This is a genomic window from Pontibacter deserti, assembly GCF_023630255.1.
GTDB lineage: Bacteria > Bacteroidota > Bacteroidia > Cytophagales > Hymenobacteraceae > Pontibacter > Pontibacter deserti.
The window spans coordinates 1,153,428-1,268,770 of sequence record NZ_JALPRS010000001.1; the positions used below are offsets into that span (position 1 = coordinate 1,153,428).

At 41.1% G+C, this 115,343-nt stretch carries 97 protein-coding genes and 2 tRNA genes (2 of these 99 cut by a window edge); 43 read left to right on the forward strand and 56 right to left on the reverse strand.

Going from position 1 to position 115,343, the window contains the following annotated elements; translation table 11 throughout:
• A protein-coding gene (locus MJ612_RS04995; RefSeq protein ID WP_317233039.1) for an ABC transporter permease crosses the window boundary here: on the reverse strand, nt 1-1,628 show its 5' portion. Its footprint begins 940 nt before the window's first position; 1,628 of the gene's 2,568 nt are visible here — the first part of the coding sequence; the start codon lies at nt 1,626-1,628; its stop codon lies beyond the left edge, outside the window.
• A gap of 98 nt (nt 1,629-1,726) precedes the next feature.
• Nucleotides 1,727-2,422 carry an ABC transporter ATP-binding protein gene (locus MJ612_RS05000; protein WP_187030015.1) on the reverse strand — a complete coding sequence of 232 codons (696 nt, stop codon included), beginning with the start codon at nt 2,420-2,422 and terminating at the stop codon, nt 1,727-1,729.
• Nucleotides 2,423-2,567: 145 nt separating this feature from the next.
• On the opposite strand from MJ612_RS05000, the gene MJ612_RS05005 reads away from it, so the two are divergent.
• The 4 genes from MJ612_RS05005 (at nt 2,568) to MJ612_RS05020 (ending at nt 6,381) form a co-directional block, all read left to right on the forward strand.
• Nucleotides 2,568-3,287: an arylesterase gene (locus MJ612_RS05005; protein WP_250419058.1), complete on the forward strand. Its 720-nt coding sequence runs from the start codon at nt 2,568-2,570 to the stop codon at nt 3,285-3,287.
• Between the two features lie 547 nt (nt 3,288-3,834).
• Nucleotides 3,835-4,368 (forward strand): RNA polymerase sigma factor, encoded by a 534-nt coding sequence (locus tag MJ612_RS05010; protein ID WP_187030017.1) that lies wholly within the window; start codon nt 3,835-3,837, stop codon nt 4,366-4,368.
• A gap of 15 nt (nt 4,369-4,383) precedes the next feature.
• Nucleotides 4,384-5,244: a hypothetical protein gene (locus tag MJ612_RS05015; protein ID WP_187030019.1), complete on the forward strand. Its 861-nt coding sequence runs from the start codon at nt 4,384-4,386 to the stop codon at nt 5,242-5,244.
• A gap of 12 nt (nt 5,245-5,256) precedes the next feature.
• A complete protein-coding gene (locus MJ612_RS05020) occupies nt 5,257-6,381 on the forward strand; it encodes an outer membrane beta-barrel protein (RefSeq protein WP_187030021.1) in 1,125 nt (374 codons plus the stop codon).
• 71 nt (nt 6,382-6,452) lie between these two features.
• Here MJ612_RS05020 and MJ612_RS05025 read toward each other — a convergent pair whose 3' ends face one another.
• Nucleotides 6,453-7,199, reverse strand: a complete 747-nt coding sequence (locus tag MJ612_RS05025) for a TrmH family RNA methyltransferase (protein ID WP_187030023.1) — start codon at nt 7,197-7,199, stop codon at nt 6,453-6,455.
• 55 nt (nt 7,200-7,254) lie between these two features.
• On the opposite strand from MJ612_RS05025, the gene tamL reads away from it, so the two are divergent.
• Together tamL and MJ612_RS05035 are read left to right on the forward strand one after the other, a co-directional pair.
• The gene (gene tamL, locus MJ612_RS05030) at nt 7,255-9,621 is read left to right on the forward strand and encodes a translocation and assembly module lipoprotein TamL (RefSeq protein ID WP_250419059.1); all 2,367 of its coding nucleotides are present in this window, start codon (nt 7,255-7,257) and stop codon (nt 9,619-9,621) included.
• A gap of 343 nt (nt 9,622-9,964) precedes the next feature.
• On the forward strand, nt 9,965-16,357 hold the full coding sequence (locus tag MJ612_RS05035) for a T9SS type A sorting domain-containing protein (protein WP_187030027.1): 6,393 nt from the start codon (nt 9,965-9,967) through the stop codon (nt 16,355-16,357).
• Between the two features lie 76 nt (nt 16,358-16,433).
• Here the strand turns inward: MJ612_RS05035 and MJ612_RS05040 are convergent, their stop codons facing one another.
• Entirely contained in the window at nt 16,434-18,512 is a 2,079-nt protein-coding gene (locus MJ612_RS05040) for an alpha-ketoacid dehydrogenase subunit alpha/beta (protein WP_187030029.1), read from the reverse strand.
• A 207-nt stretch (nt 18,513-18,719) separates the two neighbouring features.
• On the opposite strand from MJ612_RS05040, the gene hemF reads away from it, so the two are divergent.
• Both hemF and MJ612_RS05050 read left to right on the forward strand, forming a co-directional pair.
• Nucleotides 18,720-19,619, forward strand: a complete 900-nt coding sequence (gene hemF, locus MJ612_RS05045) for an oxygen-dependent coproporphyrinogen oxidase (protein ID WP_187030031.1) — start codon at nt 18,720-18,722, stop codon at nt 19,617-19,619.
• Between the two features lie 3 nt (nt 19,620-19,622).
• Complete coding sequence (locus MJ612_RS05050; protein ID WP_187030033.1) at nt 19,623-20,201, forward strand: phosphatase PAP2 family protein; 579 nt, start codon at nt 19,623-19,625, stop codon at nt 20,199-20,201.
• Nucleotides 20,202-20,209: 8 nt separating this feature from the next.
• On the opposite strand, the gene MJ612_RS05055 is transcribed toward MJ612_RS05050, so the two are convergent.
• Complete coding sequence (locus MJ612_RS05055; RefSeq protein ID WP_187030035.1) at nt 20,210-20,797, reverse strand: riboflavin synthase; 588 nt, start codon at nt 20,795-20,797, stop codon at nt 20,210-20,212.
• Nucleotides 20,798-20,967: 170 nt separating this feature from the next.
• Here MJ612_RS05055 and MJ612_RS05060 point away from each other — a divergent pair, with 170 nt between their 5' ends.
• From MJ612_RS05060 to MJ612_RS05070, 3 genes are all read left to right on the forward strand, one after another.
• Nucleotides 20,968-21,627 carry a protein-L-isoaspartate(D-aspartate) O-methyltransferase gene (locus tag MJ612_RS05060; RefSeq protein WP_187030037.1) on the forward strand — a complete coding sequence of 220 codons (660 nt, stop codon included), beginning with the start codon at nt 20,968-20,970 and terminating at the stop codon, nt 21,625-21,627.
• A 93-nt stretch (nt 21,628-21,720) separates the two neighbouring features.
• Entirely contained in the window at nt 21,721-22,257 is a 537-nt protein-coding gene (locus MJ612_RS05065; RefSeq protein ID WP_187030039.1) for an acyl-CoA thioesterase, read from the forward strand.
• A 2-nt stretch (nt 22,258-22,259) separates the two neighbouring features.
• The gene (locus MJ612_RS05070) at nt 22,260-22,880 is read left to right on the forward strand and encodes a hypothetical protein (protein WP_187030041.1); all 621 of its coding nucleotides are present in this window, start codon (nt 22,260-22,262) and stop codon (nt 22,878-22,880) included.
• A 98-nt stretch (nt 22,881-22,978) separates the two neighbouring features.
• Here the strand turns inward: MJ612_RS05070 and MJ612_RS05075 are convergent, their stop codons facing one another.
• From MJ612_RS05075 to alaS, 3 genes are all read right to left on the reverse strand, one after another.
• Entirely contained in the window at nt 22,979-24,097 is a 1,119-nt protein-coding gene (locus MJ612_RS05075; protein ID WP_187030043.1) for a TlpA disulfide reductase family protein, read from the reverse strand.
• Between the two features lie 15 nt (nt 24,098-24,112).
• Entirely contained in the window at nt 24,113-25,570 is a 1,458-nt protein-coding gene (gene gatB, locus MJ612_RS05080; protein WP_187030045.1) for an Asp-tRNA(Asn)/Glu-tRNA(Gln) amidotransferase subunit GatB, read from the reverse strand.
• Nucleotides 25,571-25,644: 74 nt separating this feature from the next.
• Entirely contained in the window at nt 25,645-28,281 is a 2,637-nt protein-coding gene (alaS, locus tag MJ612_RS05085; protein WP_187030046.1) for an alanine--tRNA ligase, read from the reverse strand.
• 201 nt (nt 28,282-28,482) lie between these two features.
• Here alaS and MJ612_RS05090 point away from each other — a divergent pair, with 201 nt between their 5' ends.
• The 3 genes from MJ612_RS05090 (at nt 28,483) to MJ612_RS05100 (ending at nt 30,868) form a co-directional block, all read left to right on the forward strand.
• Nucleotides 28,483-28,830, forward strand: coding sequence for a MerR family transcriptional regulator (locus MJ612_RS05090; protein WP_187030048.1), 348 nt, complete (start codon nt 28,483-28,485; stop codon nt 28,828-28,830).
• Between the two features lie 21 nt (nt 28,831-28,851).
• Nucleotides 28,852-29,973 carry a DNA-processing protein DprA gene (gene dprA, locus MJ612_RS05095; RefSeq protein ID WP_187030050.1) on the forward strand — a complete coding sequence of 374 codons (1,122 nt, stop codon included), beginning with the start codon at nt 28,852-28,854 and terminating at the stop codon, nt 29,971-29,973.
• A gap of 79 nt (nt 29,974-30,052) precedes the next feature.
• Entirely contained in the window at nt 30,053-30,868 is an 816-nt protein-coding gene (locus MJ612_RS05100) for an aminotransferase class IV (protein WP_187030052.1), read from the forward strand.
• A gap of 66 nt (nt 30,869-30,934) precedes the next feature.
• Here MJ612_RS05100 and MJ612_RS05105 read toward each other — a convergent pair whose 3' ends face one another.
• The 4 genes from MJ612_RS05105 to MJ612_RS05120 all read right to left on the reverse strand — a co-directional run bounded on the left by MJ612_RS05105 (nt 30,935) and on the right by MJ612_RS05120 (nt 35,707).
• Complete coding sequence (locus tag MJ612_RS05105; protein WP_187030054.1) at nt 30,935-33,544, reverse strand: SusC/RagA family TonB-linked outer membrane protein; 2,610 nt, start codon at nt 33,542-33,544, stop codon at nt 30,935-30,937.
• Between the two features lie 118 nt (nt 33,545-33,662).
• The gene (locus tag MJ612_RS05110) at nt 33,663-34,439 is read right to left on the reverse strand and encodes an MBL fold metallo-hydrolase (protein ID WP_187030056.1); all 777 of its coding nucleotides are present in this window, start codon (nt 34,437-34,439) and stop codon (nt 33,663-33,665) included.
• A gap of 85 nt (nt 34,440-34,524) precedes the next feature.
• A complete protein-coding gene (locus tag MJ612_RS05115; RefSeq protein WP_187030058.1) occupies nt 34,525-35,319 on the reverse strand; it encodes a thymidylate synthase in 795 nt (264 codons plus the stop codon).
• 121 nt (nt 35,320-35,440) lie between these two features.
• Nucleotides 35,441-35,707, reverse strand: coding sequence for a hypothetical protein (locus MJ612_RS05120; RefSeq protein WP_187030060.1), 267 nt, complete (start codon nt 35,705-35,707; stop codon nt 35,441-35,443).
• Nucleotides 35,708-35,904: 197 nt separating this feature from the next.
• Between MJ612_RS05120 and MJ612_RS18455 the strand changes: the two genes are divergently transcribed.
• From MJ612_RS18455 to MJ612_RS05135, 3 genes are all read left to right on the forward strand, one after another.
• Nucleotides 35,905-36,501 (forward strand): hypothetical protein, encoded by a 597-nt coding sequence (locus MJ612_RS18455; RefSeq protein ID WP_250419060.1) that lies wholly within the window; start codon nt 35,905-35,907, stop codon nt 36,499-36,501.
• A gap of 154 nt (nt 36,502-36,655) precedes the next feature.
• A complete protein-coding gene (locus tag MJ612_RS05130; RefSeq protein ID WP_187030062.1) occupies nt 36,656-38,596 on the forward strand; it encodes an AAA domain-containing protein in 1,941 nt (646 codons plus the stop codon).
• A 22-nt stretch (nt 38,597-38,618) separates the two neighbouring features.
• A complete protein-coding gene (locus MJ612_RS05135) occupies nt 38,619-39,185 on the forward strand; it encodes an FKBP-type peptidyl-prolyl cis-trans isomerase (RefSeq protein ID WP_317233040.1) in 567 nt (188 codons plus the stop codon).
• Between the two features lie 56 nt (nt 39,186-39,241).
• Here the strand turns inward: MJ612_RS05135 and MJ612_RS05140 are convergent, their stop codons facing one another.
• On the reverse strand, nt 39,242-39,826 hold the full coding sequence (locus MJ612_RS05140) for an acyl carrier protein phosphodiesterase (RefSeq protein WP_187030064.1): 585 nt from the start codon (nt 39,824-39,826) through the stop codon (nt 39,242-39,244).
• A gap of 127 nt (nt 39,827-39,953) precedes the next feature.
• Between MJ612_RS05140 and MJ612_RS05145 the strand changes: the two genes are divergently transcribed.
• Nucleotides 39,954-40,448, forward strand: coding sequence for a pyridoxamine 5'-phosphate oxidase family protein (locus tag MJ612_RS05145; RefSeq protein WP_187030066.1), 495 nt, complete (start codon nt 39,954-39,956; stop codon nt 40,446-40,448).
• Between the two features lie 147 nt (nt 40,449-40,595).
• Complete coding sequence (locus MJ612_RS05150) at nt 40,596-41,351, forward strand: spheroidene monooxygenase (protein WP_187030068.1); 756 nt, start codon at nt 40,596-40,598, stop codon at nt 41,349-41,351.
• Between the two features lie 20 nt (nt 41,352-41,371).
• Here MJ612_RS05150 and MJ612_RS05155 read toward each other — a convergent pair whose 3' ends face one another.
• A complete protein-coding gene (locus MJ612_RS05155; RefSeq protein WP_187030070.1) occupies nt 41,372-42,028 on the reverse strand; it encodes a DsbA family protein in 657 nt (218 codons plus the stop codon).
• Nucleotides 42,029-42,236: 208 nt separating this feature from the next.
• On the opposite strand from MJ612_RS05155, the gene leuS reads away from it, so the two are divergent.
• Nucleotides 42,237-45,002: a leucine--tRNA ligase gene (leuS, locus tag MJ612_RS05160; protein WP_187030072.1), complete on the forward strand. Its 2,766-nt coding sequence runs from the start codon at nt 42,237-42,239 to the stop codon at nt 45,000-45,002.
• A gap of 134 nt (nt 45,003-45,136) precedes the next feature.
• Here leuS and MJ612_RS05165 read toward each other — a convergent pair whose 3' ends face one another.
• From MJ612_RS05165 to ispG, 4 genes are all read right to left on the reverse strand, one after another.
• Entirely contained in the window at nt 45,137-45,634 is a 498-nt protein-coding gene (locus MJ612_RS05165; RefSeq protein ID WP_187030074.1) for a MarR family winged helix-turn-helix transcriptional regulator, read from the reverse strand.
• A gap of 241 nt (nt 45,635-45,875) precedes the next feature.
• Nucleotides 45,876-46,229: an MmcQ/YjbR family DNA-binding protein gene (locus tag MJ612_RS05170; RefSeq protein ID WP_187030076.1), complete on the reverse strand. Its 354-nt coding sequence runs from the start codon at nt 46,227-46,229 to the stop codon at nt 45,876-45,878.
• An 88-nt stretch (nt 46,230-46,317) separates the two neighbouring features.
• Nucleotides 46,318-46,482, reverse strand: coding sequence for a DUF6728 family protein (locus MJ612_RS05175; protein WP_187030079.1), 165 nt, complete (start codon nt 46,480-46,482; stop codon nt 46,318-46,320).
• Between the two features lie 97 nt (nt 46,483-46,579).
• Entirely contained in the window at nt 46,580-48,553 is a 1,974-nt protein-coding gene (gene ispG, locus MJ612_RS05180; RefSeq protein WP_187030788.1) for a (E)-4-hydroxy-3-methylbut-2-enyl-diphosphate synthase, read from the reverse strand.
• A 149-nt stretch (nt 48,554-48,702) separates the two neighbouring features.
• Here ispG and MJ612_RS05185 point away from each other — a divergent pair, with 149 nt between their 5' ends.
• Nucleotides 48,703-49,077, forward strand: a complete 375-nt coding sequence (locus MJ612_RS05185; protein ID WP_187030081.1) for a hypothetical protein — start codon at nt 48,703-48,705, stop codon at nt 49,075-49,077.
• Between the two features lie 85 nt (nt 49,078-49,162).
• Here the strand turns inward: MJ612_RS05185 and MJ612_RS05190 are convergent, their stop codons facing one another.
• On the reverse strand, nt 49,163-51,355 hold the full coding sequence (locus MJ612_RS05190) for a glutamine synthetase III family protein (protein ID WP_187030088.1): 2,193 nt from the start codon (nt 51,353-51,355) through the stop codon (nt 49,163-49,165).
• Between the two features lie 268 nt (nt 51,356-51,623).
• On the opposite strand from MJ612_RS05190, the gene MJ612_RS18385 reads away from it, so the two are divergent.
• The 3 genes from MJ612_RS18385 to MJ612_RS05205 all read left to right on the forward strand — a co-directional run bounded on the left by MJ612_RS18385 (nt 51,624) and on the right by MJ612_RS05205 (nt 55,577).
• A complete protein-coding gene (locus MJ612_RS18385) occupies nt 51,624-53,462 on the forward strand; it encodes an LTA synthase family protein (RefSeq protein WP_187030090.1) in 1,839 nt (612 codons plus the stop codon).
• Between the two features lie 114 nt (nt 53,463-53,576).
• The gene (gene mtaB / locus MJ612_RS05200) at nt 53,577-54,896 is read left to right on the forward strand and encodes a tRNA (N(6)-L-threonylcarbamoyladenosine(37)-C(2))-methylthiotransferase MtaB (RefSeq protein ID WP_187030092.1); all 1,320 of its coding nucleotides are present in this window, start codon (nt 53,577-53,579) and stop codon (nt 54,894-54,896) included.
• Between the two features lie 45 nt (nt 54,897-54,941).
• Nucleotides 54,942-55,577 (forward strand): OmpH family outer membrane protein, encoded by a 636-nt coding sequence (locus MJ612_RS05205; protein ID WP_187030094.1) that lies wholly within the window; start codon nt 54,942-54,944, stop codon nt 55,575-55,577.
• 169 nt (nt 55,578-55,746) lie between these two features.
• On the opposite strand, the gene MJ612_RS05210 is transcribed toward MJ612_RS05205, so the two are convergent.
• Nucleotides 55,747-56,991 (reverse strand): ABC transporter permease, encoded by a 1,245-nt coding sequence (locus MJ612_RS05210; RefSeq protein ID WP_187030096.1) that lies wholly within the window; start codon nt 56,989-56,991, stop codon nt 55,747-55,749.
• Between the two features lie 128 nt (nt 56,992-57,119).
• Here MJ612_RS05210 and MJ612_RS05215 point away from each other — a divergent pair, with 128 nt between their 5' ends.
• Complete coding sequence (locus MJ612_RS05215) at nt 57,120-58,385, forward strand: asparagine synthetase B (protein WP_187030098.1); 1,266 nt, start codon at nt 57,120-57,122, stop codon at nt 58,383-58,385.
• 79 nt (nt 58,386-58,464) lie between these two features.
• Here the strand turns inward: MJ612_RS05215 and miaE are convergent, their stop codons facing one another.
• From miaE to lpxK, 3 genes are all read right to left on the reverse strand, one after another.
• Nucleotides 58,465-59,073 (reverse strand): tRNA-(ms[2]io[6]A)-hydroxylase, encoded by a 609-nt coding sequence (gene miaE, locus MJ612_RS05220; protein WP_187030099.1) that lies wholly within the window; start codon nt 59,071-59,073, stop codon nt 58,465-58,467.
• A gap of 92 nt (nt 59,074-59,165) precedes the next feature.
• Nucleotides 59,166-61,199 carry a putative porin gene (locus MJ612_RS05225; protein WP_187030101.1) on the reverse strand — a complete coding sequence of 678 codons (2,034 nt, stop codon included), beginning with the start codon at nt 61,197-61,199 and terminating at the stop codon, nt 59,166-59,168.
• Nucleotides 61,200-61,258: 59 nt separating this feature from the next.
• Nucleotides 61,259-62,302: a tetraacyldisaccharide 4'-kinase gene (lpxK, locus tag MJ612_RS05230; RefSeq protein WP_187030103.1), complete on the reverse strand. Its 1,044-nt coding sequence runs from the start codon at nt 62,300-62,302 to the stop codon at nt 61,259-61,261.
• Between the two features lie 77 nt (nt 62,303-62,379).
• On the opposite strand from lpxK, the gene MJ612_RS05235 reads away from it, so the two are divergent.
• From MJ612_RS05235 to groL, 11 genes are all read left to right on the forward strand, one after another.
• Complete coding sequence (locus MJ612_RS05235; RefSeq protein WP_187030112.1) at nt 62,380-63,480, forward strand: Nif3-like dinuclear metal center hexameric protein; 1,101 nt, start codon at nt 62,380-62,382, stop codon at nt 63,478-63,480.
• A 3-nt stretch (nt 63,481-63,483) separates the two neighbouring features.
• Nucleotides 63,484-64,215 (forward strand): zinc ribbon domain-containing protein, encoded by a 732-nt coding sequence (locus MJ612_RS05240; RefSeq protein ID WP_187030114.1) that lies wholly within the window; start codon nt 63,484-63,486, stop codon nt 64,213-64,215.
• 45 nt (nt 64,216-64,260) lie between these two features.
• On the forward strand, nt 64,261-65,736 hold the full coding sequence (locus tag MJ612_RS05245) for a tetratricopeptide repeat protein (protein ID WP_187030116.1): 1,476 nt from the start codon (nt 64,261-64,263) through the stop codon (nt 65,734-65,736).
• A gap of 9 nt (nt 65,737-65,745) precedes the next feature.
• Nucleotides 65,746-67,029 carry an anthranilate synthase component I family protein gene (locus MJ612_RS05250; protein WP_250419061.1) on the forward strand — a complete coding sequence of 428 codons (1,284 nt, stop codon included), beginning with the start codon at nt 65,746-65,748 and terminating at the stop codon, nt 67,027-67,029.
• 237 nt (nt 67,030-67,266) lie between these two features.
• Nucleotides 67,267-68,706 (forward strand): tRNA (N6-isopentenyl adenosine(37)-C2)-methylthiotransferase MiaB, encoded by a 1,440-nt coding sequence (miaB, locus tag MJ612_RS05255; protein ID WP_187030118.1) that lies wholly within the window; start codon nt 67,267-67,269, stop codon nt 68,704-68,706.
• 96 nt (nt 68,707-68,802) lie between these two features.
• Nucleotides 68,803-70,071: a sigma-54 interaction domain-containing protein gene (locus MJ612_RS05260; RefSeq protein ID WP_187030120.1), complete on the forward strand. Its 1,269-nt coding sequence runs from the start codon at nt 68,803-68,805 to the stop codon at nt 70,069-70,071.
• Nucleotides 70,055-70,585: an LptE family protein gene (locus MJ612_RS05265; protein WP_187030122.1), complete on the forward strand. Its 531-nt coding sequence runs from the start codon at nt 70,055-70,057 to the stop codon at nt 70,583-70,585. Before MJ612_RS05260 ends, MJ612_RS05265 begins: the two co-directional genes overlap by 17 nt.
• Before the next feature lie 31 nt (nt 70,586-70,616).
• The gene (locus tag MJ612_RS05270; protein ID WP_187030124.1) at nt 70,617-71,909 is read left to right on the forward strand and encodes a hypothetical protein; all 1,293 of its coding nucleotides are present in this window, start codon (nt 70,617-70,619) and stop codon (nt 71,907-71,909) included.
• Between the two features lies 1 nt (nt 71,910).
• Nucleotides 71,911-72,303, forward strand: coding sequence for a preprotein translocase subunit SecG (secG, locus tag MJ612_RS05275; RefSeq protein WP_187030126.1), 393 nt, complete (start codon nt 71,911-71,913; stop codon nt 72,301-72,303).
• A gap of 263 nt (nt 72,304-72,566) precedes the next feature.
• Nucleotides 72,567-72,857: a co-chaperone GroES gene (gene groES / locus MJ612_RS05280; RefSeq protein ID WP_204282044.1), complete on the forward strand. Its 291-nt coding sequence runs from the start codon at nt 72,567-72,569 to the stop codon at nt 72,855-72,857.
• A 38-nt stretch (nt 72,858-72,895) separates the two neighbouring features.
• Nucleotides 72,896-74,536, forward strand: a complete 1,641-nt coding sequence (groL, locus tag MJ612_RS05285; RefSeq protein ID WP_187030128.1) for a chaperonin GroEL — start codon at nt 72,896-72,898, stop codon at nt 74,534-74,536.
• A 161-nt stretch (nt 74,537-74,697) separates the two neighbouring features.
• Here groL and MJ612_RS05290 read toward each other — a convergent pair whose 3' ends face one another.
• On the reverse strand, nt 74,698-75,294 hold the full coding sequence (locus tag MJ612_RS05290) for a hypothetical protein (RefSeq protein WP_187030130.1): 597 nt from the start codon (nt 75,292-75,294) through the stop codon (nt 74,698-74,700).
• A 186-nt stretch (nt 75,295-75,480) separates the two neighbouring features.
• On the reverse strand, nt 75,481-76,896 hold the full coding sequence (locus MJ612_RS05295; RefSeq protein WP_187030133.1) for a peptide MFS transporter: 1,416 nt from the start codon (nt 76,894-76,896) through the stop codon (nt 75,481-75,483).
• 228 nt (nt 76,897-77,124) lie between these two features.
• Here MJ612_RS05295 and pckA point away from each other — a divergent pair, with 228 nt between their 5' ends.
• The 3 genes from pckA (at nt 77,125) to MJ612_RS05310 (ending at nt 80,314) form a co-directional block, all read left to right on the forward strand.
• A complete protein-coding gene (gene pckA, locus MJ612_RS05300; RefSeq protein ID WP_187030135.1) occupies nt 77,125-78,738 on the forward strand; it encodes a phosphoenolpyruvate carboxykinase (ATP) in 1,614 nt (537 codons plus the stop codon).
• 164 nt (nt 78,739-78,902) lie between these two features.
• Nucleotides 78,903-79,622: a 16S rRNA (uracil(1498)-N(3))-methyltransferase gene (locus MJ612_RS05305; protein ID WP_187030137.1), complete on the forward strand. Its 720-nt coding sequence runs from the start codon at nt 78,903-78,905 to the stop codon at nt 79,620-79,622.
• Nucleotides 79,623-79,642: 20 nt separating this feature from the next.
• Nucleotides 79,643-80,314, forward strand: a complete 672-nt coding sequence (locus MJ612_RS05310) for a DUF4159 domain-containing protein (RefSeq protein ID WP_187030139.1) — start codon at nt 79,643-79,645, stop codon at nt 80,312-80,314.
• A 153-nt stretch (nt 80,315-80,467) separates the two neighbouring features.
• Here the strand turns inward: MJ612_RS05310 and MJ612_RS05315 are convergent, their stop codons facing one another.
• On the reverse strand, nt 80,468-80,959 hold the full coding sequence (locus MJ612_RS05315; protein WP_187030141.1) for a hypothetical protein: 492 nt from the start codon (nt 80,957-80,959) through the stop codon (nt 80,468-80,470).
• Between the two features lie 178 nt (nt 80,960-81,137).
• Here MJ612_RS05315 and smc point away from each other — a divergent pair, with 178 nt between their 5' ends.
• Complete coding sequence (gene smc / locus MJ612_RS05320) at nt 81,138-84,659, forward strand: chromosome segregation protein SMC (protein ID WP_187030143.1); 3,522 nt, start codon at nt 81,138-81,140, stop codon at nt 84,657-84,659.
• 77 nt (nt 84,660-84,736) lie between these two features.
• Here the strand turns inward: smc and MJ612_RS05325 are convergent, their stop codons facing one another.
• The 6 genes from MJ612_RS05325 to MJ612_RS05350 form a co-directional block, all read right to left on the reverse strand.
• Nucleotides 84,737-85,087: an MmcQ/YjbR family DNA-binding protein gene (locus tag MJ612_RS05325; RefSeq protein ID WP_187030146.1), complete on the reverse strand. Its 351-nt coding sequence runs from the start codon at nt 85,085-85,087 to the stop codon at nt 84,737-84,739.
• A gap of 33 nt (nt 85,088-85,120) precedes the next feature.
• Nucleotides 85,121-85,672, reverse strand: a complete 552-nt coding sequence (locus MJ612_RS05330) for a 1-acyl-sn-glycerol-3-phosphate acyltransferase (protein WP_187030148.1) — start codon at nt 85,670-85,672, stop codon at nt 85,121-85,123.
• A 93-nt stretch (nt 85,673-85,765) separates the two neighbouring features.
• Complete coding sequence (locus MJ612_RS05335) at nt 85,766-86,392, reverse strand: autotransporter outer membrane beta-barrel domain-containing protein (RefSeq protein WP_187030151.1); 627 nt, start codon at nt 86,390-86,392, stop codon at nt 85,766-85,768.
• Between the two features lie 170 nt (nt 86,393-86,562).
• Nucleotides 86,563-87,327, reverse strand: coding sequence for a patatin-like phospholipase family protein (locus MJ612_RS05340; protein WP_187030153.1), 765 nt, complete (start codon nt 87,325-87,327; stop codon nt 86,563-86,565).
• Between the two features lie 3 nt (nt 87,328-87,330).
• Nucleotides 87,331-88,173: an MBL fold metallo-hydrolase gene (locus tag MJ612_RS05345; RefSeq protein ID WP_187030155.1), complete on the reverse strand. Its 843-nt coding sequence runs from the start codon at nt 88,171-88,173 to the stop codon at nt 87,331-87,333.
• A gap of 141 nt (nt 88,174-88,314) precedes the next feature.
• Nucleotides 88,315-89,265: an acetyl-CoA carboxylase carboxyltransferase subunit alpha gene (locus tag MJ612_RS05350; RefSeq protein WP_187030157.1), complete on the reverse strand. Its 951-nt coding sequence runs from the start codon at nt 89,263-89,265 to the stop codon at nt 88,315-88,317.
• 225 nt (nt 89,266-89,490) lie between these two features.
• Here MJ612_RS05350 and MJ612_RS05355 point away from each other — a divergent pair.
• From MJ612_RS05355 to MJ612_RS05365, 3 genes are all read left to right on the forward strand, one after another.
• A tRNA-Asp gene (locus MJ612_RS05355) sits at nt 89,491-89,564 on the forward strand.
• A gap of 56 nt (nt 89,565-89,620) precedes the next feature.
• A tRNA-Asp gene (locus tag MJ612_RS05360) sits at nt 89,621-89,694 on the forward strand.
• A gap of 96 nt (nt 89,695-89,790) precedes the next feature.
• Nucleotides 89,791-90,678, forward strand: a complete 888-nt coding sequence (locus MJ612_RS05365; protein ID WP_187030159.1) for an FkbM family methyltransferase — start codon at nt 89,791-89,793, stop codon at nt 90,676-90,678.
• Between the two features lie 4 nt (nt 90,679-90,682).
• Here the strand turns inward: MJ612_RS05365 and MJ612_RS05370 are convergent, their stop codons facing one another.
• The 24 genes from MJ612_RS05370 to MJ612_RS05490 form a co-directional block, all read right to left on the reverse strand.
• Nucleotides 90,683-91,426 (reverse strand): glycosyltransferase family 2 protein, encoded by a 744-nt coding sequence (locus MJ612_RS05370; RefSeq protein WP_187030161.1) that lies wholly within the window; start codon nt 91,424-91,426, stop codon nt 90,683-90,685.
• Nucleotides 91,427-91,456: 30 nt separating this feature from the next.
• Nucleotides 91,457-92,026 (reverse strand): WcaF family extracellular polysaccharide biosynthesis acetyltransferase, encoded by a 570-nt coding sequence (locus MJ612_RS05375; protein WP_250419062.1) that lies wholly within the window; start codon nt 92,024-92,026, stop codon nt 91,457-91,459.
• A gap of 7 nt (nt 92,027-92,033) precedes the next feature.
• A complete protein-coding gene (locus tag MJ612_RS05380; RefSeq protein ID WP_187030163.1) occupies nt 92,034-93,185 on the reverse strand; it encodes a glycosyltransferase family 4 protein in 1,152 nt (383 codons plus the stop codon).
• The gene (locus tag MJ612_RS05385; RefSeq protein ID WP_187030165.1) at nt 93,185-94,102 is read right to left on the reverse strand and encodes a glycosyltransferase family 4 protein; all 918 of its coding nucleotides are present in this window, start codon (nt 94,100-94,102) and stop codon (nt 93,185-93,187) included. Before MJ612_RS05385 ends, MJ612_RS05380 begins: the two co-directional genes overlap by 1 nt.
• A 69-nt stretch (nt 94,103-94,171) precedes the next feature.
• Entirely contained in the window at nt 94,172-95,530 is a 1,359-nt protein-coding gene (locus MJ612_RS05390; protein ID WP_187030167.1) for a hypothetical protein, read from the reverse strand.
• 26 nt (nt 95,531-95,556) lie between these two features.
• Nucleotides 95,557-96,714: a glycosyltransferase family 4 protein gene (locus tag MJ612_RS05395; RefSeq protein ID WP_187030169.1), complete on the reverse strand. Its 1,158-nt coding sequence runs from the start codon at nt 96,712-96,714 to the stop codon at nt 95,557-95,559.
• Entirely contained in the window at nt 96,707-97,996 is a 1,290-nt protein-coding gene (locus MJ612_RS05400; RefSeq protein WP_187030171.1) for a glycosyltransferase family protein, read from the reverse strand. Before MJ612_RS05400 ends, MJ612_RS05395 begins: the two co-directional genes overlap by 8 nt.
• On the reverse strand, nt 97,993-99,213 hold the full coding sequence (locus tag MJ612_RS05405; protein ID WP_187030173.1) for a glycosyltransferase: 1,221 nt from the start codon (nt 99,211-99,213) through the stop codon (nt 97,993-97,995). The genes MJ612_RS05400 and MJ612_RS05405 overlap by 4 nt, the downstream gene beginning before the upstream one ends.
• Nucleotides 99,213-100,538 (reverse strand): glycosyltransferase, encoded by a 1,326-nt coding sequence (locus tag MJ612_RS18390; protein WP_187030175.1) that lies wholly within the window; start codon nt 100,536-100,538, stop codon nt 99,213-99,215. Before MJ612_RS18390 ends, MJ612_RS05405 begins: the two co-directional genes overlap by 1 nt.
• Nucleotides 100,539-100,561: 23 nt before the next feature.
• The gene (locus MJ612_RS05415; protein ID WP_187030177.1) at nt 100,562-101,518 is read right to left on the reverse strand and encodes a glycosyltransferase; all 957 of its coding nucleotides are present in this window, start codon (nt 101,516-101,518) and stop codon (nt 100,562-100,564) included.
• On the reverse strand, nt 101,502-102,443 hold the full coding sequence (locus tag MJ612_RS05420) for a glycosyltransferase family 2 protein (RefSeq protein WP_187030179.1): 942 nt from the start codon (nt 102,441-102,443) through the stop codon (nt 101,502-101,504). Before MJ612_RS05420 ends, MJ612_RS05415 begins: the two co-directional genes overlap by 17 nt.
• Nucleotides 102,444-102,489: 46 nt before the next feature.
• A complete protein-coding gene (locus tag MJ612_RS05425) occupies nt 102,490-103,623 on the reverse strand; it encodes a glycosyltransferase family 4 protein (RefSeq protein WP_187030181.1) in 1,134 nt (377 codons plus the stop codon).
• Nucleotides 103,616-104,524: a glycosyltransferase family 2 protein gene (locus MJ612_RS05430; RefSeq protein ID WP_187030183.1), complete on the reverse strand. Its 909-nt coding sequence runs from the start codon at nt 104,522-104,524 to the stop codon at nt 103,616-103,618. Before MJ612_RS05430 ends, MJ612_RS05425 begins: the two co-directional genes overlap by 8 nt.
• Nucleotides 104,525-104,583: 59 nt before the next feature.
• On the reverse strand, nt 104,584-105,543 hold the full coding sequence (locus tag MJ612_RS05435; protein WP_187030185.1) for a glycosyltransferase family 8 protein: 960 nt from the start codon (nt 105,541-105,543) through the stop codon (nt 104,584-104,586).
• Between the two features lie 15 nt (nt 105,544-105,558).
• A complete protein-coding gene (locus MJ612_RS05440) occupies nt 105,559-106,404 on the reverse strand; it encodes a class I SAM-dependent methyltransferase (RefSeq protein ID WP_187030187.1) in 846 nt (281 codons plus the stop codon).
• 652 nt (nt 106,405-107,056) lie between these two features.
• Complete coding sequence (locus MJ612_RS05445; RefSeq protein WP_187030189.1) at nt 107,057-108,232, reverse strand: glycosyltransferase family 61 protein; 1,176 nt, start codon at nt 108,230-108,232, stop codon at nt 107,057-107,059.
• A 281-nt stretch (nt 108,233-108,513) separates the two neighbouring features.
• Nucleotides 108,514-109,158, reverse strand: coding sequence for an acyltransferase (locus MJ612_RS05450; RefSeq protein ID WP_222619602.1), 645 nt, complete (start codon nt 109,156-109,158; stop codon nt 108,514-108,516).
• A 222-nt stretch (nt 109,159-109,380) separates the two neighbouring features.
• Nucleotides 109,381-110,322: a nucleotide-diphospho-sugar transferase gene (locus MJ612_RS05455; protein WP_187030216.1), complete on the reverse strand. Its 942-nt coding sequence runs from the start codon at nt 110,320-110,322 to the stop codon at nt 109,381-109,383.
• Between the two features lie 3 nt (nt 110,323-110,325).
• On the reverse strand, nt 110,326-111,309 hold the full coding sequence (locus MJ612_RS05460; RefSeq protein ID WP_222619603.1) for a hypothetical protein: 984 nt from the start codon (nt 111,307-111,309) through the stop codon (nt 110,326-110,328).
• Nucleotide 111,310: 1 nt separating this feature from the next.
• Entirely contained in the window at nt 111,311-112,321 is a 1,011-nt protein-coding gene (locus MJ612_RS05465) for a glycosyltransferase (protein ID WP_187030218.1), read from the reverse strand.
• Between the two features lie 13 nt (nt 112,322-112,334).
• Nucleotides 112,335-113,156 (reverse strand): FkbM family methyltransferase, encoded by an 822-nt coding sequence (locus MJ612_RS05470; RefSeq protein ID WP_187030220.1) that lies wholly within the window; start codon nt 113,154-113,156, stop codon nt 112,335-112,337.
• Nucleotides 113,157-113,270: 114 nt separating this feature from the next.
• Nucleotides 113,271-113,852, reverse strand: coding sequence for an acyltransferase (locus MJ612_RS18395; RefSeq protein WP_222619604.1), 582 nt, complete (start codon nt 113,850-113,852; stop codon nt 113,271-113,273).
• Nucleotides 113,837-115,096 carry an ABC transporter ATP-binding protein gene (locus tag MJ612_RS05485; RefSeq protein ID WP_187030222.1) on the reverse strand — a complete coding sequence of 420 codons (1,260 nt, stop codon included), beginning with the start codon at nt 115,094-115,096 and terminating at the stop codon, nt 113,837-113,839. The genes MJ612_RS18395 and MJ612_RS05485 overlap by 16 nt, the downstream gene beginning before the upstream one ends.
• 3 nt (nt 115,097-115,099) lie before the next feature.
• A protein-coding gene (locus MJ612_RS05490) for an ABC transporter permease (RefSeq protein ID WP_222619605.1) crosses the window boundary here: on the reverse strand, nt 115,100-115,343 show its 3' portion. It continues 608 nt past the right edge of the window; the window shows 244 of its 852 coding nt (coding positions 609-852); the start codon falls outside the window, past its right edge; it ends in the stop codon at nt 115,100-115,102.

Below are 115,343 nucleotides of genomic sequence, written 5' to 3' on the forward strand. Positions count from 1 at the left end.
TTGGTCATATCAACTACGCCTTCTTTCTGAGCTGTCTGTATATCAAATAGCACCAGGTTAGGCTGATGCTCACTGCCCGAAATAGCGACTTCAGAGATCAGCAGGCGCTGCATAAGTACTAACGTAGCGATTAGGGCCGTTCCTAAACCAATGGACACAGTCAGCAGCAACGTCTGGTTATTCGGGCGGTAAAGATTAGCCAGGCTCTGTCGCCATACATACCCCCAGTTTACCGGAAAGAAACGCTTTACCAGCCACATCATGCCTCGTGCCAGCAATGCCAAAACTATAAACCCTACTACCACACCGCCTGTAAAAGCCAGCGCACGCAACCAGGTTCCTAACTGGAAATAAGCAAATACCAGCACAAACAGCAGTATCAACCCATAAACTGCCAGGCGTAACGGATCTTTCTGGTTAGTAAGATGCTCTACACTGGAGCGTAGTGTAATGATCGGGGAAACATTGCGGATAGTTAACAATGGCAAGAGTGCGAAAAGCACAGATACCAGTACGCCAATGCCAATTCCTTCTAAAATAGCAATCCATGAAACATCCACGGTTACTTCTACCGGAAGGAAAGCTTTAAATAATTGCGGTAAGTATAACTGTATCAGGCTGCCAAGTGTAGCGCCTAGTATAGCTCCTATTAAACCCATTGCCATTACCTGGAACAGGTAAATCAGGAAAGCCTGTCTGCCGCTAACACCTATGCAGCGCAACACTCCTATCGTAGCCAGCTTTTCGCGGATGTATACATGCACAGCACTCGCCACACCAACACAACCTAACAGCAAGGCCACAAAACCTACCAGCGCCAGAAAACTGGCTAAGTCGCTATAGGCTTTACCGGTGCTCTCCTGCCGGCTCTTTACTGTATCAAAAGCAACTCCGGCTTCTTCCAGCCGGGGCTCTAGTTTTTTTACCAGTTTATCCGCATCTGTTTTAGCTGGTAATTTAAAGTAATGGTAATAGCTGATGCGGCTGCCTTTCTGTAATAACCCGGTTTTCTCCAGGTATTCTCTTGGGATATAAACAGCCGGGGCTATAGTTGCCGTTACAGCCGACTGACCTGGAATTTTATGTAAGGCACCGGCTATCTCAAAAGTAAGCGTACCTACTCTGATAGAATCTCCGGGCTTGGTATTAAACTGTAAAAGTAAGGTATGATCTACGAGTGCTCTTCTGCCTTTTCTAAAGCTGCGGCTGGCTTCTGTGGGCTGCGTTTCGATGGCACCATAATACGGGAAACCACCTTCCAACGCTCTTACCTGCACCAACCTGGTGCCTTGAGATGCATTGAAGTATACCATAGACACAAACCGGACCTCATCTGATCTTTCACCTCCAATGGAATCGATCAGGGCTTTGATCTCGCCTTCCGGAACCTTATTACCCGCCATCACCAGGTCCGCTCCGATCAGGGATTTAGCCTGCTTGTCAATATCGGTGCGTAAATTATCACTGAACGAATTGATTGCCACCAATGCTGCTATACCCAATACTATAGAAGAGATGAACAACGCCAACTTCCCACGATTACGACGGCTGTCGCGCCACGCCATCAGCAGCAGCCAACGCAGGTTCAGTTTAGGTTTATCTGGTAAATGAATATAGTTATCAGACACAGGATCTAACTTTTAATAATTGAATTTTGAATGACTGAATAATCAGGAATCTGAGATGACTTTATAACTATAGTTTATACCCCAGTTATGCCTAATCCTTAATTCCTAATTAAAGCTGTTACTTCATCAGAAACAATCTGCCCGCCTTTGATGCGGATAATGCGGTTTGTTCTTTCGGCCAGTTCCAGGTCGTGGGTTACAAGCACTAGCGTGGTTCCAGCTTCTTTGTTCAGATCAAACAGCAGTTGCTCTACACGCGTACCGGTTTCTTCATCCAGGTTACCGGTTGGTTCATCTGCAAAAAGTATAGTTGGCCTGTTAGAAAAAGCACGTGCTATACTTACGCGCTGCTGCTCCCCGCCCGAAAGCTGTGTTGGGTAATGATCGGCCCGCTCGGCAAGACCAACACGGGCAAGTAAATCCGATGCCTGTCGCTGCACATTACGTTCACCACGCAGCTCAAGCGGCACCATTACGTTCTCAAGAGCAGTTAAAGTAGGAATCAGCTGGAAGTTCTGAAATACAAAACCCACATACTTGTTACGTACCTGTGCCCGTTCGTCTTCGCTCATATTATCCAGCTTTACCCCATTAAGTATAACTGAGCCAGAGCTTGCCCTGTCCAGGCCTGCGCATAAACCAAGTAACGTAGTTTTACCACTACCAGACGGCCCAACTATAGAGCAGGTGTCGCCGGCCTGAAGCGCGAAGTTAATATCCTGTAGTACTGTAAGGTGGCGGTCACCGGAATCGTAGGTTTTGGTCAGGTGTTGAATTTCGAGTATTGTAGACACAGTAGCTAATTCGTTATTATTAATTGATTGCCCGTAAAAAACGCAGACAAATGAACAGATGTTTGGCTAAAACTTAATAACTGTTTATGTTCGTTATATGTTTAACAAGTATAAGGTATAAAATTCCAACTTAATAGTATAAAGCGTGAGATTAAAATATAATTGGATATGGTTGGTACTGTTGAGTGCAACTATACTTGGCTGCAGCCAGGCAGATACCACCGAGCGTATAGATACCGGCCAGGAAACACAAGCCGGGACAACTGAAAATGGTAAAGCCGCAAATAAAAAAGCAGAAACAAAAGTAATCCTGTTCTTCGGCAACAGCTTAACGGCTGGTTATGGTTTAGAACCGTCTCAGGCTTTTCCTGCTTTAATTCAGGAACGGCTTGATTCGCTGGGACTGCCCTATAAAGTAGTAAATGCCGGCGTAAGTGGTGAAACATCGGCTGGAGGTAAAAGCCGTATTGATTGGTTGCTGAAGAAACCTGTAGATGTTTTTGTGCTGGAATTAGGTGCAAACGACGGACTTCGTGGCATTGATCCGGAAAGCACTTACAAGAACCTTAAAACTATAATAGAGAAAGTAAGGGCCAAAAACCCAGAAGTAGAAATTGTATTGGCCGGAATGCAGTTGCCGCCAAGTATGGGCCAGAAATATACCCGTGAGTTTGGAGAAGTATATACCCGACTTGAGAAAGATGAGAACGTAATTCTTATTCCTTTTCTGCTGGAGGGTGTAGGCGGTAATCCTGAACTGAACCAGGCAGATGGTATACATCCTACTATTGAAGGGCAGAAAATATTAGCAGCTAATGTTTGGGAGGCCCTGGAGCAGGTTGTAATGCAGGAAAAAGAACTGTAAAAATTCTTTTTTGAAAATTTGCACAAATTTTTCGTCTGAACGTAACCTTCTTTTTATACTGCCGTTATTATGTATGGCTAAAAGTTGAAAATTATATTTTCATAAAATTACTCAAAGGCTCTCCATATGGGGAGCCTTTGATGTTTCAGGACATCTCCATTTGATTTTAGACCTACCTTATAGTGCAATTTGTAAATTGTATCATCCCAGCCCCCAGCTCGAAAAATACATTCAACTCTACTTACTGTACTCTGTTCCTAAACATCACTTTCTTTCCCAACTATTCTTCATTATCAGCAATTCCTGCATAACTGGTACCTGCCGCAATTAATTTTTATACTTTATTTAAATGATATATTAATTTTTTATAGTTGATAATCAATTATTTATAGTTAGCGATAAGGCTATATCTAAAAATTTAAAGAAATTTATAATCACTCAGGCAACCTCCAGCCTAAACCTTACATCTTAGGTTCAGAAGCGCAGCAAATTGCTGAGACGATCGACAATACTAAAGAGTAGATTATAAGTTAAACTTTTACCCAACGTGACAGAGTCAGAATTAATAGCAGGATGCCAGCAGGCAGACAGTAAAGCGCAGAAGGTGCTTTATGAACGCTATGCATCGCAAATGTTTGGGGTTTGTATGCGCTACCTTAAAAACGATATGGACGCCGAAGAAGCTCTACTAAACGGGTTTATGAAGATTTATCAGAACATAGACAAGTTCGAAGCAAAAGGCAGTTTTGAAGGATGGGTGCGCCGCATTATGGTTAACGAGGCATTGGGCTTTTTAAGGAAAAAAGAACCGCTGCACCTGGCCATAGAAGACGGTTACACGCAGATTGCCGGCACCGGCGGAGCAGACCATGCCCTGGCAGAAGGCGAATTACTCGGACTACTGCACACATTACCGGCCGGCTACAGAGCCGTGTTTAACTTATATGCCATAGAAGGCTACTCTCATAAAGAGATCGCTGAAATGCTGAACATAACAGAAGGAACATCAAAATCACAGCTTAGCAAGGCACGCGTCATGTTACAAAAAAGACTGACCGGCCAGGAAGCAATAGCCAGCTAAGAAAGGAGGAAAATTATGGAACCTGAAGAAGTAGATAAATTATTTAAAGAGCGTTTGGGACGCGTGGCCCCCACTCCACCGGCTGACCTGTGGAACCGCCTGCAGGAACGGATGCAGGAAGAGTTACCACAAGCTACCCCGCAAATACAACCAGAGGAACATCAGGAAAAACGCAGGCTTGGATTCCTGTACTATAGTATAGCCGCTGCCATAGCATTGTTATTGGCTGTAGGTGTTGTGCTGAAGTTACAGCAACCGCAAACTATAACTGACCAGACAATAGCTTCTGCTGATGTAACAACAGAAACTATAAAACCTGCAGAAATAACTTTAGCTCCTGAGGTTACTACAGAACAAAGTATAGCTGCTGTTACAACTCCTGACGAAGAAACAACCATTGCATCTGTAACAGAAGAGCCAACTATAGTTGCAGAACAAGAAAAGGCAGTTGCTAAAAAGCCGGTTATAAAACCACGCAGAAAAGCTGAACAGCAATGGGTAAAAGTGGAGGCACCACAGCAGCCTGCCATGCTGGCACAGCAAAAAACAAAACCGGAAGAACCTAAGCAGGAACCGGTACAGGCTGCTATGCAAACACCAGTAGCTTTTGCCTCTGCTAACAGTGCAGAACCTGTCGAGATCATCATTAAGCGTTCAGTAAGTTCAGAAGTTGTTGCCATGGCTTCAGCAGATGAACCGGAAGAAACCAGCTCTTTTGACAGAAAGCAGCGCCTGGCAAAAAACATCTTCAAACAGGTTAAAAATCTTTCAAATGGCGAAAAGATCAACCTTGCCGACGTCGGTTTAAATGCTGACAAAATTGCCTTAGAAACTAAAATAGGAAAACAGAAAATCTCAAAAGTAATCAATCTCTAACCCCTTAAAATCATGAAACGAATACTACTACTCGTAATGGCCATTTTCATGGCTGCAGCTACCGGTGCGTCTGCCAAAGGCGGTCTGACCGTTGGAAACAGAATCGGAACCCAAGACACGATTGTGGTCAAAATGGCCAATGGCGCCAAAATGATCCTGCAACTACAGAACATGAAGCAACTGGAAGCTTTCCAGAACTATAGCCTGGACTCGCTGATGGTTGAACTGAACAAGTATGTAAAGCAGGTAGATAAAATGGAAAGCGTGGCGCAGCAAGACGGTAAAACCAAGCAGATGACCGTTACTTTCGATACCAAAGAAGATAAGGAAAGCGGTACAGAAAAGGTAACTGTTACTATCCAGGAAACAGATGAGAAAGGCAAAGTTACCAGAGAGCGCCACGAAATAAACATTGGTAAGAACATCAAAATTGATGTGGATATAGATGAAGACGGCGATACTACAAAGATTGAGTCTGTTACAAGCTCTGATACAACGAAGTATAATGAAATTGAGGAGTATAAATCAACACGTTTCAATTTTGACATAGACCTTGGCCTGAACGCTTTCTTAGAAGATGAAGATGTGCTGTTTGTGCCGGACCTTAAGCCATGGGGATCGCGATATGTTAGCTTAAATTCACACCTGATCTCTCAGATCGGTGGCAAAGAGAGCCCGTTCTATCTGGTTTCCGGCTTCGAGTTTGCTTTCAACAACTACATGTTCGATAAGAACTACATTATCGAGGACAAAGAAGACAACACGGTTTTCACAAAAGTTACCGAGATCAGCTACGAGAAATCTAAACTTGCTACATCAAGCGTAAACGTGCCTTTAATGCCAATGCTTAAGTTCAAACGCTCAAACGGTAAAGAAGGCTTCCATATTGGTGCTGGTGGTTTTGCTGGTTACAGATTAGGCAGCCATAGCAAAGTAAAGTTTGAGGAAGAAGGCCATACTAAGAAAGACAAAGACCATGGCAGCTTTAACCTCAGCGACTTCCAGTACGGCTTAACCGGTGTGGTTGGCTACAACGACCTGAGCCTGTTTGTGAAGTATAACATGAACGACCTGTTCAAGGAAAACCGTGGCCCGCAGGTAAGCGTGATCAGCTTTGGTCTGCGCCTGCTAAACTAAAGTATAATTTGTGAATTGAGTGTGTTTTAAAAGAGCCCGACAATACGGGCTCTTTTTTTATACTTTGCTCTTTACTCCCAGCGCCTGAAGTTATCAATTATAATAGCCGTAGCAGTTGCCACATTCAGTGATTCGGCATGACCATAAGCAGGAATCTTAACTAGTTGATTGATCTGTCTTGCAACTTCCGGCCGGATGCCATTTGCTTCATTCCCCATTACAACAATACCCTGCGGTTGTAGCTTCATCTGGTGTATATTTTCACCATCCAGCGAAGCTCCATAAATCTGATGTGTTGCTGTAAGTTGCTTAAGCCATTCTTCCAGTTTCAGGTAATGTACCTGTAAACGGGTAAAAGAACCCATCGTAGCTGCAATTACTTTGGGATTGTAAAAATCGGCACAGTTTTCGGAGCAGATTATTTTAGTAATACCGTACCAGTCTGCTATCCGGATTATAGTTCCGAGGTTGCCAGGGTCCCTGATATCGTCGAGCGCAATTACCAGTTCGGTGGGTTTCAGAACTAATTCAGGTAGTTGGCGCATATGGGCCACAGCTAAGGCAGCATTATTGCTTGCATAAGTACCGGCGCGCACTAAATCTGCTTCCGTTACAACTTCATAAGTGATACCTTTGCTTAATAGCCGTGAGTTTTCTTTTTCGAAACTTTCGGTTAAGTATAAATGCTGCAGTTCAAAGTCGGATTGCAGTAATTCGATAACACTTTTTGCACCCTCCACTACAAAGGCTTGGTGTTGGTTACGGTATTTTTTTACTTGCAACGAGTTTATATACTTTATAACTGCTTTTGATAACATAACGTTGGTCTGTTTGAAGTCACGATTTTACATATTCGGCCTGTTAATTACAATTTTGTTTTATACAGGCTGTGTACCTACCAAAGATCTTGGCGAGGATGATAAGCTTTTAGTACAAATAAAGCCCCAGGGTTTAAAGTATATAGAAGAAGCTACTATAGAGAACCTTTACCAGCAGGAACCAAATCGTTTATTTCTGGGCTCAACTCCATATCTGGTGGTTTACAACATCGGGAAAAACTTCTATAATCCTCCTAAAATAGATGCGCGCATAAAAGAGCAGGAAGCTAAAATACGAGAAAAGGTACAGCAGGCCGGTAATGATACTATAAAAATCAGAAAGATCCGTAACCGCATCAATAATCGTATAGACCGACTTCAGGAGAAGAAAGAAGAAGGGAACTTCCTGATGAAATTAGGGGAACCGCCTGCTATCTATGATTCTACCCTGATGCTGCAAACACTGGATCAGGTATCGATCTACCTTAATTCGCGCGGCTATTTTAAACATAGCATTGCGATGGATAAAAAGGAAAAAAACAAGCTGGTGCATGTAACGCTTAACATTAATGAAAATGAGCCTTACCGTTATAACCAGTTTGTTCTGGCAATTCAAGACACTGCAGTTCTTTCACTTGTAAGAGCTAACTCGCATAGGTCGCTGCTTAAGCTAAATGATATCTATAACGAAGATAACCTAACTGAAGAACGTACAAGGTTATATGAATTGCTCCGCAACAATGGCTACTACGATTTTGCGCGTGCCTATATTGAGTTTGATGTAGATACCTTAGGTCGTAAAAATGCTGCAAAAGTCACAACTATCATTCAGAATCCTGAAACGGGTGGAAATCATCCTGTTTATACTATAAACAAAGTATACTTTAAAACCGACTCAGACCGCTTTGGCATTCCCCGTGACACGATAAAGTATAACAACATAAATTATGTAGCCTATAACCAGAAATACTCCTATAAAATTCTGGATAAGAAAGTAGATATTGCCCCTGGAGCACACTACAGTATGTTGTATTCAGCAACAACACAGCGTAAGCTGGCAGAGCTCGATGTATTTCAGTTTAACAACATACTATATAACAAAGTAATAGACCCTGCCGATAGTACTTACAAACTGAATGCCTTTATTAATGCCCTACCGTCTAAACGTTTCCAGGAAACTACAGAACTTGGCCTTAATTATACGGAAAGAACACCAGGGCCATTTTCAAGTATAAGGTTGCGGGTACGAAATGTGTTTGGCGGAGCTGAAAATCTGGACCTGGGAATACGTGGCGGTTTTGAAGGACAAATAAGCTTAACCAATGAACAAGAGACGGTCATGATCAAGGAGTTTGGTGGTGATATGTCGCTTACTTTTCCTGTTATAATTGCTCCTGGTGGTCGAAACTTATTATCAAAGTATAGCCCGCGTACCCGCATTTACACAGGTTTCACTAATGTAGACCGGCAGGAATATAAACGTTCCAGTTATGAGCTATCGTTAGATTACATCTGGCAAAAAGCCCGCACACCCATGCAGGCGCCAACGCTTCAATATATATTCTCACCGTTGAACCTGGCCATAATTGAAGCTGATACAAATACCTTTTCAGCTGACTTTCAGGAGGAATTGTTACGCTACAGATCATTTGCAGAAAGTTTCAGAAGTGGCATTATTAGCTACATGTTGTTTAACATCACTTACAATACAAACGATTTTGCACAAACCCGGAACGCCCGTTTTTTCAGAACTATAGCGGAAGTAGGTGGACTAACAAAGGAACTTGGCCTTAATCTGGATATTAATGATTTACAGACGTTTCAGTATGCTAAAATAAATCCGGACTACAGGCGATATATTCCCCTCGGGAACAAGAGATATTTTGTCTATCGTATCAATAGCGGTATTGCTTCCCCAATTTTTAATGAGTCTGTGTTGCCTTACGAAAAGTACTTTTTTGCAGGGGGTACTAACAGTATGCGGGCCTGGCAGTTCCGAAGACTTGGTCCTGGTTCATATGCCAATATTAATCCTGAAACAGGTGAACGCGATGACTCAGCTGAACAACCCGGCGAGATTTTATTTGAGACGAGTGCAGAATATAGATTTAATATCTTCAGCTTCCTGAACGGAGCTTTATTTGTAGATGCCGGTAACATCTGGATGTTAAATCAGGATACCGCACGACCAGGATCTTCTTTTCAGTTAGATACATTTTATAAAGAGTTGGCCGTTGGTACAGGTTTCGGGTTAAGATTTGACATGGCAGTGTTGGTACTTCGCTTTGATTTTGCAACCAAAGTGTATGATCCGGCCGGCATTAATGGCAAAAAATTCGTGCTAGGAGATTTTCGCTTTTCTGACTTCTTTAACGGGAATACACAAAGCAACTTGAACATCGGTATCGGATATCCATTCTAATTTCCCAAAGCATTACTGCTAACCGCAACAAGAAAGTTAATCTTTTATTACTCCTTTTTGTTAAGCACCATACTTGTAAAAATATGGCTCATATTACTCAAGTTTAAATTTCATGTAAACGTTTATTCGTACTATTCTTTTGCTTGCATGTTGAAGAATAGACTCTGCTGAAATTTATATTAATACTATACTTTTTATTAAAATAGAAATCTTTTAAAACAGCATTTTATTGTAAGGAACTAAACCTAAACAGCCTGAGTTGAAGTTCAAATTAAAATCTGCCTTAAACGAAATATTTCAATTAAGGTTCAGGTTTTGAGAAGTTATTTAACTGGGTTTGTTTATGAATAGACTTTTACTGCTGTGCTTTTTTGTTTGTTCTTTTTTTCCTTTACAGATCTTAGCTGAGGGATCTAAAAATCTTACTCCGAATACCACGGGCTCCCCTTCTGCTTTAACAGATCCCAACAATACCAGATCAGGCTACCTCGCGCACGATGCAAATTTTGCTGCTGCCGCGGGTGTGGCTCCTACTTCTCTTAGTTTTCTGAAATCTGCCGGGTTTAACTATAACGGTGCGGTCTATTCTGCTGACCACAGGTTATATGTTCGTGTTCTACCCGGAGAAACAGTGCATTATGGAGTTCATCGAACATCCCACGATCAGGGAACAGGTAATCAGGGTGACCTTATTATTACAGCACGTTTCCGTAATGCAGATGGAACAGAAGGCCTGGCAGCAACTACTACCCTTTTAAGAAATACAAAATCAACCAGAGACTCTGAACTTATTACCACACAAGCAGGCGTAATCGTTAATGCGGCGCAGGCAGCAGCCGGTCCAGTGGCTTTGGCCGGTACAGCAGGTTATCAGAGTTTATCTATCACAAATACCTCTACCCAGACCAGAGATTACTTTTTTGAGTTTAACCAGGTAGGTGAAGACCGTATGACTCAGGAGCAGCGTTTCTCTGTTTATGATTTTTGGGATTTTACGGTACTTGATACAAACAAGAATGAGAAAACAGGCCGTTTGTTCTCCAAACTTTGGGCATTTTCCGCAGGAGGCACATCCAATGTTTTTTCCAGGAACTTCAACATGTACCCGCTTATACCTAGCGAAACGCAGCCAGGAAAATACTATGTAAAGGTATTGGAACTGGCAGGTATAGCTCCTCAAAACTTTTTCCGGTTTGTAACTAATAGTATGGGTACCACCAATGGTACCACCTTCGAGGAAAGACGTAAAAGCCAAACCATAAATTCAGATTATCCGGAGTACTATAACTTTGTAAATAACCCGGACCCGGCCATATGGCCAACAGCCACAGCACCCACTTTCAGCGTTAATGTAACCGCTTTTTGCAGCAACTCCATAACAGGCCGGGGTGGCGTTACATTTACAGGTACCAGTTCGGAAAGCAGTACTTTTATAGTATTGATCGACTTAAACAACAATGGTACTTATGACCCGGGAACAGCAGATGTGTTGCTGGAAAAAACAGGGGCAGCAGGAAATAAAGTGATTACCTGGGACGGCTTGAACGGACTTGGGCAGGTTGTACCTAATGGTACTACTTTGAAGTATTACTTTAAAAACGGGAGCGGTCCTATCAACTTCCCTATGTGGGATGCTGAAACGAACTTAGATGGTTTCAGGGTGGGAGAAGTCAGACCATTACCTGCAGGAACCAGCGGACAAAACTATGTCAGCAAATTATACTGGGACGATTCCAAACTTGCTACTGCGCGATTTCCGGCCCCACAAACACAGCTGTTTGGTTTAGCGGCTGCAGGGTCTTACGATAACCTGAGCGGTGGTGTACATAAATGGGGCAATACAACATCAAACACTACGGCCGGTGACTTATATACCACCAACACCTGGACCTATGGTTACACTAACGAGTTAGAGCAAAGCCATGTGTACACTTTTGATTGTTCGGTAGATCTGGTTGTTACCAATACTGTTTCCGCGGGAAGTTATACCGTAGGAAAACCTTTGACCTATACTGTAACCATAGTAAATAATGGTCCTGAGCTGGCTTCTGGTGTTACGCTTTCTGATTTACTAGATAATACCAAACTGGAATTGATCAGCGCTACAGCTTCTCACGGTTCTTATAACAGCACGACAGGTATCTGGAATGTTACTGATATGGGTTCTGGAGCAACCCGTACTTTAACAATTACAGCAAAACCAAAAATTACCGGTTCAATCAGCCAGGTAGCAAGTATAAATTCTCTGGACCAGGCTGACAGAAATACAACTAATAACTCGGCTACGGCAACTATAACTGTGGTTCCATCTGCGGATATTGAAGTAAAGAATATGGCTTCTGGTACAACTTTTAATAATGGAGATGAAGTTACTTATACTATAACAGCAAAAAATCTGGGACCTAATAATGCCACCGGCGTCGCCATTACAGACTTGCTACCGTCAGGATTGACATTAGTAAATGCAACAACAGCAACCGGAACTTATAATGCAACAGATGGAATCTGGACATTGGGGGCTTTGTCAAATGGAGCGACAGCAACTCTAACTCTGAAAGCAACTATAAACAAGCTAGGTACTATAACCACCACTGCTACTTTAAACAGTAGAGCAGGATTTGAACTTGATGATCAGGCATCTAATAATACGGCATCTAACACTGTCACCGTATTACCTACAGCCGATGTTGCGGTAACCAATACTGTAAACAATACTTCACCTAATCAAAATCAGGATGTTATTTATACTATAAAAGTAACAAACAATGGCCCTAACCATGCTACGGATGTTACTATAAGTAACCAGATTCCTACAGGTTTAACAATTACTGATTATAGCCTTACTGCCGGAAGTTTAAATCTGGCCACAGGTACATGGTCAGTAGGGACTGTTGTAAGCGGTACATCGCAGACTTTACTCTTATATGCCCGACCTTCTGCGACTGGTTCCATAGCGTTAACTGCAACACAAACCCACGCAGAATATGACGGTATTAATAGCAACAACAGTGCTACATCAACTATAAATGTAGCTTCAACTGCTGATGTAGCTGTAACCAATACCCTGTCGCCAGTTAAAACAACTTATACAACCGGTGACAATGTAACATATACCATAGTAGTAACTAACAACGGCCCTAGTACTGCCACCAATGTAGTAGTAAATGATAAATTATCAGGCACATTAGCTTTTACAGGATACACAGCTACAAACGGTGCTACTTACGATCAAGTGAGTGGTAACTGGTCTGTTGGTACCTTGCCTAGTGGTGCATCTGAGAGATTAACTATCAATGCAAAAATCATTGAAAGTGCCATCATTACTACTACCGCCACACAAACCCATACTGAATACGATAATGTTAGCGGTAACAATAGGGCTACTAACTCCATCACATCCGGTTCCGGTACTATTACAGCAGATATAGCTGTAACTGTGTCTGCTGATGCGGGGCCATACTATACCGGTAAGCCTGTAACATTTACAGTTAAAGCTGAAAACTTCGGTCCAGACCAAGGTACAAATATTCAGATAGATGCTTTACTGCCCGCTTCTATGAAGTATGAAAGTTCAGCTGTTCAGTTCGGTACTTATGATGCGGTTACAGGTATATGGAATTTAGGTAATCTGGCATCAGGTTCATCCACTGAACTTACTATAGTTGCAGTTCCTAAACCAAATCTGACAACAGGTAATACTGCAACTGTAACACATTCCTTAACAGGGTCTTTAAGATATTTAGCTCAGTCACAGAGTGCTAACATTGGTGCAGATTCCGAAACAGAGACGATAGTGGTAGATAAGGCGGCCGAAGTGGGTGTAAGCATGACGGTTACAAGCAGTGAGCCTGATGGTAAGTATTATAATGGCTTGACCACGGCAACATTTATCCTTACTGTCACCAATAACGGACCAGACCGCGTTACGAATCTGATAGGTTCAGATACCAGAACAGGGCTGCTTAATTTTACTTATGTAGAGCAAGGAAAAGGTTTTAATCCGGCTACAGGTATATGGAATATTGGTACACTTGAGCCGGGAGAAACCAGAACACTGGAAGTTAGAGGTATACCAAAAACAACTGGACGTCTTAACCTGGGTGGCTGGATAACAGCACAGGATCAATTTGATCAAATAACTGAAAACAATAAGGCTGTTGCACTGCTGAATGTATTGCCTGCAGCTGACCTGAAAGTAACGCAAACTGTTACACCAGGACCTTACTATAATGGACAGAGCACTACGTTCACCGTAATACTTGAAAACCTGGGGACAGATGCTGCCACCGGTGTTACCTTGGTAAACAAGTTACCTGAAGGATTGGCATTAGTAAGAGCTACCACTACAATGGGAACCTACCATGCAGAAACCGGCATTTGGACCCTTGAATCTGATGTGTTAAAAGGCCAGTCTCAAACACTTACGATAACAGCTGTTCCAACAACTTCTACTACATTAACACTGGAAACAAAAATAAAAACAGTAAATGAGTATGATAATGTAACTTCAAATAACCAGGCTTCTACTTCCATATCCACTGAAAAGGCAGCAGATATACAAATACTGGCAGAGGTTCCGGCAACTACCCGGCATGTGGGGGTGCAAACTACTTTTACCATAAAAGCAACAAACCTGGGTCCGGATGCGGCAACTAATATCCGTGTACAGGAAACACTGCCAACCGGCTTCAATTTTATTCAAGCTGCAACATCTGCAGGTTCATACGATGTAACTACAGGTATCTGGATCGTACCTGCCCTGGCCAGCAATGCAACAGCAGATCTCGTGCTAACCGTGGTTCCGAATAAAACAGGATCGATCACCAACTATAGCTATAAAATAGCCTCAACCGAGTACGATCCAAATGGCCAGAACTCTCAGTCAGGTAATAACCGGACAACTGCAAACATCTTTGTGACTGATAGGGCAGCGATTTATACTATAGCTCCTGCTGTAAACTTCTATGATCTGCTTAAAAATGATGTAATGGCATTCCCGACTGATCCGGATGGAAGTATAAGTTCAGCGCGTTTAGCAGAAAATTCTACCCTTCCGGCTGGAATTACATTAGCAAATAATGGAAGGTTACTCGTTACGGAACCATTAGCCCTACGAGCTGGCACTTATACTATAGCAGTTGACCTATGGGATGAATTCGGTAACAAGTCAACTTATAGCAATTTGCAGCTAGTTATAACAGCAGACCGGGACGGTGACGGAGTAAATGACTTTGATGACATTGACGATAACAACGACGGAATTACAGACATGTCTTCTTCTGGTGAAATTGATCCCTACGCTGATGCTAACAATGATGGAGTTTACAATTATGCGGATGCTACATTTATATATTCAGGTAACAGAGCCTTTGCAGATGCCAACAGCGATGGCATCAACGATTGGTTTGATAGTGACATAGACGGCATCATCAATTCGTTAGACATCGACTTTGATGGTGACGGTATTGCAAATGCTGTTGAAGCAAATGGTGGTAGTGCACCAACTGCCTGGGGCTATAATGCAGCTACCAGTATACTTACAGGAAGCGTAAGTGCTAACGGAATGCCTGTACTTGCACAGACAAGCAGCAATAGCGGAGATTCCAGATATATCTACCCAGACTCTGACGGTGATAGTATTGCAGATGCATTTGACCTGGACTCTGATAACGATGGATTGCCTGACCTGATGGAAGCGCAACTAACTATAGGATACAGAACAAAATATGCTGTTGATACTGACCGGGATGGCCTTGATAATGCCTATGACTCAACCTGTGGTTGCGAAGTATCGGGTATAACAAGCGCAGTCATAAATACAGATGGGGATGCAAATCCAGATTACCTGGATATTGATAGTGACAACGACTTAAAATCAGATATGGAAGAGTCGTTTGATGATAACATCAGTGGTTCTTCTGCTGATGATCTGATGTTACGTGCTGCGAATTTTTCGAATGGTTCTTATCCGGCTGTAGATATTAATTATAATAGTAAGTACGATTGGCTCGAAGACGATAATTTTAACGGAATACTTAATTTCCAGGAGGCAGGTCATACCTATTATTACGACACTAATGCAAATGGTATTATAGCGCTGTTTGATCCAGCTACCTCAGGGAAAGCCGTTGTTTACCAGCTGAACATGAATAACAAGATGAACTACAGAGATGCGGAAGTCTTTATGCCTCTTCCTGTTTCATTAGTAAGCTTTACAGGTAAACTGCAACAGGAAGGCGTAAAGTTAAACTGGTCTACAGCATCTGAACAGAATAATGATCATTTTGAAATTGAGCGAGGTACAGATAAAAAGGCATTTGCAACGGTAGGTTATGTGAAAGGCTTTGGTAATAGTAACCAGAAAATCAACTATAGTTTCTTGGATAGTTCGCTTCCTACAACAGCTACTTACTACCGCCTGAAGCAGGTTGATGCAAATGGCAGGACTACGTACAGCAAACCTATCGTTATACAACCAGCTAAGGCACAGCTACAAAATATCATCAGGCTGTATCCTAATCCGGCTACAGAAACTGTAAAACTTGATATGACAAAACTTTCAACTGAAACTTTTAACATCTCTGTTATTAGTATGGAAGGGAGAGTTGTTAAGGAGCTGAAGTTACAGGGGGGACACATTCAGGAAATAGATTTAAATAATCTCGCTGCCGGAAAGTATATAATTAAGGTACAAGGGCAGGATGTTGTACTATCTCTAAGACTGATAAAGCGTTAGTAACTCTGCACAATTAAAAAGCCTCTGCATTTACAGAGGCTTTTTAATTTATAAACGAAAACTATTGCATGCTTAATTAATAATTCAACAGTTCATCTATAGCAGCCGCAACTTTATCAGGGTTCGGGAGCATCATTTTCTCCAGCTCCACATTAAGCGGTATGGCAGGCAGGTTGGCAGCACCCAAAGTATAAACCGGCGCATCTAGTTGCTGAAAACACTCTTTAGAAATACGACCGGCCAGCGACTCCGCAAACGAGTTCATCAGTGGTTCTTCGGTTAGCACAAGCGCTTTGCCATGACGGCGAACAGATACAAGCACCGCATCAAAATCAAGTGGGTTAAGCGTACGCAGGTCGAGGATTTCTATACTTCCGGGAAATTGCTTGGCAGCTGTTTTAGCCCAATACACGCCCATACCATAAGTGATAACCGTCATAGAGTTACCCATTTTTACTTCGGCTTCATCAGCATACTGCACCACATTGGCTTTGCCTAACGGTAGGATATAGCTCTCATCCGGTTCTACGGTTTTGGCATCTTCGGTACCAGCAACCTTAGACCAGTATAAACCTTTGTGCTCCAGCATGATCACCGGGTTCGGGTCCAGGAAGGCAGCTTTCATCAGACCCTTCATATCAGCAGCGTTGCTTGGGTACACCACTTTTATACCACGTATAGTTAGCAGTGTAGATTCCACGCTCCCCGAGTGGTACGGGCCACCACCACCATAGGCACCAATCGGCACACGGATAACAGACTGTATAGGGAATTTACCCATCGACAGGTAACAGCTCTTCGAAAGTTCTTCCACCAGCTGGTTCATACCCGGCCAGATATAATCGGCGAACTGTATCTCAACTATAGCCTTGGCACCAACCGCCGACATACCAGCCGTTGATCCTACAATATAAGCCTCCTGAATTGGTGTATTAAACACGCGGGCATCGCCATACTTTTTAGCCAGCAAAGCCGCTTCGCGGAATACACCGCCCAACTCACCGCCAACATCCTGGCCATAGAATAAAGCCTCCGGATAAGTTTTTAAGATATCATCAACGGCGTGAAGCGCTGCATCAACCATAATCGCTTTCTCTGCGCCTGCTGGTGTGCGCTCGCCTTTTTCTTCGGTTACAGGGGTAGGTGCAAACTCATGCAGATCAAAAGTTGCTGGATCAGGAACAGGAGCTTCTAAAGCACGCTTATAATCATCTGCAACTATGCGCTGGGCTTCCTTCTCTAAAGTAAAGATTTCATCCTCCGTTACATCAAGGCTCAGAAGTGTCTGCTTTAATCTCGGGATCGGGTCGTTTACGGCATGCTGCTGCAGGTTATCGCCACGGTACCACTCACGGCGCACACCAGAAGTATGGTGGCCCAACAACGGAACTTTGGCATGCACCAGTATAGGTTTGCGTACTTCCCGGGCATATTCAAAGGCAATACGCATTCCTTCAAACGACTCGGCAAAGTCTGAACCATTTACGCGCAGACGCTCCATACCTTTAAAGCCGGCAGCATACTCGTAAGCATCCATGGCGCGCATTTCCTTTCCCGTAGCCGATATTCCCCAGTCATTATCCTGTACTAAGTAAACGATAGGCAAACCTTTCAGCACTGCCATCTGGAACGCTTCGGCCACTTCGCCTTCGGTTACAGAGCCATCACCTAAAGAGCAAAGCACTACAGGTCTCTCTTCATTATTCAGTAGCCCCTGCCCTTCCAGGTAAGCAATACCGTGTGCCATACCTGTAGCCGGAATTGCTTGCATACCTGTGGCCGAGCTTTGGTGTGGTATAACAGGGAAGCCTTCACGCTTCAAAGACGGGTGACCATAGTAAGTACGCCCCCCTGAGAATGGGTCGTCTGCTTTTGCCATCAGTTGCAGCATCAGCTCGTATGGCTGCATGCCTATACCTAAGAGCACAGAATCGTCACGGTAATAAAGCGAAGCATAATCGTAAGGCTTTAACTGGAAAGCTGCTGCCAGCTGTATGGCTTCGTGGCCACGCGAGGTGCTGTGCACATACTTGCTGCAGATGGCTTTGTTCTCTTCGTAGGTGTCTGCCAGGGTTTTGGCAGTTATCATTAGTCGGTAAGCTTTTTTCAGAACGGAAACGTCCACTTTAAAGTCTTCCAATGTATCTTTTGACATAGTTTATACTTTAGTCTTGCCCGAAATTAATAAAAACTGCCCGCTTTCTAAAATCTATAATCATTCTGTAAAACCGGCTTATTTAACTAATTTTGCCCAACTTATTTAGGGACACAGAATTTTATACATAAGACGCAGGGACTTATTATGTATGCGATTTTAATAGAAGTCTTATGTCCTGAGTCTTATATCTTAAGTCTATAGAAAATGTTCAGAGACGAAGTAGAAGCTTTTATGCGCCAGTTTCAGCTGGATTTGGTACGCGACCTAGAAAATTGCGATGGCGGAACCACTTTCCAGGTAGATGAATGGCAGCATGCCGAACATGGTGGCGGCATAACCCGCATTATAGAACATGGCGCTGTGCTTGAAAAAGGCGGTGTAAATTTCTCAGCAGTTGGCGGGCAGCTTTCGCCGCAGTTCCTAAAAATGCTGGAAATGCCTGATCCAAACTTCTTTGCGACAGGCGTGTCAGTGGTAATGCACCCGCATAACCCGATGGTGCCCATCACACACATGAACGTTCGTTATTTTGAGGCTGGTAACGGCAAAGCCTGGTTTGGAGGCGGCATCGACCTTACTCCTATTTATTTAGACCTGAAGCAGGCGCAGGAATTCCATAAGGTCATGAAAGCTGTCTGCGACAAGCACCACCCAAGCTATTACCCGGAGTTTAAAAAGTGGGCCGATGATTATTTCTTTAACGAGCACCGCCAGGAAACCCGTGGTGTCGGCGGCATTTTCTTCGACAGGTTAATGGCCAATGATGAATTTACCTTGCAGCAGCGATTTGATTTTGTGAAGGATGTGGCTTATGCCTTTGCGCCATTCTATACTTCTATCATGAACCAAAACCGCGACCTGGCTTATAATGAGGAGCAGAAAAAGTGGCAACTGATTCGCCGTGGCCGCTACGTGGAGTTTAACCTGGTGTATGACCGCGGTACTAAATTCGGGTTAATGACCGGTGGCAGAATTGAATCTATACTGATGAGTTTACCGGAGCTGGCGTCGTGGGTATATAACCATAAGCCCGAACCGGGAAGCCCTGAGGAGCTGACCCTGAACTACCTGAAAAAAGATATCGACTGGATAAACGTACTATAAGCGATGCTCGAAAAATTAATTGAGCTGGACAAGGAACTGTTTGTCTACCTGAACGATATGCAGTCGCCTTTCTGGGACCCGATCATGGTTTTTGCTTCGGATAAGTACGTCTGGATACCTTTTTACCTGGGATTGATCGGGTATGTGATCTGGAAATATAAGCGGCAAAGCATACCTATGCTGCTGCTGGCTGTACTAACTATAGCCTTAGCCGATAGCATCACTTCCGGCATTTTTAAGCCATACTTCGCTAGGCTCCGCCCCTGCCATGACGAAACGTTATCGGATGTAATTAACCTGGTGGCCGGTTGTGGTGGTAAGTTCGGGTTTATGTCGTCGCATGCGGCCAATGCGTTTGGTTTTGCTGTTTTCTTTAACCTGATCCTCTCCGACCGTTACACTATATTCAAAGTTATACTTGTAGCTTGGGCTGTTATAGTATCTTACAGCCGCATTTACCTGGGCGTACATTTCCCAGGCGATGTGGTAGGTGGCGCTATAGTTGGAAGTTTTGCCGCGTATGTCTGCTCCCTAGGTTATGCTATAATTATCAAGAAGTATAGCTGGTTCGCCGTACGGTAAATCAGCTTCTATTTCTTTCCTAATAATCTAGCCACATACTTCCCAATAATATCAAACTCCAGGTTTACTGAGTCTCCTGGCTTTACGCTGTGCAGGTTGGTGTGCTCGTAAGTATAAGGGATAATAGCTACTGAGAATCTGTTTTCTTGAGAGTCTACTACGGTTAAGCTGATGCCATTTACACAGATAGAGCCTTTTTCTACAGTTACATTTCCGGTATTGGAATTATAAGAGAAGGTAAAAGTCCAGCTGCCGTTTTCGTCTGTTACACTTTCACAGATACCAGTCTGGTCTACGTGGCCCTGTACAACGTGCCCGTCGAAACGACCATTGGCCTGCATGCAACGCTCCAGGTTTACCACGTCTCCTGCTTTCAGGCTGTTCAGGTTCGTTTTCTTCAGTGTTTCGTCAATGGCAGTTACAGTATACCTATCACCTTCGATAGCTACCACCGTAAGGCACACGCCGTTATGAGCTACGCTCTGGTCAATCTGCAGCTCATGTGTAAACGCCGATGAAAGTATAAAATGCTTGTTGGTAGCTTCTTCTCTAATAGCTTCTACCTTGCCTAAAGTCTCAATTATTCCGGTAAACATAGTTCTGTTTTTACACTACAAAGATACGCGATTCCGTTAGCTCAGGGAAGTTATCTGGTAATAACTCTGATTTATACTTTAAAATAAAGCATAGTTATTTATTTTCGCGGTAACGAACCTCTGCAGCTTGCTGGCAGTAAACATAAGTATAGCCAAAGTATAAACTGAACATGGAAACTGATCTGTATAAACACAAAGGAATGCGCCGTGGTCTGGTGCAGCAACTTCGCCAGAAAGGAATCCGCGACGAACGCGTACTGGCCGCTATCGAAACTGTTCCCCGCCACTTCTTCTTTGACAAAGCTTTTGTAGAACAGGCGTACCAGGACAAGGCTTTCCCAATAGGCGAAGGTCAGACTATTTCACAGCCTTACACGGTTGCTTTTCAGACAGAATTGCTTCGACTAAAGCCTACAGATAAAGTACTGGAAATAGGTACAGGCTCTGGTTATCAGTGTTGTGTGCTGCTGCAGATCACGCCAAATGTGTATACTATAGAATTTAACAAACCGCTATACGAAAAGGCCCGCCGCTTTTTCACGAAATACGGGCTCAAACCTTATACCTTCCATGGCGATGGCTCCGAAGGATTACCAATGCATGCACCTTACGACAAGATTATAGTTACGGCCGGTGCACCTGTTGTGCCGCGAAGCTTGTTAAAACAACTGAATGTGGGTGGTATTCTGGTAATACCTGTAGGCAACGAGAGCAGCCAGAAAATGCTGCGTATCACCCGAACATCTGAAACAGGCTTTGAGCAGGAAGAATTTGCTGATTTTAAATTTGTGCCGTTGCTTGGTCGTGAAGGATGGAATGCCGGTGCCTGATACAATTCTGGTTTATACTTCTGTTAAATCTTACACAGCGTTTTTTGTTTGGATGCGCTTGCCCTATCTTTGCATAAAGATTAACGAACCATTATGCGTAAACAGAAGAAAGTAAGCGAATCCTATGTGATCATGACTGAACTGGTATTGCCAAACGATACCAATACCCTGCACAACCTGATGGGTGGTAAAATGATGCATTGGATGGACATTGTATCGGCTATTGCGGCTCAGAAACACTCAAACCGCATTGTGGTTACCGCGTCTGTAGACAACGTTTCTTTTAAGGAAAGTATAAAACTGGGCAATGTAGTTACGCTGGAGGCAAAAGTTACCCGCGCGTTTGCTTCCTCTATGGAAGTACATATTGTAGTGTATGCTGAAGATATTCCTACCGGTACTAAAGTACTTTCAAATCAGGCTTTCTTTACGTTTGTGGCCGTAGACCAGTCTGGTAAGGCGATTGACGTGCCAGAAGCAATTCCTGAAACAGAAGAGGAAATCAAACTATACGATGGTGCGCTGCGCCGCCGTCAGTTACGTCTGGTGTTGGCTGGCCGCATGAAACCGAGCGAAGCGAACGAGCTTAAGTCAATTTTCGATATCAAAGAAACCGCACAAGGCGAATAAGTATGGCAGGGTTACAGGCAGAGGAATTAAGCAATGAGTTCTTCAAGAGCTTTTTACCGGAAACTGTATTTTTAGTGGACGGAGATGTTCCTGTGCCTGTAATTTCAACTCCTGAAAGTATAGAACCTGAGCTGGCACAAGTTGTAAAACCTCTTATACCAGCAGAAACAACTAAAAATACTATCCCGGCTGTACCTAAATTTCCAAAAATTGAAGCGCCTGCTAAGTCCGTTATGTTTAATGTGATTGGTGAGAATCAGAAAGGTGTTGCAGTTTTGGTAACTATACCGGATACTGAATTCAGAAAGCTTCCCCAACTGGAGTTCCTAAATAAGATCCTTCAAGCCATTGGTTTGCAGCCTGCAGATGTAGTCTATGTAAATAATGTGTCAGGTTCTATTGCTGTGTTTGAAGAATTGCAGCATGCATTACAAGTTAACTACATATTGAGTTTTGCCAGTCGTGTAGAGTCCAACCTGCCTCACGATAAGTTTACTCTTTACAATCCGGTAATGCTTGGGTCTGTGCCAATCGTTTTCTCACATGCTCTAGCCGACCTGGAGAACGATGTAGAAAAGAAGAAGCTACTCTGGGGCGCTCTGCAGAAAGTATTTAGAGCATAATTATACTTGATCAGTTAAATACCGACTAGTTTATAGTTTAGACAACAAAAAAGCCTTTCCTGCTACGAAAGGCTTTTTCTTATTTTATACTTACTATTTTACTTCAACACTTCAGCCAGTTTATCTTCCAGCTCTTTACCGCGAAGGTTTTTAGCTATGATACGACCTTCTTTATCCAGTAATAATGTTTGCGGTATAGCTGTGATATTGTATAAACCGGCAGCTGCACTCTCCCATCCTTTCAGGTCCGATACATGAGGCCAGGTAAGTTTGTCATCAGCAATTGCTTTCAACCACTTATCACGGTTCTGGTCCAGCGATACGCCAAATATTTCGAAGCCCTTGTCTTTGTATTCGTTGTACATACGCACCACATTCGGGTTCTCTTTGCGGCACGGACCGCACCAGCTTGCCCAGAAATCGATCAACACATACTTACCACGCAACGATGAAAGAGAAGCAGAACCGCCATCCGGAGTTGGCAACGTAATATCCGGAGCCATCTGACCAACTGCTGTGCTACGCATTCCTTTCAGGCGCTCATCCAGTTCTTTGGTATACTTTGAGTCAGGCAAATTTTTGGTATACAAAGCCGACATACTGTCTGCAAAAGCAAAGTCATTCATCGGATCGATAAGCGTTAACGTACCAAATGTTGAAACAACAGAAGCTGGATGCTTCGCCAGGAAACTCTTCAGGTTCTTCTGTAAAGTCATAAACTCAGCTCTGATCTTTTCAACTTCAGCGGTTTTACCTTCGGAGTTAGCCTGCACGAAACGCTGCTGCAGTTCCATCTCCTTGGCCTGCTTTTCATTTACCAGTTTGTTCAGCTCCTGAAACAACTGCGAATCAGAAGAACCTTCAATTTTAGAAGAGCTGTTCAGGTTTTTCGCATCTGCTTCAAGCTTTACATTAGCAGCTTTGTCCAGTACCAGAATTACACCATCACGCTGATCAATCGTAACCCTGTAAAATGATGGCTCTGTTACTTCGCCTTCGAAATTAAAGGTCCCGTTTTCGCTGATCTTAGCAGTATCACGAGGTACAAACTGCTGCTTATCCAATTCAAATAAGTAGATATCACCTGCGGTGGCATTACTTAGTTTTCCTTGAATTTTATAGCTATTGTCGCCGTTAGTAGCAGATTTATTGCCCTGGCAGCCAGCTAATAAAGCAACAGCCGAAGCCAGTACCAGAAAATTCTTATAGTTCTTCATTTCTGAGAGAATTGATTATGCGTTCAGGCGCTCAACCAGCAACTTATTAGCTACTTTCGGGTCTGCTTTGCCTTTCGTTTTCTTCATTACTTCGCCCATAAACATACCTACCAGGCTTTGTTTACCAGCTTTATATTCCGCTACTTTCTGTGGATTTCCGGCTACAACTTCGGCTATAATAGCTTCCAGCGCTCCGGCATCTGAGTCCTGTAACAAATTCTGTTCTTCTGCTACCTGGTGTGCCGGCGTGCCCGGGTTCTCCAGCATATAAGGAAAAATCCTCTTGGCTGCTACCGAGTGGCTTACCTTGTTCTCATCTACCAGCGCAATCAGTTCAGCAATGCTGTGCGGCTGCAGCGGGAAATCCTTCATGTGCAGCTGCAGCTCGTTCAGGTACGATTTTACCGGACCCATTACCCAGTTAGAGGCGGCTTTATAGTTAGTAGTATACTTGCAAAGATCGGCAAAGTATAAAGCCACTTCCTTGGCATCGGTCAATACGTTGGCATCATATTCTGGCAGTCCATACTCTTCGGTAAAGCGCTTGTATAGCTCCTGCGGCAGGCTCGGCATGGTTTCTTTTATGCGCTCCAGCCATTCCTGTTCAATCACCAAAGGCGGAAGGTCCGGCTCCGGGAAATAACGGTAATCGTTCAGGGTTTCCTTTGAACGCATAGCCGTAGTTGTACCAGTGTTGGCATCGAAGTTACGGGTCTCGCCTTCTACTGTGCCACCATTTTCCAGTACCATGATCTGGCGCTCTATTTCGTGTTCAATAGCACGCTGCACGTTACGGAAGGAGTTCATGTTTTTCACTTCCACCTTCGTACCCCACAGCGGTGAATCCTTCAGCATTACCGAAATATTGGCATCGCAGCGCAACGAACCTTCTTCCATGTTACCATCGCAAATGTCCAGGTATTTAACCAGGCGCTTAATCTCTGAAAGATAATTGTAAGCTTCTACAGAATCACGGATATCCGGCTCCGATACAATCTCGATAAGCGGCACACCGGCACGGTTAAAGTCAACTAATGTTTCCGTTTCACCAGCTAAGTGCATCGATTTACCAGCATCCTCTTCCATGTGAATGCGCGTAATACCAATCTGCTTGTCATTGTCTTCCGCATCTTTCACAACGATATGACCAGCCGTACAAACAGGCGTTTTATCCTGCGTAATCTGGTAACCTTTCGGAAGATCGGGATAGAAGTAGTTTTTACGTGCGTAGATGTTGTAGCGCGTAATGTTACAGCTAGTAGCCAGGCCCATTTTAACGGCCATTTCTACCACTGTTTTGTTAATTCGCGGCAAGGTACCCGGATGACCAAGTGTGATGGCACTCAGGTTGGTGTTTGGCAGCATACCATACTCCGTAGAGTCAGAACTATAGGCTTTGCTCTCTGTCAGCAACTGCGCGTGCACTTCCAGACCGATGATCGCCTGGTATTTATTTCTGATTGATTCTTCCATTTATTTAATGATTAATGGATAATGAGTAATGACTAATTATAGTTTATAGTTAAGCCATTACTCATTACTCATTACTAATTATTCATTAAAGATTTTACAAGTTCTACTGCTTTGCCCGGTACAGCCTGTAAGCCTGCAGTATCCTTACCGCCGGCAGTTGCATAGAATGGCTGACCACCGCCACCTCCTTTGATTTCTTTGGCAAGTTCGCGTACCATCTGGCTGGCGTTCAGGTTCTTTTCAGCTACCAGGTTATCCGAAAGCATTACAGCAATTTGTGGTTTACCGTCAATTTCAGCTGCCAGTACCAATATAAGGTTATCTACCACCTGGCGCATATCGAAAGCCAGCTTTTTCAGGTGATCGGCATTGCTCACTTCTACCTGCTCGGCTACAAGGCTAACGCCGTTTAGCTGCTGTGCTTTTTGTGCCAGCGTATCTTTCAGGCCGCTCAGTTGTTTCAGCTCAAATTGCTCGAGTTGCTTTTGCAGGGCTTTGTTCTCGTCCTGTAGTTTCTGCACGACTCCCGATACATTGCTTTGCGTGTTCAGCACTTCACGTACAGCGTGTAGCTCGTCTAACTGTGCCTGTACAAAGTCTTCGGCAATTTTAGCAGTAACGGCTTCAATACGACGAACACCGGCAGCTACAGAGCTTTCAGATACAATTTTAAAGTAACCGATCTCGCCGGTGTTGTACACGTGCGTTCCACCGCAAAGCTCTACTGAGTGCTCTCTGTCAAAAGCGATCACGCGAACAAATTCGCCATACTTCTCGCCGAAAAGGGCAGTTGCTCCCATTTCTTTGGCTTCGGCAATTGGCACGTTACGCTGTTCTTCCAATGGTATACTTTGGCGCACACGCTCGTTCACGATATGCTCTATCTCACGAATCTGTGCATCTTCTACCTTAGCAAAGTGCGAGAAGTCGAAACGCAGAACTTTTTCGTTTACCAATGAGCCTTTCTGCTGCACGTGCTCACCTAAAACTTTACGTAAAGCGGCATGCAGTAAGTGCGTAGCAGAGTGGTTCTTACGGATATAGTTTCGGCGCTCAAAATCGATCTCACTTCTAAAAGCAGCATCTATAGTTTGCGGTAACTTAGCTGTGATATGAAGTATAAGATCGTTCTCTTTCTTCGTATCCAGCACTTCAATTTGCTCTGAATCAGAGATCAAATAACCGGTATCGCCAACCTGACCACCGCTCTCTGCATAGAAAGGAGTTCTGTCCAGCACGATATGATATTCGCTCTTATTCTTGGTCTTTACCTGGCGGTAACGCACAATGTGTGAATCCGAAACATTACAGTCGTAGCCCACAAACTCTGTCGTTACATCTGGCTGAATAATTACCCAGTCGCTTTGCTCGGAAGCTGATGCGTTGCGCGAACGGTTCTTCTGCTGCTCCATCTCCACGCCAAAACCAGCTTCATCAACTGTCAGGCCTTTCTCACGGGCAATTAAAGCAGTCAGGTCCAGCGGGAATCCGAAGGTATCGTATAGTTCGAAAGCTGTTTTGCCGTCGATGGTATTGTTGTTCTCCTTGAATTTAGATTCCAGCGTATCCAGTCGCTTCAGACCATTTTCCAGTGTTCTCAAGAAAGCGTTCTCTTCTTCTTCGATCACGCGCTGCACAAAGCTCAGTTGCTGCTTCAGTTCCGGGAAAACAGTTTCCATCTGGTCGGCCAGTACGGCAGCCAGTTTGTACAGGAACGGTTTCTTGAAATCAAGGAAAGTAAAACCATAACGCACCGCACGACGCAGGATACGACGGATCACATAACCAGCCTTGTTATTTGATGGCAATTGTCCATCAGCTATAGTAAAGGCAATAGCACGGATATGGTCAGATATTACACGGATGGCAATGTCTGTTTTCTCGTTCTCGCCATAAACTACACCGGCTTCTTTGGCTACAAACTGGATCAGCGGCTGGAATACATCGGTATCATAGTTAGAACGCTTGCCTTGGATAGCCATGCACAAACGCTCGAAGCCCATACCGGTATCTACGTGCTGTGCAGGCAGTTTTACCAGCGAACCATCAGCCAGACGGTTAAACTCCATGAATACGTTGTTCCAGATCTCGACAACCTGCGGGTGATCGTTGTTCACTAAAGACTTACCGTCTACTTGCGCACGTTCTTCATCTGTTCTCAAGTCAACGTGAATCTCCGAGCACGGACCGCACGGGCCGGTATCGCCCATCTCCCAGAAGTTGTCCTTCTTAGACCCCATCAGGATACGGTCTTCCGCTATCATCGACTTCCAGATATTGAAAGCATCCTGATCCATTTGCAGGTTCTCAGAAGCATCGCCCTGGAAAACGGAAACGTACAGTCTGTCTTTTGGTAGCTTGTATACTTCTGTAAGAAGTTCCCACGACCATTCCAGCGCTTCTTTCTTAAAATAGTCCCCAAACGACCAGTTGCCCAGCATTTCGAACATAGTGTGGTGGTAGGTGTCGTAGCCTACTTCTTCCAGGTCGTTGTGCTTGCCGCTTACGCGAAGGCATTTCTGGGTATCGGCGATGCGCTTGTACGGCGCAGGCTTGTTGCCTAAAAAGTAGTCTTTGAAAGGGGCCATACCCGAGTTAATAAACATCAGGGTTGGGTCGTCTTTTACCACGATCGGGGCCGATGGAACGATCTGGTGTTGCTTGGAAGCGAAGAAATCCAGGAACTTTTGTCTTATCTCAGCTGAGTTCATCTATGATTATTAAGCCTTTAGATACTATCTGCTATACTTGTTGTTTAAGAACAAAAAATATAGAATTTTTGCCTTTCAGAAGCACGATTGATTTTCGCGTTCCGGTTAGCCAATTACTAGCAAAAGTAGCATATTTTAGCTGTAAACAGTAACATCAGGCCGAAAATTAACAGTGCTTTCACTATACTTTAGCCTAGCCATATGCCTTATAAAGAAAAAGAAATAGAGAAACAGTATTATACGATTGGCGAAGTTGCTGCCATGTTTGATGTGGCCGCATCGCTTATACGCTTCTGGGAAACCGAATTTGAGCAGCTCAGACCAAAGAAAAACAAGAAAGGTAACCGCCAGTATACCAAGCAGGATATTGAAACGCTGCGTACTGTTTACCACTTGGTTAAGGAGCGTGGTTATACTATACAGGGCGCTAAGGAAGTGATGAAAAACAAATCGGTGCAGACCAAAGATAAGATTGATATGATTGATTCGCTTGAGAAGGTTCGCTCTTTCCTGGTAGGTATTAAAAATCAACTGAACACCAAAGCCTAAAAGCTGCGTATTTCCCTAACCATGGGAGATAACCATAACCTTTACGAAGTTGCCATTACCCAGATACCCGGTATCGGGCCACAGTTAACGCGTCAGCTGGTAAGTTACTGTGGCTCTCCGCACGGGGTATTTCATGCTCCGCCGGGTAAGCTGCAGAAGATTCCTGGAATAGGCCCTGCCGCTTTTAAGAACTTTACTCAAGGAGCAAAACAGGCCTTACTACAATCCGAAGATCTGCTTAAGAAAGCCGAAGAGCATGAAGTACAACTGCTGTTCTATACTTCTCCCAAATACCCGGACCGGCTGAAGCAAATAGCCGATGCTCCTACCCTTTTATACTTTAGAGGCAACGGAAACCTGAACCAGCGGCGCATTATTTCTATAGTTGGTACCAGACAGGTAAGCAACTATGGCCAGTCGATGACCGAGAAAATAGTAGCCGATCTGGCACCTTACAATGTGCTTATAGTTTCCGGATTGGCTTATGGGGTTGATATAGTTTCGCATAGAGCTGCACTGCAGGCGGGTTTGCCAACTATAGGCGTTATGGCCAGCGGACCAGACATTGTTTACCCGGCCGTGCACCGCAAATATGCTGAACGCATGCTCATCCAGGGCGGCTTACTAACAGAAAGTACTTTCGGCACTAAGCCAGATGCTCCCCGTTTTCCGGCACGTAACCGCATTATTGCCGGTATGAGCGACTGTACGATTGTGGTGGAAGCAACCCTTAAAAGCGGCACACTCATCACTGCTGACCTGGCACACGGCTACGACAAAGAAGTAATGGCAGTGCCGGGCAATGTAACGTCGCCGGTTTCAGAAGGGCCGAACCTTCTCATCAAAAATCACAAAGCAGCTATTTATACTTCTGTACAAGATCTGGTAGAACTGCTGAACTGGGATTTAGAAGATGAATCACAGGCAAAAAAGCAAAAGTCACTGGTCTTCTCTCCTGATGATTACACTCCAGACGAACTTAAAGTACTATCACTGTTACTGCAAACTCAGGACGAACATATGGACAACATTAGTTGGAAAACGCAAATTCCGGTAAGTTTACTGGCATCGGTGTTGCTAACCCTGGAGTTTAAAGGGATGGTGAAGGCAATGCCGGGGAAACGGTTTGGGTTGATTCGGTAATTTAGAGTCTATAGCTATGAGTTTATAGTTTTAGAGATTTAACTCTTAACTTTCAATCTTAAACTCTTAACTAACTTTCATGTTGCTTTATAACGGCGAGTTTATACCTGAAGATGAACTACGTTTACCACTCACAAACCGGGCTTTCCAGTTTAATGATGGCTTATTTGAAACGATTATAGTTGCTGATGGGAAGCTACGGTTTTGGGATGACCATGTGGCACGTATGCTGGCGGCAGCGAAAGCTTTAAAGTTAGAGTTACCTCAGGCTATACTTTCCGGAGAACTGGCAGAAAAGCTGTTGCAACTGGCAGTACAAAACAATGCTACAACCTATGGCCGGCTAAAACTGAAACTTTGGCGCAGCGGCAGCGGGCTTTACACTCCTGAAACAAACCAAGCCGATTGGCTGGCAACTAAAGTTCCGGCCACTCCTGCACAAACAACTACCCTGCACATTGGCATCTGCCAAACTATAACTACCAACTATAATCCCTTCTCTTTTTTTAAAGGACCAAATGCGCTGTTGTATGTAATGGCTGGTATCGAGAAAAATGAAAAAGGATTTGATGATATGCTGCTAATAAACCGCCAGCACATTGTTTCAGAACTGATCTCATCAAATATCTTTTGGTCTAAAAATGATGTGCTTTTCACTCCGGCTATAGATACAGGCTGCGTGCAGGGCATTGTAAGGCAAAATATACTTCGCTGGTGCCATAGTGCAGGTATCAAAACCAAAGAAGTATATTTTGATGTAGACAGTTTATTGAAAGCAGATGCTGTTTTTGCAGGCAATGTAACTGGTATCCGAAGTATAGCTACTATAGATAATGGAGAGGTAACTGTAGATGAAAATTTTGTGCAGCAGGTACGATCGAATTTGTTTGCTTAACTATAGTTTTGCTATAAATAAAAAAGCACAGACAATAGCCTGTGCTTTTTTATTTATTCTGCTTTGTTAAATATCTAGTTTCAGGCCCAATGAAAAAGTTGTTGGCTGCGGGTACTGCCCATAATCTATATTTCCGGCAACTTCAGGATCCTGCCCGTTATACTTAGTTATTACAAATGCATTTTGCACAGTAGCTGTGATTGTTAAATTTGCGTGTTCTTTCCAGATAGTACCTACATCATAGCCAACTTGCAGGAATTCCATTCTTATAAAAGAAGTGTTTTTAAGGTAATAACTTGAGCGCGGATAGCGATTTTCGAAGCCTGTATCTAAATAACTTCTTCCTATATTTTCCATAAAGTTCTGACCGTCAACCATTATCAAAGAACTTTGTAAGGCTTCGTTAAAGTTAAATGCATGACCACCCACGCTGCCGCGTAATAGTAAATCTAAGCTGAACTTTTTATAACTAGCTCGTGAAGTTAATCCAAAACTGAAAGTAGGATCCGCGGAATGTAAGATTTTATATGTATTGTTTCCGTTCTCATCTTTCTCAAAGCTGTTCTCTATGGGTTTGCCAGGCGCACTGTAAAGCTGTTGTAACAGATAAAAAGAGTTTACAGGATAGCCTTTTTCCAAGCCAAGAAAGTTATTATAAAGTACAGTCTTTACTAGGCTTAGCTTTGTTATCTCATTTGAACCGTAGCTTAGGTTTGTACCTAATATCCATTCTACCTTATCATTACTGATTGCTTTGTAGTTTAAGCTGGCTTCTATACCCTTCGACTGACTCTCGCCACCGTTTACGAATACACCACCATAGCCAGTTTGCGGTGACACAGACGCCAATATAAACATGTCTTTTGTTGTGGAAGTATAGACATTTATATCACCGAAAAGCTTATTTTTGAACGCACCGAAAGCTACTCCAACATTCAGTTTTTGCGTTTCTTCAGGCTTAAGCTTCGAATCAACTTTAACATTAGAGCCATACGTATTAAACTCAGCATTTGAGAAGGAACTATAGTTAGTATTGAATCTTAGTGAAGACAACATTCCACTTTCATTATTAACTACACTCCAGCCTGCTCCTACTGCCGCAGAAGTATATTTTTCGTTATCCTTACTTAACCGCGAAGCCTGATCCTGTGCAAAAGCTGTTTCTACTGTTAAATTATCTCTAAAAGTTAAGCTGAGTCTACCAAAAACAGAATTATGTTCGGTACGGTATGATGCGGAAGAACCTGTTGTTGAATACTTGTCTTCGCCGGTATACATGTCTTTGTATAACGAAGTATTTGCTATCTCTTCATTACTCTCAAGTTCTTTCCTATTTACACCGGTAACTATATTTAGCTTGCTCTGCATAAACAGAAGCGGCTGGTTATAACTTATAAATGCTTCCTTGAAAGTATTATCTAAATTTCGGCTATTTTCATCCCAGCTTACAAATTTTTCACCCATAAAACGATCATATTCCACAACAGGCAAATGTGTTTTAAATGCGTTGTCTGATTTGGTTTTAGCATAACGGGCGTTTATAGTTAAGCTCGGGAAAAAGTGAAGTCTGTATTGGAGATGCCCCTGTGCCTGAAGCGTTCCTATTCTGTCTTCGTCATTGCGTTGTTCCAGTATGAACAGCGGGTTCAGCAAAGCAGATGTTTCTAATTCACCATTCTCGTCGGTGTAAGTAAAGTAGCCGCCAAATTCGTTATTCTGGTACACAGGCTGCGTAGGATCAAAGGCCATCGCATTCACAATTGCTCTTGTGTCCGCTACGCGAAGTATCTGTTGCGTACCCCGTACCTGCAGGTTCAAACGTAAATGGTCGTCCAGCAAACTTGGGTTAAGGGAAAGTGCCAAAGTGTTCTTTGTGTTCTTGGATGCTTTCAGGATTCCATTCTGGTTCAGGTGGCCAATCGACACGTTGAAAGGAACAGTTTTGAGTAACGATCCGCTTAGGCTCAGATGTTGATCATGGCTAAAAGCTTTACGATAGATCACATCCTGCCAGTCTGTGTCTTGGTCACCAAGCAAGTACTCTTTTTCAGGAAACTCAGACTGAACCAGCTCTCTGAATTCGGAAGTTGACAATACTTCAGCTTTTTTCCGAAGTACAGAAACTGCGCCGGTTGAACTATAAGAAACAGACAGCCTAGCATTTTTAGCAGGTGTTTTAGTTGTGATATACATTACCCCATTCACCGCTTTCTCACCATACATTGCTATAGTTGCAGCATCTTTTAGCAGCGTAACAGAAGTAATGTCGTTTGGGTTAATGAAATTCAGGTAGCCAGTATAAATTGATGGATAAGTATTGTCAAATGGAACACCATCTATAACTATAAGTGGTGCTGTTGCTCCAAAAACAGAAGTAGCGGATCTAAGTTTTATGTGGCTTCCCGCCCCTGGCTGTCCGCTCCCGGGTGTTATTCGTAAACCTGCAAATCTGCCATTTACCAGCTGTTCCGGGCTCGTGAGCAGACCTTTGTTAAAAGCTGGTTCTTTCAGATGTCCAGCATTTTCTGTTACTGTATTTAATGTTCTGTTTCCATAGCCTAACTGCAACGTATCCGAAGGTTGGGGTTGTGCTGTTGCTGCGAAGGAGAAAAAAAGTAATCCTAGAGTTAAGCTTACAGCTCTAGAAGATTTTGTTGGGTGTAAAGTTTGTTTCAAGTGATAAAGATTTAAGTTATAACATAGCCTGAAAGTTATATATAATATATGAAATAATATAAATAAAAAAAGCACAGGCTGCTGACCTGTGCTCCTCTATTAAACTATAGTGTAAAGTTTACTTCTTCTTAGCCTCTGTCGGGTACCAGTTTCGAAGCCTTACTTCAATGTTAGCATCTTTCTCGTTTACCATTTTCTTGAAAGATTCAACGTCGGCCAGCCCATCAGTGCCACGGTAGTGGTATGGGTAAATCACTTTAGGCTTAAACTCGAGTACACCACTGGCAGCCTGGTTTATGTCCATTGTGTAAGGCAGGTTCATGCTCACAAAAGCTACATCAATGTTCTTCAGCGCGCGCATCTCAGGTATGTCTTCCGTATCGCCGGAGATGTAGATGTTTTTGCCACCAATATTCAGAACATACCCGTTGCCTCTTCCTTTTACATGTTTCGAATCTTCAGCTTCCGGTAAGTTATACATAGGTATAGCAGCAATCGGAATACCTAATTGGTTTGTACTTTGGCCGTTCCCAATTACCTCAGCCTGGCCTTTATACTTTTCTGGTAACTGATCGGCTACGGCCTGAGGAACTACCATTTTAGCTCCTTTAAGATCAAGTCCATCCAACGTCTTAGTATCCAGGTGGTCCGGGTGTATATCAGTGATAAGTATAAGGTCTGGCTTTGCGATACCTTTGTATAGCTCGGCACCACCGTAAGGGTCCACATAGATTGTTTTACCATTCCAGGATAGCACCAGAGTGCCATGAGTAATGGGCTGGATCTTTAACTGACCTTTGTTGGTCTTCACCATATCCGGCTTAACCTGTTGTTGCGCAGATACCTGAAGTATGACCAGGCTACAGAGTAACGTAAAAAATGCTTTTAGTTTCATAGTATAAGTTTTAGTGGTTGTAACTATAAAGTATAATCGCAGCTTTTTGTTTACGCTATTTACCAGTATCAGGTAATAACCTAGCTTATACGGCCACCGGCGCTTTTATAGCTGAGTGCGGGTTATAGTTCACCAGCTCAAAGTCTTCATACTTAAATCCGAAGATGTCTTTTACTTCCGGGTTGATCTTCATTTGCGGCAGTTCTCTTGGCTCACGGGTAAGCTGAAGTTTAGCCTGTTCCAGGTGGTTAGTATATAAATGCGTATCGCCGCCAGTCCAGATAAATTCACCCGGCTCCAGTCCTGTTACCTGCGCCATCATCAGTACCAGTAAGGCATACGAAGCAATGTTAAACGGTACACCCAAAAATACGTCGGCAGAGCGCTGGTATAGCTGGCAGCTTAGTTTGCCTTCAGCCACATAAAACTGGTAAAAGGCGTGGCAAGGCGGCAGCTTCATATTTTCTATCTCAGCTACATTCCAGGCACTAACTATAATCCGGCGCGAATCCGGGTTGTTCTTTAACTGATTTACTACCTGCGTGATCTGGTCTATGTGGCGGCCGTCGGGGGTTGGCCAGTTGCGCCACTGCGATCCGTAAACCGGGCCAAGATTTCCATTCTCATCCGCCCATTCATCCCAAATGCTAACACCATTCTCTTTCAGGTAAGCAATGTTCGTATCGCCTTTCAGGAACCAGAGCAGCTCATGTATGATAGACTTCAGGTGCACTTTTTTGGTAGTAACCAGCGGAAAGCCATCGGCCAGGTTAAAACGCATCTGGTAACCAAAAACGCTCAATGTGCCGGTGCCGGTTCTGTCTTCTTTCTTCACCCCGTTATCGAGGATGTGCTGCATCAGGTCTAAATATTGCTTCATGGTAAAGTATAGGCGAAAGTATAGTTTATAGTTGAACGTTAAAGATAGCAGCAAACTGCTGCAAAACAAAAAGCCTCCTGCGCTGGCAAGAGGCTTTTGTGCTACAGATTCAAGGTCTAAATTAATTCTGAGTTTTTGTCTCCTTGGTCTCTTTTGAGGCCCCTGCTTTTGCATCTTTTTTCATGCAGCACGATGGAGTTTTACCAGCATCAGCAGTCGTACTTTCCATGTGGCAGCTTTCAGCAGAAGCAGCTTTTTTGCCTTTCTTGCTTTTTTTATCTTTATCAGCATGCTCCATTTTACATTTTCCGCCTTCGCAAGCGATTGCAGGCGTAGCACCGGCTCCTATAAATCCGGCAAGGGCTAAAACAAGAACTAACTTTTTCATGATATCTGAGTGATTTGATGTGATCAGGATAATTACAGGAGTAAAGGTAGACGAATTACGCTTTTTCGTAAATGATGTTCATCACTTATTTATATTACTGAGTTACTTTTACTTATTATCCCTTCGAAAAAATAAATCAGGGTTTATCCAATATGCTTCTCATATTTGCGTGTAATAACATAGTAAGCATACAAACCATGAAGAAAAAACTCTTAACGCTGGGCCTGCTGTGTTCTATGTTTTTAAATGTAGAGGCCCAGGACGCATCTACCACGGAAAATGCAAAGGCGCAGGAAGACAAACTGGCACGCCTGATGAGCGAACGCGAGCAACTTGTTCTGGAATACCAATACCTGAACCAGCAGAATAATAGCTTCTGGGGAAATAAGTCCAAAAAAGACCTGCTCAAGATTGTAGATACTTTAAAGGAGATTATCCGGAAAGACTCTGAGCTGATTGCTGCCGTAAAGGAAGCAAGTATAAAAAAGATAGCGGCAACAACTGTAGAAACGCAGCGCACCGGAAAACAGACCGTAGTAGATCAGCGCCAGATAAATGACAGAATTGAAGGTTTGCAAAGCCAGATAAGTACGTTACAGAGCCAGATAAAAAAACGGGAAAGAACTATAAAAGATCTGGAAGTACAACTGAACGAAGCCAACGAAAAACGCTATGGCAAAGACAAAGTAATTACAGTGCTGGCTATCGTTTCGGCTATACTTTTATTATATGCCATTATGCTGCAGGTGCGGCTTAACAATGCAAAGAATAAGGTAAAGAAAAAGAAAGTATAAACTATAGTTATGCCTTGTTTTAGAGGTACAAAACGGAATTAATAGCTACTTTTTTTATGTTATACTTTCCTTGCCCTATGGCAGGTTCACGTATACAATAGCTAACACAATGCAAGGGCTGGCGTGTAAATACCAGCCCTTATTTTTGACATAGATGAGAGATATTATTGAAGAACTGAAGCAGGTACAGGAACTGCTTAAAATAGAACAGGAAGAAGACCGCCAGCAGTTTAAAATCAAAAGCCTTAAAAGCTCGATACAAGAGCGTAAAGAGATGGGCTTTTGCTGGTATCCTGTCGTTATTTCGAAAGAAGAGATTGGTTTTGGCAATAAAGTAGTGATCGAGCTGGAGCGAACTTCCGGCCGTGATCAGCTACACCTTTTCCAGACGGGTAAGGCAGCTGCTTTATTTAGTAACAGTGGCGAACGCAATAGCCTGAACGGTGTTATAGTTGGCCTGAAGCGCAACAAGATTATACTTGCCACAAACAAGGAAGACCTACCAGATTGGATAGATGATGGGAAACTTGGCATCGACCTAACTTTTGATGAAATGAGCTATCGTGAAATGGAGATAGCCATGAAGAAAGTAATTGAAGCTAACAAAAGTCGTTTAGCCGAGCTCCGTGATATCTTATTAGGTATAAAAGAACCTGCTTTTACCGATGTTAAAGTTGATGAGATTCAGGTACTGAACGAGTCGCAGAACGAAGCGGTGCGCAAGGTAGCGCAGGCGAAAGATGTGGCTATTATACATGGTCCTCCGGGAACAGGAAAAACAACTACGCTGGTACAAACCATACTACATACACTTAAAACCCAGAAGCGCCTTTTGGTTACAGCTCCTTCCAACACGGCTGTAGACTTATTAACCGAAAAGCTGGCCAATGAAGGTGTTAATGTGATCCGAATCGGTAATCCTTCGCGGGTTTCGGATGTGTTGCTGGAGCATACCCTGGATGCGCAGATTATGGAGCACAAAGCGTATAAAGACCTTAAATCGGTACGCAAAACTGCTGAAGAGTATAAGCGCATGGCTTACCAGTTCAAGCGCAAATTCGGACACGAAGAACGTATGCAGCGTCAACTATACAAAGCTGAAAGTAATCGTCTGCTCGATGAAGCCGATAACATTGAACACTACATTACCGAAGATCTGATCGAAAATGCACAGGTAATTACGTGTACGCTGGTGGGCGCAGCCAACAAAGCCATACGACACCTGCACTACGATACCGTATTTATTGATGAGGCGGCACAAGCCTTGGAGCCAGCCTGCTGGGTACCAATTTCCAGAGCGAACCGTGTGGTGCTGGCTGGTGACCATTGCCAGTTGCCACCAACTGTGAAATCCTTCTTAGCCGACCAGAAAGGGTTAAGTGTAACCCTGTTTGAAAAATGTATAGAGCGGCAGAAAGATGTATCGGTGATGCTGAAAACGCAGTATCGTATGCACCACCATATTATGCAGTTCTCCAACGAGCAATTCTATAATGGAGAACTCACCGCCCACGAAAGTGTGTACAGCAGTGATCTGCATGGCTATGATACTTTTTTTAAACCTGGGTTGGCAGTTGAGTTTATAGATACGGCCGGCTGCGGATATAATGAAGTTGTGAACCCGGAAGCACAAAGTTCTGCTAACCCGGAAGAAGCCGACCTTCTGCTGAACCACCTGCAACTTTTACTCAAAGACTATGAGCAGGATGAAGAAGTTGCGCCGCTAAAAATTGGAGTAATTGCGCCTTACCGAGCCCAGATCAATTACCTGCAGGATAAGGTAGAGCACATGCCGCACCTCCACGAATTGTATAAGAACCGCCAGCTTTCCATTGGTACTGTAGACAGTTTCCAGGGGCAGGAACGCGATATCATTTACATCAGCATGGTGCGCAGCAACGATACCGGTGAGATCGGTTTCCTGAGTGATATCCGGAGAATGAATGTGGGCATGACGCGCGCCAAAAAGAAACTGGTTATAGTTGGTGATAGTGCCACGCTTACGCACCATCCGTATTACGACGCATTTATTAAGTATACCGAAAGTATACATGCTTACCGTAGTGCCTGGGAGCTAACGGAGTGCCTGCCCTAGCGGATAATTTGAACCGAAGGATGTGAAAGCAAGTATAAATAGTTACCTTGCTGCCATCAAAAAAATGACCGATAAAATGAAAATTGAAAAGAACAAAGTAGTAACGCTTACCTACGAGTTACGTGTGCAAAACGAGAACGGAGAGCAGAGCGTGATAGAAATAGCGAATGAAGAACATCCGATGGCCTTTATCTACGGCATGAGCGGCCTGCCTGACCAGTTTGAGGAAAACCTGAGCAACCTGAGCGAAGGCGACAGCTTCGACTTTAAACTGGATGCGGAAGAAGGCTACGGTGAATTTGATGAGAATGCTGTAGTGGAGCTGCCTATGAATGTGTTTGAAGTGGAAGGTGCGGTTCCGGACAACATGCTGGAAGTTGGCAACTTTATACCTATGACTGACAGCGAAGGCAACCAGTTACAGGGCCGTATAGCAGAAATTTCAGAGAACTCTGTTAAAATGGATTTTAACCACCCACTGGCTGGCAAAGAACTATATTTCAAAGGAACAGTTGCCCAGGTTCGCGAAGCTACCAAAGAAGAGTTAGATCACGGCCACGTACATGGTGCCGGCGGACATCATCATTAATATCTGAATTGATATTTGAAAAGCAGCATGAGTTTATACTTGTGCTGCTTTTTTGTTTAAAGTTGGTTTTTCACTTCAGCTACATACTGCTCTAACTCCGGAAAAAATAGCTCAAAGTCCTGCTGGTACAAAGTATAGTTTATAGATAGCTCCTCTCCTGCTGTTTCCATCCCCGATTCAAAATTTGTGCGGCGGCTAAGCCCGGTTAGGGCGCGGGTAATACCTTCCACTTCAGCATAGCCTAACAGCCAGTTCTGCTCCATCATGTATGGGAAAAAGTATTGTACACGGGCCGGAAGATTAGGCAGATGACTGTTGATCAACGCATACGTTCGTTGAGTATAAGCACTTAGTGGCTCGTTTGCAAATCGCTCGAACTGGCTGGCCAGAAAATGGTCGTAGTACAGGTCAGCCACGACGGGTGCATACTTTTTATACTTTTCGCGGAGGCGGGCCTTGGTTTCTAAAACTATCGGATGTTTGTCGGTATAAGAATCAATCAGGCGATGCAGGTAAATGCCGCGAGCAATGCCTGCACTATAAAGCGCTGCCTGCTTGCCTTTTACAGCATCTGCTATAAAGTTGCCAAGCAGCAGTTCCTCTTCGTTTCCGGATAAATATAAATGGGCGAGGTAATTCAAAATAATAAGTTTAAGTATAGAGCTTTAAACATCTTATACTTTGTATTGTTCTAAAGGTATAAGCTTATACCCATAAACCCTATTGTTTATGGGCGCGTAATCAAAACACATCCAACAAAATAAAACTATGAATAACGAACAAAACGAGAACCTGCACAAACTGGTAGATAAAATTAAGGACATTGACATTGCGATGATGACCACCGCTGATGAGGATGGTAGCCTTCGTAGCCGGCCGATGAGAAATATGCAGATAAATGAAGATGGCATCATCTGGTTCTTTACCGGTTATGAGTCTGGCAAATCGCACGAACTGAAAAACGATTCTCACGTGAATTTAAGTTATGCCAAGCCTTCTGATAATGTATATGTATCGGTATCCGGCAGAGCATCTTTGTCCAGAGACAGAGCAAAAATTGAGGAATTGTGGAATCCAGCTCTGAAAGCGTGGTTTCCGGAAGGAAAAGATGATCCGAATATAGGACTGATAAAAGTAACAATTGACAAAGCAGAATACTGGGATTCTCCGAACAGTGCGGTGGTGCATTTATACGGTGTGGTAAAAGCTGCCATTACAGGTCAGCCAGCCGATCCGGGCGAAAACAAAAAAATAAACCTATAAGTATAACTATTACCTATAGCTTGAAAGCAACACCTGCCTTACTCCCGTCTGGCAGGTGTTTTTTTGCACAATAATGCTTAGTTTCAGTTTTACTTTTTCAGGTTAATTTGTAATTCATAATTCTAAACTCCTAATTCATCCCGACCCTTGCAGGAAAGTATAATTTCTTCTCACCGGCTCACCACCCTCACTTTGTTTGGTATAAAAAAAGGACATGTTCGGTGGGGGCTTGCTCAAATGGGTACTTCAGGTCCAAAACTGAAACATGTACCCGGTTTACTTTTTTACAAATTATTAGGCAGCGGGCATGGCAAGGGCTTCAGTATAAAACCAAACTTTTACCGTTACGGGCTTATCTGTACCTGGGAAAGCGATCAGGCTGCACAAGACTTTTTCGAAAAATCAGCGTTGATGCAGGAATACGAATACCATACTTTTGAACAATGGACCTGTTACATGCATCCGCTGCAAAGCCACGGGCAGTGGGACAAACAGGAACCCTTCTCGACTGCTCTTACAACAACCTATACTTCGGGGCCACTGGCTGTAATTACACGCGCAAGTATAAACTGGCTGGCTTTACCAAGTTTCTGGAAATATGTGCCACAATCAAGTAAAGCGCTGGACGATGCAGAAGGTTTATTATGTTCTATCGGGTTGGGAGAATTACCATTGATCCGGCAGGCGACATTTAGCATCTGGGAGTCGGCAGAAGCTATGAAAAATTATGCCTACCGTAACCCGAAACACAAAGAAGTTATCAAGCGAACCCGCTCCGAAAACTGGTATTCTGAAGAGCTATTTGCCCGGTTTATAGTTACTAAAACAGAAGGCACCTGGAATGGAGTTGACCCAATAAAAAACAAAAGCGCAGTACCAACTATAGATACTGCGCTTTTATAGGTTATAGTTAAATAATCTTACTACTGATTCGGGTTATTGATAAGCTTCATGGCATTCTCAATCAGCTTACTCATTGCTTCGTAAGTTCTGTACCCACGACTCAACACATTCACCTCATTGCCATTCAGCAGGTAAACGCTTGGGAAAGCAACAGCTTGTAAGTGTCTTGCAATCACAAAATCCTGCTGCGTCTTTTCCTTCATATCTTCGGTGTTAAACTTCTCCAGGAAAGCTTCTTCTTCTATTCCGAAAGTAGTGGCAATCTCGGCAAGTACGACTTCGTTTGTAACATCGTTATTTCCGGCATAAAAAGCAGACTGAATTTTCTCGGCCATTTCCAGTTCTGCTTCCGGTTTCAGATAACGCATGGTAATTACTGCTCTGCAGGCAGGCTCAGTGTTATAGATGAAGTCTTCACGCTCAAAGAAAGAATAATCAAATGGCTGCGCTGTTACCTGCTCCACATCCTGCCAGTGCTGTCGTGTTTTCTGTACATCCTCAGCCTCCATAGGTGCAGTATTCGCACGAAGTCCGCCTAATACTAATTTAAAATTCAGTTTACCTTCCTGTTCCTCTTTAATGCGGTGCAACACCGGCGCAAAACCATAACACCACGAGCACATCGGATCCATTACATAAATCAGGTGTGGTACATCCAGCAAGTCGTATTTTTCCATTTCTATACTTCAGTTTTGAAGCTGCAAAGTTAATTAATTGTTGGTTGTTGATTTATGATTGTTTGAGTGTTCGCAAAATATTGACCGGAACAAACATCAGTTTACACACGCACAGAATTAACAATTTAGCCATTTAACAATCCAACAATTAACAATTAACAATTAACTTAGCGGTTTAAGTAAGATACACGCGAATTCACGAATAACTATGTCAGAGAATAATTTCAGTCAGATTGAGAAGAAATGGCAGCGCTACTGGGAAGAAAACCAGACGTTTAAAGCCAAAGAAAGTACCGATAAACCTAAGTACTACGCCCTGGATATGTTCCCGTATCCGTCAGGTGCTGGTCTGCACGTAGGCCACCCGCTAGGTTACATCGCCTCTGACATTGTTAGCCGTTACAAGCGCCTGAAAGGCTTTAACGTGCTGCACCCGATGGGCTTCGACTCGTTTGGTTTGCCAGCCGAGCAATATGCTATTCAAACCGGCCAGCACCCGGCTATAACTACCGAACAGAATATTGCCCGCTACATAGAGCAGCTAAAAAATATCGGATTCTCTTTTGACTGGGAACGCGAAGTGCGAACCTCTGACCCGAGCTACTATAAGTGGACGCAGTGGATCTTTATGCAGCTGTTTAACAGCTACTATAACTATAGCTCTGATAAAGCTGAAACGATAGACAAGCTAATTACTGAATTTGAAGCCAACGGTAATGCTAACATAAACGCTGCCTGCGACGAGGATACGCCTGCCTTTACTGATGAAGAATGGAAAGGTATGAACGAGCAGCAGCAAGCCGAAATAATGTTAAAGTATAGGCTGACTTATGTTGCCGAAGCGGTTGTAAACTGGTGCCCTGCCTTAGGTACGGTGCTGGCGAATGATGAAGTCGTTGGTGGTGTTTCGGAGCGTGGCGGTTACCCGGTTGAGCGCAAAAAAATGCGCCAATGGATGATGCGCATCACGGCTTATGCTGAGCGTTTACTGCAAGGCTTGGAAACAATTGATTGGCCGGAACCTGTGAAGGAAATGCAGCGCAACTGGATCAGTAAATCGGTTGGTGCAGAGCTTGATTTTGCCATTGAAGGCGATGGTTCTATCAAAGTTTTTACAACCCGTATCGATACTATCTTCGGTGCAACGTTTGTGGTGCTCGCTCCTGAACATGAGCTGGTAGCCCAGATTACAACAGAAGAACAGCGTGCAGCAGTTGAAGCATATGTAAATGTAGCTAAAAACCGTTCGGAGCGCGAGCGTATGACGGACGTGAAAACCGTGAGCGGTGTATTTACAGGTGCCTATGCCATTAACCCAATCTCAGAAGAGCGTGTGCCGATCTGGATCGCCGATTACGTACTGGCAGGTTACGGTACAGGCGCTGTGATGGCCGTGCCGGGCCATGATAGTCGCGACTATGCTTTTGCCAAACACTTTAACTTACCGATCAGAGAAGTTGTAGCAGGCGGAAATTTAGAAGTAGAGGCCTATGCAGCCAAAGAAGGTATAATCATTAACTCTGGTTTCCTGAATGGGTTGGATGTAAAAGATGCGATAAAAGCAGGTATAGCCAAAGCTGAAGAACTTGGAGTAGGTAAAGGACGTGTGCAGTATCGTATGCGTGATGCAGTATTTAGCCGCCAGCGTTATTGGGGCGAGCCGGTACCGGTATACTTTAAAGATGGAATTCCGCAGCTGTTAAAGGATGAAGAATTGCCACTTGAACTGCCTAAGATCGATGCTTACCTGCCAACTGAAACCGGAGAGCCGCCACTTGGCCGCGCTGTAGACTGGAAATATAACAACCAATATGAGTATGAGTTGAGCACCATGCCAGGTTGGGCAGGCAGCAGCTGGTACTGGTACCGCTACATGGACCCTAAGAACAACAGCGAGTTTGCTTCAAAAGATAAGATCGAGTACTGGCGAAACGTGGATCTATACATTGGTGGATCTGAGCACGCAACTGGTCACCTGCTTTACTCACGTTTCTGGAACAAGTTTATGTTTGATCTGGGCTTAGTAGTGGAAGAAGAGCCATTCAAAAAGCTCATCAACCAGGGTATGATCCAGGGTCGTTCTAACTTTGTATACCGAATTAAGGATACGAACAAGTATATTTCGTTTGGTCTGAAAGATCAGTATGATGTTACGCCACTACATGTAGATGTGAACATTGTAGAAAACGATGTACTGAATCTGGATGCCTTCAAAAACTGGAGACCTGAGAATGCAGATGCTGAGTTTATACTCGAAGATGGCAAGTATAACGTAGGCGTTGAGATTGAGAAGATGTCTAAACGTTACTATAATGTTGTTAATCCAGATGACATAGTTGAACGTGTTGGAGCTGATGCACTTCGTCTGTACGAAATGTTCTTAGGACCATTGGAGCAATTCAAACCATGGAATACTAATGGTATAGATGGAGTGAGCAAGTTCCTGAAAAAGTACTGGAAGCTCTTCTTTGATAAAGACGGAAACTTGCAGGTTACAGATGAACAGCCAACAGCTGAAGAACTAAAGTCGCTGCACAAGACTATAAAAAAAGTAGAAGAAGATATCGAGCGTTTCTCGTTCAACACATCAGTTTCTACTTTCATGATCTGTGTGAACGAACTAACGCAACTGAAAACTAATAAGCGTGCTATACTTGAGCCACTAACTATTATACTTTCTTCGTATGCGCCGCATATTACCGAAGAGATATGGAATGCCTTAGGCCATACAGAAAGTATAAGCTATGCTACTTTCCCGAAATGGAAGGAAGAGTACCTGGTAGAGAATACATTTGAGTACCCGGTATCAGTTAACGGTAAAACACGTACCAAGCTTGCTTTTGCAACAGATGCTCCGCGAGAGGAGATTGAAAAGGCTGTTTTGAATGATGAGCAGGTTACTAAATTTTTTGATGGAAAATCACCAAAGAAAATTATTATAGTACCTAACAAAATCATAAACGTGGTAGTATAAGTTAATTCCATTTTACCAACTAACTCACTAAAAGCCGCCAGGAACCCATCTGGTGGCTTTTGGTTTTTTAGGAGCAAATAAAAAGGTGGTACTGCACAGGCAGTACCACCTTAAACTTAGTCTTTAAGTAAACCTTAGTTTATTTCTACAGCAGCAGCTCTGATCTTTCTGGAAGCCGTTTTGATAGAACCTCTTACCCTGCTAAGTAAATCACTAAGCATTGTGGCCTCCTCTTCAGTCAGGCCGTTGAGCATACCATCCAGCATTGGCAATTCAGGATCGATCGCTTCCATAAGACGATGACCTTTTTCTGAAAGTATAATATTTACTAGCCGCTTGTCATGCGGGTTTTGCTTTACCTCAACAAATCCTTTCGCATTTAGCCTGCTAACTAATCTTGATGTGTCAGACATTTTATCCAGCATCTTTTCCCTTAGCCCGGATGTTGAGATAGGGTTTGGATACTGGTCCCTGAGAATACGTAATGAGTTATACTGTTGCGTAGTAAGACCATAACGCTTAAAAAAGCTCTCGTAGCCGTTAAAAAGAAAACCTGAAGTATAAAGAAGGTTTAAACTTGCCTTCTGCCACTCGTTGCGGATCTTGATCCCAACTTCATTCTCAAAATGCATAAAATAGTCTAAGGTGTGACGTCAATTATACTTAAAAAAATTGAATATATAAGACAAACGACCAAAAATTTCAGTCGGATAACAACTTTGTATCTACAGATTACCTGCCTTTTATATTAATTGATTTTAAGACACCTGCTTACGTTAAAGCGCATAGGTTGTTTTAATGATCATCAGTATTCCGAATTATAATGCATAAGCTATAAGTATAACTTAAAGTTCAATAGCTTGTTGGCGTATACTATAAACCAATAGATAGCTTCTGAGCTTTGGTAAGTTTAGCAGAAACCAATTTATAAGAGTTATCTATCAGGTTTAGCAGCAGTTGCTCCGGCAAGCCGCTTTCCGGTAGCACAGTGTTCCAGTGTTGTTTGTTCATATGGTAGCCTGGCCTTATCTGGGCGTATTGTTCACGTAGATCCACTGCTTCATCCGGATCGCATTTTAAAGCTATACCTTTTCCATATTCTGATAAGCTGCACAAGGCATACATTTTGCCACATACCTTAAATACCAGTGTATCTTCATCAAAAGGGAGTTCTTCTGTTGTACCAGGTTTGGCAAGGCAATACTCCCTGAAATCCTCGATATTCATTGACTAACAATTATAGTTTACAGATTTAAGATAATAAAAAAGGAGAACCAAAATGGCTCTCCTGAATATATTGACAAAGGCTGTAAGCCTATATGTGTTTTATAATAAAATAAATGATAGCTGCCAGAAACATCAGGATCGAAATCTTGTTGATCGTGTGCATGGCACGCAGGTTAAAAGTACTTTTGCGGTTTGGGTCTTTCTTACGGAAAAAGTAAGTGGCTACTTCCGTGAAATCAAATAATCCCTTCATATTTTCAGTTATCAGTTAACAATTATCAATTAACAGGAATCTCTGTTACAGTTACTTAACAAGTTTAATCAGGAAAAGATTTATACTTGATCCGGTTTTACTCTTCCATTTGTACCGGCTCAATCCAACGCGCATCTTCACGTATCAGCTCTATTAATTCATCTACAGCTCTGTCAGCCGGCACCGATTTTTTAACTACAGTCTGCCCACGATACAGCGCAATCTTGTCTTTTCCAACGCCAACATATCCATAATCAGCATCTGCCATTTCGCCGGGTCCGTTAACTATACAGCCCATAATTCCGATCTTTACTCCTTTCAGGTGGTCGGTTCGCTTACGAATCATAGCAGTTGTTTCCTGCAGATCAAACAGGGTACGGCCACAGCTTGGGCAACTGATGTATTCTGTTTTGCTCATGCGCGTGCGGGCAGCCTGAAGTATACCAAAGCTTAGCTTGTTCAGTACATCTATTGTTTGCAGCCATGCACCTTTTTCCTGATCCGGCAACAGTTCAATACCCAGCATTACACCATCGCCCAAACCGTCAATTAGTAAGCCTCCCACATCAGTAGAAGCATAAAGCTGTACTTCATCGGAAGTCAATTGGCCATATGCACGTTTAATGATGCATGGCACCTGTACGTTATTATTCATTACCCTGAAGAAACATTTACGAAGCTCAGGCATCGCATGCTCGTTGGTAGTTTGCAACATCAGCACTGCTGTTCCATCCGTCTTTAACTGCTCCAGTAGTTCAGAAGTAAGATCACTGATGGTGGCAAGTATAAAGTTTAGCTTATGGTCGCGTTCGGAGTTTGCCAGGTATTGCTCAGCAGTTAAAAGCGGATGGCTGTGTTCACTTCTATCAGCTTTTAACCACGAAGTATAGTTCAGAATCTCTTTCAGGCCGTTTGGCAGCATGAAGGTGATCGGGTTATCACCGGTATAGATGTAGTCAGCTCCCAGGTCGTTCATGTTAAACTTATCGAGCAACATAGAATACAGGTGGCCTACACATTTCAGGTCTGCATACTGTACATCAGTCAATCGGCTTAGATCTGCAATAACACGCGGCACGTTCTGCCCACCCAGGTTCTCCACTTCAATTGTTTCGCGACGATGGTACTGGAACGGGTCAATCGGAACATTACAGATCGGCTTTATCGGTTGTGCCTTTTCAGCACGATGTGTATATCGATCAATCAAGGCTTTGGCCACGGGAGCTTCGGCTTCGGGCGCTTCTGTTAACGAAACACGCACTGTATCACCTAAACCATCTTCCAGCAAGGTACCAATGCCGACAGCCGATTTAATACGGCCATCTTCTGCTTCGCCGGCTTCTGTAACACCTAAGTGTAGCGGGTAAGGCTGTAATCCTTCTTCATCCAGTTTCTGCACCAGTAGTCGATAGGCCTGCACCATTACCTGCGTGTTAGATGCCTTCATTGAAATAACCAGGTTATAGTAACCTTCATCTTCGCAGATGCGGATAAATTCCAGAGCACTTTCTACCATGCCCAGCGGGGTATCTCCGTAACGACTCAGAATTCTGTCAGACAAGGAGCCATGGTTTGTTCCGATTCGCATGGCGGTACCATGCTCTTTACAGATGCGCACCAACGGTACAAAACGCTCACGTATTCGGTTAAGCTCAGCCTGATACGTTTCGTCGTTATACTCTATTACTTCGAATTTCTTTTTGTCTGCGTAGTTACCCGGGTTCACGCGTACTTTCTCAACTATACGGGCAGCAACTTCGGCAGCATTCGGTGTAAAATGGATGTCCGCAACAAGAGGTACACTATAGCCACGCTTGTGCAGTTCCTCTTTTATGTTCTTCAGGTTTTCGGCTTCCTTTATACTTGGCGCCGTTATACGTATGTACTCGCAACCAGCTTCGATCATGCGGATACACTGCTCCACAGATCCCATGGTATCCATCGTATCAACCGTTGTCATCGACTGCACCCTAATCGGGTGATCGCCGCCCATCGGTATGACACCAATGTTTACCACGCGTGTTTTACGGCGTTTATATTCGGTTAGGCTCGGGCAATAGTTCTTGTTCATCTGATCGATCTCGCAATTCATCTATCTCTTAACTAAAGTTGCGTCTGCTTTGTTCAATGGGTAATTCACGTAAAATTAGCTTTTATTCGCGACAAGTATAAGCGCATTATTCTTTAAAATACGTATACCAGAATATATGAAATTTTCTGATGATACACATGCGCGCTTTTATGACTGCCGGCTCGCAGCAAAGGTTAAAGGAACTGCTGCAATGGGGCAAGCTGCGACAGGAGCAACTTAGCCAGGCTATACTTATCACAAAAGATTCTGTTGTCGATTACCTGAAGCGGCAGCTACAAAAAGGTAAATGGAGAGAAGTGGAGGATGTTCTGGAAGGTAAGCCGATGACCAATGCTGGTAAATTTATGTTTGAGCAACTCCAGGACCATGTAATTAGCAACCTGATCATGCGGCTGGGGTTACGAAAAGTGCTTGCAGTGGCTATTGCAGCCATCATACTGCCTCTTATACTTGCCAAGCTAGGTGGTGACGCTGTCAGTAAGTTCAGGGACCTGAACAAGTAGTCTGATTCTGCCAGAAACTATACTTTAGGAAATAAAAAAGGACGCCTTTTGCAGACGCCCCTTTCCAAGATAAAACTCAATATTATTAATGACAGAACATTAGTTCTCTGTATTTTACCAAAGGCCAGTCTTCATCGTCCACCATCAGTTCCAGTTTATCTACACTGTAACGGATCGTATCGAAGTAACTGAACACCTGCTCACGGTATATAATAGCACGCTCACGGGCATCTTCTACTTTATTGGCAACTTTACGGGCATCGATCATGGCATCCACGCTACGCTGTATGGTAGTAATGTGGCGCGACATTTTCTTAATAGCTTCTATAGTTGTTTCAGTGTACTCATCTTCCAGGCCAAGGTCTTTTAACCCGCGAATGTTCTGGATAAGCTTGTTCTGGTAAGCTACAGCTGTTGGAATAACGTGATTTACAGCCAGGTCACCCATTATTCTGGATTCTATCTGTATCTTTTTAATGTAATCTTCCAGCAAGATCTCATGGCGGGCAGCTATCTCTATTTCAGAGAATATGCCATGCTTCGAGAACAGGTCTTTAACTTCAGAACGGTGGTACACATCAAGTGCAAGCGGTGTAGATTTAACATTGGATAAACCACGACGCGCTGCTTCTTCCTCCCACTCTTTAGAGTAACCGTTACCTTCAAAACGAATGGCTTTGGAAGCTACCACATACTCACGCAACACCTGTATTATCGCCAGCTCCTTCTTCATACCTTTCACCTCGATCAGCTCATCCACCACTTTACGGAACTCGATCAACTGATCAGCTACGATAGTGTTCAATACTGTCATAGAAGAAGAGCTGTTAGCAGACGAACCTACTGCACGGAACTCAAACTTATTACCAGTAAAGGCAAACGGAGAAGTACGGTTACGGTCTGTGTTATCGCGTAGCACCTCAGGAATGCGGTCGATGCCCAGTTTCAGGTACATATTGTCACCTTTCTCCATCGGCACTTTTGAAGTTCTTTCCAGTTCATCTAAAACTGCTGTCAGTTGCTGGCCCACAAACACCGACATAATTGCCGGAGGCGCTTCGTTGGCTCCCAAGCGGTGATCGTTGCTGGCAGAAGCTATACTTGCACGAAGCAGGTCAGCGTGCTTATACACAGCCATCACGGTATTAATGAAGAAAGTCAGGAACTGCAGATTTTCTTTCGGTTTCTTGCCCGGGCTTAGCAGGTTAACACCGGTGTTGGTGCTCATGGCCCAGTTATTATGTTTACCGCTACCGTTTACGCCTTTGTATGGCTTCTCGTGCAACAACACTTTAAAGTTATGTCGCTCTGCCACACGGTCCATAATATCCATCAACAGCTGGTTGTGGTCTACAGCAAGGTTTGCATCTTCGTATGTAGGCGCGCACTCAAACTGGTTTGGAGCAACTTCGTTATGGCGTGTTCTAAGCGGAATACCTAAACGTAAGGCAGTCTTCTCAAAATCAACCATAAAGGCATGCACACGGCTAGGAATAGATCCAAAATAATGGTCTTCCAGCTGCTGGCCTTTGGCCGGGGCATGTCCAAACAAAGTACGACCTGTCATTACTAGGTCTGGTCGGGCTTCATACAGCGCACGATCAACTAGGAAGTATTCCTGCTCTATACCTAGTGTAGTGTTTACTTTAGTTACGTCCTTATCAAAATACTGGCAAACCGGCAGGGCTGCATCGCCTAACAGGTTCAGGGATTTTAATAGCGGTGTTTTGTAGTCCAGGGCCTCACCTGTATAAGAAACAAAAATAGTTGGGATACAAAGCGTTTTAGCTCCTGCGTTTTCGATCAGGAAAGCTGGTGAAGACGGATCCCAGGCACTATAGCCGCGGGCCTCGAATGTATTACGGATACCGCCACTCGGGAAAGACGAAGCATCGGGCTCCTGCTGCACCAGCGCGCTACCTCTAAAGCTTTCAATAGCTTCTCCATCTGATGTCAGGTCGAAGAACGAGTCGTGCTTTTCGGCAGTTGAACCTGTGAGCGGCTGAAACCAGTGCGTATAGTGTGTAGCCCCTTTGCTCATAGCCCATGTTTTCATGGCAGCAGCAACAGCATCAGCCAGGTTACGATCTACTTGCTCTCCGGCTTCTATGGTACGTTTCAGCCTTTTAAAATAATCAGAAGAAAGTGTGGCACGCATTGCCTGCAGGCTGAACACGTTTTCTCCGAAGTAATCTGAAATAACATGTGAAGGCAGGTTAACTTCACCGGGTTTACGCTGGCTTACAAGCTCAAGCGCTTTAAAACGAAGGATAGCCATGAGATTTGGGTTGAGATGTTTATTTGTTGCTGCAAATATAGAAGTAAAAACCATAATCTAGCTTAAAAGGTATAAATTTTAAAGGGGTCAAATCAAAATTCAGTAACTTTATTCAAATAACCCCTATTACCAAAAAGGGTATTGTTTAAAATTCATACATCAATTCAACACCACCCCCTCTTAATTGAATACTTGCTATTACCCCCAACTGGAATTTACTTTGTAACTATAATGTTTAATCAGGTTGGTAAGTGATTATCTTTGTACCGTGAAAAAAGCTTTATACTTTCAGCCACTATACTTCCTCTTCTGGGTCCTGTTCTTTGTAGTTTCCAGAGCGGCATTTCTGCTCTACCACTTCGATAACTCCACCCAGGTAAGTGCAGCTGATATTGCCGCTACATTCTGGTATGGCTCCAGGCTCGATTTTTCTTTTGCATCCTACCTTAGCGCTGTTCCTTTTATTCTGTCTTTTATCAGTACACTCTGGAAGCGTTTTCCGGCTGCTGCAATTATCAGGTATTACACATTTGTATTTCTTTGCATTGCTTCAGTTATCCTAGCCGCCGACCTTGAACTATATACTCACTGGGGTTTCCGGATGGATTCCACTCCTTTACAATATCTGAACACTCCAACCGAGATGGCAGCTTCAGCAGCATCGGCCCCTCTCCTGCTGCTTACCTTTGTAGCTATGGCCTTAGCGGGCATTTTTATACTTCTGTACCGCCTATACTTCGATCTGACGAAATATAAATCTGCCAGTTTCTCCTGGTTAACAGCTGTGTTATCATTTGTTTTTATAGCCTTACTGGTACTGCCAATGCGTGGCGGGGTACAGCAGATTCCAATAAACCAAAGTATAGCTTACTTCTCTGATAAGCCCTTTGTAAACCACGCCAGCCTGAACATGCCCTGGAACATGGTGCACTCTATGCTGAAGTATGGCGAACACAGCGAAAACCCTTACTTATACTTGCCAGCCGATTCGGCGGAGCAGAAGGTTAAACAACTATATGCAGCAGTAGCAGATTCTTCGCAGCAGCTTGTAAAACCGGGCAAACCTAATGTGTTGTTCATTATATTGGAAAGCTATACTGCTAAAATGGTAGAGCACTTAGGAGGCGAAAAAGGCATTACACCAAACCTGGATAAGCTGGCTAAAGAAGGCATAACTTTTACCAACATGTATGCCAGCGGCGACCGTAGCCAGAAAGGTATGGTATCTATACTTAGCGGATATCCTGTTCAGCCAGCTACCTCTATCGTTAAGGTTCCTAAAAAGTCGGAGAAGCTGCCACAGCTGAGCCTTACTTTTGAGAAGCAGGGCTACAAAACCAGCTTTTTTTATGGTGGTGAACTGGAATTTGCTAACCTTAAATCATACTTCGTAAATGGCGGCTACGATAAGTTAATTGATAAATACGCTTTTCCGGAAGAGAGCTACAACAGCAAATGGGGAGCTCACGACCATGTGTTGTTTGAGCGTGCATTAAAAGATCTGAAAACGGAGAAAGAACCCTTCTTTAGTACGATTTATACCTTAAGCAGCCATGAGCCTTTCGAGATCCCAACCAAACCAAAGTTCCCGGTAACAGATGATGTTTCGAAGTTTAGGAATAGCTTTTATTATACCGACTGGGCCTTAGGTAACTTTATAAATGCAGCTAAAAAAGAGCCATGGTGGCAGAACACCTTAGTTGTTTTAGTGGCAGATCACGGTCACCCGTACCCGAACAAAGATGAGAACCATGTGCCGAGTAAATTCCACATACCTTTTATACTTACAGGTGGCGCTGTAACAAAACAAGGTATAACTATTGATGCGCTGGGCTCTCAGACAGATATTGCTGCAACTATACTTTCACAGGTTGGTTTGCCACATCAGGAATATGTATGGAGTCGTAACTTGCTGGCACCTACTACGCAGCCATTTGCTTTTTATGTATACCAGGATGGTTTTGGCTACCTGACACCTGCCGGCGAGGTAACCTTTGATAACACATCGAAGAAAGTTATCACAAAAGGAGAATCGGTAACAGAAGAGCAATTAGAGATGGGCAAAGCTTATCTGCAGTATTCATTCGATGATTTCCTGAAAAAATAATTTTGATTGAGTGATTTTCGGATGAGTGAATAAAAATGAAATTCATCAGTCACTCATTCGTTTAAGCACTCATTTACACATTCAAAACTAAATTTCGTACCTTTGCAGCTTATTATGAAGAAGGTAGCTTTTTATACATTAGGTTGTAAACTCAACTATTCCGAAACCAGTACGATCGGCAGAATTTTCCAGGAGCGCGGTTTTGAGAAGGTGGAGTTTACTGATACGCCTGATATTTATGTGATAAATACCTGCTCTGTTACCGATAATGCGGACAAGAAGTGCAGGAAAATTGTGAAAGAGGCGCAGAAGCATTCGCCAAACGCTTTCATAACCATACTTGGGTGCTATGCCCAGCTTAAACCTAAAGAGATTGCTGAAATTCCGGGTGTGGATGCCGTATTGGGTGCTGCCGAAAAATTTCAGTTAGTTGATATTCTGGAAGGTTTTACGAAAAAGGAGAAAGCCGAAGTATACGCCAGCCCGATCTCAGAAGCCAATACATTCCATAACTCTTACTCGTTCGGCGACCGTACCCGCACATTCCTGAAAGTACAGGATGGCTGCGACTACTCGTGCTCGTTCTGCACCATACCGTTGGCTCGTGGCAACAGCCGCTCCGATAGTATAGAAAACGTTGTTCGTTCTGCCAATGAAATTGCTGAATCCGGTGTAAAAGAGATAGTGCTTACCGGAGTGAATACCGGAGATTTTGGTTTGCAGGATGGCAAGCGGGTAGAAACTTTCTTTGACCTGGTTAAGGAACTGGATAAAGTAGAAAATATCGAGCGCTTTAGAATATCTTCTATAGAACCAAACCTGCTGAAAGACGAGATTATAGAATTTGTGAGCCAGAGCAACCGCTTTATGCCACATTTTCATATTCCATTACAGTCGGGCTCAAACAAAATACTTAAACTGATGCGCCGCCGTTACCAGCGCGAACTATACGCTGACCGTGTAGCGAAGATCAAAGAACTGATGCCGCATTGCTGCATTGGTGTAGATGTGATTGTGGGCTTCCCGGGCGAAACAGAGGAAGACTTCCTGGAGACCTATAACTTCATTAATGGCTTGGATGTAAGTTACCTGCACGTGTTCCCGTACTCTGAGCGCGAAAATACACTGGCTCCTGAAATGCCGGGTAAGGTAAGTATAAAAGAGCGCAATCGCCGTGCTGATATGCTGCGCATCCTGTCAGAGAAAAAGAAACGCTACTTTTATGAGCAAAACATTGGCCGTGAATTTACAGTGCTTTTCGAAGATGATGTAAAAGATGGTGTAATGGAAGGCTGGACAGAAAATTATGTGCGTGTTGCTGCCAAATATGACCCAATACTTGTAAATGAAATGAAGCATGTGCGCCTTACAGGTATAAATGCAACCGGACTCATGGAAGCTGAAGAAACTTATACTGAAGTTTTAAAACATTAACTATATTTACCAGCAAACAACCTTTTTAACTTAATTAACCAACCTGTGAAATTAACAAAGCTTGCCCTTGGCGTAACTGTAGCCTCTTTATCACTGGCTGCGTGCAAGCACGAAGCTGCCAAAAATGAAGGCGCTGCTGCAACTACCACTACAGATGAAACTTCTGCTGCTGAACCAATTGGTGATGTAGTTTATGTAAATGCCGATACGCTTCTGGCAAATTATGATCTGTTCAAAGACGTAAAAACTCGTCTGGAGGCCAAAGCAAAAAAAGCTGAAGGTGACTTAAAAAGCAAAGCGACTGCTTTTGAAAGAGAAGTTGGCCGATACCAGCAAAGTGCGCAGGGCATGACTAACGAACAACGTGCCGTAACAGAACAGCGCCTTGCCCGCAAGCAACAGGAACTTGCAAACCTGAATCAGTCAGAAAGCAACCGCCTGATGAGCGAGGAGTCTGAAGAGCAGAAAAAGATCTACGACAAGGTAGAAGCTTACCTGAAGGGCTACAGCAAAGAAAAAGGCTATAAAATGGTACTTTCTTATTCTCGTGGCAACAGTGCCATACTTTACAGCGATGAGTCTTTAGACATTACGCAGGATGTGCTGAAAGGCCTGAACGAAGCATACGCAAAAGAGAAAGACGCTCCTAAAGAAGAAGCTAAAACAGATGCTAAGAAGTAATTCTTAATAAGAAATAGCAGGAAAGGCGGGTTTATCCCGCCTTTTTTGTTGTTTGTACTTTTGTAGATTGGTCTATATTATATCGTAAACTAATTATCTAAAAGCAATAAGTATAAAGGGCTGCTACACTTATGTGACAGCCCTTTATACTTTAAATTTATACTTAACCTTATTCGTAACGCAAAGCTTCAATCGGATCCAGTTTAGAAGCGCGGTAAGCCGGATAAGAGCCAGACAAAACACCAACTATAATACAGATCGATAAGCCAACAAAAACCCAAAGCCACGGAACTATAAATCCGCCATCTCCAATTAGAGCCGCAATTCCGTTACCCATCAATATCCCTAAAAACACTCCTACCAAACCACCTAACACGCAAATCACAATTGATTCGATCAGGAACTGCTGTCGGATCTGAAACGCTGTAGCTCCCAATGCTTTCCGAACGCCTATTTCACGGGTACGCTCATTTACCGACACCATCATAATATTCATCAAACCTACTGATGCGCCAAGCAAGGTTATAAAACCTATCACAAAACCGCCTAGCTTCAGATAGCCCGATATCTCATTCAGACTTTCCAATAAAGAATCGCTACGCTGAATTTCAAAAGATTCTTCCTGGCCCAAAGGGTCCTGTCGTACGCTCCGCATAATACCGGTAGCTTCGCCCATCACATAATCCAGTTCTTCAGGTTTAGGGATAGCCGTTTTTATCTCATAGGTAAGAGTAGAATTATCAGTTCTAGGTATTTGACGACCAGTTTCGAGCGGAATAACTATTGTTCGGTCGCCGGCGTTGCCACCCATGCTGCTACCTTTTTCTTCCAGCATTCCTACAATTTTAAACCGGCGTCCTAAAAAGGTAACGTACTGGCCAACAGGAGATGTTTTAGCAAACAAGTTCTTTTTAATTTCGCTGCCAATAATAGCCACATTGGCTCCAAACTCCAGTTCGTAATTAGAAAAGCCTCTGCCCTGCTCCAGGTTCAGGTTCTGGTTCTGCAGGTAATTTTCGTCACCGGCTACAATGTTAATGTTCGGGTTGGTTTTGTCTGTGGCGCTTTTAACCACTGTAGCCCCCGACACATAAGCCGATAAACTTACCCTTGCCTTATCCGACAATATATCTTTATACTGCTGCGCTTGTTCGTATGTAATGTCAGGATATACTTTCTGAGCTCTGCCGCCCCTGTTGCCACGGTTTCCATTACCTTTTTTTTCTATATCAAAAGAATTGGCTCCAAGGCTTGAAAAAGTCTGATCCAGGGAGTGCTTTATTCCATCTACAGCCGTAAGTATACCTACCAGCGACATAATACCGATCGAGATGATCAACCCGGTAAGTATGGTTCGTAGCAGGTTGCTATGAATAGCCCGAAGGCCTTCCCGTATATTTTCGATAAGGTTCATCTTAAACAGTGTGCGCTTTCGCGGCTTTTATCGTTAATTAGTATAACAGGCTGGCAACTAAGTTAGCTTCTTTTCTTTAATAAAGATTTGTAATTTATACTTTTAATAAGAATTTAATGACAAACCTTATGTTCTTAAGGACTATCATACCTATACTTTGTGCGCTGCTCCTGCAATTTCCGGTTAATGCCAGCACCGTGCTCATACCTATGGATGAAGACCAGAAAGATCACCTGAAGTCGTATGGTGCAGCTTACTGGGTTTTATCTAAAAATGTACCTGTTGATTGGTTGTTGAATTACCGCGGTGGCAGCTTTGCCTTTACCCATGCGCCACAACTGGAAAACGAACTTATCGTCCGGGGTATTTCTTACCAGGTTATTTCTGATGCGCAATATAGTTCTATACTTGGCCAGATAGCTGATCCGGAAGCCAACATGGATATCATGAAGCTTGAAAAGGTGCCGAAGGTTGCTGTGTACTCTCCAAAATCAAAAATGCCCTGGGATGATGCTGTTACACTGGTACTAACCTATGCTGAGATACCCTATGATGTAGTGTATGATGATGAGATTATGCGTGGCGATTTGCCTAAGTATGACTGGATACACCTGCATCACGAAGATTTTACCGGGCAGTATGGTAAATTTTATGCCAGTTACCGCCACTATCCTTGGTATCAGGAGCAACAGCGGGAATCAGAAGAATCTGCTGCCAAGCATGGTTTTAAAAAAGTATCGCAGCTAAAAATGGCTGTGGTTAATAAGATAAAAGATTTCTGTGCCGGCGGTGGCTTTCTGTTTGCGATGTGCTCAGCTACTGATACCTATGACATTGCCCTTGCTGCCGAAGGTATAGATTTTATTGAAGCGATGTATGATGGCGACGGTTCGGAACCCAATGCTCAGGAAAAACTGAACTTCAGCAAAACTTTTGCTTTCCGGGATTTTAAATTAGTGCGCAATCCGCTGGAGTACGAGTACTCAAACATTGACATGCAACCACAGGAGCGCCCAGTAACAGAAGCAAACGATTATTTTCAGCTCTTCACTTTTTCTGCCAAATGGGACCCCATCCCGACTATGCTAAGCCAGAACCATGCTAAAACTATAAAGGGGTTTATGGGCCAGACCACTGCGTTCCGGAAGGGGTTGATAAAACCTGAAGTAGTGATTATGGGAGAAAATAAAGAGTTGGGTGAGATACGGTATATGCACGGCACTTACGCCAAAGGTACTTGGACCTTTTATGGCGGACATGACCCCGAAGACTACCAGCATTTAGTTGGCGAAGACCCTACTGATCTGGCGCTACATCCGAACTCACCGGGTTACAGGCTTATACTTAACAACATCCTGTTCCCGGCTGCCAAAAAGAAAAAGCAGAAAACCTAAAAGTAGTCTCGAGTCCTGAGTTTCGAGTTAAAAATTTATACTTTACTCATAACTTGTAACTCGATACTCAGAACTAAAATTAGTGCATTCTGTCTGGGCGGGGCTCCAGGTTTCGGATGATATCCGATTCTATCTGGAGTAATTCTTTAAAGCGGGCGTCTACTACGTCAGCAGGCATATATTCTTTGGCGAGCTTTACAAAACTTACATAGTGGCCAGCCTCTGATACCATCAGTTCATAGTAGAACTTCTGCAGTTCCTCGTCCTGAATGTTCTTCCAGAGAAGTTTAAAACGCTCACAGCTACGGGCTTCTATCAGCGCATTTACCAACAAGTGGTCCATTAACTGCCGCTCTCGTTTATCTCCCTTTCTGATGTGTTTACTCAGCTGCACCACGTACTCATCAGGACGGTTTCGGCCAAGGCCATAGCCGCGTTTCTTTAATTGGTCCAGCACACGCTCAAAGTGGCTCCACTCCTCTGCTACAAGGTCTGTCAGTTCCTCTACCAGGCGGGTCTTATCAGGGTACTTTACAATAAGGGATATAGCCGAAGTGGCTGCTTTTTGTTCACAGTAAGCGTGGTCTACCAGTATCTCTTCAATATTCTTCTCCGCAATATTTATCCAACGCGGATCAGTAGGAAGCTCCAGGCGAAGTATGGTTTTATTTGGTTGTAGTTCAGACATGGGGTAATAATTTCGAATTTTGAATGAGTGATTGCGTGAATACCAATTAACTCAATTCAAAATTCAACAATTTAACAGACAACAATCAAGATTTAATCAAAAAACATCCACTTCAATCCGAAAGTAAAGCTGCGGCGCAGACCTGGATAACCTGGCGTTTCATAATATCCCGGCTCCCAGATATCGTAGTTTACATGCGCCATCTTCACAAATACATTTACAGTCTTTATATCTGCATTAATGAAAACATCAAATACCGGATAGGTTTTAGTGGTTAGGTTATTTTGCAGGTAAAACTGTTGCGTAACCGGCATATAGGCATCAGCCCTGTAGCCAGAAGGCAAATACATTTCAACTCCAAGTTGTCCGTAAAGCGCCTTCTTAAAAATGTGCCCCTGGTAGTATAGTTTAGAATTAACTACCCATTCCGGAATTCGGATCGCAGATGCTTCATCCGTATTTGTATAGTGTACAAAGTTCTCGAAGTGCAGACCGCCAAAACGAATGTGTTGCGCTAATTGTCCTTCCAGTAATTGCTGGTTTCCGCTGATTTGTATTGGCCTTGCATCAAAACCATACACTATAAGCCTGCTGATATTGGTATAAGCTCCGCTTAATCTCAGGAATAATCTGTCGCCGAACTGATGATGCAGCGTTGCCTGACTGCGATCCGTAATGGTTGTTTTAAAATCGTTATTCCAGGCAAAGTGATTGCTGATGATGCGCTGCTCGATAAATGAAGGTGACTGACGAACTCTAGTCTGAGAGATCTCAAGGCCTTTGAAACGGGCAGCTGCACGTATTCTATAGTTGTCGACAAGCTGGTATTCGCCTTCGGCCGACAACAGGTATTTATTCTGGTAAAACAGTCGAGCCTGCCCTCCTACGAAAATCTGGTTTTCAACATCTACTCCGGATACTACTTCGCCTACAGCTGTTGTATCCATTGTTAAAGTCTGGATCGCGCTATAGTTTATTTTCCCATTTCGCTGCTTTACAAAAGCTTTGTAATAAGATATTTTAGTATTGCCGGTTAAACCAAACTCATTCTCATATTCCCGGTAATTGGTCTTATCCCGTGTGCGGTTGTTGCTGTAAATAGTGTCCTGATAAAAATCTAAGGAGCCATCTGCATTATAAGGTATTGCATCATCCTCATAAGTTGTATTCTGACTGCGCCAATCAAAGCGGTGATAAGCTTTTAAATTTTCACCAGCAATTTTAAGCATATGCAGCAGGTGGTAATTGTGGCGCATTTCATGTGTGGAAGCCTGATTCAGGAATACAAGATCATTCTCGTATCTGAATAAGCTGTCTGGCGTGTCGTCTTCATCAGGCTTTACGCCACCTGTTTCTATCTGTTCGTGGTTCAGGTGGGTATAGTTCGCAAACAGGTCATACTTATCATTCTTAGATCGGTAATGTGTGAAAGCTCTTACGGCCTGGTTATCAATCAAGCCATCTTCCAGAAGACTGGATGAGCCGATCTGTTTATTCGCGGAAATAATCTGGTAAGCTACCCCAAAATTGAATTGCTTGGTAATGTTACGGGCATAAATACCTTCAAATATGGTTTCGCCACGCTGCCCCTGCACATAGTATAAGTGAGAATATGGCGAACGGGTATCGAAATAATTAATGTTGTTTGGATCGTAAGCATATCGGTCGAACGCATTCTTTCCTAAGCGCACACCTATTCTGGTAGGTACTTGGTAAAGAAGTGGTTGAGCAGCTGTCCCGACGTTTCCGAGGTGTTGGTAAAAAGAAGTATCCTGAAACCAGTAACGTTGGTTCTGAATATTTTGAATAGTAGTGTCTATGCGTTGTTCCTGGTAAGTACCTTCCAGCACATCCCTCTCATAAAGTTGCAAGGTAGTTTTAGGACCGTAAAGTGCACGGGTGGTATCATCCAGGATACTTCCGGGCTTTTTAACGCGAGCCGTATCCTGCCCGTTTCGGTTAGGTTGCTGTTGCTGCGTGCGCTGTTGCTGTGTATCGCTCTGAGGTCGGGTCTGCCCCGGTCTTGGTCGTTGCTGATTTGGCCTGTTCTGTATCTGGGCGTAGGTAAGTGTTGAGCCCAGCAGCGCAAGTATAAAAAGGAATATGGTAAAGCTTTTACTTCTCACAGTTCAAAATTAGTGTTTTTATTACAACAAACAGCTGCTAACGCCAGAATTGAAAAACTCTAACGCTGCAGTGCTACATGCTGTAATATTAAGTTGTTAAACGCATCACCACCCTCCAGAAAGTATACTTCTATCGGTATAAAGAAAAGTGGTAATTGCTGGATATATTGCTTTAATTCGCTGTCCATCAGCTTTACGGCATCTTTACGGGTTGTAAGTATAATGGTATCTTCAGGATGTTTCTTTAGCTCCTTGGATAATTGTTCAAGATCAGTAGTAGTATAGGTGTAATGGTCCGGATATGCTGCGTGGTGAAGCAGCTTAAACTGATGCTCTTTTAAGTATTGTTTAAGCGGTTCGGGGTTAGCTATGCCTGTAAGTAAAATAATGTGCTTACTTATCTGCGGCGAAACACTGTTCAAAGGCACCAGCTGACCATACCGGAAGCCTGTGAAATAGACAGGCGTACCCGAAGCGCTATACTTTTGGATACGGTTACGAATACTTTGGATTTCAGATGGCTGTATAGTTGCCGGACATTTGCTTACAATAATAGCATCAGCCCGTTTAGCACCATGTTTAGATTCACGAAGCAAGCCAGCTGGTAGTATATGGTCTTTGTAAAATAAGCGGGTATAATCTGTAATGAGCAGGTTCAGCGATGGTTGTATAGCCCGGTGCTGCATGGCATCATCTAGTACTATAACGTCAGGTTTGGGAGATAACTTCAGGAACTGCTCCACTCCTTCAACCCTGTCTTCGCAAACAGCCACCTGCACATCCGGGAAATCTGAATGATACTGGTAAGGTTCGTCTCCTATAGTAGCAGCTGTTGCTTTTGAATCAGCAAGTATAAATCCTTTAGTTAAGCGCTTATACCCACGGCTAAGGGTAGCCACTTTATACTTCTGAAGCAGCCGCAACAGGTACTCCACGTGAGGTGTTTTACCGGTTCCGCCAACTGTTAAATTACCCACTGCAATTACAGGCAGGTTAAACTTACGCGATGCAAACAAGCCGTGGTCGTAGGCCGTATTCCGGAGCGACGTTATGCCACCATACAACGCAGCAATTGGCCAGAGCAACAGTTTCAGTTTATCCATGTATGTTTGTAACGGAAGCAAATTTAAAATTAATTTTAACGCCTGACTAAGGCAATATAAAATATAACCGGAATCTGATGCCAAAGATTAAAGATATAGTTCGTGTACTGGAACAATATGCTCCACTCCCTTACCAGGAAAGCTACGATAATGCCGGCTTACAAACGGGAAATCCTGTTGATGATGTTACCGGTGTGCTGCTCTGTCTGGACTGCACAGAAGCTGTACTGGATGAAGCAATAGAAAAAGGCTGTAACATGGTGGTAGCCCATCACCCGGTTATTTTTAAAGGTATAAAAACACTGACAGGAAAAAATTATGTGGAGCGTACTATTATAAAAGCCATACAGCAGAACATAGCTATTTATGCATCGCACACTAACCTGGATAGCGTGCACAATGGCGTTAATGCTAAAATTGCAGAGAAACTGGAACTGCAAAACATTAAAGTCCTTTCCAAGAAACCCCACACGTTAATGCAACTGGTTTTCTTTGTGCCCGTTGATGACACCGAAAAAGTGTTGAAAGCTGTGCACGAAGCAGGGGCCGGACAAATTGGTGAATACAGCAACTGTAGTTTCCAGGTGCAGGGTACCGGCCGCTTTACGCCTTCAGAGAATGCTGATCCAACTATAGGTGAACCCGGCAAACCAGAGCAGGTACAGGAAAACAGAGTTGAGATGGTTTTTCCAGCGTACCTGCAGCATAAAGTAATGGACGCACTGTTAAAAGCGCATCCTTATGAAGAAGTGGCGCACTATCTAACTATACTTGAAAACCCGAACCAGGAAGTTGGAATAGGTATGGTAGGTGAATTGGAAAACCCATTAACGGAAGAGCAGTTCTTGGCTTACCTGAAAGAAAAAATGAAGCTGCAGGGCCTGCGCTATACTTCTATTGGAAATAAACAAATAAAAAAAGTAGCCCTCTGTGGTGGAGCCGGAAGCTTTTTAATTAAAGATGCCATACGTTCCGGGGCTGATGCTTTTGTGACCGGAGATGTAAAATACCATGAGTTTTTTGATGCGGAAGGCAGGTTAATGATTGCCGATATCGGGCATTATGAAAGCGAAGTATTTACAAAGGAAATTTTTTATGATACTATATCGAAAAACTTTCCTAATTTTGCAGTCTATTTATCCGAAATAAACACAAACCCTATCAGATACACCTATTAATACATGGAAAGTACGGTAGCCAGCAAATTGGAAGCATTACTAAAGCTTCAGAGCATCGATTCGCAGCTTGATGAAATTAGACGCGTAAGGGGCGACCTGCCCGAAGAGGTTCAAGACCTTGAAGATGAAATTGAAGGCTACGAGGTGCGTGTTCGCAAGTTTGATGATGAAGTTGCAGGTTTGAACGATTCAATCGCTCAGCGCAAACAAGCCATTAAAGACTCAGAATCACTTATCCGTAAGTATGAAGACCAGCAGCAGAATGTACGCAACAACCGTGAGTACGATGCTATCACCAAAGAGATAGAACTGCAGAAGCTGGAAATTCAGGTTTCTGAAAAGAAGATCAGAGAAGCACATTACCAGATCGAGCAGAAAATTGCTGAGATCGAAGGTACTAAGAACCGCCTGGAAGAGCGTCGTAAAGACCTTGACAACAAGAAGCACGAATTAGATCAGATCGTTTCTGAAAGCGAAGAAGAAGAAAACAAGTTAGAGCAGGAAAGAGATACAGCTTCTCATGACATTGAAGAGCGTCTGCTTACTGCCTACAACCGTATTCGTAAAAACGTGCGTAACGGTCTTGCTGTAGTTCAGGTAAAGCGTGATGCTTGCGGTGGTTGCTTTAACACTGTTCCGCCTCAGCGCCAGGCTGACATTGCAGCTCAGAAAAAAGTAATCGTATGCGAGCACTGCGGCCGTATTCTGGCTGGTGTGGAGCAGCGTGTATTCTAATTCAGAAAATTGCGCGTTAATCGCTTACATAGAATATTAAAAAGGATGGCTCAACCCCATCCTTTTTTTTTGTTGCTGGTTATACTTTGCCTGCACCAGCCCTCCTATGCCATTTCTGGTCTTAATACCTCGTTAACAAAAGCTTACTCCGAATCTCTCAAGTTAAAGCTCGAAACCAGCAGATCTATACTTCAGAAAGAACTGAAAAAGACCGAAAAGAATGCTGTAACGCACCTTATATCTAACTACAATGATTTTCTAAAGATTTGTGCAGAGCAAAACCAGTCAACTATAGAGAAACTTGTTGATGCGCAGGAAGCCCGGTTAGAGACGCTTGATGATCTCAAGGAAGAATCTGCTTGGATAGATTATACTAAAGCCGAAGTAAGAGCACAACTGGCCATGAGTGAGTTGCTTTTTGGCAACCGTGTAGCAGCAGCCTGGCATTTCAGGAAAGCATACCTACAGTTCCAGGATAATGCAAAAAAGTATCCGGACTTTATACCTAACCGCAAAACATTAGGTGTAATGCAGGTACTGCTTGGTTCGGTTCCTGATCAGTATAAGTGGTTCCTGAATATTATAGGCATGGGTGGTAATACAGCTGTAGGTCTTAAAAACTTACGCATAGCTGCTCAGGAACCAAACCTTTTCCAGAACGAAGCTAAGCTACTTTATGCGCTACTCCTGCAACTACTAGATGAAGACAATGCAAAGTCAACACTCAAGCAAAGTATAGCATTGGTTAAAGAACAACCGGATAACTTGTTGTTCAATTTTGTAGCAACCTTGCTGCATAAAAAAGCTAAAATGGCTGACGCAGCCTTGCAAATTTACCTGCAACGCCCAGTTGGCAATTACTATACTTCGTTTCCATACATGCACCACCTTGCAGCCGATCTATACCTGTTCCGCGGTAATTATGATGCTTCTGTAAGAGAAAACCTGCACTTCCTGAAGCAGCACAAAGGCATCCATTATTTAAAGGCTGCCAACTATAAACTATACCTGGCTTACTGGCTAAGTAACCACAAACCACAAGCAAAATGGCATTACCAGCAAATAAGGCAAGTAGGTACAGCTGTAACAGAAGAAGATAATTACGCAGAAAAGTTTGTTACCCGAAACGAGCAGCCTAACCGCTACCTGATGCTGGCACGCCTGCACTCGGATGGCGGTTATTTTGAGCAGGCGCAGAAAGAAGTTTCAAAATTAGATATAACTGAGGAGACACCGCTACCTGTACGTGCCGAATACTACTACCGAAAGGCCCGCATCTACCACGGGCAACAGCAGCTGGAACAGGCTAAAAAATTCTATAATGCAACTATAAGTACCTGTACTGAAGAACCTTTATACTTTTCAGCTCATGCAGCACTTCAGAGTGGTTACATCTATCAGCAACAAAAGAATTACGATTTAGCCAGAAGCTATTACCAGCAAGCCATTAAGTATAGCAACCATGCCTATAAGAACAGTATACAGGCTAAAGCCAAATTAGCACTTACTACACTTCCCTAGTTATACCTTATGCCGCTGCTAGATATTAACTATAAAGACCTGCCTGTTTCTCCGGAAGAATTACGCCTGAAGGCTCTCTCCTGGGCTGATGCGTTTCCGTTAGCAGCTTATTATTATGATCACCAGATCCCTTACCCACATCAGGGCTTCACTCACATGCTGGCTGTATCAGGTGGAGCAACTATAACTTTTGATCCTACAACTCCTTTTAAAAGTCTGCGGCAGGAACTGAATAAAGAAAAGATGTTGTGCGGATATTTAGGGTATGATCTAAAGAATAATATTGAAAACCTAGAAAGTAAGAACTTTGATGGGCTGTGCTTCCCGCCAATTTTATTCTTCCAGCCGGAAATCATTTTATACTTTAATGAAGTAACTATAAGTATAGAATACTCAGATGATTATACTCAAAACATTCTGGCAAATATATTGGCTACTCCGGCAGCGCAACAGGCCAAACCGGAAGGCATAAAAATTCAGCAACGTGTGTCTAAGGAAGAATATGTTGCGCAGGTTGAAAAGGTAAGGCAACATATATTGGAGGGTAATGTGTATGAGCTGAACTATTGCATTGAGTTCTTTGCCGAAAAAGCTTCGATAAATCCACTAGCTTTATACCTGGCGTTATCAGAGGTTTCTCCTACTCCTTTTTCAGGTTATCTTAAATTTGAAGACAAGTATTTGCTTTGCGCCTCCCCTGAACGTTTCCTGAAAAAGCAAGGTCCAACTATAGTTTCACAGCCCATAAAAGGAACTATAAAACGCGGCAAAACCGAAGCTGAAGATGAACAGCTCCGTAAGCGCCTGCGCCACGACGAAAAAGAACTCGCCGAGAATATGATGATCGTGGATCTGGTGCGTAATGACCTGAGCCGCTCCTGCTCTACGGGCTCTGTTAAAGTGGAAGAAATGTTCGGTATCTATGGTTTCCGGCAGGTATGGCAAATGATCTCAACGATAGTTGGAAGTATAAAACCCGGCAATGATTTAGTAGCTGTGTTATTAGGTGCTTTTCCCATGGGAAGTATGACCGGTGCTCCCAAAATAAGCGCCATGCAGATCATAGAAGAGGTTGAAAAAACTAAACGTAGTCTCTATTCAGGCGCATTTGGTTACATTACTCCTATCCAAGACTATGACTTTAATGTGGTCATCAGAAGCATACAGTATAATGCTGCAGAAAAGTACCTTTCTTTTATGGTTGGCAGCGCCATCACCTACGACTCCGTCCCTGAACGCGAATACGAAGAATGCCTGCTGAAAGCACAGGCTATCCTTAAGGTTCTTAGTTAGACCGTTCACTGCGCTTTCAAATTAAGTATTATGAATTAGAAATTATGAATTGGAGTTATAGTTATGAATTGTAAGTAGCAGGAAACTATAGCTTTATAGTTTATAACCAGTTAAGTATATCTTCCTCGCAATTTAAAATTCATAATTCTTAATTTGTAATTCATAATTATCTCCTGCCATTCTGTCACGATTATAAAACGGAATGTAGTATATTTGCAGCTGAAAGAGTTTATTAGCATGAATCCAATCCTTGATCTAGATTTTATAGATAATCGTACACCGGAACAAGCCTCTGCGGCTGCATCCAGTGATACGCAGGTATCCAAAGAAACCAACACCGGCAGATCCCGAAAACTGTATATTGAGAGTTATGGTTGTGCCATGAACTTCTCTGATAGTGAGATTGTGTCGTCTATCATGTTTGAGCAAGGTTTTGATACCACTTCTGATATCGCACAGGCTGACCTTGTGTTCCTGAATACATGCTCTATCCGGGAGAAAGCTGAGCAGACGGTACGTAACCGTTTAGGCCAGATAAACCACTATAAAAAGAAGAAGCCGGCCATGATGGTGGGTATACTTGGCTGTATGGCTGAGCGCCTGAAGAAATCGTTGCTAGAGGAAGAAAAGATTGTGGACCTGGTAGTTGGCCCGGATGCTTACCGCGACCTGCCAAATCTTATTAATGAAGTTGATGGTGGCCAGAAAGCAGTAAACGTATTACTGTCCCGTGAGGAAACTTACGCAGATATCAACCCCATCCGACTGAACAGCAACGGGGTAAGCGCCTTTATCTCCATCATGCGTGGTTGCGATAACATGTGTTCTTTCTGTGTGGTACCATTTACCCGTGGCCGTGAACGTTCCCGTGATGCGCATTCTATTGTGCGGGAAGCAGAAGCGCTGGTAGCTCAGGGATATAAAGAGGTAACACTGCTGGGTCAGAATGTGGACTCATACAAATGGGCTTCTGAAGACGGAACAGAATCAGTAAACTTCGCGCAGCTGCTGGAAATGGTGGCTTTGCTATCGCCTGACCTTCGTGTTCGTTTCTCTACTTCGCATCCTAAGGATATTACAGATGAAGTACTTTATACCATGAAGAAGTATGATAACATCTGCAAATACATCCACTTGCCGGCACAGAGCGGGAACTCCCGAGTACTGGAACTGATGAACCGTACCTACGACCGTGAATGGTACATTAATCGTGTAGATGCTATCCGAGCTATACTTGGAGAAGAATGCGGTATTTCTTCGGATATGATTGCAGGCTTCTGTACTGAAACGGAAGAAGAGCACCAGGATACGCTGAGCTTAATGGATTACGTACAGTACGATTACTCTTACATGTTCTTCTATTCAGAGCGACCTGGTACCCTAGCTGCCCGCAAACTGGAAGATGATATTCCATTGGAAGTAAAAAAACGCAGGTTAGATGAGATCATCAACAAGCAGCGCGAAACTTCCCTTGCACGTAACAAACGAGATATTGGTAAGGTGCACAAAGTGCTGGTAGAAGGACCATCTAAAAAATCTGAAGACCAACTGAGCGGCCGCAATGACCAGAATAAAGTAGTGATCTTTGATAAAAAACACTATAAGAAAGGTGATTACGTGAACGTCCTGGTACACGATTGCAGCGTAGGCACCCTGTTCGGCGAAGCTATCGATTAGAAATGAAAATTTGGAAATGTGAAGATTTGAAAATGATTAATCTTCACATCAACACATCTTCAAATTTCCAAATCTTCTAATCTCCAAATCTAACTCATGCGCAACATCGATATACAAAGTATAAAACAGCGATTCGGGATTATAGGCAATTCGCCTCTACTGAACCATGCCATTCAGGTAGCGGCACAAGTAGCACCTACCGACATGACCGTACTGATAACCGGTGAGAGTGGCAGTGGTAAAGAATCTTTTTCCAAGATTATCCATCAGTTGAGCCCGCGCAAACATGGTCAGTTTATAGCCATAAATTGTGGCGCCATACCAGAAGGAACTATAGATTCGGAGTTATTTGGTCACGAAAAAGGCTCTTTTACAGGCGCCCACGATACCCGCAAGGGTTATTTTGAGGTAACAGATGGTGGCACTATATTTTTGGACGAAATTGGTGAAATGCCGCTGGGTACCCAGGCACGCCTGCTGCGTGTGCTGGAAAATGGTGAATTTATAAAAGTAGGCTCATCTAAAGTTCAGAAAACGGATGTACGTGTAGTAGCTGCTACCAATGTAAACTTGCTGAACGCTGTAGAAAAAGGCCGTTTCAGAGAAGATCTATACTATAGATTAAATACAGTTCCGATCACAGTTCCACCTTTACGCGAGCGTGGAGAAGATATTTATTTGCTGTTCCGAAAATTTGCCAGTGACTTTGCGGAGAAATACCGTGTAAAACCCATCACCCTGACACCAGAGGCTATTCCGGTGTTAATTGATTTCCGTTTTCCTGGTAACATTCGTCAGCTAAAAAATATTGTAGAGCAGATCTCGGTGCTGGAGTATGAGCGTGAGATAGATGCAGAAACACTGAAGCGATACCTGCCACGCGAGCAGGCCAGTCATGTACCAGCACTATTAAATACTGAAAAAGCTGCAGAACAGCCCTTTTCGGAACGTGATATACTTTACAAAGTGTTGTTTGATATGCGGCGCGATGTGTCGGATCTGAAAAAGCTGGTTTTTGAAATGCTCACGCACCAGCCTGCTGAAACAGACCTGCTAAAGGAACATAGCCATTTGTTTGAAAATATTGGTCATTTTGACTCACATACCTATCCTGCTCAGGAACAGACAGATGGTTTTTATCTGCCAATGAAGCAGGCGCAGCCTCACGAGTACGAAGATCAAAAAATAGAAGATATCCAGCATGAAAACGCTGAAGAAAGTCTATCTTTAGAGGATAAGGAAAAGGAAATGATTGTGAAGGCGCTGAAAAAGCATAACAACAAACGCAAATACGCTGCACAGGATCTTGGCATATCAGAACGAACGCTGTACAGAAAACTGAAACAGTATGAAATTGAAGAATAACTTAATTAAACTTTATACCTTCGGGCTGCTGTCTCTGCCATTGTTGTTCAGTGGCTGTGGAGTTTATTCGTTTACTGGTACTACCATCTCCCCGGATATAAAAACCATCTCAATTCAGAACTTTGAGAACCCGACCGGTGAAGGCCCTGCTAATTTAACGCAGATAGTTACCAATAACTTCAAAAACTACTACCGCCGTAACACTAATCTTACGCTTTTACAACAGGAAGGCGACCTGCAACTGGAAGGCCAGATCGTGAGCTTTACAGTATCACCGGCCGCTATTGAGCGTGAAGGAGAAGTTGACCGTGCAGCCTTAAACAGGCTTACATTAGGTGTACAGGTGCGCTACACAAACAGTAAGAACCCTGAAGAAAATTTTGACCAACTCTTTTCTATTTCCCAGGATTTCGACGAGAATACAGATGTAACTCAACTTCCGCCAGCATTTATCGAGGAACTTACCGAACGCCTGGTAACGGATGTATTTAATAAAACAGTAGCAAACTGGTAAGTATAAGCCCATTAAGTATAGCATACCCCCAATGAACAGATCAGCTTTTCTTGAACTGATACAGAAGGCTTCGAACATTACAGATCAGCAGACTGCGGAACTGGAAAAGGTAGCACATGCCTTTCCATACTGCCAGACCGCTCACCTGCTGCTGGCTAAATCTGCCTATGATAAGGGAAGCATGCTATCTACGCAGCGTCTGCGTCGTGCAGCAGCATATGCCACCGACCGACAGTTGCTGAAGCGTGTAATCTATACTTCACCAGTTGCAACCCCGGAATTTGATGAAACTGCAGTAACTGAACAGCCAGCCGCTGCACAGGAAACAGAAAGTAACTCCCAAGATCAAATTATAGTTACTACTTCAGTAACTGAGCCATCAGAAAATATTGAAATAAATACTGCTGATTATACCGATCAGCAAATTATAGTTGCAAAGGTTCCGGAAACAGTAACCCTACCAACTGATGAAGAAGTTATAGAAGAGCTTGCAGATGAAGCTATAGTTCTTTCAGCAACAGTAGCAGAAATGCATGTCATTTCAGAGCAACAGCCTGATTCTGAACTAGCCGATTTACTAACTATAAGCAGCCTGAGTTCTTCTTTTACTGATTTGCTTGCGCAGGCTCCTGATGCAGACTCAGTGACAGAAGATGAGTTTGTAATTGAGAACACAACACAGCTTCATGACACAGCAATCGCTCTAGCTGAGTTAGAGCAGGATGAGATACCTTTTGCAGACCCTGAAACGGAAGTTCATTTAAATAGCTTTACTCCTGCTGTACTTCATGAGGAAGAACCAACTGAAGTGTTTACGGCCGCACATCCGGAAGATGCAACAGTGAACTATAATTTCAGTGAGATTGACCGCATGTATGCGGAAGATGCATTGGGGTACTGGATGGGCTCCAGCAGAATGGGCGAACAATTGCAGCTTAAAAACGAATATACCCGGCCAAAGCCGCATGCTTTCCATCCGGAGCTTATACTGGAGTATAACAAAACGCATGAACTGGAGAAAGCTATACAGCCTGCTACCAACATCCTGAGCGAGCAACTGGATATTATAGATCAGTTCCTGAAGCTGAATCCAAGGCTTAAGACTATGGCAAACCTTAAGCTGAAGCCTGAGCCCCAGGAAGATCTTTCGTTGAAAAATTCGAAAATAAAAAAGGGAATGGCCTCTGAGAGTCTTGCTATTATCTTCTTAAAACAGGGGAAAGTAAAAAAGGCAATCAAAATATATGAGCTTCTCATTTTGAAAAATCCGGAAAAAAAGAGTTACTTTGCTGAACAGATAGAAAAATTACAAAACATAGACTAAAATGTACATCGCCCTTATCAGTATTATCGTTTTCATTTGCGTGTTGCTAATTTTGGTTGTGCTAGCACAAAACCCTAAAGGAGGCGGGCTTTCTAGCCAGTTTGGAGGCAGCACCAGCCAGTTAATGGGTGTAAAACGTACTGGTGACCTTCTGGAAAAATTAACGTGGGGTTTTGCAATTGCCCTTGTACTGTTAACACTGGGTACCCATACTATGGTAGGTACTTCAAACGAAGGTTCTGTGAACAGAAGCATTAACGAAGAGCGTGCACGTCAGTCTCAGTTACCAGGTGCCCCTGCTGCATTGCCAGGTGCTACAGATACTGCCAAAACTGCTATTCCTGATGCAGGTGAAATTCCTGAGATGGTCGACACAGCTACAAACAATCAGTAAGCAAAACAATAAGTATAAATATCAAGTAAGCCAACCAATTGAGGTTGGCTTTTTTGTTTTCCATACTGCCACTACTGTTCAACATTTACAAAATAAGTTCCCTTCTCTGACAAAAAATGACAAAATTGTCAGGTATGACAGTTCTTGTGTCTGCAAAATTGGCTTAAACAGGCCAATTAATCGGCTTGGCACAGGAAATGATAAGTACTTCATCGGTTTAAAAGTTTAAAATCAACCATAAAACCTAATAACATTAACAAACTATGTCAATCAGCATTAAACCATTAGCAGACAGAGTGATCGTAGCTCCTGCTGCAGCAGAAGAAAAAACGAAGTCTGGTATCATTATTCCGGACACTGCTAAAGAGAAACCACAGCGTGGTGAGGTAGTAGCCGTTGGCGAAGGCAAAGTATCTGAGCAAGGTACTCTTATGAAGCCACAGGTTAAAGTAGGCGACCAGGTGTTGTATGGCAAATATGCAGGTACTGAGATCTCAGTAGATGGCGGCGATTACCTGATCATGCGTGAGTCAGATATTCTGGCAGTACTTTAATCAAATCTATTCAGTAAAACTTAACTAGAACATAAACTATGGCTAAGAACATCACATTTGATGCCGAAGCTCGCCACAAAATAAAGTCTGGCGTTGACAAACTGGCAAATGCTGTAAAAGTTACCTTAGGTCCTAAAGGCCGTAACGTAATCATTGACAAAAAATTTGGTGCCCCTACTATCACAAAAGATGGTGTTTCAGTTGCGAAAGAAATCGAGCTGAAAGATGCTATCGAGAACATGGGTGCACAGCTGGTAAAAGAAGTAGCATCTAAAACTGCTGATCAGGCTGGTGACGGTACTACAACAGCAACTGTATTGGCTCAGGCAATCTATACTGCCGGTATTAAAAACGTAGCAGCCGGTGCTAACCCAATGGACCTGAAGCGTGGTGTAGACAAAGCTGTACATGCAGTAGTTGAGAACCTGCGCGCGCAGTCTAAGAAAATCGAGAACTCTTCTGAAATTGCTCAGGTAGGTACAATCTCTGCCAACAACGATGCTGAGATCGGTAAAATGATCGCGGATGCAATGGATAAGGTTGGTAAAGACGGCGTTATCACAGTTGAAGAAGCAAAAGGTACTGAAACTGAAGTGAAGACTGTAGAAGGTATGCAGTTTGACCGTGGTTACCTTTCTCCATACTTTGTTACTAACGCAGAGAAGATGGAAGCTGAATTTGACAATCCTTTCATCCTGATCTACGACAAGAAAGTTTCTACTATGAAAGAACTGCTTCCAGTATTGGAGCAGGTTGTTCAGACTGGCAGAGGCCTTGTAATAGTAGCTGAAGATGTAGATGGTGAAGCACTTGCTACACTTGTAGTTAACAAACTGCGTGGTTCTCTTAAAATTGCTGCTGTTAAAGCTCCTGGCTTCGGTGACAGAAGAAAAGCTATGCTGGAAGATATCGCTATCCTGACTGGCGGTACTGTAATTTCTGAAGAGCGCGGTTACAAACTGGAGAACGCTACGCTGGATTACTTAGGTAAAGCTGAGAAAGTGATCATCGACAAGGACAACACAACTATAGTTAATGGTGGTGGTCAGAAAGATGACATCGTAGCACGTGTTAACCAGATCAAAGCGCAGATGGAAACTACAACATCTGACTACGACAAAGAAAAACTTCAGGAGCGTTTAGCTAAGCTTTCTGGTGGTGTTGCTATCCTTTACATTGGTGCTTCTACTGAAGTTGAGATGAAAGAAAAGAAAGACCGCGTAGATGATGCCCTTCATGCTACTCGCGCTGCCGTTGAAGAAGGTATCGTAGCTGGTGGTGGTGTTGCCCTGATCCGTGCTTTAGATGCCCTTAATAACATCGACGTTTACAATGCTGATGAGCAGACTGGTGTTCAGATAATCAAAACTGCACTGGAAGCCCCTCTTAGAACAATCGTTTCTAACGCTGGTGGCGAAGGTTCAGTGGTAGTACAGGCTGTTCGAGAAGGTAAAGCTGACTTCGGTTACAATGCCCGCGACGACAAGTATGAAAACATGTTTGCAGCTGGTATCATTGACCCAACTAAAGTTACGCGTCTTGCTTTAGAGAACGCTGCTTCTATCGCAGGTTTGCTTCTAACTACTGACTGTGTAGTTTCTGAAGAGCCTGCTGAAGAAGGTGCTCCTATGGGCGGCGGTATGCCAGGTGGCATGGGCGGCATGGGCGGCATGATGTAATCAGACATCCCATAGTATAAATATAAAAAGCCCTTGTATCATCAGGTACAAGGGCTTTTTGTTTCAAAACAGACTTTTGGAATTGTTGAAGTATAGATGCTGGAGCTATATATAAATATGAAATACCCCTTACTTCTCTAACTCTTTAGCTCCTAAACTTTTTAAATTTCTAACTCCCTGATAGCTATAGTTATATCATGTGGAGCTACTTCATCGCCTCCAAAATATGGGTATAGCTGGTAGCCTTCTGCTTTGCCATTACAGTGCCTAGGCAACTCTACAGCATTACCGTTTAGTGTAAACACATACTTATTATCCTGTACCTGTATTTCATAAGTATAAGCCTTGTTAAGGTCTACTACCCCTACCATTTTAGACTGGCGAACTTTGTTCAGGTAAGTATAGGCATGTATCTCTAACTGATTATTATACCAGCGCCACCCAAAGCGTGCACTGTTACTGTGGTGGTCAGTTCGGCAATCGGCTATGCCATATAGTTTATTGATATCACCTTGGTTGGCATCTGTTGTGGTTTTGTAAGTAGCAGAGGCATCGAAGGTAGCTTCAAATTTAAGTGTAGTTACACTGCGCACAACAAAAGGTGAATCTGAACTATGCTCTCCCTTTTTTATAGTATAAACTATAGCTTGTGGTTCTGGGTCGGTGGTTACAGGCGTAACAGTAACGGTCTGGCAGGCAGACAGCAATAATAATGAAAGCGCAGCCCACTGCCGGCACTTTCGGGGTAAAGAAAACATTGGCTAAAAATGTAAAAGTTTGGCTATAAGTTAAATTTTAAAGTATAAGCAATCTTATATATAAGCTACTGATTATTAACAGATAGCAGCATTGAAATTGCAAATGCAAAAGTATAAAAATTATAACATAAAAAAGGCCTCGCTAAAATTAGCGAGGCCTTTTTTATAAAATATTTTACAAATGCATTAGCCGCGACCGTGCATCATGTACATCAGTTTGCGTGTAAGTGCTACCAGTATCAAACCAGCCAATATTACGAATCCACCAATAGCTGAGAAAATGGTCATTGCGCCAAGTTCTTCTACATAGGATGCAATGTAACCACCTGCAATCTGAGCGATGAATGGAGCCAGGAACCAAACCCCCATCAGCATAGAAACAAGAGTTACCGGAGCAAGACGAGTTACCATTGAAAGTCCGATTGGAGAAAGGCAAAGTTCACCAATAGTGTGGAAGAAGTAAGTGGCGATCAACCATGCAAGACTTGCTTTGATTGTTTCGTCTTCAACGCCGCCTCGTTCCATTACAGCACCAACCATAAAGAAGAAACCAACCCCCAACAGGATCATACCCAAGCCCATTTTAGTAGGAATGCTCAGGTCTTTGCCTCGCTTAGCTAGGTATAACCAAAGCTGCGCAGTAAGTGGAGCAAAAGCAACTATAAACAGCGGGTTAACAGACTGGAACCATGAAGTTGGGATCAGGAATCCAAATACTTCACGATCGATGTATTTATCTGTATATACAGTCAGGGAACTACCCGCCTGCTCAAAACCAGCCCAGAAGAAAATAACGAATACAGAAATGATAAAGATAACCGATACGCGGTCAATCTCTTCTTTCGTAAGTTTTGCTTTCTGAATAGTTTCACCAGTAGTTGCATCTGTTTCAGCTTTTACTGGCTTCAGACCAAGGTCACCAAGAAAACGTGGCGCTAGCGTGTTGAATACGATCTGGCCAATCACCATACCGATACCGGCAGCTAAGAACCCATATTGGAAACCATAGTTGGTCACAGTCTCAACTCCGTCAACTACAGCTTTTGTAGCAAAGTAATCTTCTGCCAGGTAACCGCAAACAAGAGGTGCCAGGAACGCACCAATGTTGATACCCATATAGAAAATCGTAAACGCTGAATCGCGGCGAGGGTCGCCCTGTGCGTAAAGATTACCAACTATAGAAGAAATATTAGGTTTAAAGAAACCATTACCAATGATAAGCAGTAACAGACCCAAGTAGGTCATTTCAACTCCAATGTATGGAGTTGAGAATAAGCTGAACTGGCCTAAAGCCATCAGCACACCACCTATAAGGATCGCGCGACGGTGACCAAGGAATTTATCGGCCAACCAACCGCCTATAATAGGCGTAAAATATACGAAACCGGTAAAGTAACCGTATATTAAAGCAGCATCTGCTACACTGTAGCCTAAACCGCCTTCTAAGGCCGTTTTAGTAAGATAAAGCATTAAAAGGCCACGCATCCCGTAATAGCTGAAGCGCTCCCATAACTCTGTGAAGAATAACAGATAAAGCCCTTTAGGATGCTTTAGTTTTTCTTTTTCCACCGCAGCATCGGGGTGGTGTAGGTTAACAGACATAGATTAAGATTAGTTGAATGTTTAGTTTACTATAGTATAATCAGGGTTACTAAGAGAGTAAATATATTAGTTTAGACACAAACAGACAAATATTTTCCGTTATATAGTGTAAATGTAATATCAAATTCAATAAATCTGTTAACCCTTATTTTGATATATTATTTTTCATATTTTTGTAACATAGTTCTTAAAAACATCACCTTATTTTAATAAACCCAATAAACTCAAATGAAAGAATCTGGACATAAATCTCAAGTAGGTTTAGACAGCTTAGGTATTAAAGAGGCGAAAGAAGTACTTTGGAACCTGAGTCCGGCTGAGCTGGTGGAAGAAGCCATTAAAAACGGCGAAGGTACCCTTACTGATACCGGTGCTCTTATGTGCGATACCGGTAAATTTACTGGTCGTTCTCCTAAAGACCGTTTTGTAGTAAAAGACGCTAAAACTGAAAATACAGTATGGTGGGGCGATATCAACATCGCTTTTGACCCTGAAAAATTCGATCAACTGCACGCTAAAATGGTCGACTTCCTGAAGGATCGCAAATTATATGTACGTGATGCTTATGCCGGTGCACACCCTGATTACCGCCTTAACCTACGTATAGTTAACACCCAGGCATGGCAGAACCTTTTCTGTAACAACATGTTCCTGCGCCTTACAGAAGAAGAAATAGCCAAACATACGCCGTCTTTCACTATAATATGCGCACCTGAGTTCCAGGCAGATCCTGAAGTAGATGGTACACGCCAGTCAAACTTCGCGATCATCAACTTTACCAAGAACATGATCCTTATCGGTGGTACTGGTTATGCCGGCGAGATGAAGAAAGGTATATTTGGTGTGCTTAACTATATTCTTCCGCACGAGAAGAATACGCTTTCTATGCACTGCTCTGCTAACGTAGGCCAGGATGGTGACACAGCCATTTTCTTTGGTCTTTCAGGTACAGGCAAAACTACACTTTCTGCTGATCCTAACCGTGGCCTGATTGGTGACGATGAGCATGGATGGGCCGAAGACAGTGTATTTAATTTTGAAGGTGGCTGCTATGCTAAAGTTATCGACCTGACACGTGAGAAAGAACCACAGATCTGGGATGCGATAAAGTTTGGTGCTATTGTAGAAAATACACGTTACCACGAAGGTACACGCACGGTAGATTATACGAACAGCTCAGTAACAGAGAATACCCGTACTGCCTACCCTATCAACCACATTGATAACGCAATAGAGCCATCAAGAGCAGATATTCCTAAGAACATCTTCTTCCTGACAGCAGATGCGTTTGGTGTGTTACCTCCAATCTCAAAGTTGAATGCAAGCCAGGCGATGTACCACTTTATTTCTGGTTACACGGCTAAGGTAGCTGGTACTGAAGTTGGTATTACAGAGCCACAAACTACTTTCTCTGCTTGCTTCGGCGCTGCTTTCCTTCCACTACACCCTACAAAGTATGCTGAAATGCTTGGTAAGAAAATGGAAGAAAACAACGTAAATGTATGGTTGATTAACACAGGCTGGACTGGCGGACCTTATGGTGTTGGTTCACGTATGAAACTACCATATACACGTGCTATGATCACGGCTGCTTTAAACGGTGAGTTAAACGATGTTCATTATACTAAGCATCCTGTGTTCGGAGTAGAAATGCCTACATCTTGCCCTAATGTTCCTGCTGAAATCCTAAACCCTCGCAATACATGGGCTAATAAGGAAGAGTACGATGCAAAGGCAACAGACCTGGCAACTAAATTTGTGAAGAACTTCACGAAGTATGCAAGCTTCGCTAGCGACGAGATCATGGCGGGAGCGCCTCAGGTTGAAGTTGTTCTAGACTAAGTATAGATACCAATACAAAAGCCCCGTTGCCATAAGCTGCGGGGCTTTTATTTTTATACTTGCGTATATTCAGTTAGTAGGCAAGCACCTTGCCACTGCTGTGCGAACTAATACGATAATTAGAGTAATTTTTTAACAAATAACATTATAAACAATTAACAAGAGTGCACCTGTTTTATACTCCAGATATTACCTCTGAAATCTATACATTGAGCGAAGAAGAATCGAAGCACTGTACGCGTGTGTTACGTTTACAGCAAGGCGATACTGTTTATTTAGTAGATGGTGTAGGCGGGTTATATACAGCCATTATACAGGACAGTAACCAGAAGAGGTGCCAGCTGCAGGTAATTGACAAGCAGATAGAATACGGTAAACTGCCTTATATTTCGCATATAGCTGTAGCTCCTACAAAAAATATAGACCGCATGGAGTGGTTTGTAGAGAAGGCTGTTGAGATCGGAGTCAGTGAAATTACATTCCTGCTGTGTGATCATTCCGAACGAAAGCAACTACGTTTGGATAGGTTAGAGAAAATTGCCATCAGTGCCATGAAGCAATCACAGAAGGGTTATCTGCCGCTGCTGCACGACCTCACTCCTTTCCATAAATTTGTACAGAAATCCTTACACGACCGTACATTTATTGCTCATTTAGAAGATGATGCTACCAAATCTATAAAGCATTACTTTCAGGTTGATCAGCCACATTGTATTATGATCGGACCGGAAGGAGACTTCTCACCGGAAGAAATAAAAGCAGCCTATGCAGCAGGTATACGACCTGTTACACTTGGCGAAAGTCGTCTGCGCACCGAAACGGCAGCCCTTGTGGCCTGCCATACGTTACAGGTACTACACGAGATCTACTCAGCGTTAGACTGATTATCTATAAACGATAGAAGATGAAAAGAACCCTGCTCCTGCTGTGTATACTGCTGCTAACTATACCTGCGATGGCACAACGTTATAGTTTAAAACTTGCCAAGCTAAAGTATAGCGGTGGCGGCGACTGGTATGCAAACAAAACATCAATGCCCAACCTGATTAAGTTCTGTAACCAGAACCTGAACATGAACATTAAGCCTGATGAAGATGTAGTGGAAGTTGGTAGTCCGGAAATATTCAGCTACCCTTTCGTGCATATGACAGGCCATGGAAATGTGGTTTTCTCTGATGCAGAAGCTCAAAACCTAAGAAATTACCTGATAAGCGGAGGGTTCCTGCACATAGACGACAACTATGGCTTAGACAAGTATATCCGGAAGGAAATGAAAAAAGTATTTCCAGAATATGAATTCATAGAATTACCTTTTGACCACCCGATTTATAAGCAGAAATATGCTTTCAAAAACGGCTTGCCTAAGATACACGAGCATGATAATAAGCCTCCGCAAGGCTTTGGCATCATACACAAAGGCCGGCTGGTGTGTTTTTATAGTTACGAAACCGACCTTGGCAATGGATGGGAAGATGCCGAAGTACACAACGATCCGGAAAATAAACGACGGGAAGCCCTGCAAATGGGCGCTAACATTATCACCTATGCGCTTACACAGGGCAGCGGATTACAATAAAACAATTTCGAATTTTGATATAGTGAATGAGTGAATCTGTTTTGATCCGCAGAATGGTCAGAATTCATTTAATCAAATCGCAAGCAGATCCATTCGAAACTATTGTATGCCTCTTTTCTGAGACAAAACAATTTAACAATCAGCAATTAACAATTAATACCTTCTGTTAAAGATCTCAGAAAGTATAAATGCGTCGCGGGCAGTAGTCGGGTTGCGAAGTATAGATGGGTCAAATTTGCGAAGTGTGGTGGTTGGTTTTATGGTGTAGGGTTCAAAACTGGCTTTACGCTCTATAGGCGTCCGTTTAGGCATAAGCTGTTCTAAAGAGACGGCTTCAGGGGCTTTGTGTTCGTAAGTGCTTACTTTTGGCGATTCTACTGTTACAACTGGTGTTATAGTTTGCTCCAGGCGCTTTGTTTCTAATACTTTTGCCTGCTCTGCTTTAGGCTGCAATTCACGAAGAATATCTTCAAAAGACGTTACCGGAACCGGAGGCCGTTGGTGCGGTCTGGTTACAGGCGGTTCGTTCTCATCCCTAAACTTCTTTGGCTGGCTGTGGTCTTCTTTAAAATACTTTCTAAAAAAGCTAAAAAGAAAATAGCCAACTGCCAGTAGTATGTAGAATATGACCTTAAAATCTTCCATCAGCATGTCGTGTTACCAAATATAGCAATTTTAAAGTATAAATAGCTACAAGCTTTAGTTGACCCTTTGCAAAGTATAGATTTCCTAAAAACTATAGTTTATCCTGCCATATACTGTCTTAGATACGAGAATTAGTCTTATTTTTGAGATTAGAATTCAGTGTTTCTGCTTTTAGCTAATGCAAGTATCAAGATTAGAGATTAAAGGCTTCAAGAGTTTCGGTGATCGCGTGGTCATCAACTTCGATGAAGGTATAACCGGAATTGTTGGTCCGAACGGCTGCGGTAAGTCTAACGTGGTGGATGCCATCCGTTGGGTGTTGGGTGAACAGAAAACGCGAAACCTGCGCTCCGATAAAATGGAGAACGTGATATTTAACGGTTCCAAAACCCGCAAGCCGGTGCAGATGGCCGAAGTATCTATCACGTTTGATAACAACCGTGGCGTATTGCCAACAGAATACTCACAGGTTACAGTTACCCGCCGCTACCACCGTTCCGGCGACAGCGAATATTTGCTGAATGGTGTGCCCTGCCGACTGAAAGACATTAACGAACTCTTCCTGGATACTGGTATAGGCTCAGACAGCTATGCGATCATCGAATTGAAGATGGTAGATGAGATCCTGAACGATAAGGAGAACTCTCGCCGTTTGTTGTTCGAAGAAGCTGCCGGTATCTCTAAATTCCGTGTTCGTAAAAAGCAGACGCTTAAAAAACTGGAAGAAACTGATGCTGACCTGGAGCGCGTGGAAGACGTATTGTTCGAGATCGGCAAGAATATGAAAACGCTGGAACGACAGGCTAAACAAGCAATTAAGTATTTCCAGTTAAAGGAAGACTATAAGAAGCATAGCCTGGAGTTTGCCCGCCGTAACATAAGCCAATACCAGCAGACTATGGAGCGCCTGGAGCAGGACGTACAGCGCGAAACAGCCTTAAAAGAAGACTACGTTGGTGCTGTAACAGAAGCTGAAGATGCCATAGCTGACCAGAAAGAAGAACTGAACCGCACACAGGAACAGCTTGGCGAAATGCAGAAAACCATGCAGGTGCAAACCGCTAAACTGCGCCAGCTGGAGAATGATATTAAACTGAAAGCCGAGCGCAGCACTTTCCTGAAAGAACGTATTCAGCAACTACGCCAGCAAATAAGCCAGGATTCCTCGAACGTTGAGCATATACAGGAAAGTATAGTTGAGCTGCGTGAAGAACTGGATAATGTGCAGGAGCAATTTGGTACTGCCGAAGAACAGGTACAGGCGCTGAAAGAACAATTGCAGGAAGCCAATGAACAGAAGCAAACCTTACAGGATTCTTTCCAGGACTTGAGCCTGCAGCACCGCGACAAGCAGAACGCCGTTTTCCAGCACCACAAGCAGCTGGAGATCAGTAATGTGCAGATTCAAAGTATAGTTTCGGACCTGAACCGCATGGAACAGGAACAGCTTACTGCCGATGAAGATGCACAGCTGTTAGCCGAACAGCTACAGGAAGCACAGGAGCTACTGGAAAATACAACTACAGAACTGGTAAGCCTGCAGGCCAAAGAAGAAACCCTGCTGCAGAACATCGAGAAAACGGAGCTGGATATTGAAACGCTGAAAGAGCAGCTGGTAGACCTGAACCGTACCCGGGATGCTAAACAAAACCAATATCACTTGACCAAATCGCTGGTTGAGAACATGGAAGGATTTCCGGAAGCGATTAAGTTTCTGGCGCAGTCTGGTAACTGGCAGAAGCCGGCCCCACTCCTTTCGGATATTATAGTTTGCGAGCCTGCCTATAAAGGGCTTATAGAAAGCTACCTGGAGCCCTACATGAACTTCTTTGTTGTGGATGACTTACAGGATGCCTTGGATGCCGTGGAGCTGCTGAAGAGCCAGAATAAGGGCCGGGCGAACTTTATTATACTTTCTGAGATCGAAGAGCTCGAGCCGACGGCAACTTTTACCGAAGGAGACTTAAAAGCTGCTTACGAAGTAGTAAAAGCCGACAAGAAGTACAGCGACCTGATGAAGTACATGCTGAACAATGTATACATCAGCGATGATGTAGACCTGTATGATACCGACTATAAAACAATATTGCTGAAAGATGGCTCTGCTATTAAGAAGCCATTGAGCTTATCTGGTGGTTCAGTGGGTGTGCTGGATGGTAACCGTTTAGGCCGTAAACAGAACCTGGAAACACTGGCTAAGGAAGTGGAAGAACTGGTAAAGCAGGCTGACCTGATGCAAAGCCGTGTAAATGCCCAGCAACAGATACTGCTAAACTATAAAAGTGAATCGCAGAAAGAGCGCATTAAGGAGCTGGAGCGTGAGGTAGCCAAGCAGCAACAGGAGCTGCTAACTATACGCATTAAGTACGAACAGCACCAGCAGAACCGCCGCAACTATACTCAAAAGAAAGAAGAATTACTTCAGCGCAAAGATGAACTGAGCAAACTTGCCTTGGAAATGTCGCCGGTGGCAGAGTCTGACCAGCAGGAACTAAAGCGCCTGGAGGAAGAACTGGCTGTTTATACTTCCCAACTTAACCGCCAGCAGGAACAGATCGCTGTGATAAATGGCATGTATAACCAGGAGAATATCCAGTTTCACCAGTTAAAGAACCGCTTTGCCAGTTTACAACAGGAGATCAGCTATAAGCAGAAAACAGTTGAAACGAACCAGGAACGCATTGAGAATCTGAAGCAGGAAATGGCCAAAGCCGAGGAGGAAACTACTATAGCCAATAGCTTTATTGAAGAGAACGAAGCTATAGTTGAGCAGATGACCGAAGCACGCCGCGAATTCGGGTATGAGCTGGAAGCCATCGAGAAAAAATACTTCAGTCTGCGTGGTGAGCTCGACGAGAAAGACAAAACTATACGCGAACTGCAGCGCAAGCGCCAGAATGCAGACGAATTACTGATGCGTATGCAGCAGGCCCTGAATGATACAAAAATTAAACTGGTGTCTGTACAGGAACGTTTGGCAGTGGAATTCAACATCGAGACGGAAGACCTGAATCTCCCAGCCGACGAAAGTATAGAATTGGTTACCGAAGACTTAGGTAAGTATATTTCTGAGCTCCGTAATGCTATCGACAAAATGGGCCCGGTGAATGCAATGGCTGCTGAAGCTTATGTAGAGATTGAAGAGCGTAACAAGTTTATAACCGAGCAGCGCAACGACCTGGTAAACGCCAAGAACACCCTGATCGATACGATTAATGAGATTGATACCGTAGCGAAAGAGAAATTCTTGGAGTCGTTTAACGAGATCAAGAGCAACTTTATACGTGTATTCCGCAGCCTGTTTACCGACGAAGATAATTGCGACCTTGTAATTACGGATCCGAGCAACCCGCTGGAATCTAAAATTGAGATCATGGCACAGCCGAAGGGTAAGCGACCGTTAACTATAAACCAGCTTTCTGGTGGTGAAAAAACACTTACGGCAATTTCATTGCTTTTCGCTATCTACCTGTTAAAGCCGGCTCCGTTCTGTATCTTTGATGAGGTAGATGCACCGCTGGATGATGCCAACATTGACAAGTTCAATAATATTATCCGTACTTTCTCCAACGATTCGCAGTTTATAGTTGTAACGCACAACAAACGCACAATGGCCTCTACGGATGTAATGTATGGCATCACGATGATCGAAGCTGGTATATCCAGAGTTATACCTGTAGACCTGCGTCAGATAGCCTAAAGCATAGCTTAGTATAAAACAAAAAGAGCTCCTGAAGTATAAACTCAGGTGCTCTTTTTAATTCATGTAAGTATGTCTTATGCTACTGCATCAATTTCCTTCTGTACCTTCTTTGTCAATTTAGCTTTAACTAAACCATAACTCTGCTTAACATAAGTCTCCCACTCTATATCTGCAAGGCCACCCCACTCCTGCACATTCACCCATTTGTTGCGTGCCATGTACGGTGCAGGTATAATAAGGGGTCTGGCTGCCATTTCATCAAACTCTTCATCAGTTACCTTAAAAGAAACTGAATGCGGTGGATCTATACTTGTTACACAAAACATCTTCTCACCAACTAAAAAGCAAAGGTCTGCACCCCACTTAATATCTTCTGTTACACCTGGCAAACTCAGGCACAATGTACGTAGCTCTTCAATATTCACTTTGTAAATTTTATAATTTCCAGAATTTCTGACTTACTTAACTCCATGCTCAGGGAATTTGGCTGTTTTAGTCCGATAAAAAGCCATAATCTCTTCCATGTCTGCTTCAATGTCACCGGTAGGATAAAAGGTTGGACCAATACCTGCTTCTTTTTTAGCATAATCCAAATAGCCAAGTACAATAGGTACGCCAGCCCCTAAAGCCACATAGTAAAAGCCCCTGCGCCAGCGTGGCTGGTATTTTCTCGTTCCTTCGGGAGTAACCAGTACACACATATCACCGGGAGTTTCTTTAATAATACGGATCATCGCATCTACCATTTTGGTGTTCTTAGAGCGATCAATCGGCAAAGCTCCCATAGCTTTAAGCAACGAACCGAAAGGAAACACCATAAACTCTTTCTTAATGGTAAAGCGTATTGGCGCATCCATCAGGTAAAAAGCGGCGCGGGCATAAATAAAGTCCCAGTTACTGGTATGAGGTGCCGCCACCATTACACTGCGGCGGTTTTCAGGTGTTAAGTTGCCGTTCAGTTTCCAGCCGGAAACTTTAAAAATAAATTTTGCTAGTAATTTGCCGATCATGTGGGTGTTTATACAACCAGAAAAATAACTTTCTATAAAGTTATACTTCTCTGGGTTCTATCAGAATGTATAAATACACACAATAAAGCGTATTTACAAACCTATCTTTATTACGTGCGCTCGCTTACGTAGCAGATAAGCCTGGAACCCAACTCCTACCATCGGTCCGAAAGTAGAATAAATCTGGTCGTTTTTTTTCTGACGGAAATAACGGAACGATAGAAGCGGCTCAATAGAAAACTTCTCATTAAAGAAAAAAGCATATCCAACTCCTACAGAACCTTCTAACAAGTTGGATTGGAAACCATCAGAGAAATTGTGTTTACCAACGCTGGCTCCCGCTTCACCAAATACCCCGTTATCGAGGTAATAGCGAACGAAAGGGCCTGCCATAAAATAAGTTTCTTTGAAGGGTTCCTGCTCCGGATCAGAAGTTACTTTTGTGTTTTCGTGAAATAGGTTCAGGTTTAAGCCAACAGCAAAGTCATTCATAATAAAATAACCATTCTTAGACTGTAGGTTAACTTGAATTAGTCTCCCATCTTCCTGCGCGCCATTAGCTGTAAACAGGTTATCAGATGTTTTGTAGGCAAAGCCGCTTAATGTTCCTCCAATAAGTATAGACCCGTGCTTCACTTTAGCTTTAAACATGAAGCTTTCATTTTCCTGGGCAATTACAAAAGAAGGGAGTAATAATAAGAGGAGTAAAAGTTTTTTCATATGCTATAAAGGGTGTGGGCTGAATAAGCATATGTACGCACATCTTATAAAAAGATTTACATTTTAACTATAATTTTTTAAATAGCAAGTATAATTATTTGCTTACCAAAGTAATAAGTAAGTCTTAAAACTATTTTGTAGTGCATGCAGGTAATATATACTATTGATAATTACTGCTGAATAAGTTGCTTTAAATGCTTCTCAAGCTGCTTTGTGTACTGGTAACCAATATTAAAAATTTCATCTGCCTTCCGGAAGCTCATCAGTCGGTAATACTTTAACTCTGGTGGCTCGATCAGAAAATCACATAAGTGCAGGCGCATGCGTACATTGTTATTTATAGCCAGATGTGCTGTTCGCTCCACCATACTTCGTAGGGTTGTAATTTTAGCCTGATGGTTTATCGGGTTTACATGCACACCTATCTTTATATCACAATTCTGGTGCAGCGGATCAACTGGCATGTTATTCAGCAAGCCCCCATCATTCAATAATTTTCCTTGGTATGATATAGGATGATAAAGTATTGGTACTGCTGAAGAGGCGATAAGAGGCTTGATAAGTTCTCCTGTAGAGAAGTATACCACTACCCCCTCATTCATTTCTGTAGCACTTATAATTACAGGCCGGTCCAGACTTTCGAAGGAAGCATTTTTGCCCAGATACTTTTCGTATAACTTCTCTACTTCATCTAGATGCAGAAAACCTATCTTGCCAAATGCAGGCCGAATGATCTTGAAAACGCTAAGCTCTTTTATCAGCTTCAGTATCTCTTCAGGCTTATAGCCGGCTGCATAAAAAACACTGGCAATAGCTCCTGAACTTACGCCGGAAAGTATAGAAATATTAATTCCTAATTCATCAAATGCTTTCAATACTCCCAAATGGGCTATACCGCGTGCTCCCCCACCTGATAAAGCTAGTCCGATTTTCACTAATTATAGTTCGCTAAACCTGAAAGTTTCTTTTAATCGAACACCCTTCTCTGTTTGCTCCACTGTGCAGCATTCATTTATAGCATCGTGTTCGAAGAACAGTATATAATTCTCTTCGGCAGCTTTGTTCAGGAACAGGGCTTTTTCTTCCAGGGTTAAGAGTGGTCGGGTATCATATCCCATTACATAAGGCAACGGAATATGGCCTACAGAAGGTAAAAGGTCAGCCATGTATACCAGCTTCTGCCCTTTATAGTTGATTACAGGCAGCATCATCTTATCTGTATGGCCATTCATGTAGATGATCTCAAACTGTTGTATGGGTGAAGGTTGAGATGGATCAATAAATCTGAGGTGACCGCTTTCCTGCATCGGAAGAATATTCTCTTTCAGGAAAGATGCTTTCTCGCGCGCATTTGGTTCTGTTGCCCATTTCCAATGTTCGGCATTAGACCAGTAAGTAGCATTTGGAAAAACAAGCTCAAGACTTCTATCCCCATTTTTATACTTAACTCCACCCCCACAATGGTCAAAGTGCAGGTGCGTCAGGAACATGTCTGTTACATCTTCAGGTGCAAAACCAGCAGCTTTCAAAGACTTTTGTAAAGAAGCATCACCATGTAAATAGTAATAGCTGAAAAACTTTGCATCCTGCTTATCTCCGATCCCATTATCAATCAGGATAAGGCGGTCCCCATCTTCAATTAAAAGGCAACGCATAGCCCATGTACACAGGTTATTTTCATCAGCTGGATTCGAGCGCTGCCAAATTGTTTTTGGTACAACACCAAACATAGCCCCACCATCTAACTTAAAAAAGCCTGTATCTATAACATGTAATTTCATAGTAAGTATTGTTAAGTATAAATTCGATGAACTTCGCTTCTATCAAGACTCATTACCCGAAAATTGAAGTATACAAATAAAATTAAAAAAGGCAGTAAAGTATAAACTCCTTACTGCCTCTTTTCTATGTATCTACTATAGTTAAGATTCTAAAACTACACCCATATCTGAGAACTTCTCGATACGTTGCATAATACGATCTTCAGCATCTATACCTTCAAGCTCATCAAGCAATTTGCAGATCTCACGCTTCAAAGTACGCATCATCTTGTCTGGTTCAGTATGAGCACCACCGAGTGGTTCTTTAATGATGCCATCAATCAGCTTATGTTGCAGCATATCTTTGGCTGTTAACTTCAAAGCCTCAGCAGCCTGTTCTTTATAGTTCCAGCTTCTCCAAAGTATAGACGAGCAGGATTCCGGAGATATAACCGAGTACCATGTGTTTTCAAGCATCATTACACGGTCGCCAATAGCTATACCCAATGCACCACCTGATGCACCCTCGCCGATTACGATACAAATTACAGGCACTTTCAGCATGAACATCTCTTTCAGGTTACGCGCTATCGCTTCGCCCTGTCCACGTTCTTCTGCCTCCAGCCCAGGAAATGCTCCTGGTGTATCTATCAACGTAACAATAGGTCTTCCAAACTTCTCTGCCATTTTCATCAGGCGGAGCGCTTTACGGTATCCTTCCGGGTTAGCCATACCAAAGTTGCGCAACTGGCGCTGCTTGGTGTTACGCCCTTTCTGCTGCCCAATAAACATAATGCTACGTCCTTCTACCTCACCAAAGCCACCCACCATTGCTTTGTCATCACCTACCGTACGATCGCCGTGTAATTCTACAAACTTGTCAGTAATACCATTTATATAGTCCAGGGTATAAGGTCTGTCCGGATGCCGGGAAAGTTGTACACGCTGCCAGCGCGTAAGATTAGCGTAGGTTTCCTTCTTAAGGTTCTTTATTTTTTCTTCCAGAGCCTTAACCGCCTCCGAAACATCTACCTGGCTTTCTGTGGCCAGCTTTTTCATTTCCTGCAGTTTGCCCTCTAAGGCAGCAATTGGCTGTTCGAAATCTAAAAGCATATTTTTTATCGCTGATAATTCGCTACAAATTTAAGACTTTCTGTTATTACAGGTACGGAAGTAGCAAAAATATACTTCATCTGAAAAATAAATGTGGTGGAACACAACAAATTAGGTTTTTTATGATAAAATATAGTTCGAAAAATATGCTTGACACTTGCACATTCAAAATTAACCCTATACTTTTGTATCACTTTAACGAACAGCGTTAGGGAAAACAAAGTTGGTCCGGTAGTTCAGTTGGTTAGAATGCCGCCCTGTCACGGCGGAGGTCGCGGGTTCGAGTCCCGTCCGGACCGCAGATTATCTGCGGTCAACGCATCCAGAGCAAAAGGCTCTGCTATTTCAAATTATTGGTCCGGTAGTTCAGTTGGTTAGAATGCCGCCCTGTCACGGCGGAGGTCGCGGGTTCGAGTCCCGTCCGGACCGCATCTAAAAGAGAAGCCCTTAGAATTAATTTTCTGAGGGCTTTTTTGTTTTATACCTCTCTTTCACTAATATTATATTGATAATCCAATATTAATCATGTCAATAATAAACACTCTCAAATTTATCTTAAGCCATCAGCTTACAAGAAAGAATAGAATTAATGCTCTTATTAGGTTTATTAAGTGGCAAATTGGAAGTCGTTTAAATCCTTATCCTGTTGTTTATCCATTTGTGGAAGATACATATTTAGTTGTTGAAAGAGGAATGACTGGAGCAACAGGAAACTTATATACCGGTCTACATGAATTCTCTGATATGGGGTTCCTATTACATTTCCTTAGGGAAGATGATTTATTTGTAGATGTTGGAGCAAACATAGGTAGTTATTCTATTCTCGCTTCCGGAGTATGTAAAGCTAAGACCATAGCAATTGAGCCTAGCACTGTTACATATAATAGGTTAATGAGAAATGTTAGAGTCAATGGACTGGAGAGTTTAATAACAACTCTAAATATTGGTCTAGGAGGAGAAAATACTTCTATGTTTTTCACCAAATCTCTAGATACAATAAATCATATAGTAACAGATGCAGAGAGTATAGGAGAAAAGGAAAAAATTGATATTATAACATTAGACTCAATTATTATTAATGTTAACCAACCATTGCTCTTAAAAATAGATGTTGAAGGTTTTGAAGCACAGGTTCTCAAAGGCGCCACTCACACCCTAAGTAATCCTAACCTTAAAGCAATCATTATTGAGCTCAATGGCTCCGGTTTAAGGTATAGTTATAATGAAGATGATATTCGGATGCAATTGAAGGAAGCAGGTTTTAGATCGTTCAGTTATAATCCATTTAGCAGAAACTTAACTCGAAAATCAACAAACTTGAATCATAATGAATTATATATAAGAGATAACGAGTTCATTATGGACAGAATAATAAATAGTAAGAAAATTAATATATTAAATAATTCATTTTAGGTTGCTATATAAACTGTAACAGTTTCCTTAGTGGCTTTAAGTATCTTGTAAAAAAATATGGTTGCAGATTATTAATGACCCAAGCCTGATAGTCTTCTTGATTCGCCCTGATCCTATTATTCAGTGTGACATTGCTCTTCCCTCCTACACGCATTTTAACAAGCTTCTCAGGTAGATAAGTTGTAGTTATTTTGTGCTTGAATAGGTACCGCAACATTAACTCATAATCTGCAGCGCTTCTAAACTTTGTATTATATAATCCCAATTTCTGGTACAGTTCACGTTTTACATAAAATGTAGGATGCGGTGGCATCCACCCAAGCAAGAAATTCTCCCGATTATATTTACCAGAGATCCAGTTTCGTACAATCCTATTTGTATCTGATTTCTTGACATATAAGAGATCACCATAAATACTGTCCGTGTTATTTGCTTTAAAAGCTTCAACGATCTGGGCTATACTTTCCGGTGAGTAAAATATATCATCAGAATGTAAGAACCCAATTACATCACCGGTAGCCAGACATATTCCTTTATTAATTGCATCATATAAGCCGCTGTCCTTCTCAGATACAAATTTAGTTATCTTGTTACCATACCTTCTTATGATCTCCACAGTGCCATCATTAGACATACCATCTACAACAATATATTCAATATCTGGATAAGTCTGCTCCAAAACAGATTCTATAGCATCTGCTATAGTTTCACAGTTATTAAAAACGATGGTGATGATGGAGACCTTCAAGGGAAGCGAGAAAATGTTTGATTGGTAAATTTATTCTTCTATTTGGCGTTCACGCTTAGGCGTTGCCGGATTGCCTTGGTAAACTATGTACGGTTCTAGATCAGCAGTTGCAACAGAGCCAGCAGCCAGAACACTATGAGACTTACACGTAACACTAGGGCAAACTAAAGCTTTTGCACCTATCCAGGCTCCTTCTTCTAATACAATCTCACCAACTACAAGGTCAAATGTTGTTATTTTATAGTTGTGACTGCCAGTAAGCAACATAGCTCCCTGCGAAATAGTAACATGACTCAAAAGCTTAACCTGCACTAAGTTATCGATCCATACTTCCTCCCCTATCCAAACATGGTCCGCTATAGTTAAGAGCCAAGGATACTTAATGTTTACAGAAGACTTGATTACTACTCCCTTACCGACTTTTGCACCAAATAAACGCAGCAACCATACTTTTAAAGAGCTGACCGGGTTAAGCGGATTTAAAAAGAATAATACGTTCACGAAATACCAGAGCAAGCGCTTTATAGAACCTGCACCTGGCTTATACCAGTCGTTATTATACTTAGATAAATCTGTAGTATGTTTCGTAGTAGTAATCACGCTTACATTATCTGAATAGTAACCTGTTCAGCTCAACGGCCTGCTTATCCTGGCTTACCTGTTGTGCATAAAGATACGCTGCATTTGTTAACATATCATACTCCTCCTGTGTCTGGTTAAGCATAATTTGTAAGCTCTCTGCAAAGGCTGCAGGATTGTTTAGCGGAATATCAAATCCAATGTTATGTTCTTCAAGTGAGCGCCAAGGTGTCTGGTCACTTATTACGACAGGTCTTCCCGCAGTCAAGCTTTCAAAAATAATATGTCCAAAATTCTCGCCGCGTGTTGGTAAAAAAAGCGCATGATACTGTTGCAGCGTTTCTGTTACTTTTGTATGCTCTATACTTCCTCTATAGTTTACTTGAATATTCCCTGGCAATGAATTTATTAGTTCAACACACTCAGTCCAATAAGCTTCATCGTATACAGGGCCAAAAATGTCAAAAACTATATTGCCATCGAAAGTATATTCATGCAGAACCTGTAATGCATACTTCGTGTTTTTTTCAGGAGATATACGGGCCACACTTGCCAAACGTAACATACCGGTTTGCTTAGATAAACCACTAAAAGAAAGGGTATAAATCTTCGGAAGATTTGGCGCAATCTTCACTTGTTGATTTTGTCCAAACAAGTTCCTGATGTGCAGTTCCTCTGTATTGTTAGTAGCATGAAAGCAGACATGCCTGTAAAAGCCAAGTGCTTTAGCCATCTGCAGGAAAAGTTTTTTCTTACCCCCCTTTACATCAATGGCACTTGGTGCCAGCATGCCCCTGGCTGAAACAATTACTTTAACATCATTAAATTTCCTGGAAATAAGCAACGGAAAAATTGAATAGTATAAAGAGTAGATGCCGTTAATAAAAATTATGTCCGGTTTAGCATCAAGGGCTGCCTTTGCCAAAGCAGTGTAAGTAAGTCTTCTGTTAGAGGCATAATAAACCTGTAGGTAAGTGTTTGTTTTAGTCCAGCTATCTGATATTATGCTTTCGTACGGTTGTACCTCACAATAGTCTATATTGCGTGTAATTACATAAAAGTCAAACTCCCCTTTTAGATGCTCCATCATATTCACACAGGATTGCACCGGCCCGCCGGCTTTATAACCTGGCAGGAACCAGTCAATGAAGATGAGGATGCGGGGTTTAAAAGGTGACATTAAATCTGCTTGTACAAGTCAATGTAACACTGTGCAATGGCCTTGTTGCTAAAGCGGCTGCAGTTATCTAGTCCTTTTCTAACTAAATCGTTACGCAAGCCTTCACTATTTATTAATTCAGTAAAGCCGTTTCTAATATCTTCTATACTATAAGGATCTACAAATAAAGCACCACTGCCGGCCACTTCAGGCATAGCACTGCAATTGCTGGTAAGTACAGGTTTTCCTGTTGCTTGGGCTTCTAATATAGGCAAACCAAAACCCTCAAATAAAGATACAAAAGAAACTATATCTGCTTCTGCATATAAGTTACGTAGCTCTTCACCTGAAACTTCATTATAGTTTATAAAGTCTATCTTGTTTTCCTGAAGTAACTGAAGTTGCTCTACATTTAATGATCCAACTATAACCAGTCTGCAGGAGAGTCCTTTTAAAGCAGCGATACACCGCTCTAAATTTTTATTATACTTCGTGCCTACTTGGAGTATAGTTGGCTTATTGTTATCAAACTCCTTAAAGGTACACTTATAAAGAGGGGAAATAATATTGGGAATAACAATTACTTTTGATGGGTCTACCTCCAACTTACTAATTAGCTTTTGTTTTGTAGTCTCAGACACAACAGTAACATATTTTACTTTAGCAATTGGCAGTTTTAACCATAAAAAGTTAAGTAGATAGTTCGCTATTTTATTTTTCCTTTCCAGCGACTCGATATCATGGATGGTAAGTATGGTTTTGTTTTTTGGGAGTAAAGCAGCAATAAAGTTTATGTCTCCTGTTATATGATTTATAGTTCCTTTGTTTTTAAATGCTTCCCATATTAATTTTATCCTGTTCCATACTCCACTACTGTGTCTGCTCAGAACATAATTTGTATAATGCACATCACCAGGAAACTCTTTCTGGACTTCCATAAAAAGCTGCTCAATACTATAAGCACCAGCTCGTGGCTTGCGAAAAAAGTAGGTGATGTGCATGCTCAATTAAATCTCTACTTTTAAAATTTTTCTGAATGCCCAGAAAACAATAAACATAGCTATAGATGCCTTAACGAGGTAATTCAAAGTAGTAATCAAATCAGTTTCAGCTTTTATTACCTGTAAAAAGAGAAAAGGAATCCAGAGTAGCAAGGTTGGATTTTCCTGACTTTTAAAAAGTACTAAACGAAGTATTATACTAAATAAAAGGCCTGCAAAAAGCATAAAAATAATACCTCCGGTACGTCCATAGTTGGCATAAGCTTCCCCGATAATACTAATGTTCATACTCGTACCTGCCTGCATTTCTATTCCTGTAAAACGAAGCATATTTTCTCTTCCTCCTGCAGTAGCTTTAGATTCAGCAATAAAACGAGGAAGCAAAGAAGCCTTAAAGGCATTCTGTATAGTCTCACCATCAGCAAAAGGCTGCTGGTAGGGTACATAATTCATAACCCGTGCAATGATCCATCCTTGATTAAGTCTTGTTATTGTAAGTTCATTTTTTTTTGCTTCAAATAATTCACCCGGTGATTGAAGTGTTGTTAACATCATACCTGTAAACAACTCTGTTCTAGCAAATGAACTGAGCGAGGCATTAGCCCAAGCAATATTTCTATATTGATACTTTATTGACTGTAATACTAACAATAAAAAGAAGCCAACAATCACGTATGCCAATTTCTTTGGCATACTAACATAGTTTTTTATACAATAAATAAAAACGAAGAACATTACCCAAAGCAAAAGGTCATGAAATATCGCTGAAGCCAGTACCTCTAAAAAAAGGGAAGCAAAAACAGCATAGAGTACCAACTTATTACCTGTTTTACCTAAGTATAAATAAAACGCTCCAATATATTTTAACTGAGAAACCAGGTACAAAAAGAAATAAAGAGCAGGTGGTGCAAGAGGTGCTATAATACCTGCTGCAAATCCAACACCTAACAAATAGTAAGCACTTTGTGCTTTATCTGTAGTAGCTTCTTCAAGCCGCCCGATTTGAGTAATAGATATTTTATGGGCTTTTAATACAGGTAGAGATAAACCAATATGATAGAGTATTGTACCCGGAATGATGTAACTAAAATAAACATCTTCCGGCACATGCATTTTATAAAATGGGTGATTAATTCCGGTATAGTAGCTTAAAATAGGGCCTATTATCCACTGAAGTGATGCTATAAAGACAATAACTAAGTTAACAGGTATTCCTTCACCAAAGCCAAATAAAAGATTTACAAATACATAAGAAAAGAACAAAGCCCCTATTAATGCCCAGAAAGACAAGCTTGTGAATACAAGCAACAAAGTAGCAATACAAATTAGTATCCCTATTTGGTAGCCTAATTTATAATTTTGCACACTCCTAACCATTGAAAAGCAATCGATTATTTACCTATATAATTTATAAGCGCGGAACATATCTCGTGATAATTCCAGCAACCAACTTTTATTTGAGATGCCTTCCCCATATGTTTTATCTGCTCATTAGCCTTATTAGAAATCTCATCTAGGATAACAATAAGTTGGTTGAGATTATCCGTTTCAAATATATAACCGTTATTACATTCATCAATAAGGTCTTTAGCTCCACCAACTTTATTGCTGGCAACAACAGCAAGTCCACTTGCCATAGCTTCATTCAAACACAGGCCCCAAGTTTCTCCTGGACCTTGAGATGGTAACACCAATACATCTCCAAGCCTGTAAACAATTGGCATCATAGATTGATTCTGAAACGGAAGAAACTTGATATTCGATGACTCCTGAGCCAACTGTTTAAGTTCATCTTCCAAAGCTCCATTACCAATCATTAGTAGAAAAGTTTCAGGATGATTTAGTTTTTTAAATGCATTGATTAATAATTTTGGGTTCTTTTTACACTCGAATTTGCCTGTAAATAAAAAAACTTTTCTATTAGCATCAATTTTTAATTCCCGTCTTAGCTCTGCTGCTTTTATATCATGCTCAGAAGAACTAAATCTATCATTATCAATTGCATGTGGAGCATATAAAAGTTTTCTGTTTGGAACTCCATGCTTTTGAAAATACTGTTTATTATTCTCTCCAACGTATAAGGCTACATCTATATGCTTATATACCAACGTAAGAAAAGCTCTTCGCATTAATGTCTTGAAGCCAGGTTTTTCATCCAATAATGTTGAATCCCCTCTAAAAATAATCTTTGCTTTATTATAGAAATGCCAAATAATCTTTAAATGACTGTTAAAGCTCCATCCATACACTAATATGTGGGTAGCACCAAAAGATTCAATTTCATTAGTTATTGTTGGGTTTACAATTCCATTAAATTTTGTAGTAGATGGATTTACAGCCGTGTTCTTTACAAACATATAATCGTAGCCTTCTAGCAGAGGTATATCCCATGATATAGTTTTTTTAAAACCAGGATCAGTAAAATCAGAAGATTCTCTCCCTAAGGTATAAAATACCCTAACTGCAAAGCTGTTATCCTGTGCTAATAACCTAAAGAGCGGTGCATTGTATTGGATTGGATGAGATGTTATAATAGCCAGTTTATTCATAACCCCCTCTCTTTGCAAGCGCCAGATTTAAATGCTTAGCTAATATACTTGTAACATTATATGCCGAATACTGCTCGAATGCAGTCTGATCTACTTGTGCAGGGTTAAAAGAAGCGTGAAAGCTACGATAGGTATTAAGCTTTTCCCCAAATGTATTATGAATCGTAACAATATCCGTTTCGCCTTTAAACTTTAAAACTATACCTGCCTTTGATTCTTCTATAACCTTCCCAGCCGTACTAGCGCCATGTAGTATTGCTAGTATAGGTTTCTGCGATAAAATACCTTGGTAAACTTTTGAGGGTGTATAGTGAGGCTCAGTACTCCCTAATACAAATACTCCATCAGCTGAATCCAAATGCGTTAGCACATCAAGGTAAGGAATTCGTTTCGGGTACTCAAAGACTACAGTTTGCCAAAGTCCAAATTTCTCTGCCAGTGCTTTTATAGTAAAACTAGCTTCGTCATTAGCACGGCTACCTGTTCCAATAAAATGTAACTCTATATCAGAAGCTGATTTATTAGCTTGAAACCATTCAAAGATTACCTCCAGTGGTTTATAGGCTTTAGGTAACATTGCCCCGGCGTAAACCAGCTGCAGCTTATTTGGTCTTTTGGAAAAAAGATATGGTTTAAGACTAAGAGCCTTAAGTGCAGCATGGTCATCCGCTTCTCCGCCATAAGGCATAGCTACCTGCACGGCTTGTTCATACAAATGAGGATTCCGTTCCAGAACTGGTTTGTAATAGCCTTCTGCAACACCAGTTATCAGAGACGCTTTTTTAACTGCTATTGGCTCTAATATACCTGAAAGCTGTGTACTAAACCAATGGCGAGAAAATATGCGATCGCTCCCCGCAAAAACATGTACCCAAGGATCGATGTAATCTATTCCATAAGGAATGCCTGTTTTAGAATGCACTGCTCTACCCAACAAAGAGGCGTAAAACGATGGTATTGGAATATAAATAAAATCAGGTTTTTCAATATCAATAAGCTGTAGAAGCTTTCTGTATAATTGATATCCGCCACGCAAGCCTATATCCCCTATTATGCGCACCGGACCTGTTGGGAGAGCGTCAGCCGTTTCAACCTGCAAGTCAGAAGTTACTAGTTTCTGCAGGTTCCAGTCTAATTTTTCTTCATAGTGGTCATGGTGTACAGTAAGTATTATAGGCTTCCAACCAAATGAAGGCAGGTGCTTTGCAAACAAACGGGTACGATGTACCGCAGCTAAATTAGACGGAGGGAAATGCGGAGAAACAATAATTACTTTCTTCATGCTTGCTTAAAAGTAGCCTTATTCCACAAAGCTAGTAACTTTTGAGCTTCCGATTCAAAAGCAATCTCTTTGGCTTTAAAAAATCTATTACCCTTCTCAGCCCTAATGGATTCTAGATTTTCAAGAATATAAGAAATACCTGATTTGATCGAATCAATGGTCTGTTCACAAATATAGCCTTCATCCATAAAATGATTCATAAACTCTACCTGGGCCTTTGTATCAGTGACAAGCACAAAAAGACCTGCCTGCTTGTATGCAAAAATCTTATTGGTTAATGCAATGTTCCGGTTATAATCAGCACTTATTAATTCCAAGGCTAAACCTACATCATACTTCGAAAGTTCTTTATGCAATATATCCTGTTTTAAAGGAGCAATCACTTTAAGATACTTTCTATGCTGTATCCATTGATTAGAAAAGTGAGAATTTATGTTACCGATGAGTGTTAGTGTAACAGCATCACAAAACGGATCTAGTGCAGGCAGTAAAAGTTCAAGTCCGCGCCCATGGTTAATGTTTTGAGAAAACCAAACTAATTTTAACTTCTCATCTAGGTTATTTTCAATTAGCGGCAGATCAAATTCATTGCTATAAAATGAATTATTGATTGTAAAAACAGGTATTTGGCATAGCTTCTCTACTTCCCGGGCAATAAGCGGTGAGGCAGCGGTAACAAAGGAAGCCTTACATAGAATTTTTTGCATCAGTAACTCACGGCGCCTTTTCTCATTTGCAGCATCTACATGTATAAATTCGCCAGGGTGGTAGTCTTCCACGTCAAAAATGAAGGGTAAATTATATTTTTTTGATAAAATAAAAGCAGGAAAAAGTGTACCTAAATTATGGCTTACTACAAAATCATACCTGAATTTAGACAATTCTTTTAGTTTCTTTGTTAATAGGATACTTCTTTTATCTGAAGCCCAAGCACACAATTCTAAAGAGAATGGAAAAACTCTGTTTAGCAATTTAGCAAGCTGATGTAACACTGTTGTCTGTAACCAGCTAAATAATGACCTACGTGTTAAAGGAAGGTAAATAAGCTTAACCTCATTAAACTCTTGCTGATACAATTTTTCTAACTCAGTAGTCCACTGCCTTAAATCAAACAATACTACAGTTACTTTATAACCATTTGATAAAGCCAATCTTATATCTTTCACTAATCTTGGATTAGCAGAAAGATTTGTTGTTGTAAGTAAGAGAAGGTGCATTATTGGTTTATCAACTCAGAGTATATTTCTAAATACTTATTACCCACTCTTTCGAAGGTATCTGGTTCAATAATGTTATCTTTTAATTGAGACAACAACTGAGACTCGTTTAATAGTCTCATCAACTGTTGTATTAACGAACCCACCTTGTTAAAATCAAATAACAAACCGTTTACATTATGCTGTATTTGTTCAGCATTCCCATAAACATTTGAAGCAAGAACGGGAATGCCTGCCGCAAAAGCTTCTTTAATAACTAGAGGTGACATTTCAGAAAAGGTAGAAGGCAGGCATAATACATGATATTTACTCAAAACTTCTACAGTTGTACCTGGTTTAATACTACCACACCACTTAATATTATTACAGCTTTTACTTTCTTCTCTCCAGTAGCTTTCATATTCATCACCTGAACTTTGACCATAGATATCTAGTGAAACGGAGCTGGAGTTAAGCTTTTTTAGTGCTTCAATTAGAAGGTGCAAACCTTTAAAATGGCTTATTCTACCAACAAAAACTAATTTGATTTTAGGAGGTATTTCATTTTTTACCTTTTTAAAATTTGTTGAAAAAGAAGGTAGACTTTGGGTTACTAAAGAAATTTTATCCGGATTAACCCCATTTCGAAGTAATATATGTTTATACCAATCAGTAATAGTTACAACTTTATCACAGGCATTCGTTAATCTCATTAAGTTCTGATGTTTTCTTTTAATAATAAACGGATAACCAATAGCTGTACCTATAGCATTATTTAATTCTGAAGCGTCAAGTCCCAAATTATAAAAGATTCCAGATACAAAAGTCAAAGCTTTTTTTTGTATTAATGGTAAGTTTTTAGAAGTATACACACAAGAAGCACAAACTAAAGGTTCTATTATTCCTTTACAGGGAGTTTTACCATTAAGCATCAGGTTACCTGTCATGCAGCTATACCCTGCCAAATGAAATGTCATTAAAGTTTTGAAACCATGTGCTTTTGCTAACTCTACATGATGTAATGTTATACCATTACTACCCGCTAATTCCTGAAAATGAACAATATCTGGCTTTAATTCTTTAAGTAACTTTTCAAAAAATACTAAACCATTAGGCTGCTTTTTACCCATTATGAGAGCCCTGTTACTTACAGAGGGCTCAGCATATTGATGCACATTGATACCATTATAAGAATAGGTATTATTAACTGCTGAGTTGTAATTAGGAATAATGACATCAACCTGATGCCCGGTACTTTTAAGAAAAGAGGCAAGCAAAGAAGTGTATACTTCAGTACCTGCTACTTGGAAAGGTAAATAATGGTTAAGTACTAAAACAACTTTCACACGATTAGTGGTAAATAAATAAACTAAAACAATTTATAGAAGGTTTTTATTTTATTCTTGAAATTAGAAACTTGGCTAAAACTAAACCCTAATTTAAAAAGCCCTAGCAGTGCTGCGCCTTTTATAGTAGGGCTGATCCTAAAGCTCCTTTTAAGCCAATAGCCTGCTGTTGTATAATCTAAAGCATACAAAGCAGCTGCGTCATGTCTCAATACTTTAATTAACTTTTGTTGAAACTCAGGACTTACTTTATCAAAGTATTGTAGTCGCATATGCAATGCTTCGTCAATTGTCTTTGCCCAAGTGCTTTTTCTAGAAGTTAGTGAATTCAAATGCTTTCTATAAGAAGCAGTAGTTTTAGGTATGTAGGCAACTTTATATTTATTTGATAATCTTAGCCATAAATCATAATCCTCTACCCAAAAATAAGTGTTAAAGCCACCTACAGTTTTTGCAGCTTCAGTTCTTACTAATGGTGAACATGATTGAATAAAATTAAATAATAACAATTCTTCTAAAATAGAACCTTGAGGCATTAACCACTTATTGTATTTCAAAGACTCTAGGTATGAAGTATTTAATAAAACCCCATCCGCATCAATTAAATTTGTGTCAGAGTACACTAAAGCATACTCTCTACCTAAATTTGTCAAAATATCAACCTGTTTTGATATTTTATCAGGATTCAAGATGTCATCACTTCCTACATATTGAAAGAACTCACCATTACACAGATTAAAGAAGGTATTACAAGCTTCGCAGGGTCCTTTATTATTATCATGAATTAAAAAAGTAACATTTAGTTCTGTATTGTTGCGAATCCACTCATTCACAACTTTAACAGAGTCATCAGTAGAAGCATCATCCACTACAAAAACTTCGATGTTTTTATAAGTCTGAGCTTTAACACTTTCAAGTGTCTGAACAATATAATTACTACCGTTATAGTTGGGTATTCCTATACTAACTAATGGAAGCATGCTCTATACTTGTTATATGTTTGACTGAAAAAGGATCTCTGTCTATGTTTGTTATATAATTACCTTTCAATGATCTTTCAAAGTGAGGAGACTTTTTATAAAAAAGATATAATAGATCGGATAACTTTAATCTTGACTTTCTAAAAATTTGAAAGGCTTTTTTTATTTTAAACTTGATGACATATTCTTTAACGAAAGCTACAAGAAAATTTCTCTTGATATCTCTATAAGCTTTTTCTTTTTCAGTTTTTGTAAGTGGACAAGTATCATTAAATAAAATAATGCTATTGTATTCTAGAGCCTCAATATGCCCAGCTAAATTCAGCTTCAACCTAGAGCTCGCTTGTCCAGGAGATACTCTCCACCATGCAGAACCTTCAGGAATTAATAGCACATCATGCAACATTGCGATACTTTTCTTTATAAATGTATCACCTGCTATATACTTATCTGTAATTCCAACCTCTCTTAATATGCTTGTCTTAAATAATGTATAAGGAAAGCCATGCAATGTGACACTTCTACCAAAGTAATCAAACAGAGCAACCTGCCTGGGAGACAATTTACATGGATAAATAAAATAGTTTCTAGGAGGCAATGAAAGTGCCATGGCGCATTCAGGAAAAGCCATTAGCATCTTTACCATAAATTCTAATCCATGTGGGTAAAGTACATCATCACCATCAATAAAAATAAAGTATTCCCCTCTTGCTAAAGATAAGATTTTACTCCTGTTAGGGTATTCATTAATGTTTATCTCATTACGGTAAGCTTTAATTCTTAAATCCTGATAGCTATTTATTATATCCCATGTTTCATCTGAAGATGCATCATCAGAAATAATCAGCTCAAGATTAGAGTAACTTTGTGCAAGTACACTTTCAATAGCAATTCTAACAAATCGAGCCGAGTTATAAGTAACCATGCCTACGGTTACAAGTGGATTTTCACTTTTATTTATACTATACATTTTATTTGAACACTTCGAGGAGTTGCTTCTCAACTACGGAAGCATTAAAAGTACTGTGTGCTTTTTCAGCAATGTTTAAAGAGTTGAAATTGTCAGCTTCACCTTTAAACCGAATGATAGTCTGAGTTAATGAATTTATATTGCCAGACAAATACAGAAACCCATTTACCCCCTCTTCTACCAGCTCTGTTGAAGCCCCAGAATCTGAAGCAATCACAGGTACTCCCATTTTAAAAGCTTCAACTGTTACTCTACCAAATGCTTCCATTCTTGAACACATCAGCAAAGCATCAGCATTTAAAAAAAATGAGCAAACATCCTGTATTGGCCCCATAAACTTTATATGATCGGTCGCATTGTAGAGTGCAATATAATTATCTAAAATTTCTTTATATGCAGAACTTACTATAGGACCTGCAATTGTAAGTGAACAATTTAGCCCTAATTCCCTGCTAAGAATAACAGCTTTGATAGCATCTAGTTGATTTTTAGCAGGTGATATTTGTCCCAGCATAACGAGATGCAGTTTATCAGCTTCCCTTCTAGGCCTTAATCCCCCCATTGTTAGAACAGGGTTATAAACTAGCTTCAATTTTTCTTCAGGAATAGAGTTTTTATAAAACTTAGCCATTGAAAGCGAATTGACAGCAACCTTATCAGACATATCTCCTATCCACATTTTAGCTTTAGCCATACCTCCAGGTAGTGAGAACCCATGATCTTCCTCACCAAACTCATGTACAAACCAAACATGCTTTATTTTAGCACTTTTGGCTACTAATGCTCCAATATTTATAGTTATTGTATTTGTTGTTACAAAATCAGGTTTAATTTCAGCTATTAATTTTCCTAGCTGCCCAAAAGCAATAATATTTCTAATCTTTCTCTTTACTTGAGACTTGAAGCTAGTTTTCTGATTAATTTTTAGAGGAACAGTCCAGGAATAATAAGGAACAACAAAACTTGGTATTCCTAATAACCCTGCTCTTTTATTAAGTGACCCAACTTTGGGAACAATAAGATAAATTTCAAAACCACCATTCTGAACAAGTATTTGGAAATGCTCCAGCAGGCATATATTAGCACCGCTTATCGACGCTTCATGAGCAAGCCATAGAATCCGGATTTTACTCATCCGAATATTTCTTCTTTTGTAAAGCCATTTTTAGAGCGCCAGCAGCTACCCTCCAAAGCACAAGATTTTCCATATCGATCGACCTTAATATTTCACTTGCCTTTAACAATCTTGATTTTGTGTCGTCATTTACTATACTTTTATAATAAGGCATCCACTCATTTAGTTTCAACTTAAAGCCAGCGAATTTATTTATGGGACTTAATTCTTTAATTAATGATAACTTCTTGATAATTTCTTGTTCTTCCTGCTTAAAATTTTGAAACGTAGAAACCGTTTTAGAATTCTCATGGTACCTAAAATGCACTAGCAAATCATCGAGTACCTTGATGTTCGAAAATTTGCTCAAATAACGTATGTATAGATCCCAATCAAATGCATAATGGAAAGAATCATCAATTCCACCACACTTTTCGATTAATTGTCTTTTTAACCAAACACCTGGCTGTACAAACTGAACCCCTGGCTCCCAAAGTAATAAGCCTTTCGCTGAAAGTTTAGAATGCTTAACGTCTTCTAAAATTTCACTATCTCTAAAAATGCGTACCTTTCCAGCTACAATATCAGCACCTTCATCAAAACCTTTAGCAACAGCTTTAAGAGCACCAGTCTCTAAATAATCATCAGAGTTAATCCAATTAAAAATGTCACCTCTGCATAGTTTTAATCCTTTGTTAATAGCATTAGCTTGCCCTTCATCCTTTTCGCTTACCCAATACGTTAAGTAGTTGCGATATTTCTTTATAATTTCGACTGTATTGTCATTACTTCCCCCATCTATTATTATGTACTCAAAATTTGCGTAGTTTTGACTAAGAACTGAATCAATTGTTTGTTCAATATAATTTCCTTGGTTGAAACTAGGAGTTACTATTGAAATTAACTTATTTTTTTCAGACATCAGTGAAACAGATAAAGATTAAAAAGTAGCAATTCAATTAAAAAAGAGGTATAAAACTTTTACACAATTCTACTTGATTTATGTTTTATCATCTTCCAAAATTTCTTAATAACTGGAAATTCATAATATAGCTCAATTAGTCTAAGTTTTAAGTAGGAACTTAAAGAGTAAAAGGAATAATTTAGATCAGAGTAAAGAGAAGCCTTGAACAAAAGTGGGCATCTGTAGAAATAATATGAATATAAGAACCTGTATGGATTGACACAGGAAACTGTCCAAGGTTTATGTTTAGTAGTAAAGTGAATTATAACTTTATCTGTAATTGATTTAACCACTTCACTTTTACTAACAAACCTTGGGACATCTTGAAACATTACATTAAATTTATTATCTATTTTTTTCCAATTATTAACCAATACTGCATTTAAAGCACACTGATCACCATAAGGGATCTTATCGGGATTTAACTTAATAAAGTCAATTGCTTTCTGACTAATTTGTAATTTATTCCAAACATTTAAATTAATGAGTAAAACTCCAGAATTAAAGTAATTTCCAGGCTCAAAAATTCTTAAGTCTTCTCTTATTGAAACGTTTGAATCTACGACTGCTGCCAATGGAACATCAGTTATAGGAACTTCTAACATTTCATCTAATTTGTTTACTACTACTATATCAGTATCAAGATAAATTAAAGTATCAACGTTAGCGGGAACTATAAGCGGAAAGAAGATTCTATAGTAGATAGCTGACGTAAACCAAGGATGATCAGGCAGATTTAGTGTTTCAGGTTGAAATAAGTCAATTGTATAGAATGTTATTTTAGAATTGTTAGTTAGGACAAAATTCTTGATTTTTTCTTTTATTTGCTCTTCTATACCAGTTATAATTACATGAAAATGAAAATAACTTTGTTTATTGTTTAAAAGAATAGAAGTTATTAAGACACAAAATGGCTTAAAATACCGATCATCGCAAGAAATTGCAAGGTTTATGGTTTTACATCTTCCATTTATCATTCAAGTACAATAAAATTAGATTATTATATTCTTAGGAGTACATATAAGCCATTCCATTATAGCAGGCCTCTCTTCTTTTAGAATCAAAAATTTATCATATAGACTAAAACTGTTCAATTCTTTGTAAGAATAAGTTTTAACTTTTTGTATATCATCTATACTCTTTATTAATTCAATATTATGAGTTTCAGAAATCAAAGTAAATAAGAGATTTGAAATAGAAATATCGATAAAATCATGTGTTTCAATAATCAAGTCACTTTTTGATAATGAATTTAGATTCAATTCGTTGAATAAATACTTTTCATAGCCTTCGCAGTCACAAATTATTAAACATCTTTTCCCAGATACAAGTTTGGACAATTCAAAAGGTGTGCATTCTCCTCTTATCTCAAATCTATCACTTAACCCATTCATTTTTGCCATCTCAAGGCACAATTTCCTTGCCTTATCATCTATATCATATGCTATTATATTCGACTCTTTGAATTTGAGCCCTAACCCTACAGCATAATAACCTTCAGCACAACCAATATCAATGATTGACGAATAAGAATTATTTAGAAGGTTACCCAAAGCTTCCTCTAACTCTTTCTCATAACTACCTAACAATTTAGGATATAAGGAACTACCAACTGATCGCATTGAAGGGTAGACCATATTCTTAAAATGACCATTAAGAACTTTTTTAGAATGAAAAAGCCGATCAAACTTATTATTCTCATCTAAGTTTTCTCTAGCTTCAGTAGTATTTCTCATAGCGTAAGCAAATCTTCCAAGCACAGCAAATGGATAAAGAATTTTCCAACCGAAAGAAGTCCTTACAATTCTTTTTAAACTAGATTTAATAACCTGCTTCATCGAATTAGTTAAAAAGTGTGATATTAATTTTACCTTCTCTAGTGAAAAGAAAATCAATAATTTAAGTAGTAATATTAATTTTATTAAATATATTCATTTAATATCTTATAGATTAAATTTTGACCCTATTGATCTGGGATTTAATTAAATATAGAAAGATAATGACCCGAATAAATACATAATGGAATATAGAATCAATTACTTATCACTTATCAATAAATTCTCTTTTAACATTTTCTGCACCAACCATCACTTTGGCTCCCATAACAATAAACCTTTAGCTGAAAATTAACATGAAGTGTTTCCCGATAGTATGGTTGCCTTAGAACTTTTTACATTGTCAGAAATTACACTAACGCTATAATAAAAAATTCTCAACAATAGTTTACAACATAAAAGTCTTTAAGTATTTATATAAGTATAACCAGTTAAAAATTTCTCTAGTTTATTACTTTTAACTTTTATTATGAAGTCTTATTAATTCTATATTTTTACAAATCCAGTTCCTAATTTATTTATAATACTTCCTAATATTCAAAACAATTATTATCTGTACTACCACTATCAAATCAAAAATAACTGATTGATCAAAGTAATAAACTTAAATGAAATTAGGGTTACTATAGAAATTTTACTATCAACTATTATCATATCAGGCATTTTCTCTATTTAAGATTTGTTCAACTAATGCTTGAAATTTATGAATATCCAAAACTATATCTTCATCAAGAAGATGATTTAAAGTATCTTTTACAATACTACCCTCACCAACTAAATAATGATAGTTCAGGTCAACATGAGAGGCAATTGTCCAGTAGCACTGGTTAACATAATTTGGGCTAAATATTTCAACAACAGTTGAACCCGGTTTACAGAAAACAAGATTTGATAAACCAGCACCATGAACACCAATTATTAAATTTGTATTGTAAAACAATTTAACTTGTTCAGACACAGACATTGATTCCAATTCAATTACTTTTACTCCTAGATCTTGAAGAACTGGGCGTAATTCTTTAAAATTTGATATTTTCCTTTTTGATGCATTATTACGTGAAATGAATATTGGTTCTTGGCTATTGTTTTCGCTTTCAATCATCCATTCTTTAAAAAGATATCTTATCATGTTAACAACTCTTATAGATGCATTGCCAGACAACCCACTGAGTGAAGGAATCACCAAATTATCGCAAACATAGTAGTCGTGAACATCCAATTCAATTGTAGAAGTTTTTTCAATGCCTATATGATTGAGAGTTTCGTTTTGAAATGGCTGCTTCCTGCTATTGATAAACCATACCTTAATATCTTGTAGTTTAGATTTAGAATGCAAAACCCATCCTATTCTTGGAATAACATCAAACATCCAATGAAAATAATTATTACTCGCATCAGCTGCAGCAACCACAGTAGAAACATATTTAATATATATTGGCTTTTTGAATACTACTTGATGTAATAAACTATGATCATAAATATTTCTTCCTATTTCAACAGTCACATCCTTAATAATCTCATTCTTATTTGTTAAGACGGCTCCATTACGTCCAACAATTTTCACATCTTGTAGATTAGCAATAAAAACTTCTTCCGAATCATAAACTAACCCTGGAGCTCCTTTTTCAAATTTCCAATGAGAACAGAATAATGACTTAGCTGGCTTTCTCTTTATTGACTCTGAATTATATAGAATTAGATAATTAGTAAGGGAATTAAGCTTAGAAAGCTCTTCTTTGATACTAACAACTCCTCTTGCATTTATAATGAAGTCAAATTTGATAGGTGCTAAAATAGTCTTGATAAGTCGCTTAAAGTGGTGTTTCAGCAAGCTATAAATATACATAATCTTTTATATATTAGCAGTTTAGAGACGCAAAGCTTTTGACTAGGATAGATAATAATCTTTAAATATAATCAAGTAAAGACATATTGAAGCCGCATAAATTTGTTTTGCATCTTCTTTCCTGAAACAAACTATTTTAAATTAATTATTCAAAAGCTCTAGCATCTACAAGATTTGCTAAAGTTAATAGAGTGCTATTTATAAGAAAATTTCTATAAGCATATAGCTTATCTAAATATTCGTGCATATCAAAAGCAATCTATTTATTAAATACTCCAATCAACTAACTCTTTTACAACTCGCAATGGATTTCCAGCATAGATACATCTATTTATTGATAACTTTTGGTGTACAATACTACCAGCTGCTATTACACTTCCATAAGGAATTATAGATCCTTTCAATATTGTACATCTAGCTGAAATCCATACTTTATCTAAGATAACTATAGGTTTATCTTCATTAATCTTTTGATTTTCTTTTGTGATACTATGAAAATCAGTGTCCATTATAAGGCAATCCCAAGATATCAAGCAATCATCTCCGAAGGATACTTCTAAAAACGCGACAATACTACTTTCAGCAGTTAAGTTAAATCTATTACCGAATATAATAACTCCATTTTTACCAACTGAGATTCTAGCTCCGTGACCAATAAAAATTGATTTTTTAAATTTTATAAGTCCATTAACCTCCCAAATTGTACGAGATTTTTTTTTATCAAATATACCTACATTGCCAAAGCCAATCTTTATCATTCCAAAAGAAACATCACTAAGTAATTGAACTTGCCCTTTTAATGTATGTAGGTATACATTCGATGAAACTAGAACAGGAAGTTTAATAGCAATTTTAAATGGAAAATAATGAAAATTAAACCTTAAAGTATTTAGGTTTATGTACTTAAGCATTCGAATCATTTGCTTTAGCAACTATGAGTTGATAGGTTGTTAAATTTTGAAAGGAACATATCTTTTAGTTTTCTTAACTATTTAATAAAAGATCTTTCAGACTATAGTTCATTAAAATAGTAAACTTTCAGGAAGTATTTATTTAATATTAACTCCTAGTCCAGACCATTTTATTTGTTTTTGCATATTAGGTTGTTATATAAGTTAATATATAATTTACCTTTATATCTTATTAAGGTAATACTTCAGCATAGTTTTAAATTGCAGGAACGTCGACTTTCTTTTTCGGTTAGCCCACACACCTTTAACATAGTCTCTCTCAAAAAGCTTAATCTTATAATATTTTTTTGGATGTTTTAGTGGGAAGTTTAGCTTCTTAGCAGGTAAATTATTTGCAGGACTATTTACATCGACTGTATGGTTAGCATTTACTCCGAAACCAATATTAGTTACAAGGTTTCTTGAAGGCACTACAGACAGTTTTTCATTATCTATCTGCGCAAAGAGCCATTGATAATCCCAAGTATCAATGTCATTGTTTATAATTCTGTCAAATTGGAACCTAAGATACTGTACCCAGTCCCAATCAAAAGATTTAAATTGTTTAAACAACTTAAGGAACAAGTAAAGATTTTTATGCTTCATTTGCTTCCAATGTTTTAGCTCATAATCAACCAAATCTACACTTCTACGCCAAGTTGCCCAGCCCCACATGTTCATATAATTGGTAAAAAAGTAGCTGTGTTTTCTGTCGTCATCAAATCCAAAGTTGCTACCATTTATTGATATAACATTATAATCATTCTTGTACTTCCGTAGCATTTCATCACAAAAAATGAAAAAATCCTGAGAAGGCAAACAATCATCTTCCAAAATGATACCCTGTTCTTCCTGATCAAAAAACCATTTTATGGCACTACTTACAGCTCTAAAGCAGCCAAGATTCTTCTCACGTATCAAATATTTAACTTCACAGTTCCAGCTAACTTCGGATACAATATTTTTTACTAATGCATAATTCGTTATATCATTACAGTTGGATTCACGAGGTCCATCTAAAGCAATATAAAGTTTCTGCGGAGAAGCTATTCTTATTGCCTCAAAAACTACAGCGGTTTCTTCAGGTCGATTAAAAGCTAGGAATAAAATTGGGGAATTAACCATATCTTACCAATAGCAACCTCCCTCTACCTTTTCTGAACCATTAACAACTTCATTTGAATTAGGTCTTACCCAGTAAGAGTTATACATCTTTGATATTTCAGGATGGTTATCCCACCTCTTTCCTTTAATTCCGAATAAAATTTGAGTGGCACCACCTATATGAACAGCTACTTTCCCTAGGGATTTTACATAAGAAGAAATTGGTAAACCATAAGCTCCAGCACCAATAATAGCTACATCAAAATCATGCTGACTTATTTGATTTAGCATAAAATCAAGAGCCTCAAACCAGCTTTTGAAATCAGTTCTGTTTCCCGCGATAGATTGAACAGCCTTAACTCCTTTGATCTCAAATTCAGGTAATACTAAAGAGTTGGAAAAAATTTTTTCCCTTTTGTTATGATATTGATTAATAATGGTGTCAACAAAGGGATGTACAACTAACACTTTTTTACCTAACAGAGCACAAGACCAAGGGTCTTTAAATAAATAAGGTTCTAGGGCAATTGGATCTAATCTAAACGGGTTAGTACCATAATTATTTATTAAATAGTCTTCGCCGGGTATGAACTTCCAAATTCCAAATGCATCAATTTGTGAAAGTTGGTTTATGAAAAAATCTGAAAACCTACTAATCATTAAATCAGAATTGGGAAAAAAGCCAGCATTAATACACAGATTTTGTTTAACGTTTTCATTCCACTCTGTTTTGTAATTCTGAAATTTATGATGCGATTTTTTCAAATAAGTATCAGAATTTATTTTATTGATCTCTATATAGTTTAAAAGACACGTAGACTCTACCATACCGAGTCGGCTTATAGCAAAGGGCTTATAAGCCAATATCGCATCCTTTATAATCTCATTACTTCTTAATAAGCTGTAATGAGTACTACCTGAATTTGAATATAGAATAGATTCTTTATTAAGGCCTAGAATTCTATAAAGTAGTTTTCCCAGTCTATTTACACCCATTTGAAAATCCATATTAATATAAGCAGAGTATCCTTTCTAGTACCTTCAAAAAGAATGGTTTTTTGAAATTTCCTGCAACTAATGATGCATTCAATTGACCCAATTTTGCAGAAAAATCTAATAAATTTTGAGAAAACATGTTTGTTAGAAAATTTTTCCTAAAAAAGTAATAAACAAGAAGTATTACATCGATATTAGATATCTTTCTAACTGGAATTGCGTTGTGATTGAAAACTTCATTATAAGCTTTAATTTGAGAAGAATTAAGTGCATATATTAGTCTTAAAATATAATTAACAGTTACCTTTTTACGTGTTATAAGGTGTTTCAAACTTAAAAGACTACTTGAACCTGCATAATACCCTAACTTTAAACCTGTGTATAGAATTTGTGTATCGCCAGCACTGCTAAGTATAGTTCCATTTCTATCTATCATTGAATATTTCCGTGCTTTTACAGCAGCAATGTATTCTATTAGAATGTTCTTTCTAACAACCATTCCGGTACCATAAGGAAAATATAAACTTCCCTCTTTGTTATTGTTATCGTAATGGGTACCTTCAATAAACTTCTCTTGATGAATATGTCGAATAGAAGACAAAAATTTTGTTTCTTTCATACCAACATACTCTACTTCAACTACTCCAGGTCCCCAAAGGCCAACTTTAGGATAAAGATTTATAATATCTAATGCATTTGTTAAGTAATTAAATATAGGTTCGTTATCATCATCAAAAAAAACAATCCAGTCATATTTAGCCGAACAAATACCTGCAACTCTTGCTTGAGTTAAACCTGGGCTTTGCTCTTTTATAAAGCTTAGCTGTTTATTCTCCATTCGTTGTACCCAAGCTTTAACTTCAGGGAGCCCACTAATTTCAGAAGTTGAATTATTATCAACTATGATAAATTCTACAGGTATATTTTCGGGAACAAGTAAAGAAGATAAAGAATTAAGAAGTCTCTTGAAGACGACTAAATCTGGGTTATATGAGCAAACAATGATTGAAAAACCTGATACCATATTAAGTTAAAAATTAAAATATAGTTATAAGGTTCTTGTTTAAAAAGATATGATATTCACCACTTGTAGCTGTTAAAAAATTCATATCGAGAAATTTATGTTCGAAAAGGCTAACATCTACGCCTGCATCAGGATGTAGTTCAATGGCAACTATTTTCACCTTCTGCTTAATAAGCTCTAAAGAAACCTCATCTTCAAGTAAAAAAGCTTCTCCTCCTTCAATATCTATTTTGAGAAGGTCCACTTCAGAAAACTGAGAATTTAATGTCAAATCAGTTAAAGTAATGGTTGAAACACCATCACCAGTTGTTCGAGATAACTGATTATCTTGCTTTTGTAGAGTTACTGCCCAAGAATTAGAATCACGGAAACTATTGACGATATGCAAAACTTCATTCGTATGCCAAAGCCCACTTCTTAGTAATTTAAATCTGCTAGCGTCTCCGAAGTTACTGGCTAAATTATGTTTAAGAAGAGCATAACTATGCGGTTCAGGCTCAATACAAGTTATATTAGCATTTGGGAAGTATAGTCCCCATATTATTGCTGATAGTCCAATATTACTCCCACAATCAATTATTTTTTTTACGTTACTACTACCAATATGCTTGGTTAGCAATTCTACAACAGGCCTGTACTCGAAATCAATTAATTGTTGCTTTAAAACCCGAATGTCACTATCCCCTGTTCGGCAGGTTACTACAACCTGAAAGTTTCCAAGGGAAATATTCTCGAGAATAACTTTTTCATCACTAATATGCCTGGCAGTTATATTGCACTGGTGCAACAGCTTATAATCTTCAAGCCTATTACTTAAATCCTGCCACTTCTTCAATTTAGATATAAATCTGCACCTATACCCAAACCTGAGCAGCATAAACTCATATTTATTAAAATAACGTTGATAATTAGATAGCATACCGTAAAAAATAATGGAGTAGAAAAAAGGTTACAGCTGCTTATTTCTCATTCTAATAAGTTTAGCTGGAACACCGGCATATATAGCAAAGTCAGGTACAGATGCTGTTACTACACTTCCAGCACCTACTATTGCACCCCTACCTATTGTAACACCGTCTAATATTCTACATCCAGACCCGATCCATACATCATCTTTAATGATGATACCTTTTGACTGCTCTCCTTGCTGATTAATAGGAATATCGATTCTTTCAAACTTATGGTTAGAGGGTATAACAACGCAATGTGCTGCAATCAAAACATTATCCCCTATTATTACCCCTCTATCATGCCCATAGATAACAGTATAAGGGTTAATGCTACATGAGTTTCCTACAGTGATACTACCCCCATAAGGCATTAATAATACACCATTTAAAAACTCACAGTTGCTCCCAATCTTAACTGAACCTCCTTTAGAAGTATCAATACAATTCTTATTAATGAATGAGTTATTGTTTCCCAGTTCAACCTTTGTTTCTATAGGCGGTATAAAAGAACTTCTAAAAATCCTTCGAAATACTTTTGAAAATAATGACCTGCTAAAACCTAACATTATATTACTTTCCAATCACATTCTACATAAACACTACCTAGATCATTACTGCTGTATTTAGAAAGATCGGACTCGAAATCAATAATATCAAAGCTACACCCTTCATTAACATAATCAAAATTATGTCCATTAGGTATAAATAAAGCAACATCTATTTTATAATTCCCTGCTAATAAGGTGCGTTTTGGTATAGTCACAGCTATCGAAGATATGCTATTCTTGAAAAAAGATTGTTTCAATTCATATGTACTTGAAAAAACTTTCTTTTGCCACTTATCCAGGATAGCTAATCCTATATGGGTCCCATCAATAAATAGTACTCTACTGAGAACTTCAATTTTTATTAAAACATCTTCATTAAAAGAATAAATATTAGAAGTATCAGATGAATCGGAATGAGCAAATTCAATTTTATTAATTTGTGATTCAAGGTTCTTATCAGAGGTATAAATCTTAGTTTGTTCCTTATTCTGCACTAAATAATGGTCAACCGCATTATTTACATTACCTACAAAATCAAATTGTCCATTTTTAAGAACTAAGCCATTATTGCATAATGTAATAACTGAGTTAAGATTATGACTAACAAACAACACTGTTCTCCCTTGCCCCTGACTTACTTCCTGCATCTTTCCGATAGCCTTTTTCTGAAACTCAGCATCTCCTACTGCCAATACCTCATCTACTATTAAAATCTCAGGATCAAGATGCGCAGCAACTGCAAAAGCCAGACGCACTCGCATGCCCGATGAATAGCGTTTTACAGGAGTGTCAATGTAACGCTCTGTACCAGAAAAAGCAACGATCTCGTCCAGTTTACTTCTAATCTCGGCTTTAGTCATACCCAAAATAGCACCATTCAGAAAAATATTCTCACGACCGGTAAGTTCTTCATGGAAGCCAGTGCCTACCTCAAGTAACGAAGCAATACGCCCTTTAGCTTTAATACTTCCAGTGGTTGGAGATGTTACTCTTGAAAGAAGTTTAAGTAAAGTAGATTTACCAGCACCATTTTTACCAATAATACCAAGCACTTCACCTTGCTTCACTTCAAAATTAATATCATGTAGGGCCCAAACGTATTCGCTATTGCCTTTGATACTTCGGTCATTAGTTTCGCCTATTTTAAGATATGGATCTTCTTTACCCCGTATTTTATGCCACCAACGGTTCAGGTCATGCGAAAGCGTACCAGTTCCCAGCTCGCCCAGCCTATACTGTTTCGACAGGTTCTCTACCTTTATAACTATATCACTCATAGCCTATACCGTATCCATAAATGATTTCTCTACTTTATTGAAAACCAAAATGCCCAATGAAATAATGGTAACTGCGAATAATGTAGAATAACCTAAGTACATCCAGCTAAACGAACCTTCTCCTAAAAACGCATACCGGAAAGTTTCAATAATACTTGTCATTGGATTAGCGAGTATATAAGGTTTATATTTTTCAGGCAAAGTGGAAAGAGGGTAAATAACCGGTGAGGCATACATGGCCAACTGC

Bases quoted from the DNA above. Each gene is read 5' to 3' on its own strand.
- MJ612_RS05015 (WP_187030019.1), top strand. From the start codon at position 4,384: ATGGAACCTGAAGAAGTAGATAAATTATTTAAAGAGCGTTTGGGACGC.
- MJ612_RS05020 (WP_187030021.1), top strand. From the start codon at position 5,257: ATGAAACGAATACTACTACTCGTAATGGCCATTTTCATGGCTGCAGCT.
- MJ612_RS05025 (WP_187030023.1), bottom strand. From the start codon at position 7,199: ATGTTATCAAAAGCAGTTATAAAGTATATAAACTCGTTGCAAGTAAAA.
- MJ612_RS05035 (WP_187030027.1), top strand. From the start codon at position 9,965: ATGAATAGACTTTTACTGCTGTGCTTTTTTGTTTGTTCTTTTTTTCCT.
- MJ612_RS05040 (WP_187030029.1), bottom strand. From the start codon at position 18,512: ATGTCAAAAGATACATTGGAAGACTTTAAAGTGGACGTTTCCGTTCTG.
- hemF (WP_187030031.1), top strand. From the start codon at position 18,720: ATGTTCAGAGACGAAGTAGAAGCTTTTATGCGCCAGTTTCAGCTGGAT.
- MJ612_RS05050 (WP_187030033.1), top strand. From the start codon at position 19,623: ATGCTCGAAAAATTAATTGAGCTGGACAAGGAACTGTTTGTCTACCTG.
- MJ612_RS05055 (WP_187030035.1), bottom strand. From the start codon at position 20,797: ATGTTTACCGGAATAATTGAGACTTTAGGCAAGGTAGAAGCTATTAGA.
- MJ612_RS05060 (WP_187030037.1), top strand. From the start codon at position 20,968: ATGGAAACTGATCTGTATAAACACAAAGGAATGCGCCGTGGTCTGGTG.
- MJ612_RS05065 (WP_187030039.1), top strand. From the start codon at position 21,721: ATGCGTAAACAGAAGAAAGTAAGCGAATCCTATGTGATCATGACTGAA.
- MJ612_RS05070 (WP_187030041.1), top strand. From the start codon at position 22,260: ATGGCAGGGTTACAGGCAGAGGAATTAAGCAATGAGTTCTTCAAGAGC.
- MJ612_RS05075 (WP_187030043.1), bottom strand. From the start codon at position 24,097: ATGAAGAACTATAAGAATTTTCTGGTACTGGCTTCGGCTGTTGCTTTA.
- gatB (WP_187030045.1), bottom strand. From the start codon at position 25,570: ATGGAAGAATCAATCAGAAATAAATACCAGGCGATCATCGGTCTGGAA.
- alaS (WP_187030046.1), bottom strand. From the start codon at position 28,281: ATGAACTCAGCTGAGATAAGACAAAAGTTCCTGGATTTCTTCGCTTCC.
- MJ612_RS05090 (WP_187030048.1), top strand. From the start codon at position 28,483: ATGCCTTATAAAGAAAAAGAAATAGAGAAACAGTATTATACGATTGGC.
- dprA (WP_187030050.1), top strand. From the start codon at position 28,852: ATGGGAGATAACCATAACCTTTACGAAGTTGCCATTACCCAGATACCC.
- MJ612_RS05100 (WP_187030052.1), top strand. From the start codon at position 30,053: ATGTTGCTTTATAACGGCGAGTTTATACCTGAAGATGAACTACGTTTA.
- MJ612_RS05110 (WP_187030056.1), bottom strand. From the start codon at position 34,439: ATGAAACTAAAAGCATTTTTTACGTTACTCTGTAGCCTGGTCATACTT.
- MJ612_RS05115 (WP_187030058.1), bottom strand. From the start codon at position 35,319: ATGAAGCAATATTTAGACCTGATGCAGCACATCCTCGATAACGGGGTG.
- MJ612_RS05120 (WP_187030060.1), bottom strand. From the start codon at position 35,707: ATGAAAAAGTTAGTTCTTGTTTTAGCCCTTGCCGGATTTATAGGAGCC.
- MJ612_RS18455 (WP_250419060.1), top strand. From the start codon at position 35,905: ATGAAGAAAAAACTCTTAACGCTGGGCCTGCTGTGTTCTATGTTTTTA.
- MJ612_RS05130 (WP_187030062.1), top strand. From the start codon at position 36,656: ATGAGAGATATTATTGAAGAACTGAAGCAGGTACAGGAACTGCTTAAA.
- MJ612_RS05145 (WP_187030066.1), top strand. From the start codon at position 39,954: ATGAATAACGAACAAAACGAGAACCTGCACAAACTGGTAGATAAAATT.
- MJ612_RS05155 (WP_187030070.1), bottom strand. From the start codon at position 42,028: ATGGAAAAATACGACTTGCTGGATGTACCACACCTGATTTATGTAATG.
- leuS (WP_187030072.1), top strand. From the start codon at position 42,237: ATGTCAGAGAATAATTTCAGTCAGATTGAGAAGAAATGGCAGCGCTAC.
- MJ612_RS05165 (WP_187030074.1), bottom strand. From the start codon at position 45,634: ATGCATTTTGAGAATGAAGTTGGGATCAAGATCCGCAACGAGTGGCAG.
- MJ612_RS05170 (WP_187030076.1), bottom strand. From the start codon at position 46,229: ATGAATATCGAGGATTTCAGGGAGTATTGCCTTGCCAAACCTGGTACA.
- MJ612_RS05175 (WP_187030079.1), bottom strand. From the start codon at position 46,482: ATGAAGGGATTATTTGATTTCACGGAAGTAGCCACTTACTTTTTCCGT.
- ispG (WP_187030788.1), bottom strand. From the start codon at position 48,553: ATGAACAAGAACTATTGCCCGAGCCTAACCGAATATAAACGCCGTAAA.
- MJ612_RS05185 (WP_187030081.1), top strand. From the start codon at position 48,703: ATGATACACATGCGCGCTTTTATGACTGCCGGCTCGCAGCAAAGGTTA.
- MJ612_RS05190 (WP_187030088.1), bottom strand. From the start codon at position 51,355: ATGGCTATCCTTCGTTTTAAAGCGCTTGAGCTTGTAAGCCAGCGTAAA.
- mtaB (WP_187030092.1), top strand. From the start codon at position 53,577: ATGAAGAAGGTAGCTTTTTATACATTAGGTTGTAAACTCAACTATTCC.
- MJ612_RS05210 (WP_187030096.1), bottom strand. From the start codon at position 56,991: ATGAACCTTATCGAAAATATACGGGAAGGCCTTCGGGCTATTCATAGC.
- MJ612_RS05215 (WP_187030098.1), top strand. From the start codon at position 57,120: ATGTTCTTAAGGACTATCATACCTATACTTTGTGCGCTGCTCCTGCAA.
- miaE (WP_187030099.1), bottom strand. From the start codon at position 59,073: ATGTCTGAACTACAACCAAATAAAACCATACTTCGCCTGGAGCTTCCT.
- lpxK (WP_187030103.1), bottom strand. From the start codon at position 62,302: ATGGATAAACTGAAACTGTTGCTCTGGCCAATTGCTGCGTTGTATGGT.
- MJ612_RS05235 (WP_187030112.1), top strand. From the start codon at position 62,380: ATGCCAAAGATTAAAGATATAGTTCGTGTACTGGAACAATATGCTCCA.
- MJ612_RS05240 (WP_187030114.1), top strand. From the start codon at position 63,484: ATGGAAAGTACGGTAGCCAGCAAATTGGAAGCATTACTAAAGCTTCAG.
- MJ612_RS05245 (WP_187030116.1), top strand. From the start codon at position 64,261: ATGGCTCAACCCCATCCTTTTTTTTTGTTGCTGGTTATACTTTGCCTG.
- MJ612_RS05250 (WP_250419061.1), top strand. From the start codon at position 65,746: ATGCCGCTGCTAGATATTAACTATAAAGACCTGCCTGTTTCTCCGGAA.
- miaB (WP_187030118.1), top strand. From the start codon at position 67,267: ATGAATCCAATCCTTGATCTAGATTTTATAGATAATCGTACACCGGAA.
- MJ612_RS05260 (WP_187030120.1), top strand. From the start codon at position 68,803: ATGCGCAACATCGATATACAAAGTATAAAACAGCGATTCGGGATTATA.
- MJ612_RS05265 (WP_187030122.1), top strand. From the start codon at position 70,055: ATGAAATTGAAGAATAACTTAATTAAACTTTATACCTTCGGGCTGCTG.
- MJ612_RS05270 (WP_187030124.1), top strand. From the start codon at position 70,617: ATGAACAGATCAGCTTTTCTTGAACTGATACAGAAGGCTTCGAACATT.
- secG (WP_187030126.1), top strand. From the start codon at position 71,911: ATGTACATCGCCCTTATCAGTATTATCGTTTTCATTTGCGTGTTGCTA.
- groES (WP_204282044.1), top strand. From the start codon at position 72,567: ATGTCAATCAGCATTAAACCATTAGCAGACAGAGTGATCGTAGCTCCT.
- groL (WP_187030128.1), top strand. From the start codon at position 72,896: ATGGCTAAGAACATCACATTTGATGCCGAAGCTCGCCACAAAATAAAG.
- MJ612_RS05290 (WP_187030130.1), bottom strand. From the start codon at position 75,294: ATGTTTTCTTTACCCCGAAAGTGCCGGCAGTGGGCTGCGCTTTCATTA.
- MJ612_RS05295 (WP_187030133.1), bottom strand. From the start codon at position 76,896: ATGTCTGTTAACCTACACCACCCCGATGCTGCGGTGGAAAAAGAAAAA.
- pckA (WP_187030135.1), top strand. From the start codon at position 77,125: ATGAAAGAATCTGGACATAAATCTCAAGTAGGTTTAGACAGCTTAGGT.
- MJ612_RS05310 (WP_187030139.1), top strand. From the start codon at position 79,643: ATGAAAAGAACCCTGCTCCTGCTGTGTATACTGCTGCTAACTATACCT.
- MJ612_RS05315 (WP_187030141.1), bottom strand. From the start codon at position 80,959: ATGGAAGATTTTAAGGTCATATTCTACATACTACTGGCAGTTGGCTAT.
- smc (WP_187030143.1), top strand. From the start codon at position 81,138: ATGCAAGTATCAAGATTAGAGATTAAAGGCTTCAAGAGTTTCGGTGAT.
- MJ612_RS05330 (WP_187030148.1), bottom strand. From the start codon at position 85,672: ATGATCGGCAAATTACTAGCAAAATTTATTTTTAAAGTTTCCGGCTGG.
- MJ612_RS05335 (WP_187030151.1), bottom strand. From the start codon at position 86,392: ATGAAAAAACTTTTACTCCTCTTATTATTACTCCCTTCTTTTGTAATT.
- MJ612_RS05345 (WP_187030155.1), bottom strand. From the start codon at position 88,173: ATGAAATTACATGTTATAGATACAGGCTTTTTTAAGTTAGATGGTGGG.
- MJ612_RS05350 (WP_187030157.1), bottom strand. From the start codon at position 89,265: ATGCTTTTAGATTTCGAACAGCCAATTGCTGCCTTAGAGGGCAAACTG.
- MJ612_RS05365 (WP_187030159.1), top strand. From the start codon at position 89,791: ATGTCAATAATAAACACTCTCAAATTTATCTTAAGCCATCAGCTTACA.
- MJ612_RS05380 (WP_187030163.1), bottom strand. From the start codon at position 93,185: ATGTCACCTTTTAAACCCCGCATCCTCATCTTCATTGACTGGTTCCTG.
- MJ612_RS05385 (WP_187030165.1), bottom strand. From the start codon at position 94,102: ATGGAAGTCCAGAAAGAGTTTCCTGGTGATGTGCATTATACAAATTAT.
- MJ612_RS05395 (WP_187030169.1), bottom strand. From the start codon at position 96,714: ATGAATAAACTGGCTATTATAACATCTCATCCAATCCAATACAATGCA.
- MJ612_RS05400 (WP_187030171.1), bottom strand. From the start codon at position 97,996: ATGAAGAAAGTAATTATTGTTTCTCCGCATTTCCCTCCGTCTAATTTA.
- MJ612_RS05405 (WP_187030173.1), bottom strand. From the start codon at position 99,213: ATGCACCTTCTCTTACTTACAACAACAAATCTTTCTGCTAATCCAAGA.
- MJ612_RS05415 (WP_187030177.1), bottom strand. From the start codon at position 101,518: ATGCTTCCATTAGTTAGTATAGGAATACCCAACTATAACGGTAGTAAT.
- MJ612_RS05420 (WP_187030179.1), bottom strand. From the start codon at position 102,443: ATGGTTACTTATAACTCGGCTCGATTTGTTAGAATTGCTATTGAAAGT.
- MJ612_RS05425 (WP_187030181.1), bottom strand. From the start codon at position 103,623: ATGAGTAAAATCCGGATTCTATGGCTTGCTCATGAAGCGTCGATAAGC.
- MJ612_RS05430 (WP_187030183.1), bottom strand. From the start codon at position 104,524: ATGTCTGAAAAAAATAAGTTAATTTCAATAGTAACTCCTAGTTTCAAC.
- MJ612_RS05435 (WP_187030185.1), bottom strand. From the start codon at position 105,543: ATGATAAATGGAAGATGTAAAACCATAAACCTTGCAATTTCTTGCGAT.
- MJ612_RS05440 (WP_187030187.1), bottom strand. From the start codon at position 106,404: ATGAAGCAGGTTATTAAATCTAGTTTAAAAAGAATTGTAAGGACTTCT.
- MJ612_RS05450 (WP_222619602.1), bottom strand. From the start codon at position 109,158: ATGCTTAAGTACATAAACCTAAATACTTTAAGGTTTAATTTTCATTAT.
- MJ612_RS05455 (WP_187030216.1), bottom strand. From the start codon at position 110,322: ATGGTTAATTCCCCAATTTTATTCCTAGCTTTTAATCGACCTGAAGAA.
- MJ612_RS05460 (WP_222619603.1), bottom strand. From the start codon at position 111,309: ATGGATTTTCAAATGGGTGTAAATAGACTGGGAAAACTACTTTATAGA.
- MJ612_RS05465 (WP_187030218.1), bottom strand. From the start codon at position 112,321: ATGGTATCAGGTTTTTCAATCATTGTTTGCTCATATAACCCAGATTTA.
- MJ612_RS05485 (WP_187030222.1), bottom strand. From the start codon at position 115,096: ATGAGTGATATAGTTATAAAGGTAGAGAACCTGTCGAAACAGTATAGG.